Raw genomic sequence first — 111087 nt, 5'->3', positions numbered from 1 at the left:
TCCCCGCAGGAGCCGGTCAGTTACGTCGGACTGCTGCCGACGGACTACTTCCCCGCGGAGATCGCCACCGTCGGCAAGCAGGTGCTGGTCTCCAACACGCGTGGTATCGATGCCCGCCGGCCCACCAACAGCGCCGGGCACGGCACCCACGACACGACGTCGAGCGTGCAGCGGTTCACACTGCCGGACGACAGCGTCATCAGGTCCGAGACGGCCAAGGTCTTCAAGCAGAACGGCTGGAGTCGCGGCTCGGTCTCGCTGAACGAGGGCAAGAACAAGGCGAAGCCGGTGCCGGTCCCACAGCGGCTCGGCGAGCCCTCGACGATCAAGCACGTCTTCCTGCTCGTCAAGGAGAACAGGACCTACGACCAGGTCTTCGGGGACGTCTCGCAGGGCAACGGCGACCCGTCGCTGGCGCAGTTCGGCGAGAACGTGACGCCCAACCAGCACGCGCTGGCCAAGCAGTTCGGGCTGTACGACAACACGTACGACATCGGCACGAACTCTGCCGAGGGTCACAACTGGCTGATGCAGGCCGACGACCCGGAGTACACCGAGTCCTCGGCCGGTGAGTACGCGCGCAGCTACGACACCGAGGACGACGCTCTCGGCCACCAGCGGACAGGCTTCATCTGGACCGGCGCGCAGGCGGCCGACAAGTCCGTGCGCGACTTCGGCGAGTTCCAGCAGTTCCTGACGAAGCCGTCCGGCGCGAGCTGGCAGAACCTGTACTGCGACTCCAAGAACATGGAGGCGACCGGGCAGGACACCGCCTACACGCTGAACTCGGCCTCGCCGATCCCGTCACTCAACGACGTGTCGGTGCACGGCTTCCCGAAGTTCGACACCAGTGTCCCGGACATGTACCGGTACGAGATCTGGAAGCGTGACTTCGAGAAGAACGGGCCGGCGAACCTGAACATGTTCTGGCTCTCCAGCGACCACACCGGTGGTCCGGCGAACGCGGCCGCTCAGGTCGCGGACAACGACCTCGCGACCGGCAGGATCGTCGACGAGATCTCGCACAGCAAGTACTGGAAGGACTCCGCGATCTTCGTGGTCGAGGACGACTCGCAGGCCGGCCTCGACCACGTCGACGGCCACCGTGCCCCGATGCAGATCATCAGCCCCTGGGCCCAGCACGGCACCGTCGACAGCCACTACTACTCGCAGATCACGATGATCCGGACCATCGAGCAGATCCTCGGGGTCCACCCGATGAACCAGAAGGACAGCGCGGCCAGCCCGATGCGTGGGGCGTTCACCCGGCACGCGGACCTCACGCCGTTCAAGGCACTGCCCAACCGGACCTCGCTGACCGACGGCCTCAAGACGCCGCCTGCCTGCGGCCTGGACACCCCGGCGCCGCAGGACCCCAGTGCGGCGGCCGTGCCGTCGGCGAAGGTGCCGGCGGACAAACAGGCGCTCGCCGCGAAGTGGGAGGACTGGAAGTCGCACCAGCGCCTGACCGGGCCCAACGCCATTCCCGACTTCGCGAACCCCGCGCAGATGAACCACTTCACGTGGTATCAGACGCACGCGTGGAAGAAGCCGTACCCCGGCGAGGACAAGATCTTCGCGCCGGATGACGTGCCGGGCGCCTACATCCCGTCGTCGGAGTCCGACGGCTGACCCAGACGGATCGCGTCAAGGGGCCCCTGGCCGGCGTCACCGCCGGCCAGCGGCCCCTACTGTTCCTGCGCGGCACATATCGCCACGGTGGGGCGCAGTCCTCGTCGCCTCCCTGCGGGACAGCCTCGGCTCGGCGTATGTGAGTGTGGGCCTCACCGTCGACCGTGGCTCGTTCAACGCCACGGGCCCGGACGGCAAGGTGCAGCGCTTCAGCCTGGGCCGGCGGGCGCCGGAACCAACGAGCACACCCTGGACCGCGTGCGGTACCGCGACTACGGGGTCGATCTGCGCACGGCCCGGTCATCGGCCGCTGACTGACTGACTGACTGACCAAGGCCAGGCCCACCCGCAGCATCGGCATCGACTACCCGGACGGCCCGTACGACATCACGCTCGCCTCGAGCCGCGACATCCTCATCCACCTTCACCGGGTGGAGGTGGCGCGGCTGCGGGACCGGTAACCGGCTACTTTCGCGAGGTTGCCGCAGCGGTCCATGGAGCACCAGCGACGGCGGCGGGCCTGGGAGTCGTCCAGGAAGAGCAGCGAGCAGTCGGGGTTCCCGCACTCCTTGACCCTGGCCAGCAGGGGGCCGGCGACCAGCAGGACGGCGTCCCGGGCCACGGTCGCCAGGGCTGCCGGGGCGGGCCGCGCGGCCTTCCAACGCAGGAGCGACCGCGGGCCGCTTTCCGGCTCACCGAGCTGGGGGGCGAGGTCGGGACGGGCGGCGGCTTCGTTGACCTGCGCGACATCGGCCGGGTTCAGGGGGTCTCCGTCCATCGCGGCGCGTACGAGGCGGTACAGGGACTCGCGCAGCGTGCGGGCGTAGGCCAGATCGCCCTCGGTGACCGGCCCTCGCGCGTCGTCCGCCCCGGCGAGCAGACCGGCCTCGCCGATCCAGCGGGCGAGGGCGTCCGGGTCGGGGAGCCGTTCGAAGGGCCGACCGGTGTGGCGCTTGCCGAGCGTGGCGACGAAGTCCAGGCAGGGGCGGCCGCCGATGAAGGGGAACGCCGCCATGGGGTCCGGGGCGGGGCTGGTCATGCCGCGAGCTTAGCGCTTGACACCGGTTCATGCGGTGTCGCATCGTGACACCTGTTGAACCGGTGTCACTGCTCCAGCGTGTGGAGCGTGCTCCGGCGTCGCCAGGAGAGAGCGGGTACAGGTATGCGTGCGGTGCGGATCGACGAGTTCGGTGGGCCCGAGGTGCTGGTGCCGGTGGAGGTGCCCGATCCGGTCGCGGGCCCGGGCCAGGTGCTGGTGAAGGTCGCGGCAGCGGGCGTGAACCGGGCGGATGCGCTGATCCGTGCAGGGGTGTACCACCGGGCCGGACGGCCACCGCTGATACCGGGTGTCGAGGCGGCCGGAGTCGTCGCCGCGGTGGGGGAGGGGGTGACCGGTATCGGTGTCGGGCAGCGGGTCATGGCCCTGGACGGCGTGAACGCCCCCGGCTTCTACGCCGAGTTGGCCGTCGTACCGGCCGGGCAGGTGACGGTCCTGCCGGACGCCGTGGACCTGACGGAGGCCGCGACCCTGCCCGTCGCCTGGCTCTCCGCCTGGTACTGCCTGCGCCGTCTGGCCAAGGTGACCAAGGACGACACCGTGGTGGTGAAGGCCGCCGCGAGCGGGGTCGGCAGCGCGGCGGTGCAGATCGCCGCCGAGGCCGGCGCGCGGGTGATCGCGGTCGCCGGTTCACCGGAGAAGACCGCCTGGGCCGCCGAACTGGGCGCCCACGTCACCCTGGACACCTCTGCGCACCCCGACGACGCGGAGGTCGAGGAGGTGCTGCGGCTGACCGAGGGGCGTGGCGCCGACGTCGTACTCGACACCGTCGGCGGCCGTGCCTTCGGGCGGAGCCTGCGCGAGATCGGGCACGGCGGGCGGGTGGTTGCCCTCGCCAATGTCGCGCTGGAGCCGAGCACCGTCGACACCCGCGACTTCTACCCGAAGAACGCGGCCGTCCTCGGCTTCCAGCTCACCAATCTGCAGATCCACGGCTACGACCCCCGAGCGGACCTGCGGGAGTTGGCCGAGCGGGTCGCGGCCGGCACATACCGCGTACCGGTCGAGACGGTGCTTCCGCTGGACCAGGCGCGCGCGGCCCACGAGCGCCTGGAGCGACGCGACAACCGGGGCAAGATCGTGCTCGCCGTCGGGGAGGGCTGACAGGGCCGGGCGTGGAGAGTCGGCATCGCCGGGCGTCGGGAGTCGACACCGCGAGGAGAGCCGTCGCCGCGCTCAGCCCTGAACGCCCGAGAGCGGCGCCGGGGATGTGCTGTGATCGGCGACCGCCGCGGCGAGCTGCTGTTGCTGCGGCTCGGGCAGCGGGTCGCCGTTGACGCTGTTCACCAAGTCCTGGGCCACGTGCCGCAGTTTGGTGTTGGTGCGCTGGGAGACGGTGACCAGGACCTTCCAGGAGGCCTCGGCGCTCAGGGCGAACGTGGCCATCAGGACGCCGCGGGCCAGGTCGATGACGGGGCGGGTCTGCATGGCCTGCCGCAGCTGCAGGAGTTCGATGCGCAGGTCCTGATCGGCATCCTCGTACTGCGCGTCCTCGTTCGTCCAGGCGAACAGGGGGCGCGTGTGAGTGAGATCGAGCAGCCTCTCGACCGAGGCGCCGGCGGTGCGGATGCCGACGGTCTTGCCGTCCGCCAGCGCACGCCTGCGCATACGCAGCAGGACGTTGAGCCCGGAGCAGTCGCAGAACTCGACTCCGCCCAGATCGAGATCCACACCGCTGACGGAGCCGACGAGGGCATCGCGCAGGGCGCTCTGCAGCATCTGTTCGGTGTCGATGTCGAGGTCGCCGGACACCACGACCAGCACGCGGTCGTCTTCCGGGTACGTCTCGATCTGCAGCCATGGCTGCAGATGCTCACTCGTCGAGGCGCCCGCAGCGCAGGCGACAGCCTCCCCGCTCGTGAGGGAAAGCGCACGTTCTGACATGGCAGCCGCTCCCGAGGCATCAGCCCGTCTCCACTTCCTCCAGGCTCTGCCACGGGTGCGTCACCCGTCAAGGGATACATGAAATTTATTTCACCCTTTTGTTTTCGTGAATGGCGCACCATATGCTGGCTCCATGGGTGGAGTACCGGAGACACACACAGGCTGGACGTTCCTCACCAACCACGCGCGCGTGCTGGCCGCGATCGCAGAGGACGCCAACATCCGGATCCGAGACATGGCGGTGCGCTGCCGGCTCACCGAGCGGGCCGTCCAGAAGATCATTTCCGATCTGGAGCAGGAGGGCTATCTCTCCCACACCCGACAGGGACGCTCCAACACCTACAGCATCGATCCCGGGGCCTTCCTCCGGCACCCGGCCGAGGCCGGTCTCACCGTGACGGACCTCCTCGGCGTCCTCGCCCGGCACGACGCGCAACGCGGCAACCAGCCCCAGCAGTTGCAGACGGCACCTCCCCAGGCGCGCCGGGCCGCATCCGATCGATGAAGCCCGGCGGCGCTCACGAGCGCCTGCCGAGAAGCCCAGTCGGCGGTGCGGGTGGTGATCAGTTCCGCTGCGCCCGGGACGCAAGGAGTCAGACGTACAGCTTCCCCAGGAAAGCCGACAGGCGCCCCACCGTCCGGTCGATCTGCTCCTCCACCGTGAGGGTCTCCTCGAAGCGGCCCCCGGGTTCAGGGATCTTCTTGCCCCGCACGTACAGGGAGCAGGCGAGGTCGGCGCACATGTAGACGCCGACCGAGTTGCCCTCGCGGCCGGCCGTGCCCGCCTTGCGGGCCGTCATCAGCGAGACCCCGTTGCCCGGGTGGGTCGTCAGACACAGCGAGCACATGCTGCGGTGCAGGAAGCCGCGTTGCGAGGACGGAAAGCGCAGGGTGACGCCCACGATGTCGTCGGCCCTTTCGGTGACGAGATAGCTGCGGTCCGGCGCTCCGGGATCTCGCCAGCCCAGGAAGTCCAGGTCGTCCCAGGGGCGGTCGTCGAGGTCACGGGGTATCGCGAGGCGCTTGGCCTCCCCCTTGGAGCAGTTGATAAATGAGTTGCGGATGTCCTGCTCGGTGAGTGATCTCATAGGGGAACTCTCCTGGGGGATCGACGGGATGGGATGCGTGGAGCCTGCAGGCCTTGAGGGCGACACCCGCGAGCCTGCAAACCTAGGAGCATTAGGTTTGCGTCAAGTTACCCAGCCTCGCGGGAGACATCCAATGCATTTCGGGAACGGCCGCACACCGCGGGAGTGGGCCCTGCGCCATGTCGCGGCCCGCTCCCGGGGTCCCGCGCTGGATCCGACGCTGCGGGTGACCCTGAACTTCCACCCGGACCGGCTCGTACGTGGGCTGCCGATCCTGGATGCGCTGGCCCAGGACGGCACGTATCGCTCGCAGTTCGTCACCGGCACGAGCAACGGCGGGCTGACCGCGCATCCCGGCGGTGACCGCTGGCGCTGGGAGAGCCGGATCTTCGGCACGGCGTACGACGCCGCGCCCGCGCACGAGCGCCCGGTGTACGGCGGGCTGAACTTCCGTCGCCAACTGGTCGGCGCATCCCCCCGGTTCGGCTCCTCGCACTTCCGGATGACGGGGAAGGCGCTGGGGCGCGCCACCTTCTGCTACCCCGACAGCGCGGCCGAGCCGTCCGCGTTCGGAGTGGCGGCCGGCATGTCTCTGATCGAACTGGCCGAGGCGGACGACCGCGGCGCCCTCGACGACTACATCGAGGCACAGGTGCACGGACAGGTCGTACTGGCGCGGGACATGGAGGCACTGGTCCTGGACGCGAGCTACCGGGGCACGCCCGTGGAGGCGGCCGCCCGGCGGCTGCCGTGCCCGGTCGAATGGCATCCCGGATACCGGCTCTCCGTCACTGAGTTGCGCCGCCACGCGGACTTCCGCGGTCCGGAGTTCGTCGCACTCGGCGCCGGTATCGCCGAGGACGGATATCTCGACCCACGGATCATCGGGGACGCGGCGCGTACAGGGCGTCACGAGCTGCAGGACCTGAAGATGGTGTGGCACTGCCTCGCCCGCTTCGGCGCCCCTCAGGGCGCGGGCACGGCCGTGGGCGGCCACACGCCGGGCGTCAGCACCCCCAGCGCGTAGGCGCGGGCGACCAGTTCGGTACGGGTGCCGCGCCCCGGCGCTCGGACAGTCGCCGCAGGTGGTAGCTGACGCCGTCCGCGGTCAGGCCCGTCTCCCGGGCGGCCTGCGCCGTGGTCGCGCCCCTGGCGAGCAGCGCGAAGATGCGGGCCTCGCAAGACCGCCATGTCCAGTCCACGGGTCCCCGCACTGGTCCGGCAAGGCCTCGACGTGGAGAGCGGCCTGAACGACGACATCGTGCTGCCGTTCTTCGTGCAGACCAGGGCCACGGGCCGGAACCTGCGCGAGGAACTCTCGTTCCCGAGTCCACACGGGCCGGAACCTGCGCGAGGAACTCTCGTTCCCGAGTCCACACGGGTCGTCCCGCGCCGGGAACGAGAGCCATGAGTCAGGACGGGGGCTGAAGGACTGCGTCGATGACGTAGATGGTGGCGTTCGCGGCCTTGATGTTGCCGCAGACGATGTTGGCCTTGCCGTTGACCTTGAAGGCGGTGCCCGAGCCCGACGTGGTCAGTTTGCTGCCTTCCACCGTCGTGAAGGAGCCCTTGGAGAGTTCGTTCGGGGTGATCTGCTTGTCCACGACGTGGTAGGTCAGCACCTTCTCCAGCTGCCCCTGATTACTGAGCAGCGAGGCAAGCTGCGACACGGTCACCTTCTGGAAGGCCTGGTCGTTGGGAGCGAAGATGGTGACGTTGGGTTTCCCGTCGAGGGTGCCGCTCAGCTGTGCCCTGACCGCGGCTGAGACCAGCTGGCTGAGCTGTGGATATGCGGACGCAGCCTCTAGGACCTTGTCCTTGGCCGTGTTGGCCTTCTGGGAGAGCGCCGAACAGCCGGGACCGAACGTCCCCGACGGGCCGGGAGACGCATCCTGTGCGTGGCCCTGCGACGCCAGACCTCCAAGCGCGAGCGGGATGGCGACCACAGCTGCCGCGGTGGCCTTTGCTGTACGCATGCGGATGAACCTCATCGCAACCTTCCTCCCATGGAGGCATGAACACTGCAGAGGTTTGGACTGTGGAAGTCTTCGTTCCGCTGGGCGGGACGGGGGCGGCTGCTGCGCCCGGCCTTGGAACATCATCATCCGGCCACTCAGCGAGCGTATCCAGCAGGTGCCGGTGGCCGCATCTCGAAGCCCGGACGCGGTGGATGCCCCGCCCTGCTGGACCTCGGCCTACTGGGTTCGCAGTATTGACGCCTTCAGGCGCTGCAGCCGGCGCCTGAAGACCGCGCGTGTGAGGCGACCGACTGAGCGGCCTCATGTGTACCGGATCCGTTCTGGACGGGTGGCCGCCTGAGATGCGGCCAGTGTTGCCGTGCCAGGAGCGAGACGCTCCTGCCGGTCGTCCAGCGATGGGGAGGGGTGGGGCGCCGGCCGGGGACCCTCCTCCAGAGTTGATGGGCCGTCGGCAGGTGTGATCGAGCCTGCCGACGCCCCGCTCCGGCCTGGCCGCCGGGACGAGGATCAGGCGTGGCGCTGGTAGTTGTTCTCGTACTCGTCGAAGACGATGTGTGCGTCGCCGTGTGCGCTCACCCGCAGGTCTTCGTCGAGCGTGCGGACGCGATACTGCCAGCCTTCGGGAAGCTGCAGGCGTTCCCCGAGTGTGGGCAGTTGCTCCAGGTTCAGGTCCGGGTCGACGTGCCGGGAGAGGCTTTGCATGACGTACTGGTGTCCCTCGGGAGAGAGGAGTTCGTGGATCTCGCTTCCCTTCAGGAAGAGGCACTGGGTAGTGCGCCCCACGGTGAGCTGCTTGTAGGGTGGCCGCTGGGCGCTGAGGAACGTCTGCAGGTCGGGGACATGGATATCGGCCACGGTGTGCATGGCGATGCCCTCTACGGAGGTGACTCGTCCTCCGTCGCCGAGCTCCGCGGTGGCGGCGTCCACGAGCGCGCGGCGCGGCCCGTTCATCCACACGGCGTCTGAGTGGAACTCCGCGGCCAGAGCGGCGGGGTCCAGGGCGCGGAACTGCTCGTCGGTGAAGTCGACCGGCAGGCCGAGGGTGTTGTAAACCACCCCGGTTGCTCCGGGACCGTCAGCATCTTTGGTGAAGACGATGATCTCGGCGTGGGGCACGCCGCGGAGATTCTCGAACGCCCTGGTCGCTGGAGCCTGGTCGGCCGGTGTTGACGACATACGGTGACTCACTTTCGGCGGCATGAAGGCTTTGGGCGGTCTGCAGTTCGTTGACGCCGACTGGCACGGGCAGCGCCCAGGGACCCCAACCCTGTGGTCGTGAACATATGCGTATATCCGGACTCCTGCTCTTGGGCGGGCTTCGCCGTTCGGCCGCACGAGTGCGGTTTACGCCTGTACAGCGGGAGGCAGCCGCCCTGGGCCGTGATCGCCCTGGGCGAGCGGTCGGGATCTCTCCGGCCGCGGCGACGGCTCCCGCACGGCACCCGGAGTCCGCGAGGCCTTCCGCACGCTCCAGGCGGACCGCACACCCCGGCGGCGACGTCGAACCCTGGCTGAACGACCTGATGGCGTCGGGACGTTACGTCGAGGACGTCTACGTCGCCGGATGGCAGGACGCCTGCGCCCGGGATAAGGAGTACAGGCCCGTGGGCCCACCTGGCAGAGTGGGCCCACAGGCGACAGGGGAGGCTGCGGTGGACAGCTGGGAGCGGGCTCGGCGGGTTCTCGACACGGCGGGACTGCCGCCCGACCGTCTCGTCGACTGCCGGGCCCTGACGGGCGGGACGTACAACACGGTCGAGGAGCTACGACTCGCCGACGGCACCCGGTACGTGCTGAAGATCCCTCCGTCGGCCACCGCTCCCGGTCTGAGCCACGAGCGGGAGCTCCTCCGGTCGGAGGTGGAGTTCTACCGGGCGGCCGCGACGGTCGGCGTACCCGCGCCGGAAGTCGTCACGGACGGAGAGCGCCAGCTCCTGATGACCCACTGCCCGGGCGCGCCATGGGGTGACCTGGAACCTGGTGAACAGGCGCCCCTGCGCAGGGAATTGGGCCATCTGGTGGCCCGTCTCCACAGCGTGACCGGCCCGGGCTTCGGCTACCCCTCCGGAGCCCTCGGCCCCCTCACTCCCGATTGGCGGAGCGCCTTCACCACCATGTACGAGGCCGTCCTGGACGACGCTCGCCGCTACGACGCCTGGCTGCCCCGCCCCGTGGACGAGGTGGCCCGCACGGCGAAGACCGCGTACGACACCCTGGACGAGGTCACTGTCCCCCGCCTCGTCCACTTCGACCTGTGGCGGGGCAACATCCTGGTGGAGCGCCCGGAGGGCACGGCGCCCCGGATCGGCGGTCTGATCGACGGCGAGCGCATGTTCTGGGGCGATCCGCCGGCCGACTTCGTCTCGCTGGCACTGCTCGCCGACATCAAGCAGGACAAGGACTTCCTGACCGGCTATCAGGAAGCGGGCGGTCGCGCCGAGTTCGACTCATCGGCCCGGCAACGCCTCGCCCTCTATCGCAGCTACCTCTACCTGATCATGCTCGTCGAGACCGTGCCCCGCGCAACCGGCGCCGAACAACTCGCCCGGGTGCGCGAGGCGGTGGCCCCGGAACTGCTCGCCGCCCTCGACGAACTCAGTTAGGGCTGTCCGGCGGATCATGGAGGAGACGCGGGTCCTGGCACGCCCGTCCGCGGCGCTGCCGTCGGTTGCCGACTCCCCCCACGCTCGGCTTCGCTCGCGCGGGGGGACCCCCATCGCGTCGTCGCCCTCCTCTGCCTTGCAGCTGGACGCACCAGGAGCCGCTCACCTGCCCTGATGAGGCGCCGCAGGTCCCCTCCGACCGCTGATGAGGCACCGCAGGTCCCCCTCCGACCCGATGCGCCGGACAGGCCCTTAGGCCGCGCTGCGCCCTCGCCCGCCGTGCGCCCGGATGATGTCCGCGTACCGATGCCCGCTGCCCTTGATCGTGCGCTTCTGCGTCGTGTAGTCGACGTGCACGAGCCCGAAGCGCTTGTCGTAGCCGTACGCCCACTCGAAGTTGTCGAGCAGCGACCAGGCGAAGTAGCCGGCGAGCGGAACGCCCTTGCGGACCGCCGATGCGCAGGCCGCGAGGTGCTGTTCCAGGTACTCCGTGCGCTCGGGGTCGTCGACGGTCCCGTCGGGGCGTACGACGTCGGGGTAGGCGGAGCCGTTCTCCGTGACGTACAGCTTGCGGGCGCCGTAGTCGTCGGTCAGGCGGAGCAGGAGGCGCTCGATACCGTCGGCGCCCACCTCCCAGTCCATGCCGGTGCGGGGCACACCGAGACGGCGGACCGTGCGCACGCGCGGGGCCGGTCCGGTGGGGTCGTCGGCGACCGTGGACGGGAAGTAGTAGTTGAGGCCCAGCCAGTCCAGGGGCTGGGTCATGGTCTCCAAGTCGCCTGACAGCTCGGGGAGTTCGACCCGGTACACCTCGCGCATGTCGGCGGGGAAGCCGCGGCCGTGGACCGGGTCGAGCCACCAGCGGTTGGTGTGTCCGTCCAGGCGGTGGGCGGCCGCGATGTCCTCGGGGCGGTCGGTGGCGGCCTCGACGCTGGACAGGTTGTTGACGATGCCGACCTGGGCGCCGGGCACTGCGGCGCGGACCGCCTGGGTGGCCAGGCCGTGCCCCAGGAGCAGGTGGTAGGAGGCGCGGACCGCGGCCGTCAGGTCGGTCAGGCCCGGGGCCATCCGGCCCTCCAGGTGGCCGATCCAGGCCGAGCACAGCGGCTCGTTGAGCGTGGTCCAGTGCTTGACGCGGTCACCCAGCCGCTCCGCGACGACCGCCGCGTACGAGGCGAAGTCGTATGCGGTTCGGCGGACCGTCCAGCCGCCCCGGTCCTGGAGCACCTGCGGAAGATCCCAGTGGTAGAGGGTGACGGACGGCGTGATGCCCGCCTCCAGCAGCGCGTCGATCAGGCCGTCGTAGAAGTCGAGCCCCTTGGCGTTGACCGGGCCGTCGCCGCCCGGCACGACGCGCGGCCACGCGATCGACAACCGGTAGGCGTTGGTGCCGAGTCGGCGCATGAGCGCGATGTCCTCGCGCCAGCGGTGGTAGTGGTCGCAGGCGTGGTCCCCGTCGTCGCCGTTGTCGATCTTGCCGGGAGTGTGCGAGAACGTGTCCCAGATGGAGGGGAAGCGGCCGTCCTCGGCGACGGCGCCCTCGATCTGATAGGCCGACGTGGCCGTGCCCCACAGGAAGTCCTCGGGGAGTGCGGCAAGGTCGATGGTCACGGAAGTCCCTTCGGGAAGAGGAGAGTCGGTCACTTGACGGCTCCCGCCGTCAGCCCGGCGACGAGATAGCGCTGCAGGAGGAGGAAGCCCGCGACCACCGGAACGCTGACGACGAGCGAGGCGGCCATGATCTGGTTCCAGTACACGTTGTTGAGCGTGGAATAGCCCTGGAGTCCGACGGCGAGCGTGCGCGTGGTGTCGTTGGTCATCACCGACGCGAACAGCACCTCGCCCCAGGCGGTCATGAAGGCGTAGACGGCGACCGCGACGATGCCGGGGATCGCGGCCGGAACGACGACCCGGAACAGGGCGCCGAGCGGCCCGCAGCCGTCCACCAGCGCCGCTTCGTCCAGGTCGCGCGGCACCGAGTCGAAGTAGCCGAACAGCATCCAGATCGAGAACGGCAGCGAGAAGGTGAGATACGTCAGGATCAGTCCGCCGCGCGACCCGAACAGGGCGATGCCGGTGGCGTTGCCGATGTTGACGTAGATGAGGAACAGCGGCAGCAGGAAGAGGATGCCGGGGAACATCTGCGTGGACAGCACGGTGACCGTGAAGACACGCTTGCCGCGGAAGCTGTAGCGGCTGACGGCGTATGCGGAGAAGACCGCGATCACCACCGAGCAGAGCGTCGCCGCGCCCGCCACGATCAGCGAGTTCACGAAGTACCGCGCGAGCGGGATCGTCGACCAGATGTCGATGTACGGGCGGAAGGTCAGGCTGCTCGGCAGCCAGCGGAACTTCCCCGTGACGTCCGCGAGCGGCTTCAGAGAGCTGGAGACCATGACGTAGACGGGCACCAGGACGAAGCCGGTGAGCAGGGTGAGGAAGATCCGCCGGGACCAGAGGAAGGAGCGCGGCGGGGCCATCGGGGACCTAGACATCGGCGGTCCTCCGTCCGCGTGAGGTGAGCACGAGGTACACGCCCGTCACGACCAGCAGGAAGAGCAGCAGGAGTACGGACATGGCCGACCCGGTGCCGAAGTTCCAGGTGACGAACGACGCCTGGTAGATGTGGACCGAGATGAGGTCGGCGGCCTCCGGAGCCGTCTTTCCGAACAGGACGTACGGTGTGTTGAAGTCGTTGAACGTCCACAGGAACAGCACCAGGATCAGCACCTGGTTGACCGGGCGCAGCGACGGCAGGGTGATACGGCGGATCTGCTGCCACATGCCGGCCCCGTCGAGGGCGGCCGCCTCGTACAGCTCGCCCGGGATGTTCTGCAGTCCGGCCATGACGATGAGGAAGGCGAACGGCCAGCCCTTCCACACCGAGACCGTGAGCAGCGCGTAGAAGCTGTTGTCACCGATCAGCCAGAAGGACGGCTTGTCGCCGAGATGCAGCTGGTCGTGCAGGATGTGGTTCACCAGGCCGTTGTCGTGCTGGAACATGAACACCCAGGTGATGACGGCCGCGTACACGGGCAGCGCGTACGGGATGAGGAACAGGGCGCGCAGCAGGCCCCGGCCGCGGAAGGCGTCCTGCATGTAGATCGCGGCCGCCGTGCCGATCAGCCAGCACAGTCCGACCGACAGCAGGGTGAAGCCGACGGTGACGAGGAACGAGTGGAGCAGCGCCTCGCCGACCGGTGCGTCGAAGTCCACCGACACCCTGTAGTTGTCGAGGCCGGACCAGGGCGCGGTGCCCCAGTCGCGGATGTAAAACTGTGTGAGCTCCTTGAAGCTCATCACGATGCCGATCACCATCGGCACCAGGTGGACCAGAAGTTCGAGGACCAGCGCGGGCAGAAGCAGCAGGTAAGGCAGTCCGATGCGTTTGATCCGCCCGGTGCGGCGCGGGCCGCGCGCCGCACCGGGGGAGTCCTTGCGCACCGTCCGCTCGCCGGGTTCGGCGGAGGCGGTCGTGGTGGTCATGTCGGTGCTCGCACTCACTTCTTCGGCATCTGCTGCTGGGCCTTCTCGAGCTTCGCCTTCACCGACGCCGTGGTCACCGCGCGTCCGGCGGCCGCGTCGGCGAACAGGTCCTTGACGGCCGTACCGACCGCCGTCTCGAACTGGGACTCGTCGGCGACCTGCGGAAGCGCGGCGGCGCTCTTCGCGAGGGTGTCCTTGAGGACAGCGTTCGCCGAGGTGTTGAACGTGGTGTCCGCCTGAGCGGCCTTGACCGGCGGGATCGAGCTGTACGCCGTGTTGAGGATCTTCTGCTCGCCGTCGCTGGTCATGAACTTCACGAACTTCGTGGCGCCGTCGAGGTTGTCGGTGTTCTTGAAGACCGCCAGGTTGATGCCCGCGACCATCGAGTTGACGTTCGTGCCGGTGCCCGGCGTGCCGGACTGCACGGGCACCGGAGCGATGCCGTAGGCGTCCTCGCCCATGCCCTGCGATGTGAGGTTGGCGGACGCGGACTGCCACAGCAGCATCGCGTTCTTGCCCTTGGCGAAGTCGCTCACTGACTGGTTCTGCGCGTACTCGGCGTTGCCCGGGGCGATGATCTTGTCCTTGGCCATCAGGTCGACGTACTGCTTGACCGCGGCGACGACGCCGTCATTGGTGAAGTCGGGCTTGCCGTCGGCGGTGAAGAAGTCGGCGCCGTGCTGCTTGGCGAAGACGAAGGTGTGGTGGATGTTCTCGGACGGGTTTGAGCCCTCGGCGCCCAGGCCCCACTTGCCGCCCTTGGAGAGCTTCTTGCCCTCGGCGATGAGCTCGTCCCAGGTGGCCGGCGGCTTCGAGATGCCCGCGTCGGCGAACATCTTCTTGTTGTAGTAGAGCGCGTACGCCATCGAGTACAGGGGCACTGCGGCCGGGTCCTTGCCCTGCGCGCCCGTCGAGCCGAGAGCCGAGTCGACGAAGCGGTCCTTGCCCCCGATCTTGCCGAAGTTCTTCGCGTCCCACGGCAGCAGCGCCCCGGTGGCCTGCAGGGAGGCGCTCCAGGTGTTGCCGATGTTCAGGACGTCGGGGCCCTGACCCGAGGTGGTGGCGGTGAGGATCCGGTTGAGCAGATCCGACCAGGGCACGACCTCCAGCTTCACCTTGATCCCGGTCTGCTTCTCGAACTTGTCGAGTTCGGGCTGGAGGACCTTTTTGTCGACCTCGATGGTGGCGCCTTGGTTCGAGGCCCAGTACGTGAGCGTCTTCGGCGAGTCGTTGGACCCGCCCCCCGTCGACGAGCCGCCACCACAGGCGGTCACGGCGGTCAGCATGGAGACAGTGACCGCACCGGCGGCCGCGGCTCGGATTCTGCGCATGGCTCAGGCGTCCCTTTCCAGAGGAGAGCCGCACGGGAGTGTGTTCACTTCCCGAACGACCCTCATGGCTTAATTTAGGACGTGAGTTAAGACCCGGAAGAAAGTCGCGTCAAGGGATCGCGCAGGGGTATCTTGCAGGTCGGGCATGCCGGAAGGGAATCTCATGGCGGGGCGGAACGGGCGGACAGTGCGTGACCTGCGGCGGGGCAATCGCACCGCCGTACTGCAACGGTTGTATTTCGACGGGCCGATGAGCCGCTACGAACTGGGCCCGGCCACCGGACTGAGTTCCGGTTCCATCAGCAACGTGGTCGCCGAACTCGTCGCCGACGGACTGGTCGAGGAGGCGGGCAGCGTCGATTCCGACGGCGGCCGCCCGCGCACCCTGCTGCGCGTCGCACCCGGCAGCGGCCACATGATCGGCGTCGACGTCGGCGAAACCCGCGTCCGCGTCGAGCTCTTCGACCTCACCCTCACCGAACTCGCCCGCACCGAACGGCCGTTGGAGCGTCAGGGATTCGAGGCCGACCGGCCGCTGAAGCGCCAGGAGTACGACGTCGAGGTCATCGTCGGCCACATCCGCGACGGCATCGCCGAGGTCCTCGCCGAGGCGGAGATCGCCCCGGAGCAGCTCCTGGGCGTCGGCATCGGCGTCCCCGGCATCGTGGCCCGCACTCCGGAGCGCGGGGCGGTGGTGCACGGTCAGACGATCGGCTGGGACGCGGTCCCGCTCGAATCCCTGCTCCGCTCCACCTGCGAACTCCCCGACAGCGTCCCGTACTTCGCGGACAACGGTGCCCGCACCCTCGGCCAGGCCGAGATGTGGTTCGGCGCCGGACGCGGCGCCCGCAACGCGGTCGTCGTCCTGTTCGGCTCGGGCGTCGGCGCCTGCCTCGTCACCGAGGAGGTGGAGAACGGCCGGTCCGTGGAATGGGGGCACCTGACCGTACGGGTCAGGGGGCGCCGCTGCCGCTGCGGAGCCCTGGGCTGCCTGGAGGCGTACGCGGGCGCGGAGGCGCTCCTGGACCGCTGGCGCGAGGAGGGCGGACGCCCCCCGGAGGGCACCGACGAGGAGACCGCGCTCACCGCGATGCTCGCCGCGGCCTACCCCGCCGGCGACGAGGAGCCCGACCCGGTGGCGCTCGCCGTCCTGGAGGAGACCGCCGAGTACCTGGGTGCTGGGCTGTCCGACCTGATCAACCTCTTCCAGCCCGAGAGGATCCTCATCGGCGGCTGGGCGGGCCTCCAGCTGGGCACCCGCTTCCTGCCGGCCGTACGCCGGTACGCGACCTCGTACGCCCTGCGCTACCCGGCCGAGCGCGTCTCCATCGACCTCGGCAGGCTCGGCCCGGACGCCGTCACGGTCGGCGCCGCGATCCTTCCCCTCGCCGACTTCTTCGCGCGGGGCGGCCGGCGCGCCGAGCCCGTACAAGAGGGCCGGTCACCCGCCTGGCGTACGGCCCTGGAGGAGCGCGCTCCGCACTGATCCGGAGCGGGTGGTTTCGCGGCACACCCCCGAGGTACTCGCGCCGGGCCGAAGACGGCCCGGCCATCGTGTGCGGGCCGGGCCCACCTGCTGAAGAATGGAGTACGCCGTGACCGAACACCGGCAGGAGGGTCCCGGCGAGAACGGTGACCCGATCCCGCGGGACATGCCGGACCAACAGGCGTACGAGGGTGAGGACCCCTGGGACGCGCGCCCCGCACCGGGAGGTGCCGACGAGGGCGAGCGCGCCAAGGACGTCCCCGACACGGACGAGGCGGGCACGGGCAGACAGGGCGCCCCGCGCTCGGACACCGTCCACCCCGAGCACCCGGACCCGGAGGAGTCCTCCGCCTGACCCGGACAGGGAGACCTCATGGGCATGACCGACCGGTTCCGCAGCTGGCCCGTCTACCGTCAGCTCACCGGCGAGGACCGTCTGGGCCGGGGTGCCGCCGCGAAGTCCCGGCGCACCGAGCAGCTCCGGCCGCGCATCGACACCGCCGAACGGGTGACGCAGTCCATCTGCCCGTACTGCGCGGTCGGCTGCGGCCAACAGGTGTACGTCAAGGACGACAAGGTCGTCCAGATCGAGGGCGACCCGGACTCCCCGGTCAGCCGCGGCCGCCTCTGTCCGAAGGGCTCCGCGACCCTGCAGCTCACCACGGGCCCGGCCCGACGCCACCAGGTGCTGTACCGACGCCCGTACGGCACGGACTGGGAGCCCCTCGAGCTGGAGACGGCCATGGACATGGTCGCCGACCGGGTGATCCGGACCCGTCGCGAGACCTGGGAGTGGGAGCGCGACGGCGTTCGCACGGCCCGCACGATGGGCATCGCCAGCCTGGGCGGGGCGACCCTCGACAACGAGGAGAACTACCTCATCAAGAAGCTGCTGACCGGCCTCGGCGTGGTCCAGGTCGAGAACCAGGCCCGGGTCTGCCACAGCTCCACCGTCGCCGGACTCGGCACCTCCTTCGGCCGCGGCGGCGCCACCACCTTCATGCAGGACCTCCAGCACTCCGACTGCATCGTCATCCAGGGCTCCAACTACGCCGAGGCCCACCCGGTCGGTTTCCAGTGGGTGATGGAGGCCAAGGCCCGCGGCGCCCGCATCATCCATGTCGACCCGCGCTACACCCGCACCAGCGCGCTCGCCGACCTGTACGTCCCGATCCGCGCGGGCAGCGACATCGCCTTCCTCGGCGGGATCATCAACCACGTCCTGACCGAGGAGAAGGACTTCCGCGAATACGTCCTCAACTACACCAACGCCGCCACCCTGGTGAGCGAGGACTTCCGCGACACCGAGGACCTCGACGGTGTCTTCTCCGGGTTCGACGAGGACAAGCGGCACTACGACCCGCACAGCTGGCAGTACGAGGGCGCGGAGGTGCAGCAGCCGACGGGCGAGGTCGACGAACAGTACGAGGACCGGGTGCGCACGGCCGCCGGGCCCGAAGCCCACGGCTCCGGCGGCGCCCGCACCGGCCACCACGCGCCCACCGACCCCACCCTCCAGCACCCGCGCTGCGTCTACCAGGTCCTCAAACGCCACTTCGCCCGCTACACCCCCGAGATGGTCGAGGAAGTCTGCGGCATACCCCGCGCGACCTTCCTGCGCGTCTGCGACGAGCTGACGTCCAACTCGGGCCGCGAGCGCACCAGTGCCTTCGCCTACGCCGTCGGCTGGACCCAGCACACGGTCGGCTCCCAGTACATCCGCGCCGCGAGCATCCTGCAGCTGCTGCTCGGCAACATCGGCCGCCCCGGCGGCGGCATCCAGGCCCTGCGCGGCCACGCCTCCATCCAGGGCTCCAGCGACATCCCGACCCTCTTCAACCTGCTGCCCGGCTATCTGCCCATGCCGCACGCCCACGCGCACATGGACCTCGACGCGTTCGTCTCCGCGAGCCGCACCGAGAAGGGCTTCTGGGCGAACATGCGGGCCTACTTCGTCAGCCTGCTGAAGGCCTACTACGGCGACGCGGCCACCCCCGAGAACGACTTCTGCTTCGACCACCTCCCACGTCTGACCGGCTCCCACTCCACGTACGAGACGGTCATGGCCCAGCTCGACGGGGTCTGCAAGGGCTACTTCCTGATGGGCGAGAACCCGGCCGTCGGGTCCGCGAACACACGCCTGCAACGCCTCGGCATGGCCAACCTCGACTGGCTGGTCGTCCGCGACTTCTCGCTCATCGAGTCCGCGACCTGGTGGCAGGACGGTCCCGAGATCGAGAGCGGCGAGCTGCGCACGGAGGACATCGGTACGGAGGTCTTCTTCTTCCCGGCCGCCGCCCACACCGAGAAGTCCGGCTCCTTCACCAACACCAACCGCTGGGTGCAGTGGCACCACGCGGCCGTCGAGCCCGAGGGCGACGCGCGCAGCGACCTGTGGTTCATGTACCACCTCGGGCGCCGCATCAAGGAGGGGCTGGCCGGGTCGACGGACCCGATGGACCGGCCGATCCTCGACCTGACCTGGAAGTACCCGGTGAGCGGACCGCTGCGGGAACCCGTCGCCGACGCCGTGCTCGCCGAGATCAACGGCCATGGCCCGGACGGGAGTCCGCTCGGCGCGTACACCGAACTCCAGGACGACGGCTCGACGCGCTGCGGCTGCTGGATCTACTGCGGGGTGTACGCCGACGGCGTCAACCAGGCGGCTCGCAAGAAGCCCGGATCCGAACAGGACTGGGTGGCCGCCGAATGGGCCTGGGCCTGGCCTGCCAACCGGCGCATCCTCTACAACCGTGCCTCCGCCGCCCCCGACGGCACGCCGTGGAGCGGGCGCAAGGCGTACGTCTGGTGGGACCAGGACGCCGGGAAGTGGACCGGTCACGACATCCCCGACTTCGTACCCGACCGGGCCCCCGGCTTCGTACCGGACGAGGACGCGAAGGGACCCGACGCGCTGCGCGGCGACGACCCGTTCATCATGCAGGCCGACGGCAAAGGCTGGCTGTACGCGCCCGCGGGCCTGGAGGACGGCCCGATGCCCACCCACTACGAGCCGCAGGACTCGCCGTTCACCAACGCCCTGCACCCCTCGACACCACGCTCTCCGGTACGCCAACTGCTGACGCGCGAGGGCAACCGCTACCACCCGAGCGGCGACGAACCGGGCGCGGACGTCTACCCGTACGTCGTGACGACGCACCGCCTGACCGAGCACTTCACCGCAGGCGGCATGAGCCGCTGGTCGCCCTATCTGTCCGAGCTGCAACCGGAGCTCTTCTGCGAGGTCTCCCCGCAACTGGCCGCCGAGCGGGGGCTGGAGCACGGTGGCTGGGCGACCGTCATCACCGCGCGCAACGCCATCGAGGCGCGCGTCATGGTGACCGAGCGGATCCAGCCCCTGACGGTACGCGGCCGCACCCTCCACCAGATCGGCCTGCCCTTCCACTGGGGCCCCAACGGCGTCTCCACCGGCGACGCGGTCAACGAACTGGTCGCCATCGCACTCGACCCCGACTCGCACATCCAGGAGGACAAGGCGCTGACCGCCGACATCCGCCCCGGCCGCCGACCGCGCGGGCCCGATCTGCCGCGCCTGGTCGCCGAGTACCGCCGCCGCGCCGGCATCACCGAAACCACCGGAACGGAGGCCCGGAAATGAGCGAGGAACGGGTCGGCTTCTTCACCGACACGTCCGTGTGCATCGGCTGCAAGGCGTGCGAGGTGGCCTGCAAGGAGTGGAACGCGATCCCGGAGGACGGTCTCTCGCTCACAGGCATGTCGTACGACAACACGCAGGCGCTCGGCGCGTCCACCTGGCGCCACGTGGCGTTCATCGAGCAGCCGAAGCCGGAGGGACGTACCCAACTCCCTCTGGCGGAGGGCGATTCCGGGGCGGACGGCGATTCCGGGGCGGACGGCGGCATGCGCTGGCTGATGTCGTCCGACGTGTGCAAACACTGCACGCACGCCGCTTGCCTGGACGTGTGCCCCACCGGTTCGTTGTTCCGCACCGAGTTCGGCACCGTCGTCGTCCAGGAGGACATCTGCAACGGCTGCGGCTACTGCGTACCCGCCTGCCCGTACGGCGTCATCGAGCAACGCCCCGCCGACGGACGGGCGTTCAAGTGCACCATGTGCTACGACCGGCTCGGCGTCGGCCAGGAACCGGCCTGCGCCAAGGCGTGCCCGACGGAGTCCATCCAGTTCGGCCCGCTGGACGAACTGCGCGAACGCGCCGCGCTCCGCGTCGACCAGCTCCACGAGGCCGGCGTCACCGAGGCCCACCTCTACGGGCACGACCCCGAGGACGGCGTGGGCGGCGACGGCGCGTTCTTCCTGCTCCTGGACAAGCCCGAGGTGTACGGACTGCCCCCGGACCCCGTCGTCACCACCCGTGACCTGCCCACGATGTGGAAGCACGCGGGCGCGGCCGCCCTGTCCCTGCTGGGCGGTGTGGCGCTGTCGTTCGCCCTGGCCGGGAAGGGGCGCCGATGACCAGCTCCAGGAGCGCGAGCCCGCAGGAACCCCGGCGACCCGGGCGGGGGAGTGGTCGCGGGCGCAGAGGCCGCGGGGAGCAACTCATGGTCCCGCGGGCCGAGTTCGAGTCATATTACGGCCGGCCCGTCATCAAGGCGCCCGCCTGGGCCGCCCGGGACATCGCCGGATACTTCTTCCTCGGCGGCCTCGCAGGCGCCGGGTCGGTGCTCGCGGCGGGCGCCCACCTGACCGGGCGTACGACCACCGCGACCGCGATGAAGGTGTCCTCGCTCGCGGCCGTCTCGCTCTCCGCCGCCGCACTCATCAACGACCTGGGACGGCCGGACCGCTTCGCGAACATGCTCCGGGTCTTCAAGCCCACCTCGCCGATGAGCGTCGGATCCTGGCTGCTGTCCCTGTACGGGCCCGCGACGGGTGCGGCGGCGGCCGGCGCGGTGACGGGTCGGCTGCCACGCGTCGGAGCCGCCGCGACAGGCGCGGCCGCGCTCCTCGGACCGGCCGTCGCGGCGTACACCGGAGTCCTGGCGGCGGACACGGCAGTGCCCGCGTGGCACGACGCCCACCGCGAACTGCCCCACCTCTTCGCCGCGTCGGCGACGGCCGCCGCCGCGGGCATGGCCCTGGTGGTCGGCCCGACCTCCGAGAACACCCCCGCCCGCTGGGCCGGCGGGCTGGCAGCGCTCGCCGAGACCGCGGTCACCGAGGCCGCGGAACGGCGCCTCGGGCTCGTCGCGGAGACCTACCGGGAGGGCAGGGCGGGTGTGCTGCTGCGCACGGCCCGAACCCTCACCGTGGCCGGCGCCCTGGGCGGGGCCGTCCTCGGCGGCCGCTGCCGCGCCGCCGCGGCGCTGTCCGGCCTCGCCCTGCTCACGGGTTCCGCCTGCACCCGATTCGGTGTCTTCGCCGCCGGGATCGCCTCGGCCGAGGACCCGAAGTACACGGTGGTTCCGCAACGTGAGCAGGTGGAGCAGCGGCAGCAGGGTGCCGGAGCGGGCGGTGCATGACCTGTGAGGTAATCGACGCGCCTGCGGCCTCCCGGAACCATGAAGGGCGTACCCGATCGACACGCCCGTCACCGGATTCCGGGAGGAATTCCATGCCGTACTTCGAGAGCCCCGTCGATGGCGCCCGGCTGCACTTCGTCGACTACGGGCCCGCTGCCGGACAGGTGGTGGTGTTCGTCAACAGCTCCTACTTCGGTACGGAGATGTGGGAGTACCAGATGCTGCCGCTCGCCGAGGCCGGATACCGGTGTGTCGGGTTCGACCGGCGCGGGCACGGCCGGTCCGACGACGTGTGGGGCGGCTTCGACCTCGACAGCCTCGCCGATGACGTGGACGGGCTGCTCCGCCACCTCGACCTGCGGGAGGTCACGCTCGTCGGGCACTCCCTGGGCACCGCCGAAGTCGTGCGCTGCCTGACCCGGCACGGCGTGGAGCGGGTGGCCAGGGTCGCTCTGGTCGCGGGCATGGCGCCGGGGCCCGCGCGGTCCGCCGACCACCCCGGAGGCGTCGACCCGGCGCTCATCGAGGCCGGCAACGAGACGTTCCGACGCGACCGGGCCGCGTTCTTCGCGGACGGCGCCCGCGCGTTCTTCGCCCTCGACCTCCCCGGGAACGACCTCTCCGAGGCGTATGTGCAGTCCATGGTCAACCGCTGCCACGGAGCGACCGCACGGGCCGGGGCGGCCCTGGGCGACCTCGTGGTCACCCTGAACGACGCCCCCGAGCTGGCCAAGCTCGACCTGCCGGTCCTCGTGGTCCACGGCACGCATGACGCGTCGGCGCCACTGGACCTGACCGGCCGTCGGGCAGCGGCGCTGCTGCCCGACAGCACGCTCAAGGTCTACGAGAACGCCGGCCACGGACTGTTCGCGACACATGCCGAGGAACTCACCGCGGACCTGCGCGAGTTCATGGCCCGTGCCTGAAGTCCCGCGAACGCCAGGCCAGGCCTGAGGTCCCGCGACGCCGGGCCTGGCGTCGCGGGGCCTCGACGCCAGGCCCGGCGTCCAGCGAAGGTCACGCGAACGCGTTCACCCCGGTGAGCTCCGCCGACAGCTCCCACAGGCGCGCCGCCTGTTCGGGGTCGACCGCGTGGTCCATGACGCCGATCCGGATCTCCTCGTCCGCCGGAGCGGGCTCGGCGATGTCGCAGTCCTCGCAGTACACCCCGCCCATGTCGGCCAACTGCGGCGAGGTCGCGGCCCAGACCTGGGTGGCCGCGCCTTGCTCGGGTGTCTTGAAGGCCTCCGGGTGCAGCAGGGTGCCGTTCTCGTCGATCCAGCCGCGCTCGACCATCTCCTGCTTGGGGAGGTGCCGCTGCAGCGGAGTGAGGATGCCGCCGGGGTGGAGTGCGAAGGCCCGTACGCCGGACTCGCGGCCGAGCTTGTCGAGGTGCACGGCGAACAGCACGTTCGCCGTCTTCGCCTGCCCGTACGCCTCCCATTTGTCGTAGCCGTGCCGCCAGTGCACGTCGTCCCAGCGGATGCCGGAGAGGTGGTGACCGGTGGACGACACGGACACGACCCGCGCTCCGCCCGGCTCGATCGCGGGCCAGAGCCGGTTGACGAGCGCGTAGTGACCGAGGTGGTTGGTCGCGAACTGGGCCTCCCAGCCGGGCCCGACCCGAGTCTCCGGGCACGCCATGATCCCGGCGTTGTTGATCACGATGTCGACGACACGGCCCGAGGCGAGGAACCGGTCGGCGAAGGCGCGCACGCTCTCCAGGTCGCCGAGGTCGAGCTCGTCGGTCTCGACCCCCTCGATGCCGTCCAGTGCCTCGCGGGCAACGGCCGGGCGCCGCGCGGGGACGACGACTTGGGCGCCCGCCTTGGTGAGAGAGCGGGTGGTCTCCAGGCCGAGGCCCGAGTAGCCGCCCGTGACGATCGCGAGCTTTCCGGAGAGATCGATTCCCTCAAGGACGTCGTCGGCGGTGCTCCGGGCACCGAAGCCCGAGCCGATCTTGTGCTGTGCAGTGGTCATGCGTGGCACGCTACGAATTGGAGCGGACTCGAAGTCAAGCGGGCGCCGTCGTGCCGCCCCCGGGCAAAGAAAAAGACCCCGACCGGACGGGGGAATCTCGGTCGGGGCCGTCTGTGGTGGGCACGGATGGCGGTCGCCTCTCGGCGAAAGGCTCCACAGGGCTTCAGCCGAACGATCGTCCCTGTGAGCAAAAGGTGAGGCCCGGGGACACTGTCCCATCCGCACCCACGGATCGTTCAACGGGTAACTACCGGGGAGTGTTCCCTGGGAGGGGCGGCTTGCGTGGTGACGTGCGTCACGGCCTCGGGTTACAGGACGCCGCCGGGAACTGCGCGCCGCCGACGGGCCCCGACGGTCAGGGCTTTCTGGCCACCGCGCCGAACTGCGGCACGGCCGCGGGGGACCCGGACTCGGCGCGCCACAGGGAGCAGGAGACGATGCCCGGCGCGACCGGCTCCAGGCCGTCGAAGAAGGCCGTGATCTCTGCGCGGCTACGGGCGGTGATCGGCGGGGTGGCGTTCTCGTTCCAGAACTTCATGGCGTCGATGTTGCCCTCGCCGCCGAGATCGGGGTCGGTGGTGGGGTGGGTGAGGGCGAGACAACTGCCGGAGGGGACCGCGGCCATGATCCGGCGCACGATGTCCTGCGCCTGCTCGGTGTCGAGCACGAAGTTCAGGATGCCCAGCATCATGACCGCGACGGGTTCGTCGAGATCGAGGGTCTCGGTGGCACCCTCGACGATGTCGTCCGGGTGGTGGACATCGGCGTCGATGTAGTCGGTCGTTCCCTCGGGCGTGCTGGTCAGCAGGCCACGGGCGTGAGCGAGCACGATGGGGTCGTTGTCGACGTAGACGATCCTCGACTCGGGCGCGATCCGCTGGGCGATCTCGTGGGTGTTGTCCAAGGTCGGCAGTCCGGTGCCGATGTCCAGGAACTGCCGCACCCCGCGTTCGGCCGCCAGATACCGGACCGCGCGGCCCAGGAAGTCGCGATCCGCCCGGGCCACGTCCCGGATCACCGGAAACATCGTCGCGACCTGGTCACCGACGACCTGGTCGACTTCGTAGTTGTCCTTGCCGCCGATCCAGTAGTTCCAGACCCGGGCGTTGTGCGCCACGCCGGTATTGACCCTCGACGAACTGTCCACCGGGCTGCGGCCCTCACTCACGGCTTCTCCTCTCCACGTACCCACGAGATGTCCTGGGCCGAATAAATCAGATCCGACGGGACCACGTCAGGAGGTTGCCGCACGTGCCGGAGTCTCCCGGTCCGCGGCCCAGGTCAGGAGCTCCTCCGCGGTCCATGTGGTGATCACGCGCTCGGCGGGCACCCCGCACTCCTCGGCCCGGGCGCAGCCGAGGATCTGCCAGTCGAGCTGGCCGGGGGCGTGCGCGTCGGTGTCCACGGAGAAGAGCACGCCCGCGTCGACCGCTCGGCGCAGCAGGTCGCGCGGTGGGTCGAGGCGCTCGGGCCGGCTGTTGATCTCCACCGCTGTGCCGGACTCCGCACAGGCCGTGAAGACCGCGTCCGGGTCGAACTCCGACTTGGGCCGGCCGCGTCCGCCGATCAGGCGTCCGGTGCAGTGCCCGAGGACGTCCGCCAGCGGATTGCGGACGGCGGCGACCATGCGGCGGGTCATCGGCCTCGCGTCCATGCGCAGCTTGGAGTGCACGGACACGACAACGACGTCCAGCCGGTCCAGCAACTCCGGCTCCTGGTCGAGCGATCCGTCGTCGAGGATGTCGCACTCGATGCCGGTGAGCAGCCGGAAGGGGGCCCACTGCTCGTTGAGTTCCGCCACCACGTCCAGTTGCCGGCGCAGGCGCTCGGGGGACAGCCCGCGCGCCACGGTCAGCCGCGGCGAGTGGTCCGTGAGCACGGCCCACTCGTGGCCGAGCCGCGCCGCGGTCAGGCCCATGTCCTGGATCGGGCTGCCTCCGTCCGACCAGTCGGAGTGCACATGGCAGTCGCCGCGCAGCAACGCCCGCAGCCGCTCACCCCCATGGGCGGGTGGCGCCGCGTTCTCGCGCTCCAGCTTCTCCAGATATCCGGGCACCCCACCGGCCAGCGCCCCGAGCACCACCTGTGCCGTCTTCGGTCCGATGCCCTTGAGCGACTCCAGCGACCCGGCGGCGGCGCGCTCCGCCACCTCGTCGGCGGGCAGCGCGGCCAGTACGGCCCGCGCGGTGCGGAAGGCACGTACGCGATACGTGGGGGCCTGGGCCCGCTCCAGCAGGAACGCGATCCGGTCCAGGGCCTCGACGGGGTCCATCGGCGCCTCCTCGCTCCGGCTCCCTCAAGCGTTGCCCAGGCCTCGTGAGCTCGCACGGCGGACGAACGTGGGCCCTGCGGCAGGGGCGTCCCCCGGCCGCTCACCCGGCTGGGCGAACAGGTCGATTCCGGCCCTCCGGCCGCAGGTGGGGCCGCCGGGGCGGGGGTGCTGGAACCGCTCCACGGCTGACCCGGGGTAACCGCTCTACGCTCTATTCATGACCGAAATTGCGAGCCCCCACATCTCCCACCCACGGATCATGGTGCTCGGGGTGCAGCCGGGTACGCCGCCGTTCCGGATCATGGAGATCGACGGCGAAGTGGTCGGTGAGGCGAAGGCGATCACCGATGTCCTGGAGACCGCCGCGGCCTACGGCATCACCGTCCACGACCTCGACGACCCGGAGGTCGTGCGGTGGGTGGGCGGCGACAAGCTGACCTGGACACCGCGCCGCTGACGGCGGACAGCGCTCGGGCGGGCCGGGGAGCGTTCGGCAAGCGCCGGGCAGGGGCCCAGGGCATCCGGCCGTGACGCGGCGATGCGCGGCCGTGCCCGCGCGAGCGTCGAGTGCCGGCGCGGCGTCCAGTCTCGCTCGGGGAGCGCGCGGACCTGTGGGTTTCGCGCCGCTGTGAGCTGCGCGGGCACGAATGCACCCGCACCCCGGCAAAGATCATTATTCGACGGGAACCGCGCATGCGCCCGCTCCCGCCAGGGCACGTTGATCTTGCCGGTTGATCACCACCGCCCCCGGCGTCCCCCTTTCCGCCGGGAGCCGTCATGTTCCGTGGCTTCGCAGTGCTCACAGCCACCCTCGCCGCCACCACCGCACTGGCCGCCGCCTCAGTCGCCGCGGCCGGCGCCCCGGCGGCCGGAGACGTGTGCTTCTGGACCGCCGCCGGACAGCACGGCTCGTCCTGGTGCGCACACCACCCCATGAGCTGCTGACGGGCCGACACCGGCCGACCGGTTCCGTCCGCCCGCGGTGGGGGCCGCGGGCGGGCGGTCAGGAACCTTGGGGGCTGTCGGCCGATCAGCACGGAGGGTCCGGCCGGGGCAACCCCGCCGGACCCTCCGCTCGCCCGCCCGAGCGGTCTTGTCAGCCCACCGTCCACTTCTGGTTGGCCGCGCCGGTACACGTCCAGATCTGCAGTCGTGTGCCGTTCGCAGAGTTGTTGCCTGTGACGTCCAGGCACTTGTTGGCCTGGGGGTTCACGATGTCGTGGGCCGAGCTGACGGCCCACTTCTGGTTGGGACCGCCCGTGCAGTCCCACAGTTGGACGGTCGAGCCGTCCGCCGTGCCGTTGCCGGTGACGTCCAGGCACTTGCCCAGGGCGCGCATCGTGCCGTCCGAGGACACCGTCCAGTTCTGGGCGGCGGTGCCGTTGCAGTCGTAGAGCTGTACGGCGGTGCCGTTCGCGGGGTTCGCTCCCGCCACGTCCACGCACTTGCCCGCGAGGCCCTTGATGGGAGCGCCGGTGCCGCCGGAGGTGTCGCTCGTCGTCACCGTCACCGAGTCCACGACGAGTTGCTGCGGGAAGGAGGTGGAGCTGTCGGGATCTCCGGGCCAGTAGCCGCCGACGGCGAGGTTGAGGATCAGGAAGAAGGGTTTGTTGAACACCCATGTCCTGCCGCCCAGATCGGCGGGCGTGCGCCGCTGGTAGACGGTGCCGTCCACCGTCCAGGTGATCGAGTCGGGCGCCCAGTCCACCGCGAAGGTGTGGAAGGCGTCCGCGAAGGCCTGGCCGTTCGGCAGGGAGTACGCGGCGCCTATGCCGCCCGAGCCGGAGTACCCGGGACCGTGGATCGTGCCATGCACGGTCGACGGCTCGTAGCCGACGTTCTCCATGACGTCGATCTCGCCCGAGTCCGGCCAGTTGACCGGTGTGCCGAGCATCCAGAACGCGGGCCACATGCCCTGCCCGCGCGGAATCTTCATCCGCGCCTCGACATGGCCGTACGTCGAGGTGAACTTCCCGGAGGTGTTCAGCCGGGCCGAGGTGTACTGGCATGTGCCGTACCAGCACTGGTAGTTGGCCGGATTCTCCTGGCGTGCGGTGATCACCAGATGGCCCTGGCCGTCCAGGGCCGCATTGCTGTTGCCGGACGTGTAGTACTGCCGCTCGTGGTTGTTGACGTTGTCGCCGGTCTCGATCTGCCACTTGGACGAGTCGACGGCCGAACCGGCGGGGCCGTCGAAATTGTCCTGGAAGGTCACGGCGGCAGCAGCCGCAGTCGTCGCGGAGCCCGCGTGGACGGGGGCGACGGCGGCGGACGCGACGAGCACGGCGGACAGTGTGGCGAAGAGACATCGTCGGAGCAGGCGTGGGGAGTCCATGACTCTCTCTTCCGTACGGCGATCCCGGGGACCGGGTGGGCCGACTGAGGTGGGGGGTGCATGCTTCGCCTCTTGATTTAAGAAGTGAGGTAAGGGGGTGTCAAGAGTCTGGTCCGGACCAACTCTTCAGTGCGCTGAGGCGAGTTCGTCGAGAACGCGTGCGAGGGACGGTGACGATGTACGTCAGGCCTTCGCGGCGCCGCGACGGGTGCGACGACGGTCGCGCGGGTGTACCACCCGGCCGAGCCGGCGCCCGAGCAGCAGGTAGCCCACCAGCGCCCCGGCCGTGTTGAGGATGACATCGTCGATGTCGAAGGCGCGCCCGCTGATGAGCGCGCCCTGGACCAGCTCGACGAGCAGCATGACCGCGGCGGTGAGCGCGAGAACACGCAGGATTCCCCGGGTCTTTGGGGCCAGCACGGGCAGCAGCACGCCGAAGGGCACCCCGAGCAGCAGGTTTCCGCCGATCTGCTTGACGGCGTCGCGCAGTTCCGGCTGGGAGAGGTAGGCGTGCAGCGATCGACCGGGGTGGAGATTGCTGTGGACCAGCGCCTCCGACGCCGGGGACGGCTCCAGCGTCAGCCGGGCCAGCGCGACCGCGAAAGCCACCATGGCCGCGAAGGCGAACAGCATGGCCAACAGTCGGACGGGAAGGGGCAGTGCCCTCGCCTCCCGCGGGGGCGCTGACGGACGACGCCCGGATTTCGCGGCACGCGTGCGTAACGCCGTGCGGAAGAGCGTCATGCGATCCTCCCGATTTCAACTGCCCTCTGGATAAAGGCGATTACCCCGACTGGAGGCTTCGATGCGAACGACACGGCGGGGAGCGACAGCATCAGGCCGAGTCGTCAGGAGGGCCTCGGCGTCGCCTTCGAGGTACACCACCGTGCAGCTCACCGCCGCGCTGGGCCCTCTCCTGCTCTGCCTGTCCGCGGCAGGCCGGTCAAAGGCGCACGATGACCAGGGCCGTGTCGTCGATGGCGCCGCCGGGCGGGAGCAGGTCGGCCAGCAGGGCGTCGGCGAGGGCTTCAGGGGCGGCGGCACGGTGGCGGACCAGCGAACCGGCCAGCCGCGCGAGGCCGGTGTCGATGTCCTCGCGGCAGCGTTCGATCAGACCGTCGGTGTACAGCACGAGGAGGGCGCCCTCGGTCGGGGTCCGCCACCTCGTAACGCTCCAGCGTCGAGTCGTGCTCCAGCGCCGAGTCGTACTGACCGGTTTCCGCCACCCGGCTCAGTGACGCCTGAAGAGTGCCGATGACGGCCGCTGCGGGGTCATTCGGGTGGTCGGACAGATGGTGGCCGACCACTTGCTCGCGGGTGCGGTCCAGCAGGCGCGGGAAACTCGTCGTTGGCGTCCACAGAGCGCAATCGGCGGGTCAGCAGTGCCGCCGCGCCGGGAAGAGCCCGGAACACCGCTGTGTAGTCGATCTCCGGTTCCGTCACGTCATTCCCGCCTCGACGACGTCGCTGGAGTGAATCCGGACCCGCTGTTTTGGACCCGTTGGAGGAGTTCGACTTCCTCGTTCCCGCACCCGCACCCGTGTGGGTGCGGGTGCGGGAACGAGGAAGATCAAGGCGACACGTGCCAGGTCAGCCGTTGGTCAGCACCATGCGGAAGCGGGCGGCGCCGGACATCATCTTCCGGTACGCCTCGTCGGCCCGGTCCAGCGGCACGGGCTCGATCATCGGCCGGATCCCGTGCAGGGCACTGAACGCCATGGTGTCCTGCACGTCCTGCGCGGTGCCGGACGGGTGCCCGCGGACGATCCTGCCGCTCATGAGCAGCTGTACCGGACTGATCCCGAGCGGCTCCATGTCCACACCGACGGCCACCAGCTCGCCCCGGTGGGACAGCCCGTCCACGGTCGCCGTGATGGCGTCGGAGTTGGCGGCCGTGGCCAGGACGACCTTGGCACCGCCGAGGGACTGCAACGCGTCCGCGACGCTGGTGTCCGCCGTGCTGTCGATGTAGTGGTGCGCGCCGAGCTGCTTGGCGAAGTCGGCCTTGTCGGCTCCACGGGCGATGGCCACGGTCTCGAAGCCCATAGCGGCCGCGTACTTCACCCCGAGGTGGCCCAGACCGCCGATGCCGAGAATGGCGACCAGATCGCCCGGCCGGGCGGAGCTGCGCCGCAGCCCGTTGAAGGTGGTCACCCCCGCGCAGGCCAGAGGTGCCGCATCGGGCGCCGCCAGCGCGTCGGGGATCCGGGCGAGGGCGTCGGCGGGTGCGATCACCGACTCGGCGAAACCGCCGTCGTACGCCCAACCGGGGACCTTCAGGTTCTGGCACACGATGAAGTCGCCCTGCCGGCAGGGTGTGCAGTGGCCGCAGCTGCCGCCGAACCAGCCGACCGCCACCCGGTCGCCCACCTGCCAGCCTCTGTCCTGCATGTCCTCGCCGAGTTCCTCGATGCGCCCGGCGATCTCATGCCCGGGAACCAGTGGGAACCGCACGCCCGGCACCTGAGCGTCGACGAAGACGGAGTCGCTGTGGCAGATTCCGCAGGCGTCCACGGTGACTCGTACGTGACCGGGGCCCGGCTGCGGCACCTCGCGCTGGACTATCTCGAACGGACTGCCGGCGGCGGCCACCTGCGCGGCTCGATAAGTGCTCATCGGGATCTCTCCGGGATCGGGAACGAGAACGGCGACCCCCTGTACCAGCACACCAGTTCCCGCGCGATCACGCGCGCCGAAGCAGATCGCGTGAACGATGGGCACGGCCCGGACGTCCCGCCGCCGCATGACCGGTTTGCCTTCGCGCCGGCAGGGCACTCCGGGCACCGGCCCCTTGCGCGCCGCCGCCTCGTCGCGGCAAGGCGATGTTTGGATGGCGCAGCGGATATTTCTGGGCAAAGCGGAGAACGAGGAGCCCCGGAGGTGGCGTATGAACCGGCGTGCCGCCCTCAGGGGCGCGCTCGAAGTCCTCGCATGGTGGGCCGCCCTCGCGGTGCTGTGGCTGGTTCTCATCAGCACGGTGGACACGCTGGAACTCGTCGTGGGGGCGGCCGCCGCGCTGGTCGGTGCCGTCGCGGCGGGCGGTGCGCGGCGGGCGGTGCGCGGGCGGTGAACGGCTGGACCGTCGCGGCGACGGCCGCGCTCGCGGGGGGAGTGGGTGCCACGGTGTGGGGGGTCGCCACCGGGCCGCTGCGGCGCCGGGTCGTCGCGCAGAACCTGTCCACGTCGTTGGCCTGCCCCAGCCTGCTGCTCCTCGCGCAGGGCTACGACCGGCCGTCGTACGTCGATCTCGCCCTGGTCCTCGCTCTCCTCGGCCCGGTCGGCACCCTGGTCTTCGCCCGGCTGCTCGCCGAGGACCTGGAGAAGGACCCGCCGAAGGCCCCATGGCTCACGTACGCGGTCGCCGCGTTCGGTGCCGTCGTCGTGCTCGTCCTGTGCGCGGTCGGCGGACCGGGCCGCGCGATGGTGAAGCTCCTGGTCACCGGCGCCTTGCTGATCGGCGGTAACCTCATCGCGTCACGGGCCCTGGCCGGCGGATTGGGCGGGAGCCGCCATGGATGACCCGCTCATCGTCGTGGCTCTGCTGCTGGTGGCGGCCAGTGCGACCGCGGCCGTCGCGGTGCGCGATCCCGAGCGCCAGGCCCTCGTCCTCGCGGTTCTCGGCACGACCCTGGCCGTCCTGTTCACCGTGCTGCAGGCCCCCGACGTGGCCCTCTCACAGCTCGCCGTGGGCTCCGCCCTGACCCCGCTCCTGTTGCTGCTGTCGGTCCGCAAGGTGCGGCGACGCGGGCGGAAGAAGGACAAGGCCTCATGACGCGTCGCCTGCGGCTGTGGATCCTGGCCCTGGGGGGCGCGGGCCTCGGGGTGCTCCTCGTCGCCGCCTGCCTGCGGCTGCCCGGCTTCGGCGGTGCGTCACACCCGTACGGCGACCGGGCGGTCCACGCGTCGCTGGCCCGCCGCACCGCCAACACCATCGCGTCCGTCAACTTCGACCAGCGCGCCTTCGACACCCTCGGCGAGATGAGCATCCTCTTCGCCTCCGTCCTCGGCACGGTCGTGCTGCTGCGCCAGACCCGCGACGAACGGCGCGCGAAACCGGAACCCGCCTCCGTGCCGCTCCCGGTACGTCGTTACGCACTGATCGTCCTGCCCGTCGCCCTGCTCACCGGCCTGTACGTCATCGCCCACGGACAACTCAGCCCGGGCGGCGGCTTCCAGGGCGGTGTGGTCGCCGCGACCGCCCTCCACCTGCTCTACCTCGGCGCCGACTACCGCGCCCTGGAACGGATCCGGCCGGTCGGCCTGTACGAGGTCGGTGACGCGCTCGCCGCGTCCGCCTATCTCGTCACGGGTCTCGCGGGGCTCATCGGCGGCGCGGCCTTCCTCGCCAACACACTGCTTCCGTACGGCACGTTCAACACCCTGTCGTCCGGCGGGACCATCCCCCTCCTGAATGCGGCCATCGGCATGGAGGTCGCCTGCGCGGTCGTCGTGCTGCTCGCCCGCTTCCTGGACCAGGCCGTGGAGATCGAACAGGAGGACGCGAAGTGATGTCCGTACTGCCGTATCTCGTCGCCGTGTGGATCTTCCTCGTCGGCTGCTACGGCATCGCCACCAGCCGCAACCTCATCCACGCCGTGGGCTGCCTCGCGGTCTGCCAGTCGGCCACGTACGTCCTGCTGCTGGCCGTCGGCTACCGTGACGGCGGCACAGCGCCCGTCTTCTCCGACATCAAGCCCGGCTCACGGCCCGTGGTGGACCCCGTCGTACAGGCCCTCGCCCTGACCGACGTGGTCGTCGGGGCCACCGTCACCGCGCTGCTGCTCGCCCTCGTCATGCAGGTCTCCAAACGGCACGGCACCGTCGACCCCGACGAACTCACGGAGCTGCGCGGCTGATGAACCACCTGCTGCCGCTGCTCGTCGCTCTTCCACTGCTCGGGGCCGCACTGCTCGTCGCGAGCGGCCGCCGGCTGCCGCGGGCCGTCGCCGAGACGGTGGGCTGCGTCGTCTCCGCGGGCACGGCGGGACTCGCCGTCGTCCTGCTGCTCAACTCCTCGCCGCCGCTGGTCGAGTGGGTGGGCGGCTGGCAGCCCAAGGAGGGCGAGAGCGTCGGGATCGTCCTCGTCGGCGACGGCCCGGGGCTCGGAATGGCGGCGCTCGCGTCGCTGCTGACCCTGGCCGCACTGGCGTACTCCTGGCGCTACTTCGAGGAAGCGCCGCGCCGCCACGCGGCCTCGTTCCCCGCCTTGATGCTGCTCTTCCAGGGCGGCATGTGCGGCTTCGCGATCGCGGGCGACCTCTTCGACGCGTTCGTGTTCTTCGAGTTGATGAGCGTCGTGGCGTACGCGCTGACCGGCCATCGCGTCGAGGAGGCGAAGGCCGTGCAGGGCGCACTGACCTTCGGGGTCGTCAACTCCCTGGGCGCGTACGCCATGTTGCTGGGCATCGGGCTGCTGTACGCGCGCACCGGCGAGCTCGCCATGGTGAAGATCGGCCGCGGCCTCGACGAGCACGGCGGGCCCGACGCCCTCACCCTCGCGGCCTTCGTGCTCGTCCTGACAGCCCTCCTGGTCAAGGCGGCGGCCGTGCCCTTCCACTTCTGGCTGCCGGACGCGCACGCGGTCGCGCCGACACCGGTGTGCATGCTGCTGTCCGGGGTGATGGTCGAACTCGGCGCGTACGGCGTCTGGCGGGTGTACGGGACGGTCTTCTCCGGGCCCGGCGGGATCCCCGCGGCCGATGTCGAGCGCGCCCTGGTCGTCCTCGGCGTGCTGACGAGCGTGGTTGGCGCGCTCATGTGCTGGTACCAGCGGCATGTGAAACGGTTGCTCGCGTACTCGACGGTCGCCCACATGGGGCTCTTCGTGATCGGCATCGGATGGCTCACGCCCGAGGCGGACGAAGGCGTCGCGCTCTACATCCTGGGTCATGCCGGGGTGAAGGCCGCCCTGTTCGCCTGCACGGGCATCCTGCTCGACCGGTACGGCAGCGTCGACGAACACGCGCTGCACGGTCGCGCCCGGCAGCTGCGTGGAGTCGGTGTGATGTTCGGCGTCGGCGCGCTGGGCCTCGCCGGGCTGCCGCCCTTCGGGACCGGGCTCGGGAAATCGATCACCGAGGAGGCGGTCGGAGAACCACTCACCGTGGTGTTCGTCGCTGTGTCGGCGGTGACCGCGGCCGCGGTGCTGCGCGTCACCGCGCGGGTGTTCTTCGGCCTCGGCCCCAGGCCGAAGGACGAGTCGTCGTACGAGATCACCGGCACCGGCGAGGAACCGGAGACCCGGCACCGCCTCAAGCGCGTGCCGGACACGATGACCTCGGTCCCCGCGCTGCTGCTGGCCGCGTCCCTCGCCGTGGGCGTGGCGCCCGGCTTCGCCGAAGTGGTGGGCCACGGCGTGAGCGAGGCGGGGTCCGGTGGGGCGATCACCTCGCCGCACTGGACCCTTGCCGGAGTGCTCCTCGGCCTCGCCTCCACGGCCTTGGCCCTGGGACTGGCCGCACTCGCCGTGACCCGCCCGACGCTGCTGGGCGAGCGGCCCTGGACGGGCCCTCTGCGGCGCCTCCAGTCCGGCCACATCGGCGATTACGTCGCCTGGATGCTGGTCGGCGCGACGCTGCTGGGGACGCTGGCGCTGCCGGGGATTCTGGGCGGCTGAGCGGGCTGCCCCGCGCTTCGCCCCCGAGGAACGAACCGACGCCGAACCCGTCTCCGGGGGCGGCCGAACACGTCCCAAGAATGTGGGCCGCGTCTCAAAGACTCTCTGCGGTGTCACACTCCGGCCGCCCCGGCCCTCTTGTCCGCGGAAACCGTCGGAGCCAGAGGGAGAAACCCCATGAACATCGTCGTCTTCGGAGCGAACGGACCGACCGGGCGCCTGGTCGTCGAGCAGGCGAGCGCGGCAGGCCATGCGGTCGCCGCCGTGACGCGGCAGCCCGAGAACTTTCCGGTGAGGGGGCCGCGGGTGCGGGTGGTCGAGGCGGATGTGTACGACCCCGACGCGGTGGAACGCGCTGTGGCCGGTCAGGACGCCGTGATCTCTGCGCTCGGTGTCCCCTACACCCGTGATCGGGTAAGTGTGTACTCCACCGGAATCACGCACGTCACGCAGGCCATGACCAAGCACGGCGTACGACGCCTCGCCGCCGTGACCTCCACGGTTCTCTTCGGGACACCGGCACCGGGCGAGCGGCTGCTGTTCCGGAAGGTGCTCGAGCCGGCCGTCGTGCGGTTCATGGGCCGCACCGTGTACGAGGACATGCGGCGTATGGAGGAGATCGTCCGCGCTACCGACCTCGACTGGACGGTCGTCCGCCCGGGCGGCCTGTTCGACGCGGGTGCGGTCAGCGACTACGAGATCGGCATGTCGCGCCTGCCCGGCCGGTACACCGCGCGGGCCGACCTCGCCCACGCGTTGCTGCGGCAGACGGTGGAGGGGCCGCATGTGCACGCCTATGTCGACGTGCGCACGACGGAGGGGACGCCGAGCTTCTTCGATCTCATCCGGAAGGAGGCGTTCGGCGGCAAGACGGGTGAGGCCAGGGGCTGATGGTGGCGTGCGGGGCGTATTGCGGCTCCGCGAGGTCCGCGACCTCGTCGATGAGGGGGAGCGGCGAGTGCTGCTCCATGCTCGCAGAGAAGCGAGGTCGCCCGCCGACGCGAAGGCTCACGCGGCGGACGGCCTCCCGGCTTCGACGAAGACCTGTACGAAGGCCCCATAGAGCGGACCGGTACAGAGGACCCGTACAGCGGACCGGTACAGAGGGCCCGTAGAGCGGACCGGTACAGAGGACCCGCAGAGAGGGTCTACGAGAAACGGACCACAGTTCCTAGTCGTTCGCCGCCTTCGCGTAATCCGTTGCCATGCCTCCCGCGAAGTCGTACACGATCACTTGCTCGTCGCCCACGACCCATGCGTCGTGCCCGGGCGGGCAGACGAACACATCGCCTGGGCCGACTTCTCCTTCGCCGCCTTCGTCCATGCGGAGGTGCATCCTTCCCTGGACGACATATCCGTTGTGGTGGATCTCGCAGCTCTTGGTTCCCACGATGGGGCCCACCGACTCGGACCAGCGCCAGCCCGGTTCGAAGGTTCCCACGGCGAAGTCGAGCCCGGTCATGTGGACCGCTTCGAGGTGGCCGCGCGGGAAATCACGCCGTTCATCCGGCTTGTCGACCGTCTTGATCTCGAGCATGACGGCTCCCTTCCCTTGCCCCTTCCATCGTCTGCCCGCCCGCAGCGGACTGCCATCCGGGTGGCCACGTCGGCCTCGGACGCTCAGGCACCGTAGGTGACCGTCACGTCCGTGAAGCCCAGGGAGCGCAGCAGGCCTTCCAGCATGCCGGTGGTGTTCGCCTCGGCGCGTGAGGTGAGGCGGCTGTCCTTCGCGGCGTCGCCGATGTGCTTGGCCGCGAGCTTCTGGACGGCCCGCTCGTCGTTGGGGTTGTCGGAGAAGATGTCGCCGATCCGGTCGAGGAGACCGCGCTGTTTGGAGACGGCGTAGGAGTGGTCGGGGTCGAGCGCGGGTTTACCCAGCGCCGCGTGCGGCAGCCGGAGCGTGGCGGACGTTCGGTCGGCGTTGACCGTCACGTCCTTCTCGCCCAGCGTGCCGAGGTCGACATACGCGTCGACAGTCCCGGCCCCCACGTACAGCGTGCGGGTGCCGCGGATCGCGTCGGGCAGGTATTTGGCGTCCTTCTCCAGGTCCACGACCACCTGGAAGTTGCCCGACGCGGCGTCGTAACGGCTGATGTCCCGGATCGACTTGAGGAGGGCGGGGCCCGACCGGTCGTGCGTCTCGGTGCCGAACACATCGCGCAGCCCTGGCAAAAGGGCCAGCCGCAGCCCGGCGAAGAGCACCACGAGTACCAGCACGAAGGCGCTGACCACCTTCGCCCAGCCGGGCATGCGCTTGATGGACGTCGTCATGTCGACGGTCCTCCTTTCAACCGTCCGTGTACCCTCCAAGTCACCTGACAGGCAGCTTTGTTGGCCGATCGAGGAACGGCGGGGCAAGTCGGGTACCGATGACTCCTGCGCCGACCGCAGTTCGCCGTACGCCGGGGACGCACGGCGTCTGCTCGCCGTACCGAATCTGCTGGACGATCCACCTGCGTCGGCGCAGGCCCTGGCTGTATCGAATGTGCTGCTCACGGCCATCGCCGGAGCGGGCAGTCGCCTCGGTCCGGAGTCGCGGCACGGCACGATGACGCCATGGTTCACATCGCGTTGTTCCTCTCAGTTCTCGGCCTGCGCCGAGCCGAACTCCTCGCCGCCGAGCGGCTGCGTCGCGCCGGGCATGAGGTCGTTGCGCCCGACCCCTCCTCGACCGAGGTCCTGCGTCAGGACTGATCACCTAGCGCAGGGCCCGAAGGGGGCGGTCGCCCGACGGGCGCGACCACCACACCCCCTCTCCGTGCGTCAGCCCCGGCAGCCGCAGCTCGATGTCCCGCACCACCCGGGCCGGCAACTCGCCGGTGACCAGCCATGCGGTGCGCCCTCCCGTCGTCTCCTTGAACTCTGCGCCGAAGGCGGCCAGTTGAGCTGTCACCGGGGCCAGCGCGTCGAGCGGGAGCTCCACCTCGAACGCGTGATACGGCTCGTACACCCGTGTCCCCGCCCGCTCGAGGGCGCGGCGCAGCACGACCGGGGTGAGGCCGCGGAAGTCGGCGGCCGTGCTGATCGGAGCGGCGAATCCGGAGCGGACGAGGGTGACCCGGTAGTCCGTCACCGGCCATCCCTGCGGACCGGTGAGCAGGGTCGCGTGGACCGTGTCCTCGATCGCCTGGTGGAACGCTCGCGGCAGGGCGCCGAGCTCGGTCTCGTAGCTGAAGACACCGCCGGAGCCGCGCGGTCCCGGCTCGATACGCAGCCCGACCGTCGCCCAGAACCCGGTGTGCCCGTGGCGCTGGATCTCCTCATACGCCTCACCCGTGCCCTCCGGCCGCTCCAGGAACCGCACCCGGCTCGGCTCGAAGTCGGCCTCGATGCCGAAGTCCTGGGCGAGCGCGGCCGCGAGGACCTCCTTCTGGACCTCGCCGTAGAGCAGCAGCGCGGTGCTGCCGGACGCGGCGGGCCTGGCGTGCATCAGCGGGTCCTGGTCGGCCAGAGTGAGAAGGGCGGAGCGCAGCGGGGCGGCCTGGGCGGGGTGCTTGGCCCGCACCAGCGTCTCCAGTGTCGGGGTCGCGAACTGCGGTGCGCGATCGGTGGCTTCGCCGAGCCGGTCGCCGACGCGGATGCCGGCGACGCCGTGGAGCGCGGCGATGTTCCCCGGGGTGAGGGAGGTGGCTTCGGGCTGCCCGATCACCTCCAGTCCGAGTGCCCGGCCGGGCACCCGCGTGGTCCGGCCGTCGGCCTCGCGGCGCAGGAACGTGAGCCGTTCGCGGCGCGCCACCTCCCCTTCGTACAGACGCACATACGCCGTCCGCTCGCCGCCGGGTCCCGGCCGTACGGCGAAGACCGTGCCGCGTGGTTCACCGGAGCGGGGGACCGTCGGGCGGGGGATCAGCCGGACCACCGCCTCGATCAGCTCGGCCACGCCCTGTCCGCCGAGCGCCGAGCCGAACAGGACCGGATGGACGGAGCCGTCGGCGGTGTGCGCGGCCAGCGCTGCCCGCAGCTCGTCCGGTGTGGGCGGGGGCCCGTCCACGAGCGCGGCCAGGATGCCGGAGTCCACCTCGGCGAGCGTGTCGGCCGCGAGGTCGTCGAGCGGGCGCGGCAGCACACGGGCGGATCCGGTGCCGATGTCCGTCACGCGGGCGAGCGGGACGATGTGCGGCGTGAGGCGGCGCCGGATGTCGTCGAGGAGCCCCTCCTCCCGTGCGCCCGCCCGGTCGATCTTGTTGACGAAGACGAGGGTGGGCAGGCCGAGCCGCCGCAGGGTCTTCATCAGCACGCGCGTCTGTGCCTGGACGCCCTCGACGGCGGAGAGCACCAGCACCGCACCGTCCAGGACCTCCAGGGCGCGCTCGACCTCGGCGATGAAGTCGGAGTGCCCGGGGGTGTCGATCAGGTTGACCTGTACGTCTGTGACGCCGCAGATGTCCCGGACCGTGAAGGCGGCGACGGCCGAGCGGATGGTGATGCCGCGCTGCCGCTCGATCGCTCCGTCGTCCGTACGGGTGTCCCCGGCGTCGACGCTGCCGAGCCGGTCGATGGCGCCGCCGTCGAACAGCAGCCGCTCGGTGAGGCTGGTCTTACCCGCGTCGACGTGGGCCAGAATTCCGATGTTCAGGGTGTGCATGCGTGGTCGAGTCCTCGAGAACAGTCGTCCGGTGGGGGCGCTGAGAAGTTCCGAGGAATCGGCGCATTCCGTTCTCCTGAATTCGAGGGGGTACTGGCACCGTCATGATGGCGTCGTCCGGGTGGCCGTCCGCAACCGGTTTTCCCCCGGTCGAGCGGCCGAAAGGTGCCCAGTAGCATGAGGCACGCACCCCGGGTCGATCATGCCAACCGGCGACGCGACCCGGTTCGATCATGCGAGGAGCGGTCGTGCGTGACATCGCCGTGTTCAGCGGTAGTGCCCATCCCGAGCTGGCGGCCGAGCTCTGCGCGCATCTCGGTGTGCCTCTCAGCCCGACCCGCGTCAGCCGGTTCGCCAACGACTGCCTGGAGGTGCAGCTCCAGGCCAATTGCCGCGAGCGAGATGTCTTCCTGGTGCAGCCGTTGGTCACGCCGGTGCAGGAGCACCTCGTCGAGCTGCTGATGATGTGCGACGCTGCGCGCGGCGCGTCCGCCGGGCGGATCACCGTGGTCATGCCGCACTACTCGTACGCCCGCTCGGACAAGAAGGACATGCCGCGGATCTCGATGGGCGGGCGGCTCGTGGCGGACCTGCTGGTGGCGGCCGGGGCGAGCCGCGTCCTGGCCATGACGCTGCATTCGCCGCAGGTGCACGGCTTCTTCTCGGTGCCGGTCGACCATCTGCACGCCCTGCGGGAGCTGGCCGCGCACTTCCGCGGCTACGACCTCTCCCGTACCACAGTGGTGTCGCCGGACCTGGGCAACGCCAAGGAGGCGGCGGCGTTCGCACGGCTGATCGGGGCCCAGGTGGCCGCCGGTGCCAAGCAGCGGTTCGCCGACGACCGGGTGAGCATCAGCTCCGTCATCGGCGACGTCAGCGGGCGCGATGTCATCGTGCTGGACGACGAGATCGCCAAGGGCAGCACCGTCCTCGAACTACTCGAGCGGCTGCGGGAGTTGGGGCCCCGGTCGATCCGGGTCGCCTGCACCCACGGACTGTTCGCCGCGGGCGCGCTCAAGCGCCTCAGCGAGCAGCCGGACGTCCTGGAGATCGTGTGCACGAACACCGTGCCGGTCCCGGTCGAGGAGCACACGGAAAAGCTGCGCATCCTGTCCATCGCCCCGGCGCTCGCCGAGGCGGTGCGGCGCATTCACAACGGCGAGTCCGTCAGCGCCCTGTTCGACGCGCCTCCGAACGAATAGACAGGAAGGAGCGGAACTTCCTGCCCGTCGGCTCGGGCAGGAAGGCGGCCGGGCTCACCGGGTAGGCGGTGCGGCGCTCGGCCGGCAAGCCGCGAAGCAACGCTCGGCGTCACCCAGGTGATCAGGAGGGCTTGCAGTGGCGAAGGCGAAATTCCAGCGGACCAAGCCGCATGTCAACATCGGCACCATCGGTCACATCGACCACGGTAAGACGACGCTGACAGCGGCCATGACCAAGGTGTTGCACGACCAGTTCCCCGACCTGAACCCCTACACGCCGTTCGACCAGATCGACAAGGCTCCCGAGGAACGCCAGCGCGGTATCACGATCTCGATCGCCCATGTCGAGTACCAGACGGAGAACCGGCACTACGCACACGTGGACTGCCCGGGGCACGCGGACTACATCAAGAACATGATCACGGGCGCCGCGCAGATGGACGGCGCGATCCTGGTCGTCGCGGCGACCGACGGGCCGATGCCGCAGACCAAGGAACATGTCCTGCTCGCACGCCAGGTCGGCGTCCCGTACATCGTCGTCGCGCTCAACAAGACCGACATGGTGGACGACGAGGAGATTCTGGAACTCGTCGAGCTCGAAGTGCGCGAGCTGCTCACCGAGTACGAGTTCCCGGGCGACGATGTCCCGGTCGTGCGGGTCTCCGCGCTCAAGGCCCTTGAGGGCGACCCGAAGTGGAGTGCGTCCATCCTCGAACTCCTCGCGGCGATCGACGAGTTCGTGCCCGAGCCGGTGCGCGATGTCGACCGGCCCTTCCTGATGCCCATCGAGGACGTCTTCACCATCACGGGCCGCGGCACGGTCGTCACCGGCCGCATCGAACGCGGTGTGCTGAGGGTCAACAGTGAGGTCGAGATCATCGGCATCCACGAGCACAAGACCAAGACCACCGTCACCGGTATCGAGATGTTCCGCAAACTCCTCGACGAGGGCCGGGCGGGGGAGAATGTCGGACTGTTGCTGCGGGGTGTGAAGCGCGAGGACGTGGAGCGCGGGCAGGTCGTCATCAAGCCGGGCTCGGTGACGCCGCACACGGAGTTCGAGGCGCGCGCGTACATCCTGTCGAAGGACGAGGGCGGCCGGCACACGCCGTTCTTCGACAACTATCGGCCACAGTTCTACTTCCGTACGACGGACGTGACCGGAGTGGTGACCCTCCCCAAGGGCACGGACATGGTCATGCCGGGCGACAACACCACCATGCAGGTGCAGTTGATCCAGCCCATCGCCATGGAGGAGGGGCTGAAGTTCGCCATCCGCGAGGGCGGCAGGACGGTCGGGGCGGGGCAGGTCACAAAGATCCGGAAGTAGTCACCGGGGGCAGCAAGCGCTCACACGGAACCCGACGTGGCCTCGGGTCGGGCCAGCGCCTCGTCCAGCGACGAGGAGGGTGGCAGCAGACGCGCGAGGCCGGTCACCCGGAGGATGCGCAGGATCAGCGGCTGGGTGCAGACGAGGTGCAGCCGTCCGTCCCGGGCGAGGACCCGGCGTCTGGCCCGGTAGAGCAGGCGCAGGCCCGAGCAGTCGAAGAAGTCGACGGGCCGCAGGTCGATCACGACCTGCGGTGCCGGGCCCCCGGTCGCGGAGTCCAGGAGCGGGGTGATCTCCATGGCCGCGAGGATGTCGATCTCCCCGTGGAACTCCAGCACCAGGTGTCCGCGGTCCTGGTGAATGCGCAGATGTCGGGTGAGCGGTGCGGGGTCGTGCGCCACGAAGTCATCACCTCCAACCGGCAGCTGACCTGCCTCGCGAGGGCAGGGGCCAGGGTCACCGGGGGCCAGGGCGACGGCGTCAAGCGAGCGTAGACACGCCAACGGGGCACCCGTGGTTGCAAAACCGTTCCTTGCTCTGCAAGTTACCCTCGATGGAGTGAATTCCAGCATGTTCGGTTGACATATGTCTTCGATTTGCGCGGCGAGTCGTCCCGCTGTGGGTGTGCCGTGGGGGCGAGTGCCCGCGTCACGACAGCGCGTGCCACGCCTTGGACAACGCCTGACGGAACTGATCGGTCTGGTGCGAGGTGAGGTCCCGGACCATGAGCTCCTCCAGTTCCCGTACGGCTCCGGAGAACCGCGCGAGCAGTTCGCGTCCCTCGTCGGTCAGCAGAATCAGTAGCTCGCGCCGGTTGCGTGGATTGCGCTCGCGGCGCACCAGTCCGCGACTCTCCAGTGAGCGCACCAGATCGGCCATGGACTGAGCCGTCACGAACGAGTCACGCGCCAGCTGCGCCGCCGACAGGCCGTCGTGCCGCTCCAGCACGGTGAGCGAGGTGTACTGCAATGCGGTGATGCCGGCTGGTTTCACCAGCTCGTCGAGGTGTGAACGCACGACGAGTTCCACCTGCTTGACCATGTAGAGCAGTGACGGGGGTGTCTTGGTTGCCTGGGTGCCGACCATGGGTTCAGCCTAAGCCATTGACAGGAAACCTGTCCGTAACGAGACTGCCAACCAACAGGAATCCTGTTGGTTGAAAACTTGGCGATCAAGGCTGAGGAGTGGGCAATGACGACCACCTTCGAGAGTGGGCCCGGGCAGCTGTTCATCGGTGGACAGTGGCGCGAGGCGGCCGACGGAGCGCGTACGGACGTGATCGATCCGTCCATCGGCCAGGTGGTCACGACCGTCGCCGAGGCGGGCGCGGCCGATGTCGACGCGGCCGTACGTGCCGCACGGGAAGCCTTCGACCACGGCCCGTGGGCCGCGATGAGCGGCCGTGAGCGTGGCCGGGTGCTGCACCGCGTCTCCGAGTTGATCCGCACGAACGCCGACGAGCTGGCGGCCCTGGAGAGCCTCGACGTCGGCAAACCCCTCTCCCTCTGCCGCCCAGTCGACGTGCTCACCGCCGCCGACGAGTACGAGTACTGCGCCGCGCTCGCCCAGACCCTCGACGGCGCCACCCGCGACACCCCGCTCAACGCCTTCGCGTACACGCGCCGCGGACCGCTCGGCGTGGTCGCCGCGATCACTCCTTTCAACTTCCCGCTGATCCTGTCCAGTTCGAAGCTCGCCCCGGCGCTGGCGGCCGGCAACGCCGTGGTGCACAAGCCCGCCGACGAGACCCCGCTCAGCGCTCTGTACATGGCCCGGCTGCTCCAGGAGGCGGGCGTCCCGGACGGCGTCGTGAACGTCGTCACCGGCAGCGGCCCGGTCGCGGGCGAGGCGCTGCTGCGCAACCCCGGCATCGACAAGGTCGCCTTCACCGGGTCCACCGCCGTCGGCCGGCATGCCGCGAGCATCGCCGGTGAGGCGCTCAAGCCCGTCACCATGGAGCTGGGCGGCAACGCGGCCCATCTCGTCTTCGCGGACGCCGACCTGGAGAAGGCGGTCGGCGCGGTCATCAAGGGCTTCGTCTTCAACACCGGGCAGTTCTGCATGGGCGGGCCGCGCCTGCTGGTGGAGCGCTCCGTGTACGGCACCCTGCTGGGCATCCTCGCCGACGCCGTCCCCGGAGTGCCGGTCGGCGACCCCCGGGACGCGGCAACGGTCGTCGGCCCGATGGCTGGGGACAAGCACCTGAAGAAGGTCGAGGAGTACGTCGCCCTGGCCCGCAAGGAGGGCGGCCGCATCGTCTGCGGCGGTGAGCGCCTCGACCTGAACGGCGGCTACTACTACAGGCCCACCGTGATCACCGACCTCACGGCCGACTCCCGCGTCATCCAGGAGGAGATCTTCGGCCCCGTCCTCACCGTGCAGTCCTTCGACTCCGAGGACGAGGCCGTCGAGCTGGCCAACTCCACGCCGTACGGCCTGGCTTCGGGCATCCAGACCACCGACCTGACCCGCGCGCACCGCGTCGCCGACCGGCTGCAGGCGGGCATCGTCTGGATCAACGACTGGGCGATGCTCGACCCCGCGGTTCCCTTCGGCGGGGTCAAGGACTCCGGCTTCGGCCGGGAGTACGGGCCCGAGGCGCTCGCCGCCTACACCAAGGTCAAGTCCGTCGTCGTCTCGCTCGACTGAGCGCCCCCGCAAAGGAGTTCATGCGATGCCCAGTACTACGCGCGCCGCCGTGGTGGAGTCCGGGGGAGCGCCGTTCACCCTCACCGACGTCGAACTGGACGAGCCCGGCCCCGGCGAGGCCCTCGTCCGTATGGTGGCGACCGGCCTGTGCCACACCGACCTCGGTGTGGCGAGCGGCGGTCTGCCCTTCCCGCTGCCCGGAGTCCTGGGGCACGAGGGAGCGGGAGTCGTCGAGGCCGTCGGCCCCCATGTCACCGGTGTTGCCCCCGGTGACCATGTCGTGCTGTCCTTCACCTCCTGCGGCGGCTGTCACAACTGCCGTGACGGACACCCCGCGTACTGCGCCACCTGGCTGCCGCTGAACCTCATCGGCGGTCGGCGCGCCGACGGCACCAGCACGATCAGCCGCGACGGGGTGCCGCTCGGCGGCCACTTCTTCGGACAGTCGTCCTTCGCGGAACGGGCGCTCGTGGACGAGCGCAGCCTGGTGAAAGTCGATCCGAACGTCCAGCTGGAGTCCATCGCCCCACTGGGCTGCGGGGTGCAGACCGGAGTGGGCGCCGTCTGGAACGTGCTGAAGCCCGAAGCAGGCAGCAGCCTCGTCGTCCTGGGCGCCGGAGCCGTCGGCCTGTCCGCGGTGATGGCGGCGGCCCTCACCCCCGCGACCACGGTCATCGCCGTGGACAAGATCGCCGAACGGCTTGAACTGGCACGGGAGTTGGGCGCCACGCACACCGTGAACGCGGCCGAGGCCGATGTCACCGAGGCGGTGCTCGCACTCACCGACGGCCGGGGCGCCGACGGTGTCGTGGAGACCACGGGCAGTGTCGCCGTACTGCGCAAGGGCGCCGACACGCTCGCGCCGCGCGGCACCCTCGTCGTCGTCGGCGCACCGCCCTTCGGCACCGAAGTCGCCCTGGACGTCAACGCGTTGCTGCCCGGCAAGAAGGTCGTGGGTCTCACTCTCGGCGACAGTGAGACCCAGACCGCCATCCCCGCGCTGGTCGCGCTCGTCCAGGACGGACGGCTCCCGCTGCACCGCCTGATCAGCCACTATCCGTTCGCGGACATCGAGCGGGCGGTGCGGGACATGAGCGCCGGCAAGACGATCAAGCCCGTGCTCACCTTCTAGACAGCGACGTCCGGCCGACCGTCTTCAGCCGACTTCCTTCGACCGACTTCATTCAGTCGACTGCCCTTAATCGACGACCAGGACGAGCTTCCCCGTGGTCCGGCCGGTGTCGCCGAGCGCATGCGCCTCGGCGGCATCGGCCAGCGGGAAGGTGTCGGCGATCGTGGCGCGCAGCTTCCCCGCCTCGACGAGCGCCGCGATCGCCTTCATGCCGGTGTGGGAGGCGTCGACGAGCATCCTGACCGCCCGTACGCCGATCCGCTCGGCCTCCTCGTAGAAGTCCGCCGACCCGACCGGCAGGATCGAAACCACGATCCCGCCCTGGCGCAGTACGCGCAGCGAGCGGACAGAGTACTCGTCGCCGATCGTGTCCAGGACGACGTCGACGTCCTTGACCGCCTCGGCGAAGTCGGTCTCCCGGTAGTCGATCGCCTCGTCCACGCCGATCTCCCGCAGGAAATCGTGCTTGCCCGCGCTCGCGGTACCGATGACATACGCGCCCCGCGCCTTGGCGATCTGCACGGCCACATGACCTACCCCGCCGGCCGCCGCGTGGATCAGCACCCGCTGGCCCGGCTGGATGTCCGCCGTCTCGACCAGGGCCTGCCAGGCGGTCAGCGAGACCAGCGGAAGCGCGCCCGCCTGGATGTGGTCGATTCCGGACGGCTTGTGCGCGAAGGCGCGGGCGGGGGCGGTGACGTACTCGGCGTGCGAGCCGTGGCCGAACGGGTAGGACAGCATGCCGAAGACCTCGTCCCCGGGCTTGAAGCGGGCAACGCCGATTCCGGTCGCCTCGACGACGCCGGAGACGTCCCAGCCGAGGACGAAGGGCGGCTCGCCGAGGAAACCGCCGGTCGCGCGGTGCTTCCAGTCGGTCGGGTTGACGCCGGCCGCGCGCACCCGGATCAGTACCTCGTTGGGGCGCGGCGCGGGGCGCTCCACCTGCACTTCCTTGAGTACCTCGGGACCGCCGAGGACGTCCTGACTGATGGCTCGCATGGTGTTCACAGTGCTCATGGTGTCCCAGCGTGCCGGGGCCGGCCCGGCAAGAAAATGGCATGATTGTCAACCTTCGATAGGATCGTGCCATGCATCCCGTGGAGCGAGTGGTCGTCCTGGCGCTGGACGGCGTCTACCCCTTCGAGCTGGGCATCCCCAGCCGGATCTTCGGCGCGGCGGACGGTCGCTACGAAGTGGTGACGTGCACTGTCGACGGCCGCCCCGTCCGCACCAACGCCGACTTCTCGGTCACCGTCGACCACGGTCCCGAGGCGCTGTCCACGGCGGACACGGTGGTGATCGCGGCGATCACCCCGGCGAGGCTGGTCCCGGAGCCCTCCGACGAGCTCACCGCCGCACTCGCGCTGATCCGGCCCGGCGCCCGCCTCGTCTCCATCTGCACGGGTGCGTTCGTCCTGGCGGCGGCGGGTCTGCTGGACGGACACCGGGCGACCACGCACTGGCAGGTGGTCGACGAGTTCCGGCGTCTGTTCCCGCGTGTGTCGCTGGACCCGGACGTGCTGTTCGTCGACGACGGCTCGGTCCTCACCTCGGCCGGGGCCGCGTCCGGCATCGACGTCTGCCTGCACATCCTCCGCAAGGACCACGGCAGCGAGCTGGCCAACAAGGTGGCCCGGCGCTGTGTGGTCCCGCCGCTGCGGGAGGGCGGCCAGGCCCAGTACATCGAGCAGCCCGTGCCGGAGCCCTCGGCGACGAGCACGGCCGCCACCCGTGCGTGGGCCCTGGCCCGCCTCGGCGATCCGCTGACACTGACCGACCTCGCGGGCCATGCCCGGATGAGCCTGCGCACCTTCGCCCGCCGCTTCAACGACGAGGTGGGCATGAGCCCCGGCCGCTGGCTCATCCAGCAGCGGGTCTCCCGGGCCCGCCATCTGCTGGAGTCCAGCGACCTGTCGGTGGACCAGATCGCCGGCGAGGTCGGCTTCGCGACCGGCGCCTCGCTGCGCCAGCATCTGCACGCGGCGATCGGCGTATCGCCGCAGGCATACCGGCGTACGTTCCAGGCCACCCGCTAGACCGTTCCGGTCGGATGATCTGAACGTTGGCCCGGGCGTGCCGTTGCCCGGCGTGCAGTAGGCCCTTCTCGGTCATCCGCGACCACGCCGGGCCCGGTGTCTCCGGGCCCGCGCCAGTCAGGTCCCAGGGCCCGCGCCGGTCGTATCTCCGGGCCCGCGCTGTTCGTCGACGGTCCGTCAGGCCGCCGTGGTGGAAGTGCGGTGGTTGCGGAAGGCGCGCCGATAGATGTCCGGGGCACACCCAGGGCGCGACGGAAGTGCCGACGCAAGGTCGCCGCGGTGCCCATACCGGCGCGGGAGGCGATGAGTTCGATGCAGTCGTCGGTGGTTTCGAGGAGTTTCTGGGCCTCGTGGGCCGCACGCTCCAGGCCACCCGTCGGCCGCCGAACGATCCGTGTCCTTCGTGCGTCGGAGGAGCGATACGGCGGTTCGGAGAACAGGGGTGGGGATGGGCAAGTGGATCGCGGTGGCGGTTCTCATCGGCTTGACGGTGGTGGGGTGCGACGACGGGATGCGCGACGACCTCGTGGTCGAGGGAACGCCCCCGGCCACACCGTACTCCGGAGCGCTGGACGTGCCGATCAAGGAGGTCGGCGACGGCAGCGTGCGCGCGGCAGAGGCGAGTTCGGGCGCGGCGGGGCGGGCCCTGGAGTGCGACGGCGAGATCTACGCGGGCGGCGGGGGCGACGAGTGGGGCCAAAAGGACGGCGGCTCGACGCCGGAGGAGGGCCTGAACGCCTACTTCGACATGGACCAGCCCGAGCTGCCGGACCACGGCTACCGGGTGGAGCGCAAGGAAAAGGACCGTGTCCTGTTCTCCTACGACGTCAAGGGCAGGACCAAGGTGGCCGTCGTCGTCGCCAAGGATCAGCCGCACCGCCCCGGCTGGGGTCCGGAGACCAACGCCTCCTGCGACCCGTCCGAGCTCCCGGCGAGCTTCACCGACTCGACGTACGAGATCTGGACGGATCGGGACGGTCGCCGCGTGCCCACCACCGAGGTGAGCAGCTCGGCGGGCGCGGAGCACTGCGACTGGCGAAGCGCGCACTTCCTGTGGCTGGGCCGGGGCAAGGAGGTCAGGCAGTACGCGCGCGATCCGCGCGGGGTGCTCGGGAGCGAGGTGCTCACCGCCGCGTACGACCAGGATGCCCGCATGCCGGTCGGCGCGCGGGACACCGGCTACCGCTTCCACGACTGGGAACTCTGGCTGACGGCGGGCAAGTCGACGGCCTACATCCGTACACCCCACGGCGTGGAGGCGTGGCCCGCGACGAAGCAGCAGGTGGGCTGTAAGTGACCCGTCACCGGCTCCGGTGCAGGGCTACCAGCAACTGCCAGACCTGATCGGCGACTTCCTCCGGGGTGCCCTCCAGCAGGCCGTGCAGCCAGTCGGCGAGCACCCCCGCGAAGGTGGCGGCGACGGCGGAGGCCACGAGCGGCGCGTCCGGGGCGCCCACGAGGGTGCGCTCGGCCAGGCTGCGGGCGCGCAGATCACGGTGCAGCACGAGACCGAGCGGGCCACCGCCGCCCGGGCCGAGAAGCGCGCGGTAGAGGGCGGCGTGCGGGGCCAGTTCGGCGAAGAACGTGCGCAGGGCGGGCGGCGCGGACATCGGGTCGGGCCGCCCGCGCCACGCGTGCAGTGCCTCCACGGCATCCCGTACGACATCGGCGCAGGCGTCGACGGCCAGCGCCTCCAGATCGGTGTAGTGCACGTAGAACGTCGCCCGGCCGACCCCGGCCCGCCGCACCAGCGCGGCGACGCCGACCTCCTCCAGCGGCCGCTCGGCGCACTCCTCCAGCAGTGCCTGCCGCAGCTTCGCCCGGGTCCGGGCGGCTCGCGGGTCCTCGGGCGTCACCGCGCGACGAGGACGGCGGCCAGGGCGACCGCGCCGGGCAGGGCTTGCGCGAAGAGGATGCGGCGGTTCGCGGTGACGGATCCGTACACACCTGCGACCACGACGCACACCAGGAAGAAGACCTGTACGCGGAACCCGGTCGGATCCGAGGCGATCAGACCCCACACCAGACCCGCCGCCAGAAAACCGTTGTAGAGCCCCTGGTTGGCGGCCAGCGGCGCGGTCGCGTGGGCCATCTCCGGGTCGAACCCGTGCAGCCCCCGTCCCGGCTTCTTCTCCCACAGGAACATCTCCAGCACCAGTATGTAGGCGTGCAGCGCGGCCACCAGGCCTACCAGCACGTTCGCGACCGTATCCATCGTCAGCGGGCTCCGTCGTGAGTAGGTGTCCAGCGGTTATCTCATGGACAGGTGTCCACTATAGCTGGACATCCGTCCAGGAAGTCACGGAGGGCCTCAGGTTGCCCTGCGCGCCCTTGCGGGTAGCGCTCGCCCGCGATTCCGAGGGCTTCACCCCCAGCCCTACGAACAGATGGCCGCCGCGTATCGCCGGCACGGCCATGACGGGGGCGCGCGGACGGTCCTCCTCGCCAAGCCGCGACGCCTGTGCGCCACCCTGCCGTGGCCGGGGCGGGTGTGGAGCGGTCTCCAGAACATCACCGTGGGCTACGGCTACCGGCCGATGCGCGCCGTGTGGTGGCTGTGCGCGATCATGCTCAGCGGGATCCTGCTGTTCACACCGGTGGCCTCCGCAGGCCATCGACCCGGGCAAGCCGCCCCACTTCCAGGCGGCGATCTACACCTTCGACCTGGTGCTGCCGCTCGTCGACTTCGGGCAGGAGCAGGCGTTCAGCCCCCGCGGCGGACTGCAGTGGGCGGCCGTGGTCCTCGTGTGTCTGGGCTGGCTGCTCGCGACGACGGCCGCCGCCGGCGCCAACCGTATGTTGCGCAGAGCGTAACCTCACTGACCCCGTCGGGACGCGGCCGTCAGCCGCAGGGCCAGCGCCCGTAACGCCAGCTGCATCTCGAACTGGACCGTCGGATCGTGCAGTTGGTCCCCGAACAGCTCGTCCAGCTGCCGCATCCGATAGCGCACCGTCTGCGGATGCACGGCGAGCCGCGCCGCCACCTCGCTGGCGTTGTGCCCTGACTGCAACCAGCTCAGCAGCGTCTCCGCCAGCCGCTCCCGCTGCGGTGGGCGCATCGCGTTCAGCGGACTCAGTCGACGCTCGGCCATCGCATCCACCAGGGCCTCGTCGCGGAAGAGCAGCAGGGTGGCCAAATGCTCCTGGCAGCGGACCAGTTCTGTGTCGGGCAGGATGCCCCGTCGCACCAGATCGAGTGCCTCGGCCGCCCAGCGCAACGAGCGGGCGCCTTCCTGGAGCGCGACGGCCGGCCCCATCGCCGCACGCAATCCGTGCAGCGCCCCGGCGACCGCCCGCCCGCGCCCCGGCCCGTCGGGGTCGGGCACGACCAGAACGGACGGCTGCACATCGAACCGCGCCAGGAACTCCGGCGGCACGATCGGTCGCGCCGCCGGGGCGGGCCGCGGCCCGAAGTCGATCGCGACCACCGCCACAGCCCGCGGGACCGGCCAGCGCGCCGTGTGCGCGAGATCGCTGATCGCCTCGGCCGACGCGGGCGGATCAGCGGTGAGCAGGTCGATCAGCCGCGTGCGCCGTTGCTGCAACTCGCCCGCCGCGTGCAGGCGCGCCTCCGTGTAGCCCGCGGTCGTTGCGGCCGCCATCTCGTCCAGATGCAGGAACAGCGCCTCGCCGAAGGCGGCCAGCACCTTGCGGGGCAGCAACTCGGCGTCGACCAGCGCGTTGACGCGGCGCCAGGTCACCCGGGCGCCGAGACGCAGAGCGGACTGGAACGAGTCGAGACTGCGCCCCTCGTCCGCCTCACCCCGCCCGATGCGCTGGTAGGTCGCCGTCACCGGCTCCCAGTCCGTGTCCGGCTTCGCCATCCGCTCCAGGAACCCCTGCAACGCGTGCTCCACACCGCGGTGCACGACCTGCATGTACGTGTCGTCCGTCGGGCGCGCGTACTCGGGGATCTCGGTCTTGATCGCTCGGACGACCTCTTCCCTGATGTCGTCGAAGAACGGTCTGAGGTGGTCGTGCAGGTCCGAAGGGAACGCCTTGAACGGGCCGTTGGGCTCATCGTCCATCGCTCGGGCTCCCTCCTGTGCGCCGTGTCAGCGGCTCGGAGACGATACCCGCAAGTAACCGGCCGGGGCTCATCAAAGGCGGACAGACATCGGGGTGAGGATTGTCACTTGGTGACGACCCGGCCGGGTGCGCCGGGCCCCGTGCCGTTCCGCCGCTTGACCCCTCCGCCCCGGCTTCGCGCAACCACCCGCCGATGCCGGCCACGGCGGCGCAGTGCGACCAGGGTGACGAGCGCACCCGCCAGGACGCAACAGGCCGCGAGGCGCAGCCCAAGGTCGTACCCGGCCAGGAACGCGTTGCGCGGATCCGATCCGGACCGCAGTTCGGAGCGCTCGCGGCGGGTGAGGACCACACCGACCAGCACCACCCCGAACACGCCGGAGACCTCGCGCGCCGCGCTGACCAGTCCACTGGCCATCCCCGTGCTCGAGTCCGGCACCCCCGCGAGGCAGCGCACGGTCAGCGGAGTGGTCAGCGCGGAACCCGCGCCGATCAGCAGCAGCCCGGGCTGCAGATCCCAGTACCCCGCCTGCGCCCCGGTGCCCGGCACGTAAAGCAGGCCGAGCGCCACCAGCCCGAGTCCCACGGCGATCGAGACATGGGTGCCGAGGCGCCGTGCCGTCGGCTCGGCCAGCGGTGTGCACAGCAACAGGGCTCCGGCCAGCGGGAGGAAAGGCCAGGCCTGCCCGGGTCGGTGAGAACCCCAGGATCCGCTGGAGGTAGAGGGCCGTGAAGAAGAAGACGCCGTTGACGCCGATGCCCCACAGCACCTGTGCCGGCACCCCGCCGGTCAGGAACCGGTCGCGCAACAGCCGCAGTTCAACGAGCGGGCGCGGGGTGCGTGCCTGTACGACGACGAACACGCAGGCGGCGAGCGCCGACACGCCGAAACACAGCGGCACGTGACCGCTGCCGAAGCCGTGCTCGCCGCCGCGCACGAGCCCGTACGTGAGGAGGTAGAGCGAGACGACCGAGAGGAGCACGCCGGGCAGGTCGAGGGCGCCGCGCACGGGCTCTCCGGATTCGGCGGGGACGGCGGACACCAGCGGGAGGGCGAGCAGGCCGAGGGGAACGTTCAGTGCGAACACCGAGCTCCAGGACCACTGTTGGGTGATGAAGCCGCCCACCACGGGCCCGAGCGCCAGCGCCAGGGCAAGGGCCGCGGTCCACAGCCCGACGGCCGTCGAACGCCGCCGCGCGGGCAGATCGGCGGCCACGACGGCCAGCGAGGCCGGGATGACCAGGGCCGCTCCGACCCCCTGCACCGTGCGGGCCGCGACGAGAGTGCCCCCGCTGTCCGCCAGGGCCGCCGCGCCCGAGGCTGCCGTGAAGACAGCGATTCCGGTGGCCAGCACGGCCCGGCGTCCGAAGAGGTCGGTCAGCCGCCCGCCGGGCAGCAGCAGCGCGCCGAAACTGAGTACATAACTGGCGGCCACCCACTCCAAGTCGATCACGGTCAGACCGAGTTCGCGCTGCACGGTGGGCAGGGCGACATTGACCACCGTGTTGTCGAGTGTCGTGAGGAAACCGGTCAGCGCGAGCAGTGCCAGCAGCGCGAACAGCCGTCCACGTCCCACCGCCGTCGCTCCCTCCGTGCGCCTCGCCACCCGATTTCGGGTGACATGGATTGTCCGGGGCGCGCCGTCGCCGTGGCTCTGTCCCCGGGAGCCGAATCGGGACCACGGCTTTGTCAGCGAGCTGACAGAAGAGGGAGGACGAACTGTCAACAGGTCGTCTAACCCGACCGGCATCCCGCGTCGGACGCTGGTGCATCACCCCACCGTTCGCCCGCCCCCCAGGGGCAACAGCACCACCCTCCCCATGAGTTGGAGCCGCCATGACCTCCACCCGGCCAGATGCCGACGCTCCACTGCCGGACCATCTGCGGTACTGGGCCCTTCGCCGGCCGCAGCAACGCGCCTTCAGCCACGTCCACTTCCCCGACGCGGCCTCCGAAGGCCTGCACCGCACCCTCGGCTGGCGGGCTCTGGACGCCCGCGCCCGGGCCGTCGCAGACCGGCTGGTCGCCCTCGTCGCTCCCGGAGACAGGGCCGCCCTGGTCATGCCGCAGGGGCTCGACTACGCGGCTGCCTTCCTCGGCTGCCTCTACGCCCGGGTGATTGCCGTGCCCCTCTTCGGCCCCCAACTCCCTAGCCATGACAGCAGGTTGGCGGCCGTCCTGGCCGACTGCGAACCAGCCTGTCTGCTCTCCGACTCGACCACCGCGATCGCCGTGGAGGCCTTCGTCCTGGATCACGACCTGCCCGTGGTGCCGGTTGTCCCCGTCGACCAACTCCCCCTCCAGTGCTTCGCGTTCGACGAGGTCGAAACCGCGCCGGCCCCCGACGACATCGCGTACCTCCAGTACACGTCGGGCTCCACGAGCGAACCGGCCGGCGTGATGATCAGCCACGCCAACGTCGTCGCCAACGCCCGCCAGGCCATCGTCGCCTTCGGCGTGGACCCCGGGGCCACCACCACGGTCGGCTGGCTGCCGCTCTTCCACGACATGGGCCTGGTTCTGAGCATCGCCGCGCCCGTCGTGGGCGGCTTCCCGTCCGTCCTGATGGACCCAGTCGCCTTCCTCGAGGACCCCGCGCGCTGGCTGCGCCTGCTGGGTGCGTACGACGGGACGATCGGCGCCGCCCCGAACTTCGCGTACGACTACTGCGTGGCCCGCACCGACCCGGCCGTGCTCGACGAACTGCGCCTGGACCGCGTACGGGTGCTCATCAACGGCAGCGAGCCGGTGCGGCCGGGCACGATCGACCGCTTCCACGCCACCTTCGCCCCCGCGGGCCTGGATCCCGCGACCCACGCACCCGCGTACGGACTCGCGGAGGCCACTGTGTTCGTGACGGCGGACGCGGGCGCGACGCCTCCCACCACCGTGGTGTGCGACGCGGGGGCGCTGGCAAAGGGGCGCGTCGAAGTCCTGCCGGATGCGGAGGACGCGGCCGTACTCGTCTCGTGCGGGGTGCCCGCCGGACAGGAAGTGGAGATCGTCGACGCGAACGGCGAGCGGCTGCCGGAGGATCGCGTCGGCGAGATTCGGCTGCGCGGTCCGAACATCGGGCGCGGCTACTGGAAACGCGCCGACCGGGCCTTCTGCGATCCGCAGGGCCGACTGCGCACCGGTGACCTGGGTGCCGTGCACGGCGGGCGACTGCTGGTCACCGGACGTCTGAAGGACGTGATCATCGTCGACGGTCGCAACCACTATCCCCAGGACATCGAGCGGACCGTGGAGACCTCCGTGGACGTCGTCCGCCAAGGCCGGCTTGCCGCGTTCGGCGTACCCCGCGCGGACAGCACCGGCGAACAACTCGTCGTGGTGGCCGAGCACCGCCGCGGCGCCGAGCCCACGGCGGACGCGGCCCGCCAAGCGGAACGCACCGTACGGGCCGCGGTTTCGGCACGCCACGGGCTGCGACTCGGCGCGCTGCTGGTCGTCCCACCGGGCTCCGTGCCCCGCACGAGCAGCGGAAAGGTGGCCCGGACGGCCGCTCGGGCGCGCTATCTCGACGGAGGGTTCGATCCCCGATGAGCCCCTCGCGCACGGAGATTCGCGGTGTGATCGTCGGTCGGCTGCGCGCCTGGTACGCCCTGGACCCCGGCGACATCACCGACGACCGGCCACTGGCGGAACTGGGGCTCACCTCGCGCGACGCGGTGGCCCTGACCGCGCTGCTCGGCGACCTGGTGGGGCGGCGGCTGCCGGACACGCTGTTGTGGGACACGGGCACGATCGACGCGCTGGTGGCGCGGCTCACGCAGCAGCCTCCCCGGACGGTGGCGCCGAAGACTCCCGAGGGACCCGCGACATCGATCGCGGTCATCGGCCTCGGCTGCCGCTTCCCCGGCGGCGCCGATACGCCCGACGCGTACTGGCGCCTGCTCACCGAGGCCCGGGACGCGATCGGCAGCGTCCCCGCCGGCCGATGGGAACCGACCGCACACGGTGGCGTCCGAGGAGAGTCCTCCCCGCAGTCGGACGTCATCCGGCACGGCGCCTATCTCGACGACATCGCGGGCTTCGACGCCGAGTTCTTCGGCATCGGCGTGCACGAGGCCGCGACTATGGACCCCCAGCACCGCATGCTCCTCGAAGTCACCCGCGAGGCACTCGACCACGCCGCGCTGCCCGTCACGGAGCTCGCGGGCAGCCGGGCCGGCGTCTTCGTCGGCATCAGCGGCAACGAGTACGCGCATCTCACGGCGGCCGCCCCCGACGCCTGGACGGCCACGGGCGCCGCGCTGAGCATCGCGGCGGGCCGTCTTTCCTACGCCCTCGACCTGCGGGGCCCGAGCCTGGCCGTCGACACGGCGTGCTCGTCCTCCCTGGTCGCGGTCCATCACGCCGTACGCAGCCTGCTGACGGGAGAGAGCGACATCGCGCTCGCCGCCGGGGTGAACGTGCTGCTCACGTCTGCCGTCACGCTCGGCTTGCAGCGGGCGGGTGCGCTGTCGCCGGTCGGCCGCTGCAAGGCCTTCGACGCGACGGCCGACGGGATCGTCCGGGGTGAGGGATGCGGTGTCCTCGTGCTCAAGCCGCTCGCGGACGCCGAACGCGACGGCGACCGCGTCCTTGCGGTCGTCCGCTCGACGGCCGTCAACTCCGACGGACGGTCCAACGGCCTGACGGCCCCCAACGGGGAGGCCCAGCGCGCCCTGCTCACCGAGGCGCACACCGACCCCAGGACCGTCGACTACGTCGAAGCCCACGGCACCGGCACACCCCTCGGGGACCCCATCGAGGCGGGCGCCCTCGGCGCGGTGCTCGGCGCCGGGCGCGATCTGGACCAGCCCCTGCTGATCGGATCGGCCAAGACCAACCTCGGACACTTGGAGGCCGCCGCCGGAATCGCCGGGCTCATCAAGACCGTACTGGCCCTCCAGCACGGCGAGATCCCGCCCCAGCTGCACTTCACCCGCCCCGGCCGGCACGCCGACCTCGACGGACTCGGCCTGCGCGTCGTGACCTCGGCCGAGCCGTGGCCGCGCTATTCGGGAACGGCCACCGCGGGCGTGTCGGCCTTCGGATTCGGCGGCACGAACGCCCATGTCGTCCTCGCCGAACACCGAACGAGCGCCCGCCCCTTCGGGCCGAGCGGACAGCCTGCCCTGCTGCTCATCGACGGCCCGACCCAGGAGCGGGTTCGGTCGTACGCCGGTGAGCTCGCCGACTGGCTCCCCGGCGCCCCACGCGTACCCGACACCGACTTGGCCCGCACCCTCGCGGGCCGCACGGGCCGGGGACGCCGTCGAGCGGCTGTCGTGACCCACAACAGAGCCGAGACGGCCAAGGCTCTGCGGTGCCTGGCAGCGGGCGAACCGTCGCCGCACCTGGTCACGGGCGAGGGGACACCGGGCGGCCCCGGACCTGTATGGGTGTTCTCCGGGTACGGCTCCCAATGGCCTGGCATGGGACGGCGACTCCTTGCCGCGGAACCGGCGTTCGCCGCCGCCGTCGAGCGGCTGGAGCCCCTGCTGCGCTGGCACACGGGCGTCTCCCTCACCACGAGCCTGCGAACGGACGCCGATCCGACCTCACCCGCCGTCGTCATGCCCGTCCTGTACGGCATCCAGCTCGCCCTCGCCGAGCTGTGGCGGTCCTACGGTCTCGAACCCGCCGCCGTGATCGGCCACTCGCTGGGCGAGATCGCCGCCTCTGTCGTCTCCGGGGCGCTCGATCCGGTGACCGGCGCGCGGATCGTCGCCGTACGCTCCCGGCTCCTCGCGGGACTCACCGGCGGCGCGATGGCCGTGGTCGACCGCTCCGAGCGCGACATCCGCGTGCTGGCCAGGGACCTGCCCACCCTTCAGGTCGCCGTGCACGCCTCGCCGGCGCAGAGCGTGGTGACGGGGTCCGCCGACGATGTGGCGGGCCTGGTGGCCAGGGTGACGGCGGAGGGCGGGTTCGCACAGTCGCTGGGGGTGTCGGGGGCCGGGCACTCGCCCGAAGTGGAGCCACTGCTGGGTGAGTTCGCGCGCGAGCTGGGTGAGGTGCCGTGGAGCGACCCCCACTGTCGACGCTACTCGACCGTGCTCGACGACCCCCGGGGCACCGCCCCGCGCGACGCCGCGTATTGGGTGGCGAACCTGCGACGGCCCGTCCGCTTCGCGCAGGCCGTGCGGGCGGCGGCCGAGGACGGTCACCGCGTCTTCGTCGAAGTCGCGCCGCACGCCACCCAGTTGCACCCCCTTACCGACACCCTGCCGGAGGGCTCGCTCGTCGTCCCCACCCTGTGCAAGAACACCGACGACGCACTGACCTTCCGTACCTCACTCGCCACGCTGCTCGTGAACGGCGTACGGGTCACCGGGCTCCGTGAGCGGCTCGGCGGCCGCATCGTGGATGTGCCCTCGCCGCGCTGGCGCCACCGCCGCTTCTGGTTCGGGGAGGAGACCGTGCCGGCCACGGTCGACCCCGCGGCGCGCGACACGGGTCCCGTCGAGCGGCTCCGCGGCTGCGTGGCGGGGGTCATGGGATACGCCCCCGACCGGATCGACCCCGATGTGCCTCTGACCGACCTCGGCCTCGACTCGTTGACGGCCGTGCGGGTGCGGGGCGCGGTGGAGCGCGAGTTCGGGGTCACCGTCGAGCCGGGGACGCTGCTCGGACGGGGAACCCTGCGAGCGGTGGCCGAGCTGTTGGGCGATTCCGCGGGACCCTCGACCCCTCCGGATCCCGAGGAGCTGCGCGGCATTACTGCCCCGGACAGCGAGAAGCCCGGTGAGACGCGCCTGCGTGTCTTCCCCTCCACCGGCCCCGGCATCCCTCTCTTCCTCGCCCACGCCGCCGGAGGCTCCTCCGGCGTTTACGCCCGGCTGGCCGAACGGCTCGGCGGAGAGCGGCCGTTGTACGGACTCGACCGGCAGGACGACCCCGACGACGTGCCCCAACGCGCGGCCGAGTTCGCGCGCCGCATCCGCGAGGTGCGGCCCAACGGTCCCTGGACTGTGGGAGGTTGGTCGTACGGCGGTGTTCTCGCACAGGAGACCGCTCGGTTGCTGACCGCGCACGGCACCGTCTCCGCACTCGTCCTGCTCGATGCGGTACTGCCGCTGCCCGCACCGCCCGGCAGCACCCCGGCGGACACCGCTCGGCGCCGGTTCGCGGATTTCGCCGCATATGTGGAACGCACCTACGGCGCCCCACTCGACCTGCCGTACGACGAACTCGCCGCCCTGGACGACACCGCGCAGATCGCTCTCGTGATGAAGATGCTCGGCGAGTCCGTGACGCTGCCGCCCTCCGCACTGGAGCACCAGCGGACCTCGTACCTCGATCTGCGCAGCGGCGAACGCCACCGGCCCGGGCGGTACGAGGGGCGAACGCTGCTGTACCGGGCGAGTGAGACCGCCCCGCACACGGTCCGCGACCCCCGTTACGAGCGCGCCGACGCGGCGCTCGGCTGGGACGCGTACTGCACCGACCTCACCGTCGTGCCGCTGCCGGGTCACCATCTGTCCCTGCTCGACCCACCGGTCGTCGACACGCTCGCTCGGCTGCTCACACGCGACCTGAGCGGCTCCTGACCCGCAGGACTCGGACGAGGAGCAAACCCGTGGCCTTACGCCGCCCCACCCGCAGAAACGTCCTCCTCACGGCCACCACCGCCCTGGCCTCCGCAGCGGTCGGCGGCACCCCGGCGGCGGGCGACAGTGCTCGCATCACCGCCGCGAAGTGGCTCGACCCCCGCACCTTCGACCTCACAGTGGCCTCGCCCGCGGTGGGCGCGTCGCTGCCCGTCCGCGTCGTCACGCCGACCGGCTACGCCACCCACCCCGACCGCACCTGGCCCGTTCTGTACCTGCTGCACGGCGCGCACGACGACTACACGTCCTGGACCCGGGAGACGGATGTCAGCGACTTCCTCGCCGGTCGGGGAGTCCTCGTCGTGATGCCGTCCTCGGGGCCCACCGGCATTCCGACCGACTGGTGGAACTACGGGATGTCCGGTGCCCCGGACTACGAGAGGTTCCAGGTGGACGAGGTCATGGCGCTGCTGCGGCAGCACTTCCGGGCGAACGGCCGACGTGCCGTGGCCGGGGTGTCCACCGGCGGGTACGGGGCGCTGGCGTTCGCCGCGCGGCGACCCGGCGTGTTCGGTGCGGCGGCCTCGTACAGCGGAATCCTGGACACGACCGCGCCGGGCATGCCCACCGTGGCCGGCGCCATCGTGGCGCGGGAGTCGCTGGCGCCACTGGCCCTGTGGGGGAGCGCGCTGTTCAACAGGGACAACTGGAACCAGCACAACGCCTACGCCCTGGCGGGGGCTCTCGCGGGCACCGGACTGTACATCGCGCAGGGCAGCGGCCTGCCCAGCAGTGACTTCGGCAACCTCGAAGGAGCCGTCCTGGAAGGAACCCTGTGGAGCCAGGCCCATTGGTTCACGCGGCGGCTCGACGCGCTGGGCATCCCGGCCCAGGTGCATTTCTACAACGGCGGCTCGCACGCCTGGCCCTACTGGCAGCAGGAGTTCAAGGCCTCGTGGCCGACGCTCGCCGCGGGCCTCGGGCCGACCTGACTTCACGACGGAGGGACACACGACATGGATGCCCTGGCCGAGGCGGTCGTGGCGGGAGCCACCGCCGCCGAATTGGAGCACCTCCCCTTACCCGACCGGTTCACGGCCGCTCATCTGAGGTCCGACGACGTCGGGGGATTCACCGGCGTCGCCGACAAGGACGTCCGCAAGACCATCCACATCGGTTCCGTGCCGATGCCCGAACTGGCCCCGGACGAAGTGCTGGTGGCCGTCATGGCGAGCGGCATCAACTACAACACCGTGTGGTCGGCGATGTTCGAACCCATCCCGACCTTCACCTTCCTGCGGCTTTTCGGCCGCCAGGACCGCTGGTCGGCCCGGCACGACCAGCCGTTCCACGTCATCGGCTCCGATGCGGCGGGCGTCGTCGTACGAACCGGTGCCGGGGTGCGTCGATGGCGGACCGGTGACCATGTCGTCGTCAGCCCCGCGTACGTCGACGAGGAGGAACCGGCCACGCACGCCGACGGCATGTCGGGCAACGGCCAGTTGGCCTGGGGCTTCGAGACGAACTACGGCGGCCTGGCCCACTACTGCGTCGTACGCGCCAGCCAACTTCTGCCGAAACCGTGCCACTTGAGCTGGGAGGAGGCAGCCGCGAACCCGCTGTGCGCGGGAACGGCGTACCGCATGCTCGTCGGCGAGCGCGGTGCCCGTATGACCCAGGGCGACGTCGTGCTGATCTGGGGTGCGGCGGGCGGCCTCGGCGCGTACGCGGTACAGCTCGTGCGGAGCGGCGGGGGGATCGCGGTGGGTATCGTCGGCAGCGAGGCGAAGGCGGAGTACGCGCGCGGGCTCGGCTGTCACACGGTGATCAACCGTGCGGAGATCGGCCTCACCGGCGACGAACCGGCCGACCCCGTCACCGTCGGCAAACGGCTCGGCCGACGCATCCGGGCCGCGACCGGCGAGGACCCGCACATCGTCTTCGAGCATGTCGGCCGCGCCACCTTCGGTGTCTCGGTCTTCGTCGTGCGCCGCGGCGGCGCCGTCGTCACGTGTGGCTCCAGCACGGGCTATCTGCACGAGTTCGACAACCGCTACCTCTGGATGCGTCTCAAACGCGTCATCGGCAGCCACGGCGCCAACCTCCACGAACAGTCGGCCATGCACCGCCTGCTCGACCTCGGCTACCTCGCTCCCGCCCTCACCGCCACCTATCCACTCGCCGACACGGCGGAAGCCGCGCGGCTCGTCCAGAACAACGCCCACATGGGGAAGGTGGGGGTGCTGTCACTGGCGCCCGGCCCCGGGCTCGGCGTCAGGGACTCCGAGCACCGGGGGAGGCTTCTGGCCGCTAGGCCGCGCGCGGGTGCGGTGTCATCGACAGCTTGTCCGGCTTGACGGTGACGATGGCCTGCGGACGCGGGGGAGCCGAGGTGAGCGTCAGCCGCCAGCGCTGGAGCACCGTGGCGAGGATGATGAGGAGTTCCGTCCAGGCGAACTCCTCGCCGATGCACTTGCGGCGGCCGTCGCCGAAGGCGAGGAACGAGGAACGGTTGACGCTCTTCGTCCGCTCGGGCTCCCAGCGGTCCGGGTCGAAGGTGCCGGGGGCGCCGTAGACCTCGGGGTCGTGCTGATGGATGTACGGGCTGTAGATGACGTCCGCGCCCTTCGGTATCGGGTGCCCGTCCAGTGTGACGGGGCGCGTGGTGGTGCGCGTGACCAGCCAGGCGGGGCCGTACATGCGCATGGTCTCCTTCAGGACGCTGCGCATGAACGGGAGGGCGGCCAGGTCCTCCTGCGTGAGCGGACGTTCGCCGCAGGCCGCGTCGAGTTCCTCGTGCAGGCGCTGCTCGATCTTCGGGTTCCTGCTGATCTCGTACAGCGCCCAGGCGAGGGTCGTCCCCGTGGTCTCGATGGCACCGGTGAGGAGAGTGATCGCCTCGTCCTGGAGCTGCTGGCGGGAGAGGGGACCGGTCTCGGGGTCGTCGGCGGTGAGGAGGGTGGAGAACAGCCCATTCCCGGGGGCCTGTTCGGCGGGCTGGTGCGCCGGGCATCCCACCGGTGCCTCGGACGCCGCCGGTGCCGCGGTCGACAACGCCGCGCGGTGGTGGTCGATCGCCTGGTCGATCAGGGTCCGCAGGCGCGCCACACGCCGCTCGTGCGCGCGGTTCGCAGGCAGCGGCAGCTTCGTCACCCAGCCCGGCAGGATGGTCTGCCGGATCGTGCCGCGCATGATCGCCGGCATCAGGCCGGTGAACTCCTCCCCGACATGGGCGGGCAGACCCGAGCCGAAGAGGGCGACGAGGAAGGTCGAGAGGGTGAGATCGTTCATGTCGTCGTAGGTCTCGCGCGCGACCCCTGGAGTCCAGGCGCCGGTCGCGGCCCGCACGTGGTCGATCATGACGTCACCGCGGGTCGCGATGTGGGCCTTGTTGAACATCGGCTGCATGAGACGCCGGTGCTTCATGTGCAGGTCGCCGTCGGCGATCGTGGCGAGCCCGTCGCCGAAGAAGACCCGCAGCGCGTCGATGATCTTCCCACCCTTGGCGAAGGCGTCGACCTCCGTCACCAGCACCTTGCGGGTGACGGAGGGATCGGTGACCACATAGGCGGAGGTGGGTCCGAGCAGAATCCGTACGATGCTGCCCTGCCCGCGCAGGGAGTCCATGAAGTCCAGCGGACGACGGGCCAGTTGGTGGGCGTGTCCGATCAGGGGCAGGCGGCCGGGCGCGGTGGGTGCCGCGGTGGGGGAACCCGACAGGGAACTCATCCGTACGTCTCCTCAAGATCGTTCCGAGTGGGACCGAGCCATGACATGCATGCCCCAGGTGATCGCCGCGTACCCCGACGGCTTGATCGCAGCCGACCGTTCGGTTGTTGAGCGATCTTCGTGATGGCGTTGCCGGTGAGGGGATTTGTCGATGTGAGCACTCTTGTCGGAGCGTGACAGAACACTCACAGGTCCAAGGAGGGGGTTGATCCTTTCGATCTCAAACCCGATAAGCTCCCGTGCGGCGCTGCGAGTTGACGCGAACACATTCGGTCGCCTCGCGCTGCGTTCCCCGACGCGTTCGGCGCCTGCACACCCCCCTGTTCGATCGTGTTGCTTTCGAAGGATGCAGATGGAACTTGCCACTCCGCCCCCGGCGGCGCGGGCACCCGTCGCCTGGTACAGCTGGTGGCTGATGCCGCTGGCCTTAGGTGCTGGAACCGTCGCCACCGCCGTCGCGGGACCCGACCAGGTCCAGATACCCGCGACGTTCGCCGGTGCCGCGGCCACCGCGGCCAGCGCCGTCTGTGTACGGCTCCTGGTCCGCACCCAGTCCCAACTGCGCCGCACCACCGGCGACTTCCGCGCCTCGCAGGCCGAGCACTCGCAGCAGTGGCAGCAGCACGTGGCGGGCCTGGAACGGAAGTTCGCGGCCGAGCGCTCCGGCCTTGAAGGCCAACTGGCCGAGCAGGCCCAGGCCTTCGAGACCCGGCTCGCCGAGGACGCCAAGGCCTACGAGACTCGGCTCGTCGGCGAAGCGCAGGGCTATGAGGCGCGGCTTGCCGGAGAGGCCGAGGTCTGGCAGGAGCAACTCGCCCGCCAGCAGGCCGTCATCGCGCGAATCGCTGACTCGTATCTGCCCGAGGCCCTCAAGCGACTGCGGGCCGGTGACGCCATCGACGACATCCTGCCGGAGATCGCCGAGGAGCCGGACGCGAGCCCTGAGCTGCGGGCCGAGCTGCGCAAGGTCGTCAGGACCGCACTGATCGGCGTGGAGGAGGAGTTCGACCGATCGACCTCCGCCGAGCAGGCCGTGATCAGCATCGGCAGCCGGATCCATGTCCTGACCAGCAAGCTGCGCGGGCGTCTGCACGAGATGCAGGGCGAACACGGGCGGCTGCCCGCGGTCGCCCAGGGCCTCATGGAACTGGACCAGGAGATCGGCCCCGCCGACTGTCTCGCCGCGAGCATCGGCGTGCTGGGCGGTTCGGACCGGCCAGGCCGTCAGTGGCAGGAACCGCAGCGGCTGCTCAGCGTGGTCCGCGGCGGCGTCGGCCGGATCAAGGACTTCGACCGCGTCCAGGTCCGCCACCTGCCCGAACTCGGCGTCGACGGCGGTCTGGTGGACCACCTCACGCTGATCTTCGCCCACCTTCTGGACAACGCGGCGCGCTACTCGCCGCCCACCGAGCCCGTGGTCGTCTCCGGCAAGGAGGTGCCCAACGGTGTCGGCATCGAGATCCAGGACGCGGGCAAGGGCCTGAGCGAGGAGAAGAAGCGCGAGGCGGAGCAGTCCCTCGCGGGCACCGCGGCGGGCCCTGGCCTCGGCGGTGTCTCGGAGGACGCGAACCTGGGCCTGCGCGTGGTGGGCGCCCTGGCGCGCCGCTACGGCATCCGGGTCACCTTCGCGGACTCTCCCTGGCTCGGCACCTCGGTGGTAGTCGTGGTCCCCCACAAGTACTTCAGCCCGCTGCCCGCCGCCGTCACCGAGCCGGTCGCCCCGGCCGCCGCGGCAGCGACGAGCGCCGAGCCCGCCCCGGTCGCCTCCGCGGAGACCGCCGAAGCCGCGGACACCACGCCCGGCGGTCTGCCCCGGCGTAGGAGCCGGCGGAGTGATCCGTCGACGCCGTCGGCGCGGCCCAGGCCCGCCGAGCGGACGGAGGAGACCGTGGCCGCCGTGCCGCCGGACGCGTCCTTCACCGGCCTCGCCGCCTTCGCCACAGCGGGACGCGAGAGCGAACCGCCGCGCGAGACGACCGCGGACCGCGCCCCGGCAGGCAGTGGCGAGACGGCCGCCGGACGCGAGTTCAACGAGCACCGCACTGAAGAGAGCGACTAGTCCACATGACGCAACAGGGAACCGACGTGAGCTGGGCGCTCCGCGACCTGACGGAGAGCATCCAGGAGATCCGTTTCGCCCTCGTGGCATCGAGCGACGGCAAGGCCATCACCTCCTACGGCGCCGACGACCCCGACGACGTGGACCGTTTCGCCGCCGTCGTCGCGGGCCTGCAGGCGCTCGCCCAGCCGGTGGCCGAGCAGTTCCCGCAGTACGCCGGCCAGCTGCGGCTCGCGATGATCGAGGTCGACGGCGGCCACCTGTTCGTGGTGCGGGCCGGCGTGGAGACGTACCTCGGAGTGCTTGCCAAGGAAGGCCTCGACCAGGGTCTTCTCGGCCACCAGATGAGGGACCTGGCCCGCAGGATGGGTGAGCTCCTCGGCACCACTCCGCGCCTGGAGGAGCACTCTGGATGAGTGCTCCCCGCCCGCCCACGGACCCGTCCGGTCTCGAGCGCTACTACGTCCTCACCGGTGGCCGCAGCGGACCGGGCGGTTCGGCGTCGAGCCTTGACGTGGCGACCCTGATCGTCTCCCGCGCCGCGGCCGTACCCGGCATGCAGCACGAGCACGAGGAGATCATCCGGCGCTGCCGCGATCCGCTGTCGGTGGCCGAACTGGGCGCCCACCTCGGATTGCCCTTCAACATTCTCGCGGTGCTCCTGGCCGATCTGCTGGACGCAGGCCGCGTCGAAGCCCGTCATCCCATCCCGGCGTCAGGCGCCGGCAGCGGGCCCGACCTCGCGCTCCTTGAGGAGGTACTCAGTGGACTTCAAAGGCTTTGACCATCCCGACCGGCAGACGGCCGGGGGCACCCGCTCGGTGAAGGTGATGATCGCCGGCGGCTTCGGCACCGGTAAGACCACCATGGTGCGCTCGGTCAGCGACATCAAGCCGTTGACCACCGAGGAGACGCTGACCCAGGCCAGTGCCGACGTCGACAACCTGATCGGCGTCGCGGACAAGGCGGAGACCACCGTCAGCCTGGACTTCGGCAAGATCGGCATCAACGACGAGCTGGTGCTGTACCTGTTCGGAACGCCGGGCCAGGAGCGGTTCTGGTTCCTGTGGAACGGTCTGTTCAAGGGCGCCCTCGGGGCGGTGGTGCTGGTGGACACGCGGCGGCTGGCTTCCAGCTTCCGGGCCATCGAGGAGATGGAGCGGCAGGACGTCCCCTTCGTCATCGCCCTGAACGTCTTTCCCGACTCCAAGGACCATCCGATCGAAGAGATCCGCGACGCCCTGGACATCTCCCCGCACATCCCGGTCGTGGCCTGCGACGCCCGCGACCGGTCATCCAGCCGTGACGTGCTCATCGCGCTGATACGTCACCTCAAGGAACGCTCTGCCGTCGCTCTGGAGCCCCGATGAACGAGCAGCCCCTGAACGGTCCCGAAGCCCCTCGCGGATGCCCCGTCGCACACGGTGGCGACGGCGATCTCACCCGGCTGTACGGGCCGGAGGCGGCGCTCGACCCGCACGGCATCTACGCGCGGCTGCGCAAGGAGTACGGAGCCGTGGCGCCGATCCTCCTGGAGGGCGACATCCCCGCCTGGCTGGTCCTCGGGTACCGGGAGAACCGGCGGGTGCTGGACAACCCCCGCCAGTTCAGCCGTGACGCGCGGATCTGGCGGGACTGGAAGGAAGGCCGCGTCGAAGCCACTTCACCGCTTATCCCGATGCTCGGCTGGCGTCCCGACTGTGTATCGCAGGACGGCGAGCCGCACCGCCGGCTGCGCGGCGCGGTGACCGACAACCTGCAGACCGTCGCGGGGCGCGGTATTCGGCGCCATGTCACGCACTTCGCCAACAAGCAGATCGACGCGTTCGCCGACGCCGGCAGCGCCGACCTGGTGGGCGACTACGCCGAGTACCTGCCGATGCTCGTACTGACCCGGCTGTTCGGGCTCCCGGCGGCCAAGGGACGCAACCTCGCCGTCTCCTGCGCCCAGGTCATCAAGGGCGGTGAGGACGCACTCACCCACAACGACCGCATCATGCGGATCCTCGCGGAACTCGCCGAGCGCAAGCGCACCGAGCCCGGTGCCGACTTCACCACCGGCCTGCTCGGGCACCACGCGGACCTCGACGACGACGAGATCCTCAGCCATCTGCGCCTGGTGCTGATCACCGCGCACACCACCACCAGCAATCTGCTGGCCCGGGTGCTGCAGCTGATCCTCACCGACACCTCCCGTCTCGCAGGTCTCGTGAGCGGACAGCTCAACGTTTCCGCGGTCGTCGAGGAGGTCATGTGGAACACCCCGCCGCTGGCCGTCCTGCCGGGGCGGTTCGCCGCCACCGATCTCGAACTCGGCGGCCACCACGTGAAGGAGGGCGACCTCCTGGTGCTCGGGCTCACCGCAGGCAATCTCGACCCGGAGATCCGGCCCGACGCCGGTGTCTCCCTCCAGGGCAACCAGTCGCACCTGGCGTTCAGCGGTGGCGCCCACGAGTGCCCCGGCCAGAACATCGGCCAGGCCATCATCGAGACGGCCGTCGACGTCCTGCTGCACCGGCTGCCCGGCCTGCGCCTTGCCGTACCGGCCGACGAACTCACCTCGACCGCCTCGACCTGGGAGGCGCGACTCGACGCCCTGCCAGTGGAGTTCGCCGCGCAGATCGCCGGGGTGTGAGCGCAGGGGGAGCCACGACGCGCGTGGCTCCCCCGAGAGCGCTGCGGGCGTCATCGGACGCTGCCCTGCTGTCCGCGGTCTCGGTGGCAAAGGTTTACCGGCCGAGCAGCTGCTCGGCCCGGCGACCGGTGCGGCAGTACCGCGAGCGAGCCGTGGAAGCCCTCGCCGCGTAGGGGAGGACAACAATGGTGCTTGCCGCCGTGTCGAACCCCCGGGCACAGGTCCGACCTGCGTCACCTTCGCTGCGGCAATCGGGGAGTAAGCACACAGCCCCGTCCTGATTGCCGTACCGGGCACCGGCGGCGGGATAGGTTCGGACCTGGCGTGCGTACCTACGGAAGGGGCCTGGCCATGGGTCTGATCGGATCGATCGGTCTGATCCTGCATCCCAGACGCAACCCGGGACCGGTCATCGAATCGGTCGTTCAATGGGCCCGTAAGAGCCAGACCGAGGTGTTGGGGCTGCCGGACGAGGTGGGCCGGATCGACTGCAGCGCCGTGTCCGTGCCGGCGGAAGCCCTCGTCGCCCGGGCCGGTCTGGTCGTCAGCCTCGGCGGTGACGGAACCATGCTCCGCGCCATGCGACTCCTCTTCGGCACTGTCACCCCGGTGCTCGGCGTGAACCTGGGCCGGTTGGGCTTCCTCGCCGAGATCGACGTCGATGATCTGCCCATGGCGCTGGACAGAGTCGACCGGGGTCACTACACCACCGAGCCGCGTATGGCCGTACGGACCTGTCTCCCGGACGGGCGCGAGTTCCGTGCGTTCAACGACATCGCCCTCGTCCGTGTACCCGGTAGCGGACTTGCGGCCATCGCGATCCGTCTCCAGGGCAATGAGTTCATCCGATACGCGGCCGACGCGGTCGTCGTCGCCACGTCGACCGGATCAACGGCGTACAGCTTCGCCGCGGGCGGCCCCATCATGTCGCCCAGAGTCGAGGCCATCCTCGTCGTCCCCGCGAGCGCCCACTCGTCGTTCGACAGGGCGCTCGTCCTGCCGGCGGACGAGGACGTCACACTCGAACTGCTGCCTACGACAGGGCGCCTCGCCGTCGAGGTCGACGGTGAAGTGGTCGGCTACCTCGACGCGGGCCACCGGATCACCGTGACGGCTTCCCCCGCGGCGGCTCAAGTCGTACGTCTCGGCGGCACGACGTTCTACCAGCGGGCGCGCAGAAAACTCGGCATCAAGGGCAGCGTGGAAGCGGGCCGCCAAGCTCCCGAAGGCATGCCGTCGCCGTGAACGACGCGGGTGGCGACCGAAGCCACCCTGTCCGACGGGCTGCTCACGGCTCTCGGCGCGGAATCCCGCTGGTGAGCGCCTCGGGGCCGCCCTCGCCGACGTAAGCCGAAACGCCTGATGGCGGCCGGTGCTCCGGGGTCAGTCGTTCATCCGGGCCGCAGCGCGGCGCTGCCGTTTGCCGAGGGGTGCCTGGGAGAGGTCCTCGGCCTGGGACCTGAGGTTCTTGTAGCCGTAGCCCCGTTCGGCCAGCCACGTTTCCGCGGCGCCTTCCGCGCGTTCGGTCGCCTCCAGGATGTCCTCCTCGCTCTCTCCCGAGTCCAGGAACCGGAAGGTGAAGGCGGATCGGGCGGCAAGGTCGTAGCTGAGGTGCCCCTCGGCGGTGAAGGCGGCGCGGAGTACGTCGTGCTCCGGCGCACGGGCCAGGAGCTCGGCACGTTGGTCGGTACTGAGCGCGTCGAAGACGCCACGGACGGTGATACGGAAGGTGCGAGTGGTCATGGCCCGACCCTAGGCAGTGGCGTCGGTGCGGTTCTATGGAGTTTCGTCTGCCGCTCCGCCAGGCGGGAATGTGGTGGCCGGGGCCGCTGTTACAACACTCGTAGCTGACATGCGCGAGTCAATGTCGCGGGTGTGGGCGGAAGGAGGAGCTCATGGCACGCAGTAGTGCGCGTCCCGTCGTCACGCTGAGGTCGACGGCCGGGACCGGTGTCACGTACGTGACGCGAAAGAACCGTCTGAACGACCCCGACCGGCTGGTGCTGCGCAAGTACGACCCGGTGGCCGGTGAGCACGTCGCGTTCCGGGAGGAACGCTGAACCGAGCCCGGTGTCACCGGGCGGACAGCCGCAGGGGATGCAGACCGCATGAGGCGGACGGCTGCCCGCTGATCGATGCGGCCGCGGCCCGGCGCTGAGTGCGGTCCGGTGTCCGGCAGAAGGAGAGCAGAACTGTGAAGGTGCGCAAGTCGTTGGCGTCGTTGAAGTCCAAGCCCGGGGCTCAGGTGGTCCGTCGGCGGGGCGTGGTCTTCGTCGTCAACAAGAAGAACCCGCGGTTCAAGGCCCGTCAGGGCTGACACCGGGGGGAGACGCCGGCCGGCCCGGTCCTCGCACCGCGCGAGAACCGGGCCGGCCGTTTCTGCCCGACAGGAGGATCCGGCGGGCGGAAACGGTGAGTCACACGGCGAGCAGATCGTCCAGGGAGCCCTTGCCCGCCAACTCCGCGGTAGCGGCCGGGCCTTCCTTGGACGCGGCGTAGCGACCCGAGGTCAGGGCCCACTCGTAGTTGCCGTTGATCCAGTGCTGGATGGCTTCCACGCCCATCCGGACCTGGACGCGCTGCTCGGCGGTCAAAGTCAGCTCCGCGCACATCTCCGGGACGCGCGCCTCTAGTCCGAGATACTCGTCGAGGCACTCCGTGGTCATCCGGTACGCCTCGGTGGCGGCCTCCTCCCAGCTGCAGCCGCGTTCGCGGTGCAGCACGGCTATCAGGTTGTGGCCGTCTCCTCGACGCTTCTCGCGTTCGAAGGAGTGGATGTCGTTCATGAACCCGATGGTGTCCGCGGCGAGATCGCGCATCCGGACCATCAGCGGATGGGCCTGCACCTGCGGCGGCACCTCGAAGCCGCGGCTGCGCTCACCGGCGTCGATGCTGTGGTGGATGCCCACCGTGCGGCGCCGGAACTCCGCGTACTCCGAGAGGCCGAGCGTGCCCGCGAGACCCCCCGCGGCCAGGTCGACCTCCTCGGTGTGCGCGACGAGGAAGCGTCCCCAGGAGGCGGCGAAGCGGGTCCGCCACGTCAGGGACATGCCATCCGAGAGCTGGGCCCAGACCTCCGCCCAGGCGACGGTGATCGGGCACACCACACGGGGAGTGGTTCCGGCGGGGCGCAGCGGTGTGGCTATCAGTTCCCGCGCGACCTCGGCTATGCGGTCCGCGCGGTCGGGCCTTCCGGCGTCGAACTGGTCGTCGAACAGGAACGCCAGGGAGAACCAGTTCATCAAGACGAGCATGTCGTCGGCCGAGGCGTGGGGGTAGGTTCGTGCCGCCGCCTGGGGGAGGTCCCAGGACTGGTACTCCTCGAACCCGGCCTGGCTGCGCACCAGTCCCATGTCCCACACCCAGCGCAGATGCCGCTCTCGGGCGTACTCCAGGTGCTCGCTGACGGGGGTCTTGAAGGGGAGGTCGAACCTGACGTCCTGCGGCATTCGCGTCCTCTCTTGAGACGATTCACAGGCCCCCGCCCCTGCGAACGGGCGATCGTTTTCGTCGCCCGCTGACTCGAACTGCTCTATCTGAGTCGGTTGTTGATGACTCAAGTGCGCATCGAGACTGCCCAGAGCCTAAACGATCTATGGTGTGAGATCTGTAACGCGTGATGCGGGTGTGATCCGTCTCAACTCGCTTCGCCGCAGGTGAAGTCGGGTCTCAGGCGTCAGGTGCCGCGTGGACGCGCTCGCCTCCCACATAGGTCAGCGCCACCTTCGTCTCGGCGATCGCCTCCGGCGGCCCGTCAAACGGGTCGCGGTCGAGAATGACCAGATCCGCCAGGGCCCCCTCCCGTACGCTCCCGGAGTCGTCGAGGTGGTTCGCGTACGCCGATCCCGCGGTGTACGCCGTCAGCGCGGCCGTGAGGTCGATGCGTTCGGCCGGCAGGAACACCGGGCCCGCCTCCTCGGGGCTCACACGGTTGACCGCGACATGGATTCCCTGCAGCGGGTCGGGGCTGCTGACGGGCCAGTCGCTGCCCGCCGCGAGCCGCGCCCCGGAACGCAGCAGCGCCCCGAACGGGTACTGCCAGGCGGCGCGTTCGGCCCCGAGGAAGGGGATGGTCAGTTCGTCCATCTGCGGCTCGTGCGCGGCCCACAGCGGCTGGATGTTGGCCGTGGCGCCGAGGCGCCCGAAACGGGGTATGTCGTCGGGGTGCACCACCTGCAGGTGCGCCAGGTGCGGACGCGTATCGCTCGGCCCGTTCGCCCTCCGGGCCGCCTCGACGGCGTCCAGGGCGTCGCGTACGGCCCGGTCGCCCAGCGCGTGGAAGTGGCACTGGAACCCGAGTGAATCCAATTCGGTGACGTATACCGGAAGTTGGGCCGGGTCGATGAAGCTGGTGCCCCGGTTGGCGGTCGCGCAGCCGCATGTGTCGAGATAGGGGTCGAGCAACGAGGCGGTGCCGTTCTCGGCGACCCCGTCCAGCATGAGCTTGACGGTGGTGGCCCGGAACCGTCCGTGGCTCAACGCGGCACGTCGCTCGACGAGTTCGGGGATCTGTTCCGCTCCGCGTGCGCGGTCCCACCACAGGGCGCCGACGACGCGGGCGGTCAGCGAACCGTCGCGGGCGGCCGTCAGATAGGCCTCGGACGGATCGTCCATGCCCAGAAACGTACCGACGAGCGCGTCCTGCCAGGCGGTGATGCCGAGCGCGTGCAGATGCCGTTGCGCGTGCAGCAGTGCCGCGAGCCGGTCCGCCGGGGTGGCCGGCGGGGTGATCCGGCCGACGTACTGCATGGCTCCTTCCTGCAGCATGCCGGTGGGTTCTCCCGAGGCGTCCCGCTCGAAGCGTCCGTCGGCCGGATCGGGCGTGTCGCGGGTGACGCCCGCGAGTTCCAGGGCGCGGCTGTTGACCCAGGCGCCGTGGTGGTCCCGATTGGGCAGGTACACCGGTCGGTCGGGCACGACAGCGTCCAGCAGTTCCTTGGTCGGCGTGCCACCCTCGAAGGCCTCCATGGACCAGCCGCCGCCCGTGATCCACTCCCGGTCGGGGTGCGCGTCGGCGTACGCGCGGACGGCGGCGAGTGTGTCCTCGGCCGTTTTGGCCTCGGTCAGGTCGCACTGGGCGAGTTCCAGGCCCGCCGGGACCGGGTGGACGTGCGCGTCCTGGAAGCCGGGCAGGAGCAGCCGTCCGGCCAGGTCGACCACCTCGGTCTTCGGGCCGGCCAGGTCATGGACCTCAGAGTTTCCGACGGCGGTGATCCGGTCTGCGGTGACGGCGACGGCTGTCGCGGTGCGGCCTTCGGGGGTGAGGACCGGGCCGCCGGTGAAGAGGAGGTCAGCGTGCATGTTCCGTTTCCTTGCCAGGGGTAGGGCGTGCGGGTGCCGTGCGTTGTTCTCAGCGCGGTGTCGCGAGCAGTTGCGGTGCGTCGGCGTCGGTGCCGTGCCCGGTACCGAAGTACGGGGACTTGCGGACCCACTTCGCCCACGCGGCGGCCACGAAACCGGAGATGATCATGGCAGTGGGGGCGAGCAGCAGGAACCACCCGTTGTCCGCGCTGACTTCGAGATGGTCGGTGGAGGTGTAGAAGGACCAGCCGAGGTAGCCGCCGAGCCCGAGCAGCGCCGCGGCACTCAAGGAGGGCAGCACCACGGCCCGTATCCCCTGCCGCCAGTCCTCGCGCAGCAGCCCCCGGAAGCGGACGGCGGCCGCGAGCGCGGTGAGCGCGTAGGAGAGGGCGACGACGATTCCCACGGCGTTGACCGTCGCCATGATCATGTCGGCCAGCCGCGGGATCACCAGGGCGAGCCCGGCCACGGCCGCTGCCAGCGCGCCGATCAGCAGCGTTCCGGCCGCCGGAGTCCCGTACCGGGCGCTCACCTTGGACCACACCGGTCCGAGCGTGCGGTCCCGGCTCATCGCGAACATTCCGCGCGCCGTCGGGATCACACCGGCCTGGAGCGAGGCGACGGCCGAGAACATCAGGGCCACCAGTGGCAGCGCGGCCAGCGGCTGTGAGGCCAGCCGGTCGCCGAAGAACGCCAGCCCCTCGGCGCCGTGCCCGGCCAACTCCGGCTCGGACAGCACGCGTTGGAAGGCGACGGAACCGAGCAGGAAGAGCCCGAGCATCGTCACCAGCGTGATGGTCCCGGCCCGCGAGGCGTCCCGGGGGTCGCGCACCTCCTCGTTCACGGTGAACGCCGCCTCGAAGCCCCAGTAACAGAACACCGAGAGCAGCAGCCCCTGCGCGAGCGCCGATGCCGAGGGGATCTCGAACGGGTTGAACCAGCTCAGGCTGAATGGGTGCGGCCCGGTGGCGATGCCGTATCCGTAAAAGCCCAGCAGGACGACGTACTCGAAGACCAGCAGCCCGCTCTGCAGCCGTGCGGCGGTCTTGACGCCGGTGACCGCGGTGAGCGTGACGGCGACGAGGATCACGATGCCGACCGCGGTCGTCTGCGCGGTGGAGCCCGGGTCGAGCACGAGGCCTGCCACCGTGTGCAGCCCCGCCTCACCGGCGAGTTGGAGCATCGCCGAACCGGTCACGGCCGTGGTGTAGGCGAGAAAGGCCACGGTGGCCACGATGTTCACCCAGCCGACCAGGAAGCCGAGCCAGGGGGTCAGGGAACGGCCCACCCATACATAGCCGTTGCCCGCGTTCGGCTCGACCCGGTTCAGCCGGGAGTAGGCGCCCGCGATCCCCAGGATCGGCAGGAAAGCCAGCAGCATGATGGCGGGCAGATGCAGCCCGACCACCCCGGCCGTCACGCCGAGTCCGATGCCGATGCTCGTGGTCGCCGCCGTACTCGAGGCGGCGATCGCGACGCCGTCGACGACGCCGAGGGACTTGCGCAGGGACGGGGGATCCACACCGTACGGCTTCTGCGTCATGGCCTGCTCCGATCGCACCCGGGGCCTGGTTCCGGCCCGATGACCGGAAATGAAACTGCCCGGGGGCTTAACAGGTCAACGCTGTTGACATAAGGTGCCCGCACCGGAGGGAGAACCCATGCCGTCCACGAACGACCGAGTCGTCCCGCCCGCCGCCCGTCGGCGCAGGCGCCCCACCAAGACGGGCGTCGTACTCTCCGAGGAACTGATCGTCGAGACGGCGCTGCGGCTCCTCAAGGAGCACGGCGCCGACGCCCTCACCGTCCGCCGCCTGGGCCTCGCCCTCGGCGCCGACCCCAGCGCCCTCTACAGGTACTTCCGCGACACCGACGACCTGCTGCTCGCCATCGCCGACGAACTCATCGGCCGAACGCTGCGCACCTGGCATCCCACCGGGGACTGGCGCGCGGACCTGCGGGACCTCGGCCTGCGGATGCACTCCGGGTCCCTCGCGCACCCACAGGCCGCAGTGCTCAGCTCCTACCGCGTGACGGGCCGGGTGCACGAGATCGAGGCCGTCGAGACGATCCTCGGCGTCCTGCGCGGCGCGGGCTTCCCCGATCCCGAGGCCGTACGGATCTACCACGCCTTCGTCGACCAGGCGCTGGCGTTCGCCGCGCTCGACGCTGCGAGCATCGCCCTTCCCCGGACCGCGCGCGAGGCGGAGGCGGGCGTGTGGCGGGCGACGTACGCCCGGCTGCCCGGCGACACATACCCGCACATCGCGGCGACGGCCCGCCATCTGGTGGCGGACATGCGACGCAGCGCGTATCCGGCGGCGCTGGACATGCTGCTGACCGCGGCGGCGGCGCGGCTGGAGGAGATCACGGAGCACGGGAACACGCAGACGCTCCCTGGGAGAACGCCTGGCGCGTCACACTGAGGAGCGCTCAGCCGTCATCCCCGTAGACCTGTCCCCACGACGTCCACCGTCACCCTCGTAGACCTGACCGTACGACGGCCACCAGGAGGCTGCCCGACGATGAACCCGCCCGCCCGTACCCCGAAGCAGCGCAAGCTGGACACGCTCAACCGGCTGGAGAACGACGAGGACGCGTGGGTGTCCACGGCCGACGGCGACGGGGGACCTCCGTATCTGATTCCGCTGTCGTTCCTCTGGGACGGCGCGACTCTGCTGCTGGCCACCCCGGCCGCCAGTCCCACCGGCCGGAACCTGCGGACGACCGGCAGGGCCCGCCTCGGCATCGGCCCGACCCGCGACGTGGTCATCGTCGAGGGCACCGCAGCGACGCTGGAACCGGCCGAGCTGCCGGAGGGAGTCGGCGACGCCTTCGCCGCGAAGACCGGCTTCGACCCGCGCCAACTCGCCACCGCCTACCTCTACTTCCGCATCACCCCGCAGCGCGTACAGGCCTGGCGCGAGGCCAATGAGATCTCCGGACGCGACCTCATGCGTGACGGCGCGTGGGTGGTGGCCGACTGAAATCGCCGGACGGGGTACCCGGGAGCGCGGAGCAGTCGGTGGCAGGAGGCCGCCCGCGCCCGGGAACCCCCTACGGAGGACACATGGCATTGGTCACGGCAGGCGTCGTAGTGCTGGACTGCTCCGAGCCCGAGAAGCTCGCCACCTTCTACAAAGAGCTGCTCGAGGCCGAGGAGACGGAGGCGACCGCCAACCGTGTGGAGATCAAGGGTGCCGACGGCATGCGGATGGCGTTCCGCCGCGACGTGACGGCGACGCCGCCGAGCTGGCCGCGCCCCGAGAATTCCCTCCAGGCCCACCTGGACTTCCATGTGGCGGACCTGGACGAGGCGGAACGCCGGGTCGTCGGCCTCGGCGGGCGCCCGCTCGATACCAAGGACGCGGCCGGCCCGTACGAGGAACGGGGCTACGCCGACCCGGCCGGGCACTCCTTCACACTGCGCCGGGCGGTGCGCCCGACAGCGCCCAAGCAGGGGTGACTTCCGGCGGGGCTTGACCTTCGGCCACGGACGGGGCTTCAGCCCCAGGCGCCCTTGTGGTTTTCAGCCCTCCGTCCCCGGGGTCTTCAGCCTGATCTTGCGAGGTACCCCGGGCGTTCACGCCTGGGAGGAATCGCATCCCGTGGCGGTGACGCGGAGTTTCGCAGCAGCTTCTTCTTCGGGTGCGGAGCGCCCGTATCGCTGTCCGGCGGAGCCGGAGAAGGAGCATGAGGCGTACATGTGCGCGACCGGTCGCGTGGTCGTGTGGGGCATGTACGGGGTGGGGTGGTTTGTATGCCGAGAGGGTTAGGGTCGGCGTCATGAAGCTGGTGGTGCGGGTCAAGCTGCTGCCGACGCCCGAGCAGGCGGCGGCACTTGAGGCGACGCTGACCGCCTGCAACGAGGCCGCCACCTGGGCCGCGTCCGTCGCCTTCGAGGAGGGGGTGCGCAAGAACCTGGCCCTGCGAAAGCTGGCCTACCAGGACATCAAGACCCGGTGGGGGCTGGGGGCGCAGGCCGCCCAGCACGCGATCAAGAAGACCTGCGACGCCTACACCACTTTGAGGGCCAATCTGCGGGCCGGCCGGTACGGCAAGCCGGGATCGAAACGCCACACCCGCGCCTCGGGCAAACCGGTCGCCTTTCGCCCCAAGGCCGCCCAGCCCTACGACGACCGGATGTTGTCCTGGCAGCACGAGGCTCGCACCGTGTCGATCTGGACCACGGCGGGCCGGATGAAAAACCTCGCCTTCACCGGACAGGCCGAACAGCTTCAGGTCCTGGCCCGGCACCGCCAGGGCGAGTCCGACCTGCTGCACCAGTGCGGGAAGTGGTACGTGATCGCGACCTGCGAGATGCCCGAAGCCGCGCTGAACACCCGCCCGGTCGCCTTCCTCGGCGTGGACCTCGGCATCGTGAACATCGCCGCCACAAGCGACGGTGACCGCCACTGCGGGCGCCGGATCAACCGGAAACGGGAGAGGGACCGCGAGCTGCGACGCAAACTGCAGCAGAAGCAGACCAAGTCGGCCAGGCGGCGGGCGAGGAAGTACGCGGGTAAAGAGGCCCGCCGTAACAAGGACATCAACCACAAGATTTCGAAACGGATCGTGGCGGAGGCTGAACGCACCGGTCGCGGAGTAGCTCTGGAAGATCTGAAGGGCATTCGCGAGCGGGCCCGGCTGAAAAAGCCCCAACGCACCACGCTCCACTCCTGGACCTTCGCGCAACTCGGCGCCTTCATCGCCTACAAGGCAAGGAAGGCCGGAGTGCCGGTGGTGTACGTCGATCCGGCGTACACCAGCCAGGAATGCTCCCAATGTCATCACATCGAACGCGGCAACCGGCTCTCACAAGCCCGGTTCGCCTGCCGGTCCTGCGGATTCGTTGATCACGCGGACCGCAACTCGTCCCACAACATCGCCCACCGCGGGTGGATGGCGTCGGTCTGCGGGGTCCAGTCAGCGGCCCCTGAACTCACGTTCATCGCGTGAGTTCTGGACGCGGCCAGCCCCATCACCGCCAGTGATGGTCACGAGCTGCAAGCCCGGGAATTCATTCCCCGGGTCGTTGACTCCCGGCCGTCCTTGTCCGGGGACGGCCACACACCCGTGGAGCGCTCGATGGCCTTCGCGCCCGCGCGGTCCACCGCGCTACGGACGACCGCGAAGATCGCTCCCTGGAGGGCGGCGGCGAGCAGCACCTCGCCCCAGCCGCGGTCCCGGTCCAGCGCGTCCGGCGCATCCTCCTCGTGACGTATCGCCTTCCAGCTCTGCTGGAACGCGAGTCCCGCGAGGGCGCCGCTCGCCCAGCTCAGTACGAAGCCCAGAGGCTTGTAGGCGAGGGGGAGTTTGAGCTTCTTCCGCTTCTGGGACACCTGGGTCTCCTTTGCCTCTTCCGGTCAGGGACGCCCCACGCCGGAACCTCTGGACCCTCCGGTACCGTCCCGGCGCGGTCACGTCGACGGTGTCACCGTATCCGGGCGTCTGGTAGAGGTCGTGGGCGTACGCCCACAGCACCTGGTACCCGGGAGATGTTCCCCGATTCCCGCCGGGCCCGCGGTGTGAGGCAGGCGGGCCTGGGAAACCGTCCGGTGTGGGCAACGACTCGACGGAACCGCCGAAACGTTCGGACCGCAAGACCCGCGTCACCGTGCTGGTGGCCCTGGGCGCCAACCTGGTGATCGCCGTGGCCAAGGCGGTCGGCGGCCTGGTTGCGGGCTCACCCGCGCTGCTCTCGGAAGCGGCGCACTCCGTGGCCGACAGCATGAACGAGGTGTTCCTGCTGGCCGCCCTGCGGCGCAGCCGTCGCCCCGCCGACCGACGGCACCCGTTCGGTTACGGCAAGGAGCGGTTCTTCTGGTCGCTGCTCGCGGCCGTCGGCATCTTCGTGATGGGCGGCTGCTTCTCCTTCTTCCAAGGCTTCGAGGCCCTCAGGAACGGCGCCGAGGAGTCGTTCCACGGCTATGTTGCGGGGTTCGTGGTCCTCGCGGTGGCCCTCCTCGCCGAAGGCGCCTCGCTGGTGCGCGCGCTGCGCCAGGTGCACCAGCAGGGTCGTGCGAGCAGCATGCGGGACCCCGCGCTGCGCACGGTCGTCGCCGAGGACGGCACAGCGGTGCTCGGCGTGACCCTCGCGGGGGCCGGCATGGCGCTGCACATGGTCACCGGCCAGGTCGTGTGGGAGGCCTCCGCCTCCCTCGCCATCGGGGTGCTGCTCGTGTACGTCGCCTACCGACTGGGCCGTGACTCCCGTGACCAGCTGATCGGGCAGGCCGCCGACGAGGAGCAGAGCCACAGGATCCGTGCCCTGCTGGAGGCGCAGCCCGAGATAGACAGTGTGGAGGCGCTGCTGACCATGCAGCTGGGACCCGATTCGACCCTGGTGGCCGCCCGTATCGACCTCGTCCCGGGGCTCGACAGCGAGGAGGTCGAAGACGTCGCCGTCCGCATCAAGCGCTCCATCGCCCACACCGTCCAGCAGGCCGACCAGATCTTCCTCGACGTCACCGACGCACCAACGGCGCGAGCGGCCGCGCCCGGCGACGCGGCAGGGAAAAGCCCCGCCGCGACGGGGGAGCGCGGCGGGGCCTGACGCTCGGGTGCCCGAGGGGCGACGGATCATGCGCACGAATCCGAGGGAATTTCCGTGGGGTGCGGCCGAGGCTCGACCCGAGGTTCCTCGGCGTCCGTCGCGGGGCTGGCTGTCCGGGAGGGGCCTCGGGGTCCGTCGAGGGGCTGTCCCGGAGAGTCCTCGGGGTCCGACGAGGCACGCTCCCCGAGGTCTCTCGCCCCTTCACCCCGTGAGATACGCCAGCACCGCCAGGACCCGCCGATTGTGCTCCTCACCCGTCGCGAGTCCGAGCTTCGCCATGATCGAGCCGACATGGGTCTCCACAGTCCGCTCGGTCAGCCACAGCCGCCGTGCGATGCCCAGATTGGTGCGTCCCTCGGCCATCAGCCCGAGCACCTCCGCCTCGCGGGCGGTGAGGGAGGCCAGGGGATCCCGGTGCGCGCCCAGCATCCGGGAGACCACCTCGGGGTCGAGAGCGGAGCCGCCGGCCGCGACGCGTCGCAGTGCCTCCAGGAAGTCCTCCACGTCGAAGACGCGGTCCTTGAGGAGATAGCCGAACCGTCCCTGCGCGACCAGCTCCACCGCGTTGCGGGTCTCGATGTGCTGCGAGAGGAGCACGATGCCCAACTCGGGAAAGTCGTCGCGCACACGCCGCGCGGCCCGGGCCCCGTCGTCCGTCAGGTCCGGCGGCATCCGGATGTCGATGACCGCCAGATCGGGTCGCGCCTCGGCCACGGCGGCCACCAGCGAGGGGGCGTCGCCCGCTCGCCCGACGATCTCGTGCCCCGCGTCCGCGAGCAGGCGCGCGAGCCCTTCCCGGAAGAGCGCCGAGTCCTCGCCGATCACGATACGCATGGCAGCACCGCCTCCACGGTCGTTCCGGCACCGGCCCCGCTGGTGATGTGCAGCCGCCCGCCGAGCGCGGCCACTCGGTCGGTCAGTCCCGAAAGCCCGGAGCCGGTACGGGGGTTGGCACCGCCCCGCCCGTCGTCGCGCACGGTCACCCGCACCGCACCGTCCCCGTCCTCGCGCACGACGACTCGGATGCTCGCCGCCTCCGCGTGCTTCACCGCGTTGGTGACGGCCTCGCTCGCCACGAAGTACGCGGTCGTCGCGACGTCGTCGGGCAGTGCCCGTCCGTCGAGCCGCCAGTCCAGCCGCACCGGCGCCCGCGCGGCGAGCGCCTCCAGCGCGGGGCCCAGTCCGTCGTCCAGCGAGCTGGGCCGAAGGCCGTGCGCCAGCTCGCGCAACTCCGAGACGGCGGTGCCGAGTTCGGCCACGGCCTGGTCGAGCAGCCCGTCCATGTCGACCGTGCCGTCGTCGAGGTGACGCTGGGCGAGCCGCAGCGCCATGCCGAGCGTGACGAGCCGTGACTGGGCGCCGTCGTGCAGGTCTCGCTCCAGGCGCCGCCGTTCGCGGTACCCGGCGCGCAGCAGCCGGCTCCGGCTGGCCTCCACCTCACCGAGCGCGCCCGCGAGTTCGGCCCGCAGCCGTACCGTCTCGACGAGCGAGGCACAGGCGGTGGCGACCTCGCGCGGACACGACCCGTCGATCACGCCGATCACCCGCCCCGCGGCGCGGACTTCAAGGCCCGACGTGACCCGTACGCCGTCGCAGTCCCTGAACTCCGTTCCGCCCGGCAGCAGATAGCCCACGCGCAGCTCGGAAGCCCGCAGCGCGCTCCGCAGCGCTTCCTCCAACTGCTCGGGACGCGCCCGACCCTCGTGCACCGAACGCTCCAACGCCCGTACGGCAGCCAGCGCTGTCTGACGTGCGGGATAGAAGCGCCGGTCCACTCGTCGCCGTACCCGGTTCTTGACCGGGACCAGCGCCGTGGCGACCAGCGCCGTCACGGCGGACGCCAGGACCGCGCTGCCCCGGCCCAGCGCCAGACCCCCGGAGGCGGCGGCCGCGCTGTACACGGCGAGCAGCCCCGCCGTGACCACGGCCCAGGTGACCACCGCGCTGGCGGCGCGGTCGACGTCGTACAGGTCGTGCCGCAGGATCGCCAGCGCGGTCAGCGACGGCACGCCGAGATAGAGCGCGACGAGCCCCAGCCAGATGAAGACCCCGACCTCGCCGAACAGCAGGTAGTCCGTCCAGCAGAACAACAGCGTGCCCGGCAGCGCGACAGCGCCGAGGGCGAACCATTTCACCTGGGCCCGCTGCACCGGTTCGGCCGTGCAGTAGCGGCGCCGCATCACCAGCATCGAGGCGACGAGCAGCAGCATGAGCAGCCCGAGCGAGACGTACGCCACCCACATCAGCGACGGGGGCACGGTCGGCAGCGGGTGCTCGAAGTCCTCGAAGGGCGGGTCGTACGGGGTGGGGTCGAGCGCGGCGAGCACGTCGAAGACGACCGGGTCGATCAGGACTCCGTACAACACCAGGCGCGGGAAGCGGCCGGGCGGCAGACGTCCGTCCGGGAAGACCAGCACGAGCAGCATGACCGGCACGTACCACAACGTCCAGAGGCCGGCGCCGAGTTGGTGGACGGTCTCGGCGCCTGGCAACAGCCGCGAGCGGTCGACGCTCACCTGGCCGTAGGTGTCGCCGAGCATGATCAGCGGGGGTACGAGGCCGATGAGCGTGAGCAGAAGGCCGACCGGGTTGGCGGGACGGCGGCTGGACACGAACAGGCCGAGGCCGGTGGAGAAGGCCCCCACCACGGCCGCTCCGACGACGGTGAGCACGTCCCCGGCGGTCGGCGCGGGATCCAAGAACAGCAGCGCGCAGCCCCCGGCGGTCACGAGCGCCGTCGATGACGCGATGACCAGGGAGAGTCGGCGGGGCCAGGGCATGCGTTCACGGTAGGACCGGAGGGCCGGCGTCGGTATCCGTACTGGCACGCAGGATCTGCCCGTGGCAGCTCCGATGTGGCGCCGACCCGCTGCGCGCGACAGTGCGGTGACGCACCATCACGTCGGACGTCGGGAGACCGCCATGACCGCCCACACCACCACAGCAGAACGCCCCGCGCAGACCCTGCCCTCGCCCCGACTGCGGCCCTTCGCCACGCTCGCCCTGGTCGCGGTCGTCGTCGGACAGGTGATGAACTTCCTGCTCACCTGGCTGGCGCCGGGCGGGGACCCCAGCGAGGGCAACTCGTACGACAAGGTTGCCGACAACCGGGGCGCCTTCTGGACGCTCTACGCCTATGGAGGCGTGGGCATCGCCGTGTTCACCGTCGGCCTCGCGGTCGCCGTCTGCATCCTGGTGCGCGAGCGCGGGGCCGCACTCGCCCGGATCGGCTCCGTGGTCGCGGTGCTCTCGGTGGTTTTCCTGGCGGCGGGGCTCGCCTCGATCGCCGCCGTCTACTCGTACGCGACCGACACCGCCGCCCTGAACGAGCCGACCGGACGCGCCTTCGTGCACTACGTCAATGCCCACGACGGCCAAGTCATGGGCCTGGTGGCCCCTGGCGCACTGGCCACCCTTCTGGCGACGCTGCTCATCACCGTGGCCCTGCTGCGCTCGCGCGTGCTCCCGTGGTGGATCTCGGTGCTGTTCCTCGTCGGTGGCCCGCTGGGCTTCGTCTTCTCGTCGGGGACCTCGGGAGCGGTGGCGGCGCTGCCGGGTGCGGTGTCGGCGATCCTGATCGCCGCACACGCGTGGCGGCGCACTGCCGCCTGACCAGGGGGGAGTGGCCCGCACCGGCGCGGGGGGCCGGTGCGGGCCATCGCCGTGCCGGTGACCCGTCAGTCGGTCGGCTCCAGTACGAAGACTGGGATCTCCCGGTCGGTCTTCTTCTGGTAGTCGGCGTAGGGGGGATACGCGGCGACCGCGCGTTCCCACCACAGGGCCTTTTCCTCGCCGGTGATCTCACGAGCAGTCAGTTCATGGCGCGTGGGGCCGTCCTGGAGCTCCACACGCGGATCGGACTTGACGTTGAAGTACCAGACGGGGTGCTTGGGGGCTCCGCCCAGTGAGGCGACCACCGCGTACTGGCCCTCGTGCTCGACGCGCATCAGCGGGGTCTTGCGGATCTTGCCGCTCTTGGCGCCACGGGTCGTGAGAATGATGACGGGCAGGCCCGTGTCCATCAGGGTCGTGCCCTTGGTGCCGCCGGAGCTCTCGTACAGCTCCACCTGTTCCCGCACCCACTGCGTCGGGCTGGGTTCGTACTCGCCCTCAAGAGGCATGAATTCCGTCCCATCGTCGCGTTGTACCGGTCGTGTCTCGGCACGATTCAACACCAGTAGGCACCCGAATCTTCCGCACCATTGCCTCGCGTGTGATCGCGTCCGAAGGACACCTGCGGCACGGTGGAGCCGTCCCCGCACACGGACGACTCGGGGCGGCCCCAGGTCCGGATGCGCCGATCACGCCTCGACGTATGCGTCGTGGTCGGGAGTTGCCGCGCCGGATGGGGGAGGGCGACGAGGACAGCCCGGCCGTTGCCCGTGCGTTCGGGTCCGAGGCCGACGCAGGCGAAGCGCTCAGCCCCCGGCGCCCCGGCCGGCTCCTCGATCGTCGCGTTGAGCCGGTCGAAGAAGTTCGTCGTCGCGATCCTTCGTCATTGCGGTGCAACCAGCATCCGTACGGCCAGCACCGTGATCACGACGCTCGACGCGAGCGCCGTCACCAGCTGTCCCCGGCGCCCCGTCAGGGCACGGCCGAGCAGTGCGCCACCCCCGGCGAGCAGCATTTGCCAGCTCGCGGACGCGGCGAAGGCGGCGAGGACGAACACTCCCTGCTCCAAGGGGCGCACCGCCTCGGCGGTACGGCTGCCGAGCACCAGCGCCGCGAAGTAGATCACCGTGGTGGGGTTGAGGAGGGTGATCCCCAGCAGCGCCAGATACGCGCGCGACGGGAGCAGCGGATCCGGCCCCGAGCGGGTGGCGAGCTGCTGCTCACGGTATTGGCGGTACGCGGACACCCCGCCCCGTGTCGCCAGCGCTGCCAGCATCAGCCCCGAGGCCCAGCGCAGCGGGAGCAGGACCGGCTGGAGAGCCGCCGCGAGCGCGGCACCGCCGACCGTGGCGACCAGGGCGTACACCCCGTCGGCGGTCGCGACGCCCAGCGCGGCGCAGACGCCGATCCGCAACGACGTACGAGCAGTGAGGGAGACGAGGTACGTCGCGACCGCTCCGACGGGCATGGCGATGCCGAAGCCCGCGAGAAGCCCCGCGACGAGCGCGGCGGTCACGACCGGGGAAGCGCGGGCCTTCGCGGTCGGCCGGGCTGCTGCTGGACCCGCACCGGACGAGCGGCGGCGGAAGTCGGCGGCAGGAAGGCTTCGATCGTGGACATGGGCAGATCCTGGGGCCATCGGATCTGCCCACGCAAGCGAATTACCTGAGAGCTACTCTGGAGAAGATCAGGCCATGTGTGCGCCACCAGGGCGACGACACACATGGGAAAACCGAGGAATTCGGCGGCGGGTCCCCCACACTTCGGCCAGATCGCGCGTCCGGCGCATCTGGCCGAACTTCACGTGGCCGTGTAGATGCCCCGGGCATCTAATGATGATCGGCAAGAGGGAACCAGCGCTTGCGAGGTCACCATGACAGAGCCCCTCAGGACTGAACCCCCCACGACGGAACCGATCGCCTTTCCCCAGGACCGTACGTGTCCCTACCACCCGCCCACCGCCTACGACCCGTTGCGCGAGGCGCGCCCGCTCTCGCGGATCTCCCTGTTCGACGGGCGCGCCGTGTGGGTGGTCACCGGCCACGCCACCGCCCGTGAACTCCTCACCGATTCGCGACTCTCGTCGGACCGCACCCTGCCCGCCTTCCCGGCGCCCACGGAGCGGTTCGCGGCGGTCCGCGACCGCCGCGTCGCGCTGCTCGGACTCGATGATCCCGAGCATCACACCCAACGCCGCATGCTGGTCCCGAGCTTCACTCTCAGGCGGGTCGCCATGCTGCGCCCGCGCATCCAGGAGACCGTGGACCGGCTCCTCGACCGGATGGCGGAGCAGGGCCCGCCGACGGACCTGGTGGACGCCTTCGCACTGCCCGTGCCCTCCATGGTGATCTGCGCCCTGCTCGGTGTCCCGTACGCCGACCACGACTTCTTCGAGGAGAAGTCCCGCAGACTGCTGCGCGGCCCCGCCGCGGCCGACATCAAGAACGCGCGCGACGAGCTGGACGCGTACTTCGGCTCGTTGATCGACCGCAAGCAGCGGGAGCCGGGCGACGGACTCCTCGACGAGCTCATCCACGATCAGCTGCGCGAGGGCGCGGTGGATCGGGAGGAGCTGATCTCGCTGGCCACGATTCTGCTCGTGGCCGGGCACGAGACGACGGCGAACATGATCTCGCTCGGTACGTTCACCTTGCTGAGGCACCCGGAACAGCTGGCCGAGCTACGCGCCGAGCCGACGCTGATGCCCGCCGCCGTCGAGGAGCTGCTGCGCTTCCTCTCCATCGCGGACGGGCTGCTGCGGGTGGCCACGGAGGACATCGAGGTGGCCGGGAAGACGATTCGCGCCGACGAAGGGGTGATCTTCTCGACCTCCGTCATCAACCGCGACGGGCACACCTTCGCCGAACCGGACGCCTTGGACTGGCACCGCTCGGCCCGCCAGCACATCGCGTTCGGCTTCGGTATCCACCAGTGCCTCGGCCAGAACCTCGCCCGGGCCGAGATGGAGATCGCGCTGCTGTCGCTCTTCGACCGGTTCCCCGGGCTGCGGCTCGCCGCGCCCGTCGACGACATCCCCTTCAAACCCGGAGACACGATCCAGGGAATGCTGGAACTCCCTGTGACCTGGTAAGAGGCTGCGGACATGAGCATCGAGATCTCCATCGACAAGGACGTCTGCATCGGCGCGGGCCAGTGCGCCCTCACCGCCCCGGGCGTCTTCACCCAGGACGACGACGGATTCAGCGAGCTGCTGCCGGGCCGGGAGGACGGGGGCGGCGACCCGTTGCTGCGGGAGGCGGCCAGGGCCTGCCCGGTCGGCGCCATCACCGTTTCCGAGACCTGAGCGTCGAGCGGGACCTGACAGCCGTGCGGGACCTGACCCCCCGGCGGGCCTGAAGGTCCTGAGAGGCCTCGACGTCACTTGTCCAGGACAGCCAGATCGAGTCGGCGCAGGCGTACGGGGTCGGCGATCACCTCGTACGCCGTGATCCGCTCGCCGTCGACCGTGAGGGTGAGGGCGATCAGCAGTCGGCCGCGCGGGGCGACGACCAGCCCCACGGTTCCGTCGACCAGCGCCAGTGCCGCATGGCGCGCCCGCTCGCGCAGGAGGACCGTCTCCTCCGCGACGGCCCGCGCACCGCGGACTTCTGTCGCCGTGCCCGCCGGCACGGCGGCGGGGTCCGCCCGGCGTACGACATCGGGGTCGAGCACCGCGAGCAGCGCGCCGAGGTCGCCGCCACGGGCGGCCGTGAGGAAGGCGTCGACCACGTGCCGGTGCCGGTCGAGCTCCGCGCCGGACACCACCGGCGTACCTCGCACCTTGAGGCGCGCACGGCTGGCGAGTTTCTTGGCGGCCACCCGCGAGCGGCCCACGACGGGAGCGATCTCCTCGAAGGGCACCGCGAACATGTCGTGCAGCACGAACGCGAGGCGTTCGGCGGGGCTCAGCGTGTCGAGGACCACGAGCAGCGCCAGTCCGACCGAGTCGACGAGCAGGGCCTCCTGCGCGGGATCGTCGGCGTCGTCGGCCTCCCCGACCGGGTCCGGGATCCGCTGCCCGACGAACTCCTCCCGGCGCGCGGCGCGTGAGCGCAGCATGTCCAGGCACACCCGGGACACCACGGTCCGCAGCCAGCCGGTCAGATTCTCGACCGCGCCGGCGTCGACACGGCCCAGCCGCAGCCAGGTCTCCTGGACGGCGTCCTCCGCCTCGCTGAGCGAACCGAGCATGCGGTAGGCCACCGCGTGCAGCTGACCGCGGTGCGCCTCGAACCGCCGCGCCAGCTCGTCGTGCCCGTCCATGGGTCACCTTTCCTTGTCGCGTTCCGTCACTCCTATGACGTACACGATCAAGTCGAGGTGACACAGACCATGCACACGTCGATGACCCGGTCGCGGGGTGCGACCCTGCTCCATCTGGATTCCAGCGTCAGCCGCTCCGCCGACTCGGTGAGCAGGCAGTTGACCGCGCTGTTCGCGCACGTCTGGCGCGAGGCGCACAGCGCGGACGGATACCGGCACCGCGACCTGTCCGCCGATCCCGTACCGCTGATCGGTCCGGCCTACGCCGCCCTCGGTCAGCGCGTGGAGCGGCAGGGCGTCGTTCCGCCGAGCAAGGTGGCCGCGCTGGTCGAGGGCGCGGCCGAGGAACGGGAATGGGCGCTCACCCGGCCGCTGATCAAGGAAGTGCTCACCGCGGACACCGTGCTGCTCGGCGTCCCGATGTACAACTTCTCCGTCCCCGTCACGCTGAAGGCGTGGGTCGACCGGGTGTCCTTCCCCGGCGCGTTCACCGACCCGGACAGCGGGGAGAGCCTGCTGCGGGACACGCGCGTGGTGGTGGTCATGGCACGAGGCGGCGGCTACGGCCCGGGCACACCCCGGGAGGGCTTCGACTTCCAGACCCCCTACCTGCGGGCGTACTTCGGCAACCTGGGAGTGCCCGGCGAGCATCTGCACCTGGTGGCCGCCGAGTTGACCCGGGCACAGGACATTCCCCAACTGGCCGGATTCAAGGGGCTTGCGGCCACCTCACTCGCGGCGGCACGGGCGGAAGTCACGGCGCTGGCCGCCGCAACAGCTGGAGCGGCCTGAGCGGTTGCCCTATCGCCGGGCTTCCACCAGCACGCGCGCCGCTTGTGCCGCTTGCTCGGCGGGTTCCGTGGTCCGCGTGATGCCCGCGGTCACCATGGCGCCCTCGGCGAGCAGATACAGCTGGTCCGCGAGGGGGGAGGGGAGCCCGGCGTCGGCCACCAGCCCTCGCAGGTATTCCTTGAACGCCCTTTTGTGGGCGCGGACTTGGGCGGTCACACGGGGCGAGGTGGCGCCGAGCTCCCCGTACGAGTTGATCCAGGCGCACCCGCGGAAGTCGGGCTCCGTGAACCACAGCCGGAGCCAGTCGAAGACGGCCTGGATCCGCTCTTCGGGCTCCTCGCACTGATCGACGTGCTCGGCCAGTCGCTGTCGCCAGCGGATGTCGCGCCGCTCCAAGTAGGCCTCGACGAGCTGCTCCTTGGCGGGGAACAGTTGGTAGAGCCGCTTGAGCGAGACGCCCGACGCGCCACGGATGTCGTCCATGCCGACGGTCTGTATGCCCCGCCCGTAGAACAGCTCCTCCGCGGCGTCGAGTGTCTGTTCCCGGGCGAGGGCCAGGGCCTGGTCCCGGGCGGCCGTGCTGTTCATACGGGCGGCTCCTTGACGTGAGAACGGTCGTTCTCTACATTAGCAGTCATGAGGAGAACGCTCGTTCTCTCTCTTCCCGGATCCTCTTCCCGGATCGACGAGACCGCCGAGATCAAGGAATCCCCATGAGTGACCGCCCGCCCGTGCCGCCCTTCACCCGTGAGACCGCCGCCCAGAAGGTCCAGGCCGCCGAGGACGCCTGGAACACCCGCGATCCCCACAAGGTCTCGCTCGCCTACTCCGAGGACTCGGTCTGGCGCAACCGCGACACCTTCGCCACGGGCCGTGCCGAGATCGTGGAACTCCTGACCGCGAAGTGGGCACGCGAGCGCGAGTACGCCCTGCGCAAGAACCTCTGGGCCTTCGACGGCAACCGCATCGCCGTCCGCTTCCAGTACGAGTGCCACGACGCCGACGGCCAGTGGTGGCGGTCGTACGGCAATGAGCTGTGGGAGTTCGACGAGCACGGTCTGATGACGCGGCGCGAGGCCAGCATCAACGACGTACCCATCGAGGAGAAGGAGCGCCGGATCTTCGGCCCGCGTCCGGAGTCGGAGCGGGGCGACACCTTCCCGGTTCAGTAGCGGCCCCGGACTCCGTACAAGTCCGTGTGTTCACTAGGGTTCCCGGGTGAGTGAACACGCCGAAAAGCCCTTCCTCTACGTCGTCGTCTGCGCGGCGGGCATCGCCGAGGACATCAGCGAACTGATCACCGCGGCCCAGGAGCGGAACTGGGAGGTCGGCGTCATCGCCACCCCCCAGGGCCTCGGCTTCATCGACGCGACGGCCGTCGAGGCGCAGACCGGCCGACCGATCCGGTCCGCCTGGCGGTCCCCCGGAGACCCGCGCCCCTTCCCGGCCCCGGACGCGGTGGCCGTCGCACCGGCCACCTTCAACACCGTCAACAAGTGGGCGGCCGGCATATCCGACACCCTCGCCCTGGGAACCCTGTGCGAGGCGTACGGCCTGGGCGTCCCGATCGCCGTACTGCCGTGCGTGAACAAGGCGTTGGCGGCCCACCCCGCCTACCGCGCGAGTGTCGAGCGGCTGCGCGCGATGGGCGTCCGGTTCGCAGACCCGTACTCCGGAGAGCCGCAACAGGGCGGCGGCCGCGCGGAGTTCCACTGGGACCGGGTGCTGGACCTGCTCAAGGCCGACGGTAGATCGTGATCGAGTGGCCGACCTCGTCCACAGGTGTGCTGGTGGCGAGCAGCGCCGCCAACCGGTTGTCGGCCTTGGCGATCGAGGTGTCGGACACGACGACCAGCCCGTGCACCTCGCTCGCCGGCGCCTCGCGCGGATCGGCCGCGTGGATGCCGTAGTACGACGGCACACCGGCGCCCTTGTAGACGAGCCAGACCTTCTCGTGCGGGTAGCGCCGGTGCAGCCGGTCCGCGAGGCGGCCCAGGTCCTGTCCCCAGTCGACGTTCGAGTCGTGCAGACGCAGATGGGTCTGCGCAGGGCCGCCGAATGCCTCGTTGGAGTACGGCAGGTAGTACGGGTAGGCGAGCAGCGAGCTCACGGCGACGAACAGGACCAAGGCCGCCGTGGCGACGCGCGCCCACCGCCGTCGCCAGGCGACGACACCGGCCGCCGCGACCGCGAGGAACACCGGTACGAACAGGGCGTAGCGCACACCGAGGTCACGGGAGCCGAGCATCGCCGCGGCCAGCAGCACGGCCGGGGGGATCAGAACGTACGGCGCGGCCGTTCGCAGCCGGGGGACGGCCACCATCGCGACGGCACCGGCGAGCCACAGCGCCATCATGCCCAGCGGCGTCTTCACCAACAGCGCGGCCGGCAGGTAGTACCAGAGCGACCCGTGGTAGAGCCGACCGAAGAGGAAGCCCTCCCACGTCGCGTTCTCGAAGCCGAACTGGACGCGCATGCCGTCCCGGTACGGCTGTGGGAAGGGCAGCCAGTCGATGAGCAGCCCACGCAGCCCGTGCACGGCCGGGAGGTGCGGGGGCGCCGTCCAGCGCAGCCGTGGGTCCACGGCGAGATAGGCGGCCCACACGACGGCGAGGGCCACCAGTGCCGTGCCGGCCGCAACCGCCGCGCCCAGCCGAACCTTCCTGACCAGGCTGAGATCCCGACCGTGACACATGGACACCACTGCCAGGAGCAGCAGCACCGGAACGGCCGGCAGGGTGCTCATCTTCGTGGCCATCGCCGCGCCCAGCGCCGCTCCGGCGAGCGGCAGATACAGGAGCGGACGCCGCCGCGCCCGCCACAGCAGCCACACCGACATCAGGAGGAAACCGGATGCGGGTACGTCCAGCGTGGCCAGCGAGCCGTGCGCGATGACGTCGGGCGAGAACGTGTACAGGGCGAGCGCCACCAATCCGCCCACGGAGCCGACGAGTTCGCGCGCGAAGGCGAGCACGACAAGGCCGAACAGCAGCGTCAGCACGATCACCGGCAGCCGCGCCCACAGCATCACCTGCCCCGGATCGTTGCCCGACTCGTACAGCAGCCGCCGCCCGAGTGCCGTCTGATCACCCGTGAAGCCGGCGTCCAGATGCGGGTGGGCGAACACCAGCCCGCTCCCGATGATCAGCTTGCCCAGCGGTGGATGCTCAGGGTTGTAGCGCAGACTGTGCTCCTGCACGTAGATCACCGCCGTGCCCACGTACACGGGCTCGTCGATCGTCGGCGTCTGCTCGACGGCCGTCGTGACCATCGCGACCGCCATCTCGGCCAGCAGCGCGACCACTGTCACCACGAACACCCACCGCCGGTGCCGCCGAAGCCACTCGAACCGCCTCGACGGCGTCACGCTGCTCACCGGCACGCGGTCCCCGTGCCTGCTGGCCATGAAAGTCGGCATGCCCTTTGTTACGTCCGCTCCGTACAAGCCTGCTCATCCGGTGGCACCCGGCTTCGGGTGCGCGTTCATCCGCCGAGTCGCATCCGACGCCCTGTCGCGATCATCCGGCCGGAAACACGACAGGGTGGTCATCGGCTGCCTTCGTGGATACTCCGCCCTTCGGGCGAGAGGCCAAGAGTATGCACCGCCACAGGCCCGATCCGTGTGAGCCGCGGCGTCCGCCGGACAACGGCGAGGCCAACGTCCGGCAGGACCCGGATTCACCACCGATGACGCTGAGGGATTGCATGGTCAGAGCGGTGCGCACGGGCGCTCTGCACGTCGAGCACGGCCTGGAACTGCTCACCCGCCTCGCGGGCGCGGCCCGTCGCCAAGTAGGCATGGCCCAGGCGGCTGCGGATGTCCACCTCCAGCCAGTCGTAGCTGGGGTCGGTGAGCGGGTTCAGCAACTGGTGTTGGAGGAGGGCCTGGTGATGGAGGGCTATGGCCGCGGCCGGGTTTCCCTCACCTCGCTCTGCCGTGCCGAGCCGGGTCTGGCTGCGCGCGCGGAGGAAGATGTCCCCGACCTGCCCGCCCAGCTCGACCGCCTGAGGGAATCGGCTCTTGGCCTCACCGTAGTGGCCGAGGCGGAGGTGGACGTCGGCGGGTCAAGGTCCTGCCGAGTACACGCGGTCTGCCCTCCGTCTCGGCAGGGTCTGGGCACCGGCGAAGCAGACCAGCGCCTCCTCGTTCCGCCCCTCGAACTGGTGAGCCAGGCCGAGGACGACAAGTGCCATCGAGGTGACCCAGCCGTTGAACAACCGCCGGGACAGGGCCATCGCGGCAGTGACACGGGTAATCGCCCGGCCGCCCTCGCCCACACTCAGGTCGACGGCCCCCAGCGCGGTGAGCGCCCGGGCCTCGTCGCCAGGGTCGAGGCGGCGTCGGCTGAGGTCCAGTGCCTCGGTCAGGTAGACGCGGGACTGCCCGTAGGTCGGCCCGGCGCTCGCCACGTCAAGTGCCTTGCGCAGGGGGTGGATGTGGCTCGGCAGCGCTTCACCCACCCTTTGGTCTACGTGCCGGGGGCGCGGAAGGTGACCTGCCGGCGGGCGGCCTCGTCGATGTCGTCGATGGTGAGAAGGGGGGTGGCCCGGGTGTGGAGCGCGCCGCTGGCCTTGACGGTGAGGCTGACGGCCGCCATGGAGATGGGGTCGGGGAAGTCGACGATGAGGACGACGTCGTCCTCCCCGAAGGCGAAGTACATGGCTTCGACCTGGCCGCCGAGGTCGGTGACGACTTGCTCGACGGCGGTGCGGCGGCCACTCGCGCCTTCCCTGAGCAGACCCTTGGTGCCCTCGGGCGTATAGGTGGCCTGGATGAGGAACTTCGGCATCGGGACGCTCCCTGCCCATCGCTTGTCCGGTATGCAGAAGGGCCTTCCCGCTGTCACGCCGGCCGCCACTCACCGGACGACTGGATTCACTCGTTGGAAGCTGAACCCCTTTCCGCTGATCACGAGCTATGAGGGGCGGTGGTGGCTCTGCCTGCCGTTGGGTTGGGCATCGATGGACCGGCAGCCGAACGGCGGCGGACAGATCTACAGGAGGCTGCCGCGAGCGTGGCCCGAGCCGCCTCGAACCACCTCCTCGAGGCCGGCATCGATGCCTCAAGCGACACCGTCGGCGACGCTCTGGAAATCGGCGACGCCAATTCGCTGGCATCTGAGGCATCGTCCCACTGTGTGGCCCGCGTTACGGACGCGAGTCGTGGCGACCTACGGTGCTCCTTTTGACGACTACGACTCGATCCAAGGGCTCTGCGGCCTGGCCGACCGTGTGCTCGGGCCGACAACCGCGATGGCCGAGGTCAAACGGCAGATCGAAATGATCTCGCAAGCACGGGTGGCCAACCTCTCAGCCCTGAGGGGTCGCAAACGACACGACATCCGGCGGGTGCCCCGCTTGCGGAGTGCTCGCCGCCCCGCGGGAAACGTTCGGTTGTGGCGAACCAGCGGTCCGGCGCCGCACCACCGTGCGCACCTTTATTCACTGGTCATCGTCACCGCTGCGCCGTGTCCTGTGACGACTGTCAGAAATACAGTCACTCTGGCGTCAAAGGCATTGGAGAGATCGATGGTCTCGCCGCCCTCTGCCCCAATGCATCCGAGAGTCATGCCAGTCTGTGCAGGGACGTCAAGGACCAACCCATCCTGTGGTCCCGTCGACCCACTTCCTCGAAACTGACTTGGGGGCGTCAGTACTTGTACGCCACCTTGCGAGGTTTCGACGTTCCTGGCCCAGACGTGCAGGAGAAAGTCTTCATCGCTGGTCACATGAACGACGCTCTCGTTATCGCCGAGACCGAAGTACCCACGTACGATGTGGTCGCCGCTTGGCACAGGAATTCTCCCTTTCGGCTTGATGTCGAGTCCGCGGTTCCACACACTGTGGCGCGGGTCTTGGCGCTGGTGAAGGCGCATGCCGATCGAGTGGGAGTGCAACGGGGCGCACGGTGGCGAACATCAGCTTGGGAAGCGAGGGGGGCAACTCGGGCGCCGGTCCTGGGCAATGTCGGCTTCGGTGCCTGCGGCAGCTGAGCCCCACTGACAGCCGCTGTTCCCGGTGACTCCCTGCCTGTTCATTCCGTTCTGAGCGGTGCCCCCTACGGCCATCATCGGGGCATGGGAGGTTGACCAGCGCGGGGCACTCCCCGGCACTTTTCAGGCGAATCCGAACCATGGATCCGGGGCATGAAGAGGCCGTCATGCGGTGACTTGCCCAGTGACTCCATGCGCCGACGGGCGAGCACCCAGCCCGAAGAACCACTCCTTTTCGCCGGAGATACCTGAGCCCTAGGCTCGGGGTGTGCCGTCCCAGCGCCATGTGGTGAGTCGAGGGCGTCCGGGCAGTTCGGCGCGACCGGTGGTCCACAGCAGGGTGGTCCAGGGATCCGTGGATTCCGGCGCGTCCGGAAACAGCCGGGCGAGTACTCGCGCGCACAGATCGGCGGGTGGGCTCCAGACGAGCCCGAGCCCTTGCGCCAGGTCGTGCGTGTGCACCAGGGTCTCCACGATTCCCATCGCGGCGAAGCCCTCGGGATCGGAGGTGCCGAAGACATGGTGGGCGCGGGTCTGCGGAGGCGTCGTACGAACCATGGCGACCAGCAGTGCGCCGCTGGCCTCCAGCACCTGCAGCAGGCCGGCGGGCCCAGTCTTACGGTCCGCGTGAATGACGTTCGCCGGGCCGCCGGGTCGTCGGCTCTCCCACACGAAGGGCACCTCGCTGTCCAAGGGCGGTGTTCTGGGGCCCAGTTGTGCGGCGTACGCGAAGAGGTCGTCGCTGAGGTGCTCGACGGTCTCCCAGCAGTCCCATTCCAGCGAACCGGCCTTACCGTCCCACGCGCCCGGGGGTGCCTCGCGAAGAGTTGCCACAGCGAGCTGCACGGCAAGGTCGAGGTCGTCCGCAGTGACAGGGGACGGGAAGGGGTCACTCTCGGCTGATCGGGACATGGCAGGACCGTATCGCGGCCGGAAGGAGTCACGCCCTCCTTTTGATCACGGGCTCCACTCCCCGGCGACAGTTGCGCTCACCGCACTGGAGGCTTCTGTGTGCCGGAGCAGATGGAAGCCTTTCTTTCCCAGCAACTCGTGAGTGATCAGGATCGGATCCTTGTGAGGTGTCGCCGGCAGATGAGGCCGCAGGTGAGGGAGACGAGGGAGTCATGCAGGTCGAGGCGTCTTTCCCAGCGCCAGCTAGGGCCTTTTGCGAAAGTGGATCTTGGTCGTGGATGATCACGCGCTGTCGGGCGTGGTGATCTGACGAACGGTCAGTGGTGCGGGCTGGAGCCGTTGTTGCCGCAGGGCATCCGAAAGACTCTAGGAGCGGATGAGCGTGCGGGCATGCTCGATCCACCCCGACACGGCCTTGGCACCGCACCCCTCGGCGACCGTCTGGGCCTCGTCGAGGTGGTGGAGCGCCGCCGCTCGGTCGCCGGTCTCGGCCGAGAGGTAGGCCAGCGCCACCAGGCCGGCCGCTTCCCCGGGCCTGAAGCCGATCTCCCGGCGCAACGTCACCGATTCGGTCAACCGCTCGCGGGCCTGATCCAACCGGCCTGCGTCCTTGTCGGCGAAGCCCAGATGGCGTATCGCATAGGACATCGTCATCCGGTCGTCGACGGATTTCGCCAGCGCGTACGACCGCTCGAAGTACGGCCTGCCGGTGGCGCCGTCGCCCTTCACGACCTGGTGCCAGCAGCCGACCCAGAACAATGCGTCCGCCTCGCCGGACGCGTCTCCCAGATGCTGATACAACTCGGCCGCGCGCTGGAACAGCACCAGTTCCTGACTGTTCTCTTCGCGGTCGTTCAGGAAGCGGACGTGCAGTACTTTGCCCCGCGCCATGGAAAGCGGCGCCTCGATCGCGTCCAGCGCGTCATCGGACCGGTCCAGTGCGGACGTGTCCCCGCCGAACATCGCCGCTTCGAACAGTTCTCCCGCATGCTTGATCCAGTCCTGCCCTCGCATGCCCTGCCCCTCCCCGTTGGACGATTCGCAGTGCTGAGGCTATCTCCGCGCTCTTGGCGGAACTCGGGAATTTCCGGCCATCGAGCGCCCCATCGCCCGTGAGCTTGGGGAGTGTCCGGAGCGCCGACCCGAGCCGTCAGCCTCTGCCGGACGGCCTTGTCCAGGCTCCTGCTTCCCGCACTGGACCCATTGCGGCGACGCACGGTCGTCTGCCGGCTGGTGGAAAGGGGGCCGGATTCAAGGAGCGTCAACACCGCTACCGGGTGGGCCCCAGGCCGTGCTGTCGGCGCCGGGCTCGTTTGAGGGCTGGGGCGGGCAACCGGAAGGCTGCCGCCACCGACAGATGCGGAGTGCGCGACGACTGGCCGTGGTGCCTGGTCGGCCGTCGTGCCGCTTTGGCGGCCTCTGGGCTGAGGCAGACGCTTGGCGAGAGCCACGTTCCCGAAAGTAGCCGCCGTCGGGTCGGGGATGCGGGCGTCGGGGCCGTGCAGCTCGCAGGACACCCCGTGTCGGCGACGCAGGAGCCCAAGCGAGGCCGGCGGCAGCTACCTGCTGTCCGTCACGTTGATCCTGGGGGATGCCAGCACGGTCGGTATGAAGATCGGCCGCCGAACGCACCCTGTACAGGCGGGCGGAGCCGGTGACCACCTCGGCTCTCGCGGTGGCCCGGCCACCGAAATTCGACAAGACCGACTACCGCGAACGCCATGCTGTTGAGTGCGGGATCAACCGGCTCAAGGCGGATCCCGGGGCGAGTCAGGAGCGTTGCGCCGCGGAGAGCACCTCGGGTTTACGATCCCGCGTATGAGCAAGTTCTTCGTCACGGTGTGCCTGCCGTCGACCAAGCCACGGAAGCTTCCGGAGGCGATAGCGGCCGTCATGGCTCCGTACGACGCCAACCTCACCGACGACTGGAACCCGGTCGGCCAGTGGGACTGGTGGGTCATCCACTCCGATACGGAGAGCCCCTACCTCGCCCTGCCCGCGCACGACGGCGACCGCAGGCTCGTCACGGCCTCCACCGTCCCCCGCAGGAAGGCCGAGCTCGATGGCCTCGGGCCGCTGGAGTGCTACGGCGGACCTCGGGGCCTGCTCGATTTCGACGCGATGCGGCGGCGAGCGGCCATAAGGCATGACGCCATGCTCGCCGCCTGGGAGGAACTGACCGCGCTGCATCCGGCGGCCCGCCCGCTGTCCGACTTCGTCGCCCGCCACGAGTCCGATCCGGGTGGCTACTCCCTGGCAGACGCCAAGAGAGAGCATCTGGTCCAGCCGCTGGTGCAGGACCTGGCACAGCGGGCCGTCTCGGGCGACCCGCACTTCGACATGTCGTTCCTCCTCAATGACCCGGTCGCGTACTTCGCGCAGGAGCACGAGATGGCCCGACAGTCGTCGGTCCAGTGCGCCGTGCCCGGCGCTGCCCTGGTCACCCTCGACGGTGTGTGGACGGACGCGGACAGCGACGGCTACTGGGAACAGGCCAACAGCTATCTCGATGGCCTCCATGCCGAAGCCGTCGTCGTCGACCTGCTCTGTCACTACTGATTTCCGAGGGCCGCGACTTGAGGCTGCCTGCAGCCCGGGCCACCGGACGACGGGGCCCGGGTACGTCCTCGTCCGGTGTCGTCAGGATCGTTCTGGTAGGTGGCAGATCGGGTGCGTGATCACTCGGCCGGCACGGCTTGGCAGCACCTGACGGACAAGTGAAAGTCGAGTCGTGTTGAACCGTGTTGCGCGAGGGGCCACCGGGTTCTACGGACTTCGGGACGCAGTGCTCCTCCGTGCCCCTACTTTGGTGCGCGGCGAGCGCCACGTGACCCTGCCTCCGCGGACGCGTCGATCATGTCGGACAGAAGGGGGCGATGGTCGGTCTGTCACACGAAGGACTGCACCGGATCTGCCGGAAGGCCCCGCCTTGCCGACCCTTCGCTGTCAGCGGCTCGACATGGGGTCGGTCGGTCATGGCGTCGCGGAGAGCTGCTGTTCAGTCCATATGACCTTTCCGCCGGATGTGTAGCGAGTGCCCCAGCGGTCGGCGAACTGGGCTACCAGGAAGAGGCCCCGGCCGCCTTCGTCCATGGTGGTGGCTCTACGTAGGTGCGGAGAGACGCTGCTGCCATCGGAAACCTCGCAGATGAGGCTGCGGTCGCGGATCAAGCGCACTCGGATGGGGCCGGTTGCGTACCGGATGGCATTGGTGACCAGCTCGCTGAGGATCAACTCCAGGGTGAACGCTTCCTCTTCCATACCCCAGTCCGCCAGGAGCCGGGTGGCGGCAGCACGCACGCCGGCAACCGCCGAGGGGTCGGACGGCACGTCCCAGGACGCGGTGCGATTGCCGTCGAGCAGCCGGGTGCTGGCGATAATCAGGGCCACGTCGTCGCGTGGCGCCACGGGGAGCATGGCATCCATCGCTGCCCGGCACATCTGGTCCGGCGTTCGTCCGGCGTACGCAACCGTACGACGCAGGCGCTCGATGCCTTCATCGATGTCACGCTGCCGGCTTTCGACCAGCCCGTCGGTGTAGAGGACGATGGCGCTGCCTTCGGGCAACGGCATCTCGGTCTTTTCGTAGGGCAGTCCTCCCAGTCCCAACGGCGGGCCCGCTGGTACTCCGGGCAGGTCCGCGTGGCCGTCCGGGCGCACGATGATGGGTTCCAGGTGGCCGGCCCTGGCCATGGTGCAGAGACCGGAGACCGGGTCGTAGATCGCGTACAGGCAGGTGGCGCCCGTGAGTGTCGGTGTTTCACTGTCGTCGTCCCGATCCTGGTCGATGCGGGTGACAAGTTCGTCCAGATGCCACAGCAGTTCGTCAGGTGGCAGGTCGAGCGTGGAGAAGTTGTGGATGGCGGTGCGCAGTTGTCCCATGGTGGCGGCGGCGTGCAGTCCGTGCCCCACGACGTCGCCCACCACGATGGCGACGCGGGCTCCCGGGAGGGGTATGACGTCGAACCAGTCGCCACCGACACCACCGAGTCCTGCCTCTGCCGGAAGATAGCGGTGAGCCACGTCGACGGCGCTCTGCTCGGGGAGCGCGTGCGGCAGAAGGCTGCGCTGCAGCGTGACCGCCGTGGTGTGCTCCCGGGTGAAGCGACGGGCGTTGTCAATGCTCACCGCCGCGCGGGCGACCAGCTCTTCTGCGACCGAGAGGTCTTCCTGAGTAAAGGGTGTCGGCTCCTTCGAACGCCAGAACGTCGCCACGCCGAGAACCACTCCGCGGGCTCGTAGCGGAGCAGCGATCATGGAGTGGATGCCGTGTGCCACCAGTTTGCGAGCTCGGTCGGGTTCCTGTGCCTGCCAGCCGGAGAAGGCTGCCAGGTCGGCCTCCAGCACCATCTGCCCGGAAGCGAAGCCGGAAGCCTGTGGTGTGGACGTGTCGAAATGGATGAGCTCACCGGGCGAGTAGAGCGGCGCATCCTTGCGTATGCCGTGCAATGCGACACGACGTAGTCCCGTTGCGACCAGTTGGTTCAGTTCCTCGCCGCGCAGCACGGCATCGGCCAGGTCGACAGTGACGTAGTCGGCGAACCTGGGCACGGCGAACTCCGCCAGGTCCTGGGCCGTGTGGGTCACGTCGAGGGTGGTCCCGATGCGTATACCGGCGTCGTACAGCAGCTTGAGCCGTTCCTGGACCACTTCCACTCGGCCCATCAGCGCGCTGAGTTCGGTTGTGTCGCGCAGCGTGGCGACCCAACCTCCCGGTCCGGGCTGCTGCACCATGGTGCGTTGGCTGACGGCCAAGATCCGGTCGCCGACCTCGATCACCTCATCCGTGGTTGGCCTGCCCGACAGGAGAAGCTGCTCGGCTTTCGACTCGAGTCCCAGATCCGTGAGGGGCTGGTCATCCCCATCGGCACTCAGCCGCAGTAGTCGCCGTGCTTCGTCATTGGCCAGGAGCAGACGACCCTGGGAATCGACAATGAGAACGCCTTCCCGTACCGAATGCAGAACAGCGTCGTGGTGCTCGTACATGCGCGTCATCTGCTCCGGGCCGAGGCCGTGTGTCTGACGGCGCAGGCGCCTGCTGATCAGTGCGGTTCCCGCGGTGGCCGCCGAAAGCACCACCCCGGTCGCCGCCAGGACGAGCGGTACTTGTCGGTCGGCTGCCACGCTCACCCGCTTGACCGTGATGCCCGCGGCGACGAGACCGATGACCTTTCCGTTGTCACCGGTGACGGGAACGACGGTCCGGACCGAGGGGCCCAGCGTCCCCGCAGTCGTTTCGGTGACAATCCCGCCGTGCTGCGCTCCCGCGATGCTGCCGATGTAGTGCCGGCCGATCTGCGCGGCGTTCGGATGGGTGTAGCGGATGCCCGTGGTACTCATCACCACGACGAAGTCCACGGCGGAGCGTCGGCGAGTTTCTTCGGCCTGCGGCTGAAGCACGGCGGTCGGATTCGCGCTGGACAACGCCTGTCGGACAGTGGGGGAGGCGGCGACGGCCGAGGCAACGGCCAGTGAGCGGTTGCGGGCCTCGCGCTCGGCGTCGGCCCGGGACTGCAGCAGCAGGGCGGCGACCGCCGCCGCCACAAGGATCAGGACCACAATGGCCTGCAGGAGGAAGACCTGGCCCGCGAAGGTGCGTAGCCCATGCCCGGACCAGGACCGCACGCGTCCGATCAGCTGGTGCATATGACCATGTAACACCGCAGATTTGTTCAGCATCACCCCCTGGGCGGCACGCGGCGTCACTGCAGGTTCGGAGCGTACCTGGCTGTGTACGCATGGTGAGCGCGAGTCCTGCCGCATGTTCCCGTCGGCCCCGCTGAGCAGCCGGATCCCCGTCCCCGTGCAGTCGGTGCGGTGGGTGAGCAGGTGGCGTGCGGTGAACCTTGGCCAGGGGATGGCCGGCGACCTCGAACCAGAAGTCGCCCAGGGGCGCATCGAGGAGTTTTCCACGGGGTGCCGACCGGCGAGGGCGGTCGACGGAGCAAATCAGGTGCGGGCACCCTCGGCGTCCCCTGCGAGAATGCCGCGATGACGACGCTGGTCGTGGGGCGGGGGAGGGAATCGGCGTGGTTCTTCGTGGAGTGCTCGCACTGATCGTGGGCACCGCTTTCACCGTGGTGGCCTGCGGCTACCGCGGCGTGGATGTGTGGGTATGGGACTGGGCAGACGTGATGTTTTCGCCGCACTCCAGGACCCGATGGGGGACGTCCTGGAAGAGCCTTGAACGCATGAGACTGCAGTTCGGGTTTGTGGGGGTCGGGTTGGTGATAGTGGGGCTGCTGACCGTCGTGGCGGGCTGACAGCACGGGCGGCTTGGCGACCTTCGAAGAGTGAGGCTGCGGATGGTCGCTGAGCTGCGGCTGAACCGACCTCGGCGAACGCCGGCTTCTCCCCATGATTCCCGTGCAGGGAACGGGCAGTGTCAGATCTCCACCGCGCAGGGTTATCGTGCCGCTGTGACCCACCCGGTGGAGCGCCCCGTTCTCTTCCTCGACGTCGACGGACCCCTGATCCCGTTTGGGCCGTCGCCCAGTCGGCTTCAGACTCCCGCCTTCGGCTCCGAAGTGTTCCCTGATCAGGGGAACCCTTTGCTTGGGCGGCTCGACCATGCCGTTGGGCCGCGTCTGATGGCGCTTGGGTGCGACCTGGTGTGGGCCTCGACATGGATGGATGAGGCCAACGAGTCCGTCGCCCCACGGGTCGGGCTGCCCAGGCTGCCTGTAGTGCAGTGGCCCGAAGCCTCCACCAACGACGGCCCGAACGGCCTGCACTGGAAGACCCGCCCCCTCGTAGAGTGGGCCGGCCACCGCCCGTTCATCTGGGTCGACGACGAGATCAGCGGTATGGATCGACTCTGGGTCGCTGCGCAGCACCAGGGATCTTCGCTGCTTCACCGTGTCGACCCGACCGAGGGCCTCACCGAGGGCGACTTCTCCGTGCTTACCGATTGGCTCCGAACTACCGTGCCGAGCCTCGCCTCGGAAACAGGTGTCTACTCGCCTCGGGAAGAGGTGTCCAGAGGATGAGGGCAGGGCCTGGTGCTTGGGTCTGACAGGTTCGTACCGCGCCGCGATCGACTGTCGCTGCCGCCGCCATCCGTCCTGGCTGCCGTCAGCGTTGCCGTCACTACCGACGGCTCATCGGGCCGTTGACGTACGTGGTCGCCGCTCGCAGCGCTCGTGCGAAGAGAAGCCCCGGCTCATCCATCTACAGATCATGACGCAGTGAGTGGTCAGGGGCCCGGAAGGCGCCTGATGGTTCCGGGCTCTGCACGGCCTCTGGCCTGCGGTTGTCAGCGCCGTGATCGATCGGTCCGGGCGGCTTCGACGCGCATTCGACCGAGGCCAGTGATTGCTCCGGGGCGGCGGAGCGCTGGTATACGGGCGCTGTGCCCGCGGCACCGCTGATGCGGACACCGCAGCCCGAATCTAGACTGACGAAGGCGTAGAAAGTGCCGAATTAGGGAGATGTGCGTCATGGCTAAGCGAGGGAACAAGCGACGCGGCCGTAAGAAGAAGAAGGCCAATCACGGCAAGCGTCCCAACGCCTGAGGCCATCCGAGCAGACGGCCGAGGGGCCCATTGAAGTCCCATGCGCGTCCCCGTCTCATTGTCGGCAGCAGGCACGCCATCGGGAATCCCCTTGTGTGCAACGAGGACATCGGTGCCGCCGTCCGTATCAGTAAGTGTGGTCGTCAGCGTGCCGCAAAGCGCGGGATCGGCAGTCTCGAACTCGAACGCTTCGACCGCCTGCTCGTCCGGCACGAGCTTCACGAAGCGGCCATGTACGTGTCGGTATGTGGGGCCGAATTGCCAGTGCCAACTGTCGCGTTGTAACTGAGCGAGACGCGAACTCCCCACCCTCGCGGGCATCGAGCTCGTGCAGGTGGCTGCTCATGCCTTTCGGTACTCGCCATTTCGTGATCGCGTCCGTATTCGGAAGCGTCCGTGCCGAGAGACCTGGGTCGAGTACCTGGAGTCAACACAGCGTTCGGGTGCTCTGCGCGATTCAGACCGGCCGCCACTCCGTCAGATCCGAGTGTGCCGCGAGAACCACTGGTGTCGGCGCATTGGTTCAGACAAGCTGCAACACATGGACTGGATGCCCTTGCTTTCCACACTGGCCGGTGCCGTTATCGGTATCACAGCCACTCTGGTCGCCGATCGCAACCGGTGGCGGCGGGAGGAGGTCAGGCACGCGCTGGAAGTACGGCGCGAGGTGTACACCGAGTTCGTTTCCGCCCTCAAAACCGCGGGAGAAGAGATGCGGGCCGTCGCCTTGGGCGATCACATGTCCGGGTCGGCGCGTGACGCGGCCGTGCGGGAAGCCGTCCGCGGGACTGGCATCTATACAGCAAGTGAGCGCCTCTGGCTCGTGGGGCCGCCACAGGTCGTTGCCGCGGGCAACGACGCGTTTCACAGACTGCGCGCGATACGCGACGCCTACGCCCGGGGGGTGGCTGTCGGCTCCGCCGAGGAAACGCCCCTGATAGCGCAGCGGCGCACGGCCATGGCGCAGATGCGTCGCGTCATGCGTGAGGACCTGGGCATCGGGCCCCTCGGGATCGAGTGATCGTCATCAACCCCCGTCGAACGGGGCCGTCAAGGACGGCACCGACGCCGTGACCGCGGGGCTACGCCGTACACCGACCACGGTCCCTGGTCCGCTGGGCAGCGGGCGGTGACAGCCCCTCGTCCACGGGACAGCGGGCGGTGCCTGACACCACCTGCTTCTGATGTCGACCGCCCGTCTTGTCATCCGCGGTCACAGTCTCCTGGCCCGCGGTGTGAGGGCGGCGCAACTGAATCTCCCACGCGGCCTAACAGGTAGGTAACCGGCAGCTACGGCGGTCGGACTAGCTTCGTGACCATGAGGGTGTGGACGCGAGTACGGTCGGTGCTCGGCAGGCTCGGCGCGATCGGCAAGAGCGGTTTAGGCAAGGGGCGTTCAGGGCGCCGCCGCAGTGGAGGCCGAGCGTCCACGGGCCGTCGGCCGATGCCTGGCTGGCGCAGTATCAGGGGCCGTGTGGCGGTGGTCATCACGGTCCCGATCTGCCTGCTGCTGGCGGTGGCCGGTCTCGCCGTGTACGGCCGCGCGGAGGCCCTCGGCGACGCCCGGACGACCCGTTCGGAGGTTGGCCTCAGCCTGCGAATCCAGGCCTTGGTGCACCAGCTGCAACGCGAACGCGGCCTGACCAATGGTCTGTTGGGAGGTGAGGAGGAGTTCCGCTCACCGCTCGCAGCCACTCGCAAGCGCGTTGACACAGCGCTGCGCGCCATGCGCCCCGAAAGCGCTGTCGAGGACGTCATCCAGCGGCACTTGCAGCGCCTTGCCGACATCCGTTCCGCCGCCGACAAGGGCAGCCGCCCTCCGCAGCCGGGCGCCGACACGGACACTGCGAAGCGGGCCGCGACCCTGACCTTCTACACCACGGCCGTCGATGCCCTCAACGCCGTCGACCCGGTAGCGGAGACCGCGACCGGCGCCGACCGTCAACTGCGCGACGGGCTGGCGGCGTTGCGGGAACTGGCCGCGGCCAAGGAGTCAGTCGCTCTCGAACGCGGCCTCCTCAACGGCGTATTCGCCAAAGGCGGCTTTCACGGCCGTGAGTACCTCACCTTCACCGAGGTACGTGCCACGCGCGTGGCCGCCCTCGCCCGTTTCCGGCAGATCGCCACTCCACCTCAGCGCGCGGCCGTTAAGAACGCCTTCGGTACCGAGGACGCCGAACGCGCCATCGCCTACGAGAACCGGGCGGAAGACGCCGCTGACGGCTCCGCGCTGCGCGCCGACGCCGGTGCCTGGTGGGATGCGATGACCGTACTCGTCGACGACCTGTATGCCGTGCAGCAGTCGGTCGGTGACGACGCAAGGGACCGGGCCGACCTGCTCAGCCACGATGCCGAGATCGGTCTTGCCGCCTATCTCGTCGCGGGAGCGCTCATGGCCGCCCTCGTCGCGGCCCTCGCCGCTTTTGCCTCTCGTTCCCTCACGCGCCCGCTCGGCGCGCTCGCCGAGACCGCCCACGACGTGGCACGGCACCGGCTGCCCGCAACCGTCGCCCGTATCCAGCAGTCCCCGCAGGACCATGTTGAGCCCCGTCCGCCGGCGGACGCACCGGACCACCCCGATGCACGGCTACTGGGCGGCGCGGCGGAGATCGCCGAGGTCGCAGCGTCCCTGCACCAGGTGGAACACACCGCCCTCCACCTGGCCGCCCAGCAGGCCGGGCTGCGCCGTAACACCACTGAATCGCTCGCCAATCTCGGCCGCCGCAACCAGAACCTCGTACGTCGTCAGCTCAGCCTCATCACCCGCCTGGAACGTCAGGAACTCGACCCGGACGCCCTCGCCGAACTCTTCGAGCTCGACCACCTCGCCACCCGTATGCGACGCAACGCCGAAAGCCTTCTGGTCCTGGCCGGGCAGAATCCGCCACGGCCGACGGCAGCACCCGCCGGCGGCCTGGAAGTCGTCCAGTCCGCCGTCGCCGAGGTGGAGCACTACCGGCGGGTCCTGATCGCGACCGTGGAGCCGGTGCGGGTGCGCGGGCACGCCGTCGCCGATGTTGCCCACCTCCTTGCCGAACTCATCGAGAACGGGCTGACTTTCTCGCCACCGAACGAACCGGTCGAGGTGCATGGCTGGTACGACACCGAGGACGACACGTACTGCTTCGCTGTCGTCGACCACGGCGTCGGCATGTCCGAAGCCGACAAGGAACGTGCCAACGCCCGCCTCTCCGACGCAGGCGAGGAAGCCCTCCTCACGGCGCCCACCCGGTTCCTCGGCCACCTCGTCGTCGGCCGACTCGCCCACCGCCTCGGTGAAGGCGCCCAAGTCCACCTCTTCGACACCACCGGCGGCGGCCTGTCCGCACTCCTCGCCCTCCCCGGGCGTCTGCTCGCCCCCGCGGAGGGCCCCGCCACCTCACTCCCGCCCGTCAGGCCCGCTGTCTCCTCCCTGCTCAACGGCTTCCGAGCAGGTGTCGCCCGTGCCGAGGCCCAAAGCACACAAGGAGCGTCATCGTGACCACCGCTGTCCAGAATTTCGGCTGGCTCATCTCGGAGTTCGTACGCACCGCCGACGGCGTCACCGATGCCGTCGCCGTCTCCTCCGACGGCCTGCTCATGGCCGCCTCGGACAGCCTCGGCCGAGATCGCGCCGATCACCTAGCCGCCGTCGTCTCCGGCATCACCAGCCTCGCCCAGAACGCGGCGACGGCGCACGGCTTCCGCGGCATGAAGCTCGTCATGATCGAAATGCTCGGGGGCTTCCTCATGGTCGGTCGCATCCGCGACGGCAGCTGCCTCGGGGTCCTCGCCGCCGCCGGGTGCGACGTCGGCCTGGTCGGCTACGAAATGGCTGTCCTCGCCGACCGTGCCGGCGAACTGCTCACCCCGCAGTTGGTACGCGAACTCAACTCCGCTCCCCTGGCCGCGGGATAGTTGCGGCGCGCCCCGGCCGCCGGCGCCTCAGGACCGGGCATCCTCGCCAGATTCCCACTGTCCGCACGCACCGCGTGTGTGCCATATGTGTGCTCCGAGCGCAGGGGCGTGGCCCTTTCGCCAGGGTGCTGTCCGCAGCGGGCTATCCGCTGAGAGCGTCCGCGAGAGCCATGAAGACGCCCACGCCGAAGACAGCGAGGACAACGAAAGCGACAGCCAACAACGAGCAGCACGAGGTGACCGCCACCATGAGCCAAGCCCGGCCCATGGCCCGGTGATACTCGGTGTCATCGTCCCGGTTCTGATCAACCATGTCGCCCCCTCGCCATGCACTGTACAAAGCGGTTGATGGAGCGGATCAGGGGCGGTGCCCCCTCGGCTTCCGCTGCGACACTGCCGCGATGGCGACGCCGGTCGTGGAGGTCAGGGGACGGCGCTGTCGGCTGCCGGTGCTGTCAGGCGTCGGGGTCGGCGGCCTCGGCGAGCAGGGTCCATGGCGTGGTTGTGGAAGCGGCGTTCGGCGTCGCGGCACCCCGGCCCCGGACGACGACGCGCGGGCGGCACCGCCGGCCCCGGGCGAGGACGCGCGTGCGGCCGTGCTTCCCCTCCTGGATCTCGCTGCCGTGAACATCCGGAACGCCTGCTGCCGGACGAAGTAGACGACGACGGTGGTCGCGCCGCGGCTGTCGATTCGCACACCGGGGGGCGGGGGATAGGCGCCGCCGACCTGGTGGTCGAAGCCGACGTGCAGCGGCGGGAGTTCGACACCCCTCGGGGTCGCGCCGGGCTCGGGCTTCGAACCTCTGCGCGCCGGGTCGCGCCACGGCACGCAGGATCAAAGCGTGTGAGCACGCCCGCGTCACGGGCCCGCCTTTCGCAACCGTGGCCGGCCGCCTCCTTCATGGACCGTGGCTCGGGGCCCACGGCGGCGCCGACGAGCGCGTCGCACGGCGGGCCGCCCCGGTGTGCTGGGCGGCCGTCGACCTCGGCCTCCTGGCATCGGACGGCTGCAGCAGTTCCCCGGCGGACCCCTGCCCCCGTTCGAGCTCCTCAGGTAACCCGGAACCGAGCTCTATCGTCAGGACATGATCGGAGACCGCATCGCACTGGCCGTCCAGGACCACGGGGGCGACGGCCCGCCCCTGCTCCTGCTCCACGGCGCTGGACGCACCCTCGCCGACTGGGCGGCTGTCGCCCCGCTGCTCGTACCCCACCACCGGGTACTCGCCGTGGACCTCCGCGGACACGGTCTGTCGCCGTCGGGCATCTGGGACTTCCCCCATGTGCTCGGTGACATCGAGGCTGTCCTGGAGGAGCACGGAATCCTCGGCGCGCTGCCCGTCGGACACTCCCTCGGCGGGATGATCGGGGTGCTTCACGCACTGGAGCATCCGGAGGTCACGCCCGGCGCGGTGAATCTCGACGGATACGCATGGGGCCGCCTCGACCAGTACGTGGGCCTGGAGCCGGCATACGTCGAAGAGCGGCTCGCCGAGGTGCAGAAGCTGGCGGCCACGGTGTCGGGCGAGCCGCTTCCCGCCGGGGCGCTGAAGGCGGTGCTCGCCCAGCAACGTGCGATGTCCGAGCAACTGGGCATCCCCTACGAGCTGTTGGAAGCGGGCGTCCTGCGTTCGATGCGCGAAAGACCGGATGGGCGGCTGGAGTTGGGGCCGGAGCGCGTACACGCACTGGAGATGCTGGACGCGATCCACTCGCTCGATCTCTTCGCGCTCTTCCACCAGGTGCCCGTACCGCTGCTGCTGGGGCGCGCGCTGCGGACCGTACCGTCAATCCCGGGCATGGACTGGTTCGACGAACTGATGGCGGCCTACGCCAAGGGCCTGGCCCGAGATCTGGCTCAACTCGCCGACGAGCGCACCGAGGTGACGGTCGCCGAGATCGACGGCACCCACGCGATGCTCCTGGAGAACCCCAGGGCGGTCGCCGACGCGATCCTCGGCTTCACCTCCCAGGCGATTCCCGGGTTCGCCGGGTAGCGCCCGGTCGGTGGTTCGCCGGTTGGTGACGCAGGGTCGCCGGTTGGTGACGCGGGGATCGTCGGCCGGGACCGTGAACCGGCCCTGACGGCCCGCCCGGTGGACGAGCTCGCGGCGGGGGGAGACGGAGCCCCCTACGCCAACGGGCCGCGCCGCTCGGCCTGATCGGACTCGCCGACGGTACGGCGACCGCGTGCGCCCCGCCGCCGACCGCGCGGGGTCAGTGAGGAGTACTCGCCGAGAACTCCGTGCCGCACGGCCCCGCGCCCTCGCTCGCGGGCAGGGCGACGGGATCCCCGCTCATCGTCAGCGTCCGGTAGAAGCCGCCGATGCGCTCGGTGGAGCGGCCGACGTAGTGGCCGATGAAGGAGCGGCGGAAGCGGTCGGGGCTGCGGTTGGGGCCGGAGCCGTGTACGAGGCTGCCGTTGAAGAAGAGGACGTCACCCGGTGCCATGTCGACGGGGACGGCGGTGAGGCCGGGCGGCGGCGGAACGTACTCGCGCGCGAAGGACAGCGCCGCGTCCGCCTCCTCCGGGCAGAACAGGTCCATGCGGTGGGTGCCCGGTACGACTTCCAGACCGCCGTTCTCCCGGTCGATCGCGTCGCAGGCGATCCAAGCGGCCACACAGGTACCCGGTTCGACGCGCAGATAGAAGTTGTCCTGGTGCAGCGCCTGGCCACGGGCACCGGGTGGCTTGAAATAGAACATGCTCTGCGCGGCGAGGGGTTCCTCGCCGAGCAGGTTCTCCAGGATGCTCCGCAGCCTCGGATCGAGGAGGCAGCGCAGGGACAAGGCGTTGATGCGGTGCGGATGCAGGACGCGGGGATGGGCGTGCAGCGGATCGGCCGGGCCCTCGGTCTCCGTGGCGCGGGGTTCGAAATGCCCGGGGATCGGCCCGGCGGCTTGCAGCGCGGTGAACTCCGCGCACAGGGCGTCGATTTCGGCCCGGGCGAACAGCCCGCGCACCACCGCGAAGCCGCTCTCCTCGAACTGCCGAAGCCCGCCCATGTCCATGACTGTCATCGGGCCGTCCCTTCTCATCGGTGTCGCAGATGCTTCACGCTAGGTGGGTGTGCCCGTCGGGAGGATGTCTGTGCGTGCTGACGCGTTGTCCACGGCTGCTGCTCCGTCCCCGCCGCCCGGCCTGGTGACCATCGGATGCTTCGACCAGGGGCCGGGATACGCCGTCAACCGGCCGCGCGGGGCGGACAGCTGGTTGTTCATCTGGACGACGGGCGGACGCGGGCGGCTCGCACAGGGAGCGTCGCAGGTGGTGGCCGGAGCCGGCGATCTGGTGGTCCTCGGTCCCGGCGTGGCGCACCGGTACGCCGTCGAACCCGGCGCCGGGCACTGGGCGTTCTGGTGGGTGCACTGCCAGGCCAGGGCGGCCTGGTCGGGGTGGCTGCGGCCGTACGCCCTCGATGACGGGCTGTACTCAGTCGGTCCGGCGCCCGGCCACGGACGTACCCGGCGCGGCGAGGACCGGATCGAGGCCGCCTTCCACCGGATGCTCGCCGACGCCCGCTGGACGGGAGACGGCCCGCCGCCGGCGGCGGAGCCCGCCGACGGCGAGGTCGCCGTCGCGCACGGCACCGCCGCCCGTGAGCTGACCCTCTGTTCCCTGGAGGAAATCGTCCTGCTCACCACCGCCCGGGCGGAGCGGCGCCACCCCGATCTCGACGCGCGCATCCGGCGGGCCGAGTCGCTGATCGCGGCCGACCCGAGCGCGCCGCACACCGTACGGTCGCTGGCCGGGGCCGTCGCCCTGTCGCCGTCACGTTTCGCCCACCTCTTCAGCGAGCAGCTCGGCCGCTCCCCGATGCGCGCCCTGCGCGACGCCCGGCTGCTGCACGCGGCCCGGCTTCTGGAGGCCACCGAGCTCTCGGTGGAGCGGGTGGCCGCGGCCTCCGGCTTCACCAGCGCCTTCCACTTCAACCGGGTCTTCCGCCAGCGCTACGGCACACCCCCGGGCGCCTACCGGAGCGGAACCGCTGGGGCCTGATCCAAACGACCGGCCCTAGGGTCTGTCGTCAAATGATCTTGGGTGGTGGATCATGGTCGGGTGATACGTCGTCATGAACTGTCGGATGCCGAGTGGGAGTTCGTCCGC

At 70.1% G+C, this 111087-nt stretch carries 106 protein-coding genes and 6 pseudogenes (1 of these 112 only partly in view); 61 read left to right on the top strand and 51 right to left on the bottom strand.

All coding sequences use genetic code 11. The features are described 5' to 3' along the window. Positions 1-1632, top strand: partial view of an alkaline phosphatase family protein gene (locus ACIBK0_RS29750; protein ID WP_399086647.1) — the 3' portion only. It extends 1125 nt beyond the left edge of the window; only the last 1632 of its 2757 coding nucleotides appear in the window; the start codon falls outside the window, past its left edge; it ends in the stop codon at positions 1630-1632. 424 nt (positions 1633-2056) lie between these two features. On the opposite strand, the gene ACIBK0_RS29745 is transcribed toward ACIBK0_RS29750, so the two are convergent. Continuing rightward, positions 2057-2671, bottom strand: coding sequence for a CGNR zinc finger domain-containing protein (locus ACIBK0_RS29745; RefSeq protein WP_399086644.1), 615 nt, complete (start codon positions 2669-2671; stop codon positions 2057-2059). A gap of 123 nt (positions 2672-2794) precedes the next feature. Here ACIBK0_RS29745 and ACIBK0_RS29740 point away from each other — a divergent pair, with 123 nt between their 5' ends. After that, positions 2795-3793: a zinc-binding alcohol dehydrogenase family protein gene (locus ACIBK0_RS29740; RefSeq protein ID WP_399086641.1), complete on the top strand. Its 999-nt coding sequence runs from the start codon at positions 2795-2797 to the stop codon at positions 3791-3793. A 72-nt stretch (positions 3794-3865) separates the two neighbouring features. On the opposite strand, the gene ACIBK0_RS29735 is transcribed toward ACIBK0_RS29740, so the two are convergent. After that, on the bottom strand, positions 3866-4573 hold the full coding sequence (locus tag ACIBK0_RS29735; RefSeq protein WP_399086638.1) for an ANTAR domain-containing protein: 708 nt from the start codon (positions 4571-4573) through the stop codon (positions 3866-3868). A 133-nt stretch (positions 4574-4706) separates the two neighbouring features. Here ACIBK0_RS29735 and ACIBK0_RS29730 point away from each other — a divergent pair, with 133 nt between their 5' ends. Then, positions 4707-5078 (top strand): helix-turn-helix transcriptional regulator, encoded by a 372-nt coding sequence (locus tag ACIBK0_RS29730; RefSeq protein WP_399086635.1) that lies wholly within the window; start codon positions 4707-4709, stop codon positions 5076-5078. An 88-nt stretch (positions 5079-5166) separates the two neighbouring features. Here ACIBK0_RS29730 and ACIBK0_RS29725 read toward each other — a convergent pair whose 3' ends face one another. After that, entirely contained in the window at positions 5167-5661 is a 495-nt protein-coding gene (locus tag ACIBK0_RS29725; protein ID WP_399086632.1) for an FBP domain-containing protein, read from the bottom strand. A 133-nt stretch (positions 5662-5794) separates the two neighbouring features. Between ACIBK0_RS29725 and ACIBK0_RS29720 the strand changes: the two genes are divergently transcribed. Then, complete coding sequence (locus ACIBK0_RS29720; RefSeq protein WP_399086629.1) at positions 5795-6688, top strand: DUF3626 domain-containing protein; 894 nt, start codon at positions 5795-5797, stop codon at positions 6686-6688. Here ACIBK0_RS29720 and ACIBK0_RS29715 read toward each other — a convergent pair. From ACIBK0_RS29715 to ACIBK0_RS29705, 3 genes and pseudogenes are all read right to left on the bottom strand, one after another. Then, a pseudogene (locus ACIBK0_RS29715) lies at positions 6628-6839 on the bottom strand (helix-turn-helix domain-containing protein); the annotation flags it as partial. The gene ACIBK0_RS29720 and the pseudogene ACIBK0_RS29715 sit on opposite strands and share 61 nt — an antisense overlap. 234 nt (positions 6840-7073) lie before the next feature. Beyond that, entirely contained in the window at positions 7074-7637 is a 564-nt protein-coding gene (locus ACIBK0_RS29710; protein ID WP_399086626.1) for a fasciclin domain-containing protein, read from the bottom strand. A gap of 510 nt (positions 7638-8147) precedes the next feature. Then, positions 8148-8756, bottom strand: coding sequence for a hypothetical protein (locus tag ACIBK0_RS29705; protein WP_399086623.1), 609 nt, complete (start codon positions 8754-8756; stop codon positions 8148-8150). 536 nt (positions 8757-9292) lie between these two features. Between ACIBK0_RS29705 and ACIBK0_RS29700 the strand changes: the two genes are divergently transcribed. After that, positions 9293-10243 carry a phosphotransferase family protein gene (locus ACIBK0_RS29700; RefSeq protein ID WP_399086620.1) on the top strand — a complete coding sequence of 317 codons (951 nt, stop codon included), beginning with the start codon at positions 9293-9295 and terminating at the stop codon, positions 10241-10243. Positions 10244-10495: 252 nt separating this feature from the next. Here the strand turns inward: ACIBK0_RS29700 and ACIBK0_RS29695 are convergent, their stop codons facing one another. The 4 genes from ACIBK0_RS29695 to ACIBK0_RS29680 are packed head-to-tail and all read right to left on the bottom strand — an operon-like array spanning position 10496 to position 15060. Further along, positions 10496-11854 (bottom strand): GH1 family beta-glucosidase, encoded by a 1359-nt coding sequence (locus tag ACIBK0_RS29695; protein ID WP_399086617.1) that lies wholly within the window; start codon positions 11852-11854, stop codon positions 10496-10498. A gap of 29 nt (positions 11855-11883) precedes the next feature. Further along, positions 11884-12723 carry a carbohydrate ABC transporter permease gene (locus ACIBK0_RS29690; RefSeq protein WP_399086849.1) on the bottom strand — a complete coding sequence of 280 codons (840 nt, stop codon included), beginning with the start codon at positions 12721-12723 and terminating at the stop codon, positions 11884-11886. Positions 12724-12730: 7 nt separating this feature from the next. Further along, a complete protein-coding gene (locus tag ACIBK0_RS29685) occupies positions 12731-13729 on the bottom strand; it encodes a carbohydrate ABC transporter permease (protein ID WP_399086614.1) in 999 nt (332 codons plus the stop codon). 14 nt (positions 13730-13743) lie between these two features. After that, positions 13744-15060 carry an ABC transporter substrate-binding protein gene (locus tag ACIBK0_RS29680; RefSeq protein ID WP_399086611.1) on the bottom strand — a complete coding sequence of 439 codons (1317 nt, stop codon included), beginning with the start codon at positions 15058-15060 and terminating at the stop codon, positions 13744-13746. Positions 15061-15223: 163 nt separating this feature from the next. Here ACIBK0_RS29680 and ACIBK0_RS29675 point away from each other — a divergent pair, with 163 nt between their 5' ends. The 6 genes from ACIBK0_RS29675 to ACIBK0_RS29650 all read left to right on the top strand — a co-directional run bounded on the left by ACIBK0_RS29675 (position 15224) and on the right by ACIBK0_RS29650 (position 22934). Then, positions 15224-16546 carry an ROK family protein gene (locus tag ACIBK0_RS29675; protein ID WP_399086608.1) on the top strand — a complete coding sequence of 441 codons (1323 nt, stop codon included), beginning with the start codon at positions 15224-15226 and terminating at the stop codon, positions 16544-16546. 109 nt (positions 16547-16655) lie between these two features. Continuing rightward, the gene (locus tag ACIBK0_RS29670; protein WP_399086605.1) at positions 16656-16901 is read left to right on the top strand and encodes a hypothetical protein; all 246 of its coding nucleotides are present in this window, start codon (positions 16656-16658) and stop codon (positions 16899-16901) included. A gap of 18 nt (positions 16902-16919) precedes the next feature. Then, positions 16920-20165 carry a formate dehydrogenase gene (fdh, locus tag ACIBK0_RS29665; RefSeq protein WP_399086602.1) on the top strand — a complete coding sequence of 1082 codons (3246 nt, stop codon included), beginning with the start codon at positions 16920-16922 and terminating at the stop codon, positions 20163-20165. Further along, entirely contained in the window at positions 20162-21001 is an 840-nt protein-coding gene (locus ACIBK0_RS29660) for a 4Fe-4S dicluster domain-containing protein (RefSeq protein WP_399086599.1), read from the top strand. The genes fdh and ACIBK0_RS29660 overlap by 4 nt, the downstream gene beginning before the upstream one ends. An 86-nt stretch (positions 21002-21087) precedes the next feature. Continuing rightward, a complete protein-coding gene (nrfD, locus tag ACIBK0_RS29655) occupies positions 21088-22008 on the top strand; it encodes an NrfD/PsrC family molybdoenzyme membrane anchor subunit (RefSeq protein ID WP_399086596.1) in 921 nt (306 codons plus the stop codon). 92 nt (positions 22009-22100) lie between these two features. Next, the gene (locus ACIBK0_RS29650) at positions 22101-22934 is read left to right on the top strand and encodes an alpha/beta fold hydrolase (RefSeq protein ID WP_399086593.1); all 834 of its coding nucleotides are present in this window, start codon (positions 22101-22103) and stop codon (positions 22932-22934) included. A gap of 91 nt (positions 22935-23025) precedes the next feature. Here the strand turns inward: ACIBK0_RS29650 and ACIBK0_RS29645 are convergent, their stop codons facing one another. The 3 genes from ACIBK0_RS29645 to ACIBK0_RS29635 form a co-directional block, all read right to left on the bottom strand. Next, a complete protein-coding gene (locus ACIBK0_RS29645) occupies positions 23026-23988 on the bottom strand; it encodes an SDR family NAD(P)-dependent oxidoreductase (protein WP_399086590.1) in 963 nt (320 codons plus the stop codon). Positions 23989-24343: 355 nt separating this feature from the next. Further along, positions 24344-25156 carry an SAM-dependent methyltransferase gene (locus ACIBK0_RS29640; RefSeq protein ID WP_399086587.1) on the bottom strand — a complete coding sequence of 271 codons (813 nt, stop codon included), beginning with the start codon at positions 25154-25156 and terminating at the stop codon, positions 24344-24346. 66 nt (positions 25157-25222) lie between these two features. After that, complete coding sequence (locus tag ACIBK0_RS29635) at positions 25223-26260, bottom strand: PHP domain-containing protein (RefSeq protein ID WP_399086584.1); 1038 nt, start codon at positions 26258-26260, stop codon at positions 25223-25225. A gap of 217 nt (positions 26261-26477) precedes the next feature. Here ACIBK0_RS29635 and ACIBK0_RS29630 point away from each other — a divergent pair, with 217 nt between their 5' ends. Both ACIBK0_RS29630 and ACIBK0_RS29625 read left to right on the top strand, forming a co-directional pair. Continuing rightward, positions 26478-26717 (top strand): hypothetical protein, encoded by a 240-nt coding sequence (locus ACIBK0_RS29630; protein ID WP_399086581.1) that lies wholly within the window; start codon positions 26478-26480, stop codon positions 26715-26717. Between the two features lie 320 nt (positions 26718-27037). After that, positions 27038-27205, top strand: a complete 168-nt coding sequence (locus tag ACIBK0_RS29625) for a hypothetical protein (RefSeq protein ID WP_399086578.1) — start codon at positions 27038-27040, stop codon at positions 27203-27205. 151 nt (positions 27206-27356) lie between these two features. Here the strand turns inward: ACIBK0_RS29625 and ACIBK0_RS29620 are convergent, their stop codons facing one another. The 4 genes and pseudogenes from ACIBK0_RS29620 to ACIBK0_RS29605 form a co-directional block, all read right to left on the bottom strand. Further along, entirely contained in the window at positions 27357-28595 is a 1239-nt protein-coding gene (locus tag ACIBK0_RS29620) for an RICIN domain-containing protein (RefSeq protein ID WP_399086575.1), read from the bottom strand. Positions 28596-28778: 183 nt separating this feature from the next. Continuing rightward, on the bottom strand, positions 28779-29339 hold the full coding sequence (locus ACIBK0_RS29615) for a VanZ family protein (protein ID WP_399086573.1): 561 nt from the start codon (positions 29337-29339) through the stop codon (positions 28779-28781). A 199-nt stretch (positions 29340-29538) separates the two neighbouring features. Further along, positions 29539-29742, bottom strand: a pseudogene (locus ACIBK0_RS29610) (SpoIIE family protein phosphatase); the annotation flags it as partial. Positions 29743-30185: 443 nt separating this feature from the next. Beyond that, on the bottom strand, positions 30186-31211 hold the full coding sequence (locus ACIBK0_RS29605) for an alcohol dehydrogenase (RefSeq protein ID WP_399086570.1): 1026 nt from the start codon (positions 31209-31211) through the stop codon (positions 30186-30188). Positions 31212-31482: 271 nt separating this feature from the next. On the opposite strand from ACIBK0_RS29605, the gene ACIBK0_RS29600 reads away from it, so the two are divergent. The 7 genes from ACIBK0_RS29600 (at position 31483) to ACIBK0_RS29570 (ending at position 36102) form a co-directional block, all read left to right on the top strand. Continuing rightward, positions 31483-31665, top strand: a complete 183-nt coding sequence (locus ACIBK0_RS29600; RefSeq protein WP_399086846.1) for a hypothetical protein — start codon at positions 31483-31485, stop codon at positions 31663-31665. Continuing rightward, a complete protein-coding gene (locus ACIBK0_RS29595; RefSeq protein ID WP_399086567.1) occupies positions 31662-32114 on the top strand; it encodes a monovalent cation/H+ antiporter complex subunit F in 453 nt (150 codons plus the stop codon). The genes ACIBK0_RS29600 and ACIBK0_RS29595 overlap by 4 nt, the downstream gene beginning before the upstream one ends. After that, a complete protein-coding gene (locus ACIBK0_RS29590) occupies positions 32107-32367 on the top strand; it encodes a hydrogenase subunit MbhD domain-containing protein (protein ID WP_399086564.1) in 261 nt (86 codons plus the stop codon). The genes ACIBK0_RS29595 and ACIBK0_RS29590 overlap by 8 nt, the downstream gene beginning before the upstream one ends. Further along, positions 32364-33104 carry an MnhB domain-containing protein gene (locus ACIBK0_RS29585; RefSeq protein ID WP_399086561.1) on the top strand — a complete coding sequence of 247 codons (741 nt, stop codon included), beginning with the start codon at positions 32364-32366 and terminating at the stop codon, positions 33102-33104. Before ACIBK0_RS29590 ends, ACIBK0_RS29585 begins: the two co-directional genes overlap by 4 nt. Next, complete coding sequence (locus ACIBK0_RS29580) at positions 33104-33451, top strand: sodium:proton antiporter (protein WP_399086558.1); 348 nt, start codon at positions 33104-33106, stop codon at positions 33449-33451. The genes ACIBK0_RS29585 and ACIBK0_RS29580 overlap by 1 nt, the downstream gene beginning before the upstream one ends. Next, positions 33451-35211, top strand: a complete 1761-nt coding sequence (locus tag ACIBK0_RS29575; protein WP_399086555.1) for a complex I subunit 5 family protein — start codon at positions 33451-33453, stop codon at positions 35209-35211. Before ACIBK0_RS29580 ends, ACIBK0_RS29575 begins: the two co-directional genes overlap by 1 nt. A gap of 177 nt (positions 35212-35388) precedes the next feature. Further along, complete coding sequence (locus ACIBK0_RS29570) at positions 35389-36102, top strand: NAD(P)-dependent oxidoreductase (protein WP_399086552.1); 714 nt, start codon at positions 35389-35391, stop codon at positions 36100-36102. A 280-nt stretch (positions 36103-36382) separates the two neighbouring features. Here the strand turns inward: ACIBK0_RS29570 and ACIBK0_RS29565 are convergent, their stop codons facing one another. Together ACIBK0_RS29565 and ACIBK0_RS29560 are read right to left on the bottom strand one after the other, a co-directional pair. Continuing rightward, complete coding sequence (locus ACIBK0_RS29565; protein ID WP_399086549.1) at positions 36383-36748, bottom strand: cupin domain-containing protein; 366 nt, start codon at positions 36746-36748, stop codon at positions 36383-36385. Positions 36749-36831: 83 nt separating this feature from the next. After that, positions 36832-37482: a DUF4230 domain-containing protein gene (locus tag ACIBK0_RS29560; protein WP_399086546.1), complete on the bottom strand. Its 651-nt coding sequence runs from the start codon at positions 37480-37482 to the stop codon at positions 36832-36834. 285 nt (positions 37483-37767) lie between these two features. Here ACIBK0_RS29560 and ACIBK0_RS29555 point away from each other — a divergent pair, with 285 nt between their 5' ends. Continuing rightward, a complete protein-coding gene (locus tag ACIBK0_RS29555; RefSeq protein WP_399086543.1) occupies positions 37768-37905 on the top strand; it encodes a hypothetical protein in 138 nt (45 codons plus the stop codon). 4 nt (positions 37906-37909) lie between these two features. Here the strand turns inward: ACIBK0_RS29555 and otr(A) are convergent, their stop codons facing one another. After that, positions 37910-39796 (bottom strand): tetracycline resistance ribosomal protection protein Otr(A), encoded by a 1887-nt coding sequence (gene otr(A), locus ACIBK0_RS29550; RefSeq protein WP_399086540.1) that lies wholly within the window; start codon positions 39794-39796, stop codon positions 37910-37912. Positions 39797-40044: 248 nt separating this feature from the next. Between otr(A) and ACIBK0_RS29545 the strand changes: the two genes are divergently transcribed. Together ACIBK0_RS29545 and tuf are read left to right on the top strand one after the other, a co-directional pair. Next, on the top strand, positions 40045-40998 hold the full coding sequence (locus tag ACIBK0_RS29545) for a ribose-phosphate diphosphokinase (RefSeq protein ID WP_399086537.1): 954 nt from the start codon (positions 40045-40047) through the stop codon (positions 40996-40998). A 136-nt stretch (positions 40999-41134) separates the two neighbouring features. After that, positions 41135-42328 (top strand): elongation factor Tu, encoded by a 1194-nt coding sequence (gene tuf / locus ACIBK0_RS29540; RefSeq protein ID WP_399086534.1) that lies wholly within the window; start codon positions 41135-41137, stop codon positions 42326-42328. A 20-nt stretch (positions 42329-42348) separates the two neighbouring features. Here the strand turns inward: tuf and ACIBK0_RS29535 are convergent, their stop codons facing one another. Together ACIBK0_RS29535 and ACIBK0_RS29530 are read right to left on the bottom strand one after the other, a co-directional pair. Continuing rightward, entirely contained in the window at positions 42349-42729 is a 381-nt protein-coding gene (locus tag ACIBK0_RS29535; protein WP_399086531.1) for an anti-sigma factor antagonist, read from the bottom strand. 247 nt (positions 42730-42976) lie between these two features. Beyond that, positions 42977-43414: a MarR family winged helix-turn-helix transcriptional regulator gene (locus tag ACIBK0_RS29530; protein ID WP_399086527.1), complete on the bottom strand. Its 438-nt coding sequence runs from the start codon at positions 43412-43414 to the stop codon at positions 42977-42979. Positions 43415-43519: 105 nt separating this feature from the next. On the opposite strand from ACIBK0_RS29530, the gene ACIBK0_RS29525 reads away from it, so the two are divergent. Both ACIBK0_RS29525 and ACIBK0_RS29520 read left to right on the top strand, forming a co-directional pair. Beyond that, positions 43520-44977, top strand: coding sequence for an aldehyde dehydrogenase family protein (locus ACIBK0_RS29525; protein ID WP_399086524.1), 1458 nt, complete (start codon positions 43520-43522; stop codon positions 44975-44977). A 25-nt stretch (positions 44978-45002) separates the two neighbouring features. Beyond that, complete coding sequence (locus tag ACIBK0_RS29520) at positions 45003-46109, top strand: NAD(P)-dependent alcohol dehydrogenase (protein ID WP_399086521.1); 1107 nt, start codon at positions 45003-45005, stop codon at positions 46107-46109. 66 nt (positions 46110-46175) lie between these two features. Here ACIBK0_RS29520 and ACIBK0_RS29515 read toward each other — a convergent pair whose 3' ends face one another. Beyond that, positions 46176-47126, bottom strand: coding sequence for an NADP-dependent oxidoreductase (locus tag ACIBK0_RS29515; protein WP_399086518.1), 951 nt, complete (start codon positions 47124-47126; stop codon positions 46176-46178). A gap of 71 nt (positions 47127-47197) precedes the next feature. Here ACIBK0_RS29515 and ACIBK0_RS29510 point away from each other — a divergent pair, with 71 nt between their 5' ends. Beyond that, on the top strand, positions 47198-48145 hold the full coding sequence (locus ACIBK0_RS29510) for a GlxA family transcriptional regulator (protein ID WP_399086515.1): 948 nt from the start codon (positions 47198-47200) through the stop codon (positions 48143-48145). 177 nt (positions 48146-48322) lie between these two features. Here the strand turns inward: ACIBK0_RS29510 and ACIBK0_RS29505 are convergent. Further along, positions 48323-48492: pseudogene (locus ACIBK0_RS29505) on the bottom strand (AraC family transcriptional regulator); the annotation flags it as partial. A 101-nt stretch (positions 48493-48593) separates the two neighbouring features. Here ACIBK0_RS29505 and ACIBK0_RS29500 point away from each other — a divergent pair. Beyond that, positions 48594-49442 carry a hypothetical protein gene (locus tag ACIBK0_RS29500; RefSeq protein ID WP_399086512.1) on the top strand — a complete coding sequence of 283 codons (849 nt, stop codon included), beginning with the start codon at positions 48594-48596 and terminating at the stop codon, positions 49440-49442. A 4-nt stretch (positions 49443-49446) separates the two neighbouring features. Here ACIBK0_RS29500 and ACIBK0_RS29495 read toward each other — a convergent pair whose 3' ends face one another. Further along, on the bottom strand, positions 49447-50001 hold the full coding sequence (locus ACIBK0_RS29495; protein WP_399086509.1) for a TetR/AcrR family transcriptional regulator: 555 nt from the start codon (positions 49999-50001) through the stop codon (positions 49447-49449). Then, positions 49998-50360, bottom strand: coding sequence for a DUF1304 domain-containing protein (locus tag ACIBK0_RS29490; protein ID WP_399086506.1), 363 nt, complete (start codon positions 50358-50360; stop codon positions 49998-50000). The genes ACIBK0_RS29495 and ACIBK0_RS29490 overlap by 4 nt, the downstream gene beginning before the upstream one ends. Before the next feature lie 452 nt (positions 50361-50812). On the opposite strand from ACIBK0_RS29490, the gene ACIBK0_RS29485 reads away from it, so the two are divergent. Next, positions 50813-50959, top strand: a complete 147-nt coding sequence (locus ACIBK0_RS29485) for a hypothetical protein (RefSeq protein WP_399086503.1) — start codon at positions 50813-50815, stop codon at positions 50957-50959. 2 nt (positions 50960-50961) lie between these two features. Here the strand turns inward: ACIBK0_RS29485 and ACIBK0_RS29480 are convergent, their stop codons facing one another. From ACIBK0_RS29480 to ACIBK0_RS29470, 3 genes and pseudogenes are all read right to left on the bottom strand, one after another. Further along, entirely contained in the window at positions 50962-52173 is a 1212-nt protein-coding gene (locus ACIBK0_RS29480) for a PucR family transcriptional regulator (RefSeq protein WP_399086500.1), read from the bottom strand. A gap of 104 nt (positions 52174-52277) precedes the next feature. Continuing rightward, positions 52278-52823 carry a hypothetical protein gene (locus ACIBK0_RS29475; protein ID WP_399086861.1) on the bottom strand — a complete coding sequence of 182 codons (546 nt, stop codon included), beginning with the start codon at positions 52821-52823 and terminating at the stop codon, positions 52278-52280. 73 nt (positions 52824-52896) lie between these two features. Then, positions 52897-53925: pseudogene (locus tag ACIBK0_RS29470) on the bottom strand (MFS transporter); the annotation flags it as partial. A gap of 86 nt (positions 53926-54011) precedes the next feature. Between ACIBK0_RS29470 and ACIBK0_RS29465 the strand changes: the two are divergent. Genes ACIBK0_RS29465 through ccrA form a run of 4 tightly spaced genes read left to right on the top strand, consistent with a single transcriptional unit; the run spans position 54012 to position 62073 of the window. Continuing rightward, entirely contained in the window at positions 54012-55721 is a 1710-nt protein-coding gene (locus ACIBK0_RS29465; protein ID WP_399086497.1) for a fatty acyl-AMP ligase, read from the top strand. Continuing rightward, positions 55718-59716 (top strand): beta-ketoacyl synthase N-terminal-like domain-containing protein, encoded by a 3999-nt coding sequence (locus tag ACIBK0_RS29460; RefSeq protein WP_399086494.1) that lies wholly within the window; start codon positions 55718-55720, stop codon positions 59714-59716. The genes ACIBK0_RS29465 and ACIBK0_RS29460 overlap by 4 nt, the downstream gene beginning before the upstream one ends. A gap of 29 nt (positions 59717-59745) precedes the next feature. Further along, entirely contained in the window at positions 59746-60708 is a 963-nt protein-coding gene (locus ACIBK0_RS29455) for an alpha/beta hydrolase (protein WP_399086491.1), read from the top strand. A gap of 24 nt (positions 60709-60732) precedes the next feature. After that, positions 60733-62073, top strand: coding sequence for a crotonyl-CoA carboxylase/reductase (gene ccrA / locus ACIBK0_RS29450; protein ID WP_399086488.1), 1341 nt, complete (start codon positions 60733-60735; stop codon positions 62071-62073). Here the strand turns inward: ccrA and ACIBK0_RS29445 are convergent. Next, positions 62027-63445 (bottom strand): cytochrome P450, encoded by a 1419-nt coding sequence (locus tag ACIBK0_RS29445; protein ID WP_399086485.1) that lies wholly within the window; start codon positions 63443-63445, stop codon positions 62027-62029. The genes ccrA and ACIBK0_RS29445 overlap by 47 nt on opposite strands. Before the next feature lie 352 nt (positions 63446-63797). On the opposite strand from ACIBK0_RS29445, the gene ACIBK0_RS29440 reads away from it, so the two are divergent. From ACIBK0_RS29440 to ACIBK0_RS29415, 6 genes are all read left to right on the top strand, one after another. Then, positions 63798-65504: a sensor histidine kinase gene (locus tag ACIBK0_RS29440; RefSeq protein ID WP_399086482.1), complete on the top strand. Its 1707-nt coding sequence runs from the start codon at positions 63798-63800 to the stop codon at positions 65502-65504. A 5-nt stretch (positions 65505-65509) separates the two neighbouring features. After that, positions 65510-65920 carry a roadblock/LC7 domain-containing protein gene (locus ACIBK0_RS29435; protein WP_028798637.1) on the top strand — a complete coding sequence of 137 codons (411 nt, stop codon included), beginning with the start codon at positions 65510-65512 and terminating at the stop codon, positions 65918-65920. Beyond that, the gene (locus tag ACIBK0_RS29430) at positions 65917-66288 is read left to right on the top strand and encodes a DUF742 domain-containing protein (RefSeq protein WP_028798636.1); all 372 of its coding nucleotides are present in this window, start codon (positions 65917-65919) and stop codon (positions 66286-66288) included. The genes ACIBK0_RS29435 and ACIBK0_RS29430 overlap by 4 nt, the downstream gene beginning before the upstream one ends. Next, positions 66269-66874, top strand: a complete 606-nt coding sequence (locus ACIBK0_RS29425; RefSeq protein WP_399086477.1) for a GTP-binding protein — start codon at positions 66269-66271, stop codon at positions 66872-66874. Before ACIBK0_RS29430 ends, ACIBK0_RS29425 begins: the two co-directional genes overlap by 20 nt. After that, positions 66871-68139 (top strand): cytochrome P450, encoded by a 1269-nt coding sequence (locus ACIBK0_RS29420; RefSeq protein WP_399086474.1) that lies wholly within the window; start codon positions 66871-66873, stop codon positions 68137-68139. Before ACIBK0_RS29425 ends, ACIBK0_RS29420 begins: the two co-directional genes overlap by 4 nt. A 351-nt stretch (positions 68140-68490) precedes the next feature. Continuing rightward, positions 68491-69384 (top strand): NAD(+)/NADH kinase, encoded by an 894-nt coding sequence (locus ACIBK0_RS29415; RefSeq protein WP_399086471.1) that lies wholly within the window; start codon positions 68491-68493, stop codon positions 69382-69384. Positions 69385-69522: 138 nt separating this feature from the next. On the opposite strand, the gene ACIBK0_RS29410 is transcribed toward ACIBK0_RS29415, so the two are convergent. Continuing rightward, the gene (locus ACIBK0_RS29410; RefSeq protein ID WP_399086468.1) at positions 69523-69882 is read right to left on the bottom strand and encodes a DUF6204 family protein; all 360 of its coding nucleotides are present in this window, start codon (positions 69880-69882) and stop codon (positions 69523-69525) included. A 152-nt stretch (positions 69883-70034) separates the two neighbouring features. Between ACIBK0_RS29410 and rpmG the strand changes: the two genes are divergently transcribed. Together rpmG and ykgO are read left to right on the top strand one after the other, a co-directional pair. Next, complete coding sequence (gene rpmG / locus ACIBK0_RS29405; protein WP_189186546.1) at positions 70035-70199, top strand: 50S ribosomal protein L33; 165 nt, start codon at positions 70035-70037, stop codon at positions 70197-70199. Between the two features lie 134 nt (positions 70200-70333). Further along, positions 70334-70456, top strand: a complete 123-nt coding sequence (gene ykgO, locus ACIBK0_RS29400) for a type B 50S ribosomal protein L36 (RefSeq protein WP_189186548.1) — start codon at positions 70334-70336, stop codon at positions 70454-70456. Between the two features lie 100 nt (positions 70457-70556). Here ykgO and ACIBK0_RS29395 read toward each other — a convergent pair whose 3' ends face one another. From ACIBK0_RS29395 to ACIBK0_RS29385, 3 genes are all read right to left on the bottom strand, one after another. After that, on the bottom strand, positions 70557-71588 hold the full coding sequence (locus ACIBK0_RS29395; RefSeq protein WP_399086463.1) for a 7-epi-alpha-eudesmol synthase: 1032 nt from the start codon (positions 71586-71588) through the stop codon (positions 70557-70559). A gap of 220 nt (positions 71589-71808) precedes the next feature. Further along, complete coding sequence (locus tag ACIBK0_RS29390; protein WP_399086460.1) at positions 71809-73440, bottom strand: amidohydrolase; 1632 nt, start codon at positions 73438-73440, stop codon at positions 71809-71811. 49 nt (positions 73441-73489) lie between these two features. After that, positions 73490-74983: an APC family permease gene (locus tag ACIBK0_RS29385; RefSeq protein WP_399086457.1), complete on the bottom strand. Its 1494-nt coding sequence runs from the start codon at positions 74981-74983 to the stop codon at positions 73490-73492. Between the two features lie 118 nt (positions 74984-75101). On the opposite strand from ACIBK0_RS29385, the gene ACIBK0_RS29380 reads away from it, so the two are divergent. The 4 genes from ACIBK0_RS29380 (at position 75102) to ACIBK0_RS29365 (ending at position 78399) form a co-directional block, all read left to right on the top strand. Next, positions 75102-75866 (top strand): TetR/AcrR family transcriptional regulator, encoded by a 765-nt coding sequence (locus ACIBK0_RS29380; protein ID WP_399086454.1) that lies wholly within the window; start codon positions 75102-75104, stop codon positions 75864-75866. 99 nt (positions 75867-75965) lie between these two features. After that, positions 75966-76427, top strand: a complete 462-nt coding sequence (locus ACIBK0_RS29375) for a pyridoxamine 5'-phosphate oxidase family protein (protein ID WP_399086451.1) — start codon at positions 75966-75968, stop codon at positions 76425-76427. Between the two features lie 83 nt (positions 76428-76510). Continuing rightward, positions 76511-76906 (top strand): VOC family protein, encoded by a 396-nt coding sequence (locus ACIBK0_RS29370; RefSeq protein ID WP_399086448.1) that lies wholly within the window; start codon positions 76511-76513, stop codon positions 76904-76906. 320 nt (positions 76907-77226) lie between these two features. Further along, positions 77227-78399 (top strand): RNA-guided endonuclease InsQ/TnpB family protein, encoded by a 1173-nt coding sequence (locus ACIBK0_RS29365; RefSeq protein ID WP_399086445.1) that lies wholly within the window; start codon positions 77227-77229, stop codon positions 78397-78399. A gap of 38 nt (positions 78400-78437) precedes the next feature. Here the strand turns inward: ACIBK0_RS29365 and ACIBK0_RS29360 are convergent, their stop codons facing one another. Next, positions 78438-78782, bottom strand: coding sequence for a DUF4235 domain-containing protein (locus ACIBK0_RS29360; protein ID WP_399086442.1), 345 nt, complete (start codon positions 78780-78782; stop codon positions 78438-78440). 218 nt (positions 78783-79000) lie between these two features. Here ACIBK0_RS29360 and ACIBK0_RS29355 point away from each other — a divergent pair, with 218 nt between their 5' ends. After that, positions 79001-79996, top strand: a complete 996-nt coding sequence (locus ACIBK0_RS29355; RefSeq protein WP_399086439.1) for a cation diffusion facilitator family transporter — start codon at positions 79001-79003, stop codon at positions 79994-79996. A 201-nt stretch (positions 79997-80197) separates the two neighbouring features. On the opposite strand, the gene ACIBK0_RS29350 is transcribed toward ACIBK0_RS29355, so the two are convergent. Together ACIBK0_RS29350 and ACIBK0_RS29345 are read right to left on the bottom strand one after the other, a co-directional pair. Then, a complete protein-coding gene (locus tag ACIBK0_RS29350) occupies positions 80198-80830 on the bottom strand; it encodes a response regulator (protein WP_399086436.1) in 633 nt (210 codons plus the stop codon). Then, positions 80818-82776, bottom strand: a complete 1959-nt coding sequence (locus ACIBK0_RS29345) for a histidine kinase (protein WP_399086433.1) — start codon at positions 82774-82776, stop codon at positions 80818-80820. Before ACIBK0_RS29345 ends, ACIBK0_RS29350 begins: the two co-directional genes overlap by 13 nt. Before the next feature lie 142 nt (positions 82777-82918). On the opposite strand from ACIBK0_RS29345, the gene ACIBK0_RS29340 reads away from it, so the two are divergent. Further along, complete coding sequence (locus ACIBK0_RS29340) at positions 82919-83608, top strand: DUF4386 family protein (RefSeq protein ID WP_399086430.1); 690 nt, start codon at positions 82919-82921, stop codon at positions 83606-83608. Positions 83609-83673: 65 nt separating this feature from the next. Here the strand turns inward: ACIBK0_RS29340 and ACIBK0_RS29335 are convergent, their stop codons facing one another. After that, on the bottom strand, positions 83674-84117 hold the full coding sequence (locus ACIBK0_RS29335; RefSeq protein WP_399086427.1) for a nitroreductase family deazaflavin-dependent oxidoreductase: 444 nt from the start codon (positions 84115-84117) through the stop codon (positions 83674-83676). A 374-nt stretch (positions 84118-84491) separates the two neighbouring features. Further along, the gene (locus ACIBK0_RS29330) at positions 84492-85124 is read right to left on the bottom strand and encodes a LysE family transporter (RefSeq protein WP_399086843.1); all 633 of its coding nucleotides are present in this window, start codon (positions 85122-85124) and stop codon (positions 84492-84494) included. Positions 85125-85481: 357 nt separating this feature from the next. On the opposite strand from ACIBK0_RS29330, the gene ACIBK0_RS29325 reads away from it, so the two are divergent. Next, positions 85482-86699 (top strand): cytochrome P450, encoded by a 1218-nt coding sequence (locus ACIBK0_RS29325; RefSeq protein ID WP_399086424.1) that lies wholly within the window; start codon positions 85482-85484, stop codon positions 86697-86699. 18 nt (positions 86700-86717) lie between these two features. Then, the gene (locus ACIBK0_RS29320) at positions 86718-86912 is read left to right on the top strand and encodes a ferredoxin (protein ID WP_399086840.1); all 195 of its coding nucleotides are present in this window, start codon (positions 86718-86720) and stop codon (positions 86910-86912) included. Between the two features lie 74 nt (positions 86913-86986). On the opposite strand, the gene ACIBK0_RS29315 is transcribed toward ACIBK0_RS29320, so the two are convergent. After that, a complete protein-coding gene (locus ACIBK0_RS29315) occupies positions 86987-87871 on the bottom strand; it encodes a sigma-70 family RNA polymerase sigma factor (RefSeq protein WP_399086421.1) in 885 nt (294 codons plus the stop codon). Between the two features lie 69 nt (positions 87872-87940). Here ACIBK0_RS29315 and ACIBK0_RS29310 point away from each other — a divergent pair, with 69 nt between their 5' ends. After that, on the top strand, positions 87941-88663 hold the full coding sequence (locus ACIBK0_RS29310; protein WP_399086418.1) for an FMN-dependent NADH-azoreductase: 723 nt from the start codon (positions 87941-87943) through the stop codon (positions 88661-88663). A gap of 9 nt (positions 88664-88672) precedes the next feature. Here the strand turns inward: ACIBK0_RS29310 and ACIBK0_RS29305 are convergent, their stop codons facing one another. Then, the gene (locus tag ACIBK0_RS29305; protein WP_399086415.1) at positions 88673-89251 is read right to left on the bottom strand and encodes a TetR/AcrR family transcriptional regulator; all 579 of its coding nucleotides are present in this window, start codon (positions 89249-89251) and stop codon (positions 88673-88675) included. Positions 89252-89376: 125 nt separating this feature from the next. On the opposite strand from ACIBK0_RS29305, the gene ACIBK0_RS29300 reads away from it, so the two are divergent. Next, on the top strand, positions 89377-89835 hold the full coding sequence (locus ACIBK0_RS29300; protein ID WP_399086412.1) for a nuclear transport factor 2 family protein: 459 nt from the start codon (positions 89377-89379) through the stop codon (positions 89833-89835). Positions 89836-89881: 46 nt separating this feature from the next. Continuing rightward, positions 89882-90421 carry a flavoprotein gene (locus ACIBK0_RS29295; protein WP_399086409.1) on the top strand — a complete coding sequence of 180 codons (540 nt, stop codon included), beginning with the start codon at positions 89882-89884 and terminating at the stop codon, positions 90419-90421. On the opposite strand, the gene ACIBK0_RS29290 is transcribed toward ACIBK0_RS29295, so the two are convergent. The 6 genes from ACIBK0_RS29290 to ACIBK0_RS29265 all read right to left on the bottom strand — a co-directional run bounded on the left by ACIBK0_RS29290 (position 90399) and on the right by ACIBK0_RS29265 (position 96582). Next, the gene (locus tag ACIBK0_RS29290; RefSeq protein ID WP_399086406.1) at positions 90399-92069 is read right to left on the bottom strand and encodes a glycosyltransferase family 39 protein; all 1671 of its coding nucleotides are present in this window, start codon (positions 92067-92069) and stop codon (positions 90399-90401) included. The genes ACIBK0_RS29295 and ACIBK0_RS29290 overlap by 23 nt on opposite strands. Before the next feature lie 272 nt (positions 92070-92341). Beyond that, positions 92342-92530, bottom strand: a complete 189-nt coding sequence (locus ACIBK0_RS29285) for a hypothetical protein (RefSeq protein ID WP_399086403.1) — start codon at positions 92528-92530, stop codon at positions 92342-92344. A gap of 198 nt (positions 92531-92728) precedes the next feature. Further along, complete coding sequence (locus ACIBK0_RS29280) at positions 92729-93124, bottom strand: hypothetical protein (protein WP_399086400.1); 396 nt, start codon at positions 93122-93124, stop codon at positions 92729-92731. 8 nt (positions 93125-93132) lie between these two features. Beyond that, positions 93133-93453 carry a GYD domain-containing protein gene (locus ACIBK0_RS29275; protein ID WP_399086397.1) on the bottom strand — a complete coding sequence of 107 codons (321 nt, stop codon included), beginning with the start codon at positions 93451-93453 and terminating at the stop codon, positions 93133-93135. A gap of 1458 nt (positions 93454-94911) precedes the next feature. Continuing rightward, positions 94912-95568, bottom strand: coding sequence for a maleylpyruvate isomerase N-terminal domain-containing protein (locus tag ACIBK0_RS29270; protein WP_399086394.1), 657 nt, complete (start codon positions 95566-95568; stop codon positions 94912-94914). A 366-nt stretch (positions 95569-95934) separates the two neighbouring features. Beyond that, entirely contained in the window at positions 95935-96582 is a 648-nt protein-coding gene (locus ACIBK0_RS29265) for a tetratricopeptide repeat protein (protein WP_399086391.1), read from the bottom strand. A 651-nt stretch (positions 96583-97233) separates the two neighbouring features. On the opposite strand from ACIBK0_RS29265, the pseudogene ACIBK0_RS29260 reads away from it, so the two are divergent. Then, positions 97234-97321 (top strand): annotated as a pseudogene (locus tag ACIBK0_RS29260) (IS5/IS1182 family transposase); the annotation flags it as partial. A gap of 65 nt (positions 97322-97386) precedes the next feature. Then, positions 97387-98127, top strand: a complete 741-nt coding sequence (locus ACIBK0_RS29255) for a hypothetical protein (RefSeq protein WP_399086388.1) — start codon at positions 97387-97389, stop codon at positions 98125-98127. A 414-nt stretch (positions 98128-98541) separates the two neighbouring features. Here ACIBK0_RS29255 and ACIBK0_RS29250 read toward each other — a convergent pair whose 3' ends face one another. Further along, complete coding sequence (locus tag ACIBK0_RS29250) at positions 98542-101214, bottom strand: SpoIIE family protein phosphatase (protein ID WP_399086385.1); 2673 nt, start codon at positions 101212-101214, stop codon at positions 98542-98544. 383 nt (positions 101215-101597) lie between these two features. On the opposite strand from ACIBK0_RS29250, the gene ACIBK0_RS29245 reads away from it, so the two are divergent. The 3 genes from ACIBK0_RS29245 to ACIBK0_RS29235 all read left to right on the top strand — a co-directional run bounded on the left by ACIBK0_RS29245 (position 101598) and on the right by ACIBK0_RS29235 (position 103082). Continuing rightward, complete coding sequence (locus tag ACIBK0_RS29245) at positions 101598-101831, top strand: hypothetical protein (protein ID WP_399086382.1); 234 nt, start codon at positions 101598-101600, stop codon at positions 101829-101831. Positions 101832-101987: 156 nt separating this feature from the next. Further along, complete coding sequence (locus tag ACIBK0_RS29240) at positions 101988-102557, top strand: HAD domain-containing protein (protein WP_399086379.1); 570 nt, start codon at positions 101988-101990, stop codon at positions 102555-102557. Between the two features lie 450 nt (positions 102558-103007). After that, complete coding sequence (locus tag ACIBK0_RS29235; RefSeq protein ID WP_099504217.1) at positions 103008-103082, top strand: 50S ribosomal protein bL37; 75 nt, start codon at positions 103008-103010, stop codon at positions 103080-103082. Positions 103083-103115: 33 nt separating this feature from the next. Here ACIBK0_RS29235 and ACIBK0_RS29230 read toward each other — a convergent pair. After that, positions 103116-103479 (bottom strand): annotated as a pseudogene (locus ACIBK0_RS29230) (SRPBCC domain-containing protein); the annotation flags it as partial. Between the two features lie 144 nt (positions 103480-103623). On the opposite strand from ACIBK0_RS29230, the gene ACIBK0_RS29225 reads away from it, so the two are divergent. The 3 genes from ACIBK0_RS29225 (at position 103624) to ACIBK0_RS29215 (ending at position 106979) form a co-directional block, all read left to right on the top strand. Then, on the top strand, positions 103624-104103 hold the full coding sequence (locus ACIBK0_RS29225) for a hypothetical protein (protein WP_399086376.1): 480 nt from the start codon (positions 103624-103626) through the stop codon (positions 104101-104103). Positions 104104-104556: 453 nt separating this feature from the next. After that, the gene (locus ACIBK0_RS29220; RefSeq protein ID WP_399086373.1) at positions 104557-106563 is read left to right on the top strand and encodes a nitrate- and nitrite sensing domain-containing protein; all 2007 of its coding nucleotides are present in this window, start codon (positions 104557-104559) and stop codon (positions 106561-106563) included. Next, the gene (locus tag ACIBK0_RS29215) at positions 106560-106979 is read left to right on the top strand and encodes a roadblock/LC7 domain-containing protein (RefSeq protein WP_399086370.1); all 420 of its coding nucleotides are present in this window, start codon (positions 106560-106562) and stop codon (positions 106977-106979) included. Before ACIBK0_RS29220 ends, ACIBK0_RS29215 begins: the two co-directional genes overlap by 4 nt. 142 nt (positions 106980-107121) lie before the next feature. Here ACIBK0_RS29215 and ACIBK0_RS29210 read toward each other — a convergent pair whose 3' ends face one another. Next, positions 107122-107292, bottom strand: coding sequence for a hypothetical protein (locus ACIBK0_RS29210; protein WP_399086366.1), 171 nt, complete (start codon positions 107290-107292; stop codon positions 107122-107124). Between the two features lie 772 nt (positions 107293-108064). Here ACIBK0_RS29210 and ACIBK0_RS29205 point away from each other — a divergent pair. Further along, positions 108065-108976: an alpha/beta fold hydrolase gene (locus tag ACIBK0_RS29205; protein ID WP_399086363.1), complete on the top strand. Its 912-nt coding sequence runs from the start codon at positions 108065-108067 to the stop codon at positions 108974-108976. 220 nt (positions 108977-109196) lie between these two features. Here the strand turns inward: ACIBK0_RS29205 and ACIBK0_RS29200 are convergent, their stop codons facing one another. Then, complete coding sequence (locus ACIBK0_RS29200) at positions 109197-110000, bottom strand: phytanoyl-CoA dioxygenase family protein (protein WP_399086360.1); 804 nt, start codon at positions 109998-110000, stop codon at positions 109197-109199. Positions 110001-110064: 64 nt separating this feature from the next. Between ACIBK0_RS29200 and ACIBK0_RS29195 the strand changes: the two genes are divergently transcribed. Continuing rightward, positions 110065-110979 carry a helix-turn-helix domain-containing protein gene (locus ACIBK0_RS29195; RefSeq protein WP_399086356.1) on the top strand — a complete coding sequence of 305 codons (915 nt, stop codon included), beginning with the start codon at positions 110065-110067 and terminating at the stop codon, positions 110977-110979. The last annotated feature ends 108 nt before the right edge of the window (positions 110980-111087 follow it).

Origin of the sequence: Streptomyces sp. NPDC050564, assembly GCF_044457265.1 — a bacterium.
Lineage (GTDB): Bacteria > Actinomycetota > Actinomycetes > Streptomycetales > Streptomycetaceae > Streptomyces.
Note: the sequence above shows the minus strand (reverse complement) of the source record. Positions and strands in the feature narration are given on the sequence as shown.

Excerpts from the sequence above, each read along its gene's own strand:
- ACIBK0_RS29745 (WP_399086644.1), bottom strand. The coding sequence starts at position 2,671 with ATGACCAGCCCCGCCCCGGACCCCATGGCGGCGTTCCCCTTCATCGGC.
- ACIBK0_RS29740 (WP_399086641.1), top strand. The coding sequence starts at position 2,795 with ATGCGTGCGGTGCGGATCGACGAGTTCGGTGGGCCCGAGGTGCTGGTG.
- ACIBK0_RS29735 (WP_399086638.1), bottom strand. The coding sequence starts at position 4,573 with ATGTCAGAACGTGCGCTTTCCCTCACGAGCGGGGAGGCTGTCGCCTGC.
- ACIBK0_RS29730 (WP_399086635.1), top strand. The coding sequence starts at position 4,707 with ATGGGTGGAGTACCGGAGACACACACAGGCTGGACGTTCCTCACCAAC.
- ACIBK0_RS29725 (WP_399086632.1), bottom strand. The coding sequence starts at position 5,661 with ATGAGATCACTCACCGAGCAGGACATCCGCAACTCATTTATCAACTGC.
- ACIBK0_RS29720 (WP_399086629.1), top strand. The coding sequence starts at position 5,795 with ATGCATTTCGGGAACGGCCGCACACCGCGGGAGTGGGCCCTGCGCCAT.
- ACIBK0_RS29710 (WP_399086626.1), bottom strand. The coding sequence starts at position 7,637 with ATGCGTACAGCAAAGGCCACCGCGGCAGCTGTGGTCGCCATCCCGCTC.
- ACIBK0_RS29690 (WP_399086849.1), bottom strand. The coding sequence starts at position 12,723 with ATGGCCCCGCCGCGCTCCTTCCTCTGGTCCCGGCGGATCTTCCTCACC.
- ACIBK0_RS29685 (WP_399086614.1), bottom strand. The coding sequence starts at position 13,729 with ATGACCACCACGACCGCCTCCGCCGAACCCGGCGAGCGGACGGTGCGC.
- ACIBK0_RS29680 (WP_399086611.1), bottom strand. The coding sequence starts at position 15,060 with ATGCGCAGAATCCGAGCCGCGGCCGCCGGTGCGGTCACTGTCTCCATG.
- ACIBK0_RS29675 (WP_399086608.1), top strand. The coding sequence starts at position 15,224 with ATGGCGGGGCGGAACGGGCGGACAGTGCGTGACCTGCGGCGGGGCAAT.
- fdh (WP_399086602.1), top strand. The coding sequence starts at position 16,920 with ATGGGCATGACCGACCGGTTCCGCAGCTGGCCCGTCTACCGTCAGCTC.
- ACIBK0_RS29660 (WP_399086599.1), top strand. The coding sequence starts at position 20,162 with ATGAGCGAGGAACGGGTCGGCTTCTTCACCGACACGTCCGTGTGCATC.
- nrfD (WP_399086596.1), top strand. The coding sequence starts at position 21,088 with ATGGTCCCGCGGGCCGAGTTCGAGTCATATTACGGCCGGCCCGTCATC.
- ACIBK0_RS29650 (WP_399086593.1), top strand. The coding sequence starts at position 22,101 with ATGCCGTACTTCGAGAGCCCCGTCGATGGCGCCCGGCTGCACTTCGTC.
- ACIBK0_RS29645 (WP_399086590.1), bottom strand. The coding sequence starts at position 23,988 with ATGACCACTGCACAGCACAAGATCGGCTCGGGCTTCGGTGCCCGGAGC.
- ACIBK0_RS29635 (WP_399086584.1), bottom strand. The coding sequence starts at position 26,260 with ATGGACCCCGTCGAGGCCCTGGACCGGATCGCGTTCCTGCTGGAGCGG.
- ACIBK0_RS29630 (WP_399086581.1), top strand. The coding sequence starts at position 26,478 with ATGACCGAAATTGCGAGCCCCCACATCTCCCACCCACGGATCATGGTG.
- ACIBK0_RS29625 (WP_399086578.1), top strand. The coding sequence starts at position 27,038 with ATGTTCCGTGGCTTCGCAGTGCTCACAGCCACCCTCGCCGCCACCACC.
- ACIBK0_RS29620 (WP_399086575.1), bottom strand. The coding sequence starts at position 28,595 with ATGGACTCCCCACGCCTGCTCCGACGATGTCTCTTCGCCACACTGTCC.
- ACIBK0_RS29615 (WP_399086573.1), bottom strand. The coding sequence starts at position 29,339 with ATGACGCTCTTCCGCACGGCGTTACGCACGCGTGCCGCGAAATCCGGG.
- ACIBK0_RS29605 (WP_399086570.1), bottom strand. The coding sequence starts at position 31,211 with ATGAGCACTTATCGAGCCGCGCAGGTGGCCGCCGCCGGCAGTCCGTTC.
- ACIBK0_RS29600 (WP_399086846.1), top strand. The coding sequence starts at position 31,483 with ATGAACCGGCGTGCCGCCCTCAGGGGCGCGCTCGAAGTCCTCGCATGG.
- ACIBK0_RS29590 (WP_399086564.1), top strand. The coding sequence starts at position 32,107 with ATGGATGACCCGCTCATCGTCGTGGCTCTGCTGCTGGTGGCGGCCAGT.
- ACIBK0_RS29585 (WP_399086561.1), top strand. The coding sequence starts at position 32,364 with ATGACGCGTCGCCTGCGGCTGTGGATCCTGGCCCTGGGGGGCGCGGGC.
- ACIBK0_RS29580 (WP_399086558.1), top strand. The coding sequence starts at position 33,104 with ATGTCCGTACTGCCGTATCTCGTCGCCGTGTGGATCTTCCTCGTCGGC.
- ACIBK0_RS29575 (WP_399086555.1), top strand. The coding sequence starts at position 33,451 with ATGAACCACCTGCTGCCGCTGCTCGTCGCTCTTCCACTGCTCGGGGCC.
- ACIBK0_RS29570 (WP_399086552.1), top strand. The coding sequence starts at position 35,389 with ATGAACATCGTCGTCTTCGGAGCGAACGGACCGACCGGGCGCCTGGTC.
- ACIBK0_RS29565 (WP_399086549.1), bottom strand. The coding sequence starts at position 36,748 with ATGCTCGAGATCAAGACGGTCGACAAGCCGGATGAACGGCGTGATTTC.
- ACIBK0_RS29560 (WP_399086546.1), bottom strand. The coding sequence starts at position 37,482 with ATGACGACGTCCATCAAGCGCATGCCCGGCTGGGCGAAGGTGGTCAGC.
- ACIBK0_RS29555 (WP_399086543.1), top strand. The coding sequence starts at position 37,768 with ATGGTTCACATCGCGTTGTTCCTCTCAGTTCTCGGCCTGCGCCGAGCC.
- ACIBK0_RS29530 (WP_399086527.1), bottom strand. The coding sequence starts at position 43,414 with ATGGTCGGCACCCAGGCAACCAAGACACCCCCGTCACTGCTCTACATG.
- ACIBK0_RS29525 (WP_399086524.1), top strand. The coding sequence starts at position 43,520 with ATGACGACCACCTTCGAGAGTGGGCCCGGGCAGCTGTTCATCGGTGGA.
- ACIBK0_RS29520 (WP_399086521.1), top strand. The coding sequence starts at position 45,003 with ATGCCCAGTACTACGCGCGCCGCCGTGGTGGAGTCCGGGGGAGCGCCG.
- ACIBK0_RS29515 (WP_399086518.1), bottom strand. The coding sequence starts at position 47,126 with ATGAGCACTGTGAACACCATGCGAGCCATCAGTCAGGACGTCCTCGGC.
- ACIBK0_RS29510 (WP_399086515.1), top strand. The coding sequence starts at position 47,198 with ATGCATCCCGTGGAGCGAGTGGTCGTCCTGGCGCTGGACGGCGTCTAC.
- ACIBK0_RS29500 (WP_399086512.1), top strand. The coding sequence starts at position 48,594 with ATGGGCAAGTGGATCGCGGTGGCGGTTCTCATCGGCTTGACGGTGGTG.
- ACIBK0_RS29490 (WP_399086506.1), bottom strand. The coding sequence starts at position 50,360 with ATGGATACGGTCGCGAACGTGCTGGTAGGCCTGGTGGCCGCGCTGCAC.
- ACIBK0_RS29480 (WP_399086500.1), bottom strand. The coding sequence starts at position 52,173 with ATGGACGATGAGCCCAACGGCCCGTTCAAGGCGTTCCCTTCGGACCTG.
- ACIBK0_RS29465 (WP_399086497.1), top strand. The coding sequence starts at position 54,012 with ATGACCTCCACCCGGCCAGATGCCGACGCTCCACTGCCGGACCATCTG.
- ACIBK0_RS29460 (WP_399086494.1), top strand. The coding sequence starts at position 55,718 with ATGAGCCCCTCGCGCACGGAGATTCGCGGTGTGATCGTCGGTCGGCTG.
- ccrA (WP_399086488.1), top strand. The coding sequence starts at position 60,733 with ATGGATGCCCTGGCCGAGGCGGTCGTGGCGGGAGCCACCGCCGCCGAA.
- ACIBK0_RS29445 (WP_399086485.1), bottom strand. The coding sequence starts at position 63,445 with ATGAGTTCCCTGTCGGGTTCCCCCACCGCGGCACCCACCGCGCCCGGC.
- ACIBK0_RS29440 (WP_399086482.1), top strand. The coding sequence starts at position 63,798 with ATGGAACTTGCCACTCCGCCCCCGGCGGCGCGGGCACCCGTCGCCTGG.
- ACIBK0_RS29435 (WP_028798637.1), top strand. The coding sequence starts at position 65,510 with ATGACGCAACAGGGAACCGACGTGAGCTGGGCGCTCCGCGACCTGACG.
- ACIBK0_RS29430 (WP_028798636.1), top strand. The coding sequence starts at position 65,917 with ATGAGTGCTCCCCGCCCGCCCACGGACCCGTCCGGTCTCGAGCGCTAC.
- ACIBK0_RS29420 (WP_399086474.1), top strand. The coding sequence starts at position 66,871 with ATGAACGAGCAGCCCCTGAACGGTCCCGAAGCCCCTCGCGGATGCCCC.
- ACIBK0_RS29415 (WP_399086471.1), top strand. The coding sequence starts at position 68,491 with ATGGGTCTGATCGGATCGATCGGTCTGATCCTGCATCCCAGACGCAAC.
- ACIBK0_RS29410 (WP_399086468.1), bottom strand. The coding sequence starts at position 69,882 with ATGACCACTCGCACCTTCCGTATCACCGTCCGTGGCGTCTTCGACGCG.
- rpmG (WP_189186546.1), top strand. The coding sequence starts at position 70,035 with ATGGCACGCAGTAGTGCGCGTCCCGTCGTCACGCTGAGGTCGACGGCC.
- ACIBK0_RS29395 (WP_399086463.1), bottom strand. The coding sequence starts at position 71,588 with ATGCCGCAGGACGTCAGGTTCGACCTCCCCTTCAAGACCCCCGTCAGC.
- ACIBK0_RS29390 (WP_399086460.1), bottom strand. The coding sequence starts at position 73,440 with ATGCACGCTGACCTCCTCTTCACCGGCGGCCCGGTCCTCACCCCCGAA.
- ACIBK0_RS29385 (WP_399086457.1), bottom strand. The coding sequence starts at position 74,983 with ATGACGCAGAAGCCGTACGGTGTGGATCCCCCGTCCCTGCGCAAGTCC.
- ACIBK0_RS29380 (WP_399086454.1), top strand. The coding sequence starts at position 75,102 with ATGCCGTCCACGAACGACCGAGTCGTCCCGCCCGCCGCCCGTCGGCGC.
- ACIBK0_RS29375 (WP_399086451.1), top strand. The coding sequence starts at position 75,966 with ATGAACCCGCCCGCCCGTACCCCGAAGCAGCGCAAGCTGGACACGCTC.
- ACIBK0_RS29370 (WP_399086448.1), top strand. The coding sequence starts at position 76,511 with ATGGCATTGGTCACGGCAGGCGTCGTAGTGCTGGACTGCTCCGAGCCC.
- ACIBK0_RS29365 (WP_399086445.1), top strand. The coding sequence starts at position 77,227 with ATGAAGCTGGTGGTGCGGGTCAAGCTGCTGCCGACGCCCGAGCAGGCG.
- ACIBK0_RS29350 (WP_399086436.1), bottom strand. The coding sequence starts at position 80,830 with ATGCGTATCGTGATCGGCGAGGACTCGGCGCTCTTCCGGGAAGGGCTC.
- ACIBK0_RS29345 (WP_399086433.1), bottom strand. The coding sequence starts at position 82,776 with ATGCCCTGGCCCCGCCGACTCTCCCTGGTCATCGCGTCATCGACGGCG.
- ACIBK0_RS29340 (WP_399086430.1), top strand. The coding sequence starts at position 82,919 with ATGACCGCCCACACCACCACAGCAGAACGCCCCGCGCAGACCCTGCCC.
- ACIBK0_RS29335 (WP_399086427.1), bottom strand. The coding sequence starts at position 84,117 with ATGCCTCTTGAGGGCGAGTACGAACCCAGCCCGACGCAGTGGGTGCGG.
- ACIBK0_RS29325 (WP_399086424.1), top strand. The coding sequence starts at position 85,482 with ATGACAGAGCCCCTCAGGACTGAACCCCCCACGACGGAACCGATCGCC.
- ACIBK0_RS29315 (WP_399086421.1), bottom strand. The coding sequence starts at position 87,871 with ATGGACGGGCACGACGAGCTGGCGCGGCGGTTCGAGGCGCACCGCGGT.
- ACIBK0_RS29310 (WP_399086418.1), top strand. The coding sequence starts at position 87,941 with ATGCACACGTCGATGACCCGGTCGCGGGGTGCGACCCTGCTCCATCTG.
- ACIBK0_RS29305 (WP_399086415.1), bottom strand. The coding sequence starts at position 89,251 with ATGAACAGCACGGCCGCCCGGGACCAGGCCCTGGCCCTCGCCCGGGAA.
- ACIBK0_RS29300 (WP_399086412.1), top strand. The coding sequence starts at position 89,377 with ATGAGTGACCGCCCGCCCGTGCCGCCCTTCACCCGTGAGACCGCCGCC.
- ACIBK0_RS29290 (WP_399086406.1), bottom strand. The coding sequence starts at position 92,069 with ATGGCCAGCAGGCACGGGGACCGCGTGCCGGTGAGCAGCGTGACGCCG.
- ACIBK0_RS29275 (WP_399086397.1), bottom strand. The coding sequence starts at position 93,453 with ATGCCGAAGTTCCTCATCCAGGCCACCTATACGCCCGAGGGCACCAAG.
- ACIBK0_RS29270 (WP_399086394.1), bottom strand. The coding sequence starts at position 95,568 with ATGTCCCGATCAGCCGAGAGTGACCCCTTCCCGTCCCCTGTCACTGCG.
- ACIBK0_RS29265 (WP_399086391.1), bottom strand. The coding sequence starts at position 96,582 with ATGCGAGGGCAGGACTGGATCAAGCATGCGGGAGAACTGTTCGAAGCG.
- ACIBK0_RS29255 (WP_399086388.1), top strand. The coding sequence starts at position 97,387 with ATGAGCAAGTTCTTCGTCACGGTGTGCCTGCCGTCGACCAAGCCACGG.
- ACIBK0_RS29250 (WP_399086385.1), bottom strand. The coding sequence starts at position 101,214 with ATGCACCAGCTGATCGGACGCGTGCGGTCCTGGTCCGGGCATGGGCTA.
- ACIBK0_RS29225 (WP_399086376.1), top strand. The coding sequence starts at position 103,624 with ATGGACTGGATGCCCTTGCTTTCCACACTGGCCGGTGCCGTTATCGGT.
- ACIBK0_RS29210 (WP_399086366.1), bottom strand. The coding sequence starts at position 107,292 with ATGGTTGATCAGAACCGGGACGATGACACCGAGTATCACCGGGCCATG.
- ACIBK0_RS29205 (WP_399086363.1), top strand. The coding sequence starts at position 108,065 with ATGATCGGAGACCGCATCGCACTGGCCGTCCAGGACCACGGGGGCGAC.
- ACIBK0_RS29200 (WP_399086360.1), bottom strand. The coding sequence starts at position 110,000 with ATGACAGTCATGGACATGGGCGGGCTTCGGCAGTTCGAGGAGAGCGGC.
- ACIBK0_RS29195 (WP_399086356.1), top strand. The coding sequence starts at position 110,065 with ATGTCTGTGCGTGCTGACGCGTTGTCCACGGCTGCTGCTCCGTCCCCG.